This window comes from Zunongwangia mangrovi (genome assembly GCF_900112105.1).
Taxonomy (GTDB): Bacteria; Bacteroidota; Bacteroidia; order Flavobacteriales; family Flavobacteriaceae; genus Zunongwangia; species Zunongwangia mangrovi.
Genome location: NZ_FOKV01000004.1, coordinates 115344 through 230686 on the forward strand (window position 1 = coordinate 115344; position 115343 = coordinate 230686).

Sequence of the window (115343 nt, forward strand, 5' to 3'; positions counted from 1 at the left end):
TGAACGTGGTTTCTATGATACCCGTGGTGATACTGGATATTTTGTGAAAAATTCTAAGATCGATTACGATAATCGAACTGTTCTAGGAGACAGTCTCTTTTTTGACCGAAATAAAAGCTTTGCTTCAGCAACTAACAATATCCAGGTTATTGATACGGCAAATAATAGTAAAGTTACCGGGCATTATGCTGAAGTTTTTAGAGAAAAAGATTCAGTTATAATTACCAAATGGCCGGTAGCATCCAGCCTTCAGGATCAGGATTCAGTATTTATTCATAGCGACACACTGCTTGTCACCGGAAAACCTGAAAATAGAAAATTACGCGGATTTTACGATGTTAGAATGTACAAAAGTGATATGAGCGGTAAAAGTGATTCTATATTTGTAAACCAACAAGACGGAATTACTAAGCTTATCAATATAAATCCTGGTGAAAATTCGGCTACTTCAGTAAAAAGAAATCCGGTATTATGGTCTGGTCTCAATCAAATGACGGGAGATACGATTCAGCTAATTAGTAATAAGGAAACAGAAAAATTAGATAGCTTAAGAGTTTTTAATAATGCGTTCTTAATCAACAAAGATAGTATTGATGGTTATAACCAAATAAAAGGACAAATATTAATCGGTCTTTTTGAAGAAAATGAATTATATAAAGTTGATATTGATAAAAATACCGAGACATTATATTATAGCAGAACCGAAGATAAAGACTTAATTGGTATCAACAAAACCCTTTCCAGCAGGATCGAAGTCTATTTTAAAGAGCGCCAGATCGAAGATGTTTATTACTACCAGGCGGTAGATGGAAATTTAAAGCCTGAAGAACAGGTTTTAGAAAGTAATCGAACTTTGCAAGGTTTTAACTGGCGTGGCGACGAAAGATTAGAGAAAAAACAGGATCTCTTTAAAGGCAAAGAACCACCTGAGTTGGTAAAAATTCAGGGAATTCCTTTACCTGAACAAATAGATGACTTCTTTGATGAACGAGAAGATGGCGATATGTTGTTAAATGAAAATTCCAGATTAAGGCCACAAGATCTTAAAGATAAGGCGCGGGATAGCATCCCAAGTGTTCCCGCGATTCCTCAGGGAATTCAGGAAGATCCGGCTACATTTAATAGCTTAAAGTCTGAACAAGAAGAATCTACAAAAGAAAAAGATACCGTAACAAACCCAAAAGCTTCTTTAAAAATTGAATAAAGATTTTATACAATATCAGGCGCAAACAACGCCTCATCCATTAGGTTTAGAAGTTATCGATGCCAAGGGATCTTATGTATATACTTCAGATGGGCAAAAGCATTTGGATTTTGTAGCTGGTGTTTCGGCGACAAGTTTGGGACATTGTTATCCAGCCGTGATAGAAGCTATTAAAGAGCAGGCAGATAAATATTTGCACGTAATGGTTTACGGGGAATATGCGCAGGCTCCGGCGGTAGAATTTTCCAAGCTTTTGGCACAAAATCTTCCAAATCCTTTAAACAAAGTTTACCTGGTAAACTCTGGAACAGAAGCTATCGAAGGCTCCTTAAAACTTGCGAGACGTGCTACTAGAAGAACGCAAATCCTGGCAGCAAAAAATGCTTATCATGGTAATACTATGGGATCTTTAAGTTTGATGAATTTTGAAGAACGCCAAAAGCCTTTTAGACCATTAGTTGGGGATGTGGATTTTATTGAGTTTAATAATGAAGAAGATTTAAACCAAATTACAGAAAAAACTGCTGCGGTTATTTTAGAAACCATTCAGGGTGGTGGCGGATTTATTCAGCCAAAAAATAATTATCTAAAAAAAGTAAAAGCGCGTTGTGAAGCCGTAGGCGCATTACTAATATTAGATGAAATTCAGCCTGGTTTTGGAAGAACCGGAAAATTATTCGGTTTTGAAAATTACGAGGTCGTTCCAGATATTATGGCGATTGGTAAAGGAATGGGTGGCGGATTGCCTGTGGGTGCTTTTGTTGCTTCAGAAGAATTGATGGATCTGCTTTCAGACAAGCCAAAAATGGGACATATAACTACTTTTGGAGGAAACCCGTTGGTGGCAGCTGCCTGTCATGCCACTCTAAAAACCATTCTGGAAACTGAATTAATGGCAGAAACATTAGAAAAAGAAAAACGCTTTAGAGAATTGTTGATTCATCCATTAATTCATGAAGTAAGGGGAAAAGGTTTAATGCTCGCAGCTATTGTAGAATCTGAAGAAATCGCCAATAAGGTGATCTTAGATTGTAAAGAAAAAGGACTAATTCTATTCTGGCTTCTATTCGAAAAAAGAGCTGTTAGAATTACCCCGCCACTCACGATTTCTATGGAAGAAATAGAAGAAGGATGTGGCATTATAATTGACGTTTTAAATAAAATAAAAAACAAAGCTTAGGTTGTTGATTACTTTGTTAACAACAATTATAGCGTCTACGATACATAGTTAAATCCTTTTTTAACTTTAGTAAAGTAGAAATCCAGTAACAACTTGCTTATGCAGTTAAGTCATAACGAAGATAACAATTTCTCACTTTCCCGTTTCGAATCTATGTTAAAGACCAATGATGTATTGTTCTTTGATTCGAATGAATTCGAAAATATAATTCATCATTATCTAGAAATAGGAAAGATAAACCTAGCTAAGAAGGCAGTTAAATTAGGACTTTCTCAGCATCCATCATCAATCAACCTTAAACTTCTTAAAGTTGAAATTCTTGTTTTTGAAGACAAATTAGATCTTGCTGATGGTTTATTAGCCGAAGTACAGGATCTAGAAGCTAATAACGAGGAAGTTTACATCCAAAAAGCACAAATTTTCTCTAAACGTGACGAGCATCAAAAAGCCATCCAGGTATTAGAACTGGCCTTAGATGTTACTGATGAAGCTGCCGAAATTTATTCGATGATAGGGATGGAATATCTTTTTCTTGAAGATTTTGAAAATGCCAAGATCAATTTTATGAATTGTCTTGAAGCCGATGAAGAAGATTATTCTGCACTTTACAATGTGATGTATTGCTTCGATTTTCTTGGAGAAAAAGAAGAAGCTATCGAATATCTGAATATGTATTTGGATAAAAATCCATATTGCGAAGTGGCCTGGCACCAGGTAGGAAAACAGTATTTCGATCTCAAAGATTATAAAAAAGCCCTTGCAGCTTTTGATTTTGCGATAATTAGTGACGAATATTTTATAGGTGCTTACCTTGAAAAAGGAAAAGTACTGGAAAAACTAGAGCGATATATTGAAGCTATCGAAAACTACAATGTAACCTTAGAATTAGATGATCCTACTTCTTTCGCATACTTAAGAATTGGGAAATGTTTCGAAAAGTTAGGTAACGATAAACTGGCTTTATCTAATTACGAAAAAACGGTACATGAAGATCCGCTTTTAGACAAAGGCTGGATAGCGATCACCGATTTTTATATCAAAAAGAAAAACTTTAAAAAAGCACTTTATTATATCAACAAAGCGATAAATATTGATGAGGAAAATGTGCTTTATTGGAAGCGTTACGCAAAGATCAATAATCGCTTAGAGCTAAATAGAGAAGCTGAACGTGGTTATCGTAAAACCTTAGATCTTGGTAACTACGAGTTAGAAACCTGGATTAGACGATGTGATATTCTTATCAATCTTGCTGAATGGGAAACTGCGGTTCAAAACCTACTACAGGCGAACGAATTCTATCCCGGTATTGCAGAGATCGAATATCGTTTAAGCGGATTATATTTTATGCTGAATAATGCTGAATTTGGTTATAAGCACTTGGAAAATGGATTAAAAGCCGATTCTGAATATTACATTATCATAGAAGAACTTTTCCCTGAAATCTTTAAAAGGAAAAGTGTTAAACAATTAATAGATTCTTATCAAAAGGCTTCGTAGTATTTTCCTAACTTTGGGCGAATCTAATTTTTAGAACATGCAAAGAAGCTTACGGGAATACTTTAGCATCACGCTAAAGGGTATGGCTATGGGAGCCGCAGATGTTGTACCCGGTGTATCGGGAGGTACCATCGCGTTTATTTCAGGAATTTACGAAGAATTGATCTCTACCATTAGCGGTGTAGATCTTTCTCTTTTAAAAACCTGGAAAAATGAAGGCTTCAAAGCCATGTGGCTTCAACTAAACGGCGGTTTTATTGTATCGCTTTTTTTAGGAATTCTTATCAGCGTATTTACTTTAATGCGTCTGGCAAATTATTTGCTTCAAAATCATCCGGTTTTAATATGGTCTTTTTTCTTTGGATTGGTTTTAGCCAGTATCTGGTATGTAGGAAAACAAATCCCAAAATGGAATTTTAAGATCATTATCGCCTTAATTCTTGGCGCTGCGGTCGCTTTATACGTTACTTCTTTGCCGCCAATGGGAAGTTCAGATAGTACATTATTTATGTTCATTGCCGGAGCCATTGCCGTTTGTGCAATGATTTTACCAGGAATTTCCGGTGCTTTTATATTAGTATTACTTGGGGCATACCGCCCGGTAACCGAAGCGGCTCATAATTTCGATATTAAAACATTAGCAATCGTGGGCGCAGGCGCTGTATTTGGTTTACTTAGTTTTTCTAAGATATTAAAATGGCTTTTTACGCATTATACCAGTTTAACCTTAGCGGTGTTAACAGGCTTTATAGCAGGTTCTTTAAATAAGATCTGGCCCTGGAAAAAAGTTTTGGAAGTGGCCAGGTTCGACGATAAAGAAATTGTTATAAACGAGACTTCTGTTTTACCATGGAATTTTGAGGGCGATGCTCAACTATTATTTTCAGTAATCCTCATGTTAGCAGGATTCGGACTCATTTTTCTTCTGGAAAGCTTAGCAAGCAACCAACCTGAAGAGTCTGATGCAACAAACTAGAACATTAACAGATAAAATTTTCCTTATTTTAAAGGGATTATCCATGGGAGCTGCTAATAAAGTTCCCGGGGTATCTGGTGGTGTTGTGGCTTTTGTCGCCGGCTTTTACGAAGAATTTATTTACTCGCTGCAAAAGATTAATCTTAAAGCCGGCAAGCTTTTGATCGCGGGTAGATTTCGTAGCCTTTATCATTACATTAACGGCAAATTTTTAGGATTGCTTATCCTGGGAATGCTTATAAGTTATTTTAGCGTTTCTAAACTTTTAGATTACCTAATTGTGCACTACGAGCTGTATGTCTGGTCTGCTTTTTTTGGGATGATCATTGGTTCGATCTACTACATCAGTAAAGATTTTGATGAATGGAGCCGGCGCAGTATTCTATTTGTCACACTCGGAATTATCTTTGGGGTAGCCATTAGTATGCTGGAACCTGCACGCGAAAATGATAATTTATGGTTTGTTTTTTTCTGCGGAATAATTGGCGTTTCGGGGATGACGCTCCCTGGGCTTAGTGGATCTTTCATCCTTATTTTGCTTGGAAATTACGTGTTGCTGTTGGTAGATTCGGTTAATGCTTTGTACGATACAATGGCCGATATTGTAAGTTTAGACTTCAGTTTTACTTCCAACGAATCCAGAATGCATTTGCTACAGGTAATGATTGTTTTTGCCTTGGGATCACTGGCAGGATTGGTTTCCCTATCCCATTTACTGGGTTTTGTGCTGAAGAATTACAAAAAAGACACTTTCGCCACTATAATTGGCTTTATTACAGGCTCTTTGGGCGTGGTTTGGCCCTGGAAAACCAAGATCTACAAGACCGACGAAGCGGGAGAATATCTTATCGATAGTCACGGAGATAAAATTATAGATAATTACAATAGATTTTTTCCAGACTTTACAGATACCGAAACCTATTTGGCGATATTCTTTATTTTGGTAGGTATTTTTATTGTTCTTGGGCTTGCGTTTTACGAAAAAAGAGAACATGCCAGAAAACAAGCTAAACTCGAGAAAAGACCATAAAAACTGGTGAAAACACCGAAAAAAGATTAAAAAAATGAGGAAATTCGGACTTTTAGGTAAAAATATAGCTTATTCATTTTCAAGAAAATACTTCAATGATAAGTTTGAAAATGAAAAAATCGAAGCAGAATATGTCAATTTTGATATTCCTGAAATTACAGATTTCCCATTAATTATCACTAAAAATCCTACACTTTCAGGAATGAATGTCACCATTCCCTATAAACTGGAAGTGATGAAGTTTTTGGATGACCTTTCAGCAGATGCTAAAGAAATCGAGGCTGTAAATGTGATCAAATTTGAAAACGGAGGAAAACTTATAGGCCATAATACCGATTTTATTGGTTTTAGAGACGCTTTAAAACCTCATCTTAGACCTCAGCACACACACGCTTTAATATTGGGAACCGGTGGCGCTTCAAAAGCGGTAGCGCATGCTCTAAAAACAATGGGGATTTCATATAAATTCGTATCCAGATCGGCTTCAGAAGAACAATATTCTTATTCAGAATTAACCGAAGAAATTATTCAGAAGTATTCTTTAATCATCAATACCACGCCACTAGGAACTGCTCCTAACACAGATCAATGCCCCGATATTCCGTATCAGCATATCACTAAAAATCATCTTGTTTTCGATTTGATCTATAATCCTGCAGAAACAAAATTTATGAGTAACAGTAAGAAACATGGCGCAACTGCGGTAAATGGGCATAAAATGCTCGAATTACAGGCCGAAGCTGCCTGGGCAATATGGAATTCTTAAAGAATCAAGCTTTTTCGTTCTTATCTTGTCATAAAAAATTGGGTTTGCTTGCCCAATTTTCGTGTAGTTGTTATCTTTCAGCTTTAATAACCATGCAGAACTTTAACATTGAAAGATATGTCTCAATCAGATAACGAAAACAAGAAAGAAGAACTTTCTAAAAAAGAGACCCCTGAAACAACTGAAACCACTCAGCCTCAGGAAGCATCTACTACAGAAAGTGCAACAGAAGAAAAGAAGGTAGAAGAATCTTTTTCGGAAGAGGTTGAGAATCCAGACGCTACAAACGAGCTTGAAGAAGCCATGGTAGCCGAATCTACTTTTGTTCAGGATACTGAAAACAATAAAAAAGCGAACGCCGAAGATACCAACGACGATGATGACCATGAAGATGCCATTATCGAAGAGCATAAAAAAGGAGTAGACGATTCTCTTGCCGAGGATAGTGAAGATGAAAGCGCTACAGAGCGCCACACCATTCCAAAAAAAGATTACCATTCGATGAGCAAAGAGCAACTAACAGATGAGTTAGAGCGATTGCTGAAGAATGAGAAAATCCAGGCGATTAAAGAGCACGTGATCGAAATTAGAACCGAATTTAACGCGAAATTCGATGAAGAATTCGAAGAAAAGAAAGAAGATTTTCTTGCCGATGGTGGTAACATTATCGATTTCCACTACTCTACTCCGTTAAAAAATCGCTTTAATTCATTGTATTTTGATTATCGTGAAAAGCGAAATAAGTACTACCAGCAATTAAAGCAGGATCTAAATGCGAATCTTAGTAAACGTCTGGAGATCATTGAAGAATTAAAAGGTCTACTTGATGTAGAAGAAAACATCAATACCACCTATAATCACTTTAAAGAAATTCAGGATAAATGGCGTACTGCCGGGCCTATCCCTCGTGATAAGTATAATAATGTTTGGAATACCTATCACCACCATGTAGAGAATTTCTATGATTTTCTACACTTAAATCGTGAGTTTAGGGATATGGACTTTAAGCATAATTTAGATCAAAAGCTTAAAGTTATAGATCGCGCTGAAGAATTAGCTCAGGAACAGGATATTAACCGTGCCTTTAGAGAGCTTCAAATGCTCCATAAGATGTGGAAAGAAGAATTGGGACCTGTAGCTAAAGATTATCGTGAAGAGATTTGGGAACGTTTTAGTAATGCGACCAAAGTAATTCATGATCGCCGTCAGGATTATTTCGAAAATTTAGATAAAGAATTCGAAAAGAACTGGGAAAAGAAGCAGCAGATCATCGAAAAGATTCGGGAAATTGCAGATCAGGACTTCAGCAGCCACAACAAATGGCAGCAAAAGATCAAAGAAATTGAAGCTTTACGCGAAGAATTCTTTAAGGCAGGTAAAGTACCAAGAAGTAAAAACGAGGAAACCTGGGCAGATTTTAAAGAAACGGTAAGACGTTTTAATCGTAAGAAAAATGCTTTTTATAAGAATCTTAAAAAGCAACAATACGATAATCTTGAGAAGAAAAAGGAATTGATCCAAATCGCTGAAGATAACAAGGATAGTGATGATTTTAAAACCATCACACCTCTTATGAAAAAGATCCAATCTGATTGGAAAAAAATAGGTCACGTTCCAAGAAAGGATAGTGATAAGGTTTGGAAGCAGTTTAAAGCAGCCTGTAATTATTACTTTGATCGTCTTCATGAAAACAGAAGTGAAGAGAACAAAGAAGAAATGGAAGCTTTTGGTAAGAAAAAAGACTTACTTGATAAAGTACGTTCTTTTGAGCATTCCGGAAACAAGGAAGAAGATCTTAAAACCATTAAATCTTTTATTGCTGAATGGAAATCTTTAGGTAGAGTTCCGTTTAACAAGCGTTTTATTGAAGGTAAATTCAATAAAGCTTTAGATCAGTTATTTAAAAAATTGGACGTAAATCGTACAAAAGCAGAAATGCTGAAATACGAGAATAAGATCCAGGCTCTTAACGATGCTGATGATGACAATAAAATTAGAAATGAACATTTCTTCCTTTCTAAAAAGATTGAAGAAACTCAGGCTGAAATTCGACAATTAGAGAACAATTTACAGTTCTTCTCTAATGTAGATGATGATAATCCTTTAGTTAAAGAAGTTCATAAAAATATAGACGATCATAAAGCACAGCTAAAAGTATGGCGTGAAAAACTAAAGAAAGTAAAGTCTCTTTACTAGTTTTAGTTAAAACACAGCACAAAAAAACCGTCGAATTGATCGACGGTTTTTTGTTTTAAAGATTATTTCGTAGTTATAATTTCTTAGCTTCATTCCAATACACATCCATTTCAGCAAGCGTCATATCTTTTAAAGCTTTTTTACTTGCAGCAGCTTTTTCTTCTAAATATTTGAAACGAGCTATAAATTTTTTATTGGTTCGTTCTAAGGCGTTTTCAGGATTTATTTTTAGGAAGCGAGCATAATTAATCATCGAGAACATAACATCGCCAAATTCGGCTTCCATTTTATCTTTATCGGCCTTATCGACTTCATCCTGCAACTCTCCCAACTCTTCCTGTAATTTTTCGAATACCTGTTGTGGCTCTTCCCAATCGAATCCTACACCAGCAACCTTATCCTGAATTCGACTTGCTTTTACCAGAGCGGGCAGCGATCTTGGCACGCCTTCCAGAACGCTTTTCTTTCCTTCCTTCAGTTTTAAGTTTTCCCAGTTCTTTTTTACATCTTCTTCATCTTCAACCTTAACATCACCATAGATATGAGGATGTCTGGAAATTAACTTTTCACAAATTCCGTTAGCTACATCTGCAATATCAAAATCATTTGTTTCGCTACCTATTTTTGCATAGAAAACAAGGTGTAAAAGAAGATCTCCCAGCTCTTTTCTTACCTCTTCGATATCCTTATCTAAAATGGCATCACCAAGTTCGTAAGTTTCTTCGATCGTAAGATGTCGCAAACTTTCCATGGTTTGTTTACGATCCCAGGGACATTGCTCCCTAAGTTCGTCCATTATGGTAAGTAATCTATCAAAGGCTTTTAGCTGATCTTCTCTGGAATTCATTGTATTTTTTTTAAAAGACCAAAATACGATATTCACCTAAGGAAGACCAGAAACGGCAAAAAATTATACAACTTGATATGCTAGACTGCGTACAGATTAAGTTTTGGATAAGCTGAAACCGAATAGTTATTAGAACTACACATTTCTTCATATTCTTCTTCGGTAGGGATATCTAAATCCTCAAAATAACCAGAGAATAATTCCAACTCGGCGTAGGTGTTTAAAATGATCACAAGACTATCGAATTTAGGCAACGGGAACGAAAATTCCAGTTTTGCCTCTACTTTATCATGTGCTTCAAGAAAAGCTTCGATACGCTTTATCTTATTTCTTGTTATCATTAAACATTTGTTAGAAAAGCTAAATGTAAAAAATAATAACATCGACTAAAAAGATCGATTTGCTAAAGTTTAGTGAAAACTTGCCCAAAAACAAAAAACCCCGCTTAAAAGCGAGGTTTTACAAATAAGGGTGGAAGACCGGGTTCGAACCGCAGACCACTGGAACCACAATCCAAATAACTTTTCTCTATTCATAATACTTTTGAGGCTTTATAAACAGTAAACGTGAACATATATAAAATGCAAATGAGAAAATAAAACTCAAATTTTATTTAATGTTATTATTAGCTTTTTGTATTATAGTTTCAATCTGGTGATAATATTCTTTATATAGTTCTACAATTTCAGAAGGAATATAATTAGAGTATTTCATTCTCTCGTAATTGATTGAGATTTTTTCGATATCATATAAAATTCTTTTTAAATATGATTTTTTTACTTGAATATCTATATATCGAGAATTTGAGATATAATCAACGAGATAATTGTAATTATCTATATGCTCATTTAATTTAACTAAAAAGTTTCTTTGTCCCCTGATCTCATCTTCTATGTTAAGCTGATTTGTTAGCTCTTCCGGCCGATAAGTTTTATACCAATGATCTAATTTTTCAGCTCTTTTGCTTAAATCGGATAAATAATCTTCATCAACCTCCCTTTCATAATATGCCTTAAATTCTAGATATATCGAGGATAAATGATTTATTGCAAATTCTTGCCTACCCTGATCAATTTGTTCCTTATGATTTTTTTGCTGTTGACTATATGTGTAATAAACACCTAATAATGCAATTATGGAAATGATGGGACTAAGCAAATTGTTCAAATAGTTAGAAGCATCTAAATATCTACTATCTGGACTTACGCAAAAAACTGCAAATATTTGTCCGCTCAAAATTATAAGGATAAAAACAAATGCGGTTATTAGAATATGCTTAGCTTTCAATTTCATATTTGTGCTCTTAAATTTTGATTTAGTCATAGGTCAGAAAATGATAAAAGAATATTGCTCTCATTGGTTTTGATAAATCTACAGAATACTTCTTATCTTTTGAAAAACACCCGGCTTGAATATGATTAAATAATTTCATGCTGTTCAATGAGATACTTTCTTTTAATGCCATAATCCTCCATTTTATTTTTAATCCAATTTATATCGATATTTTCTACATCTAAAAAAATTCTATCGAGATCACTCGCCAACCTAGAAACACTTCTCAGTCCCGATCTACCAGCTACTATTGATATAATAATAGTCATTTATTATTCTGGTTGGATTATTTTTACTTTACCCTCATCCATTACTTTAAAATCAACTCAATGCGCTTGTAGTTGGAAATAGATTTCTTCTGTAATGTTGTCAATTCTATGTCTTAAGTTTATTAAAAAAGCAAGGGCGGGGAGATTGTAAAATAAATCCTAATCGATCTCTTTAAAATGATGTAGTATTCTTCTTCTAGTCTTTCTTTAGTGAGTAAGAATTCATTTGAAAGGAAAACTCTGATGGTTTCTTTATTCCTTTTATAAAGTTGAACTTTGCCATTCGTAAACTTAACTTAGCAAAAGTACTTTCTATCTGCGAAAATAGGTGTTTCTGAAGTATGTATATTTCTATAAAGTCTGTATAGAAATGAAAAAACCCCGCTTAAAAGCGAGGTTTTACAAATAAGGGTGGAAGACCGGGTTCGAACCGGCGACCTCTGGAACCACAATCCAGCGCTCTAACCAGCTGAGCTACATCCACCATTTCAAATTGCGGTTGCAAATGTAAGCTATTTAAACAATTCCGCAAAGAAAAATTTTCAATTAAATTAAATCAAATATCGAATCGACTGCTACATAGCGTTCTACAGTATAACCTTCGGCATATTCAGTATTGATAATTCGGCCTAAATCACGTGCTCTATAGATCACACTATCAAAAAAGTTGTTGCTGGAAATAGGCGTATTTGGCTCATCACTATCAGGATCGAAAAACTGACTCTTATAAGCCTTTACAGATTCCATCTTTTTATCCATATATCCGGTAACATCGACCACTACATCTGGTTCTATATTTTTCCACTGGATATAATGAAAAACCTGTTTTGGTCTCCAGGCTTCCTGGATTTCGCCATCCATTTTAGTTTCTATTCGGCGTAAACCACTTAAAAAACAAGCATCACTCACTAATTTAGATCCACGACCATGATCGATATGACGATCGTCTATGGCATTACAAAAAACGATCTCTGGTTTATATTTTCTAAGGATCTTAATGATCTCTAGCTGATGCTCTTTATCGTTCGTAAAGAAACCATCTGCAAAACCTACATTTTCACGTACATGCACACCTAAGATCTTTGCTGCATCTATAGATTCCTTATCTCTAATTTCAGCAGTGCCGCGAGTACCTAACTCTCCTCTTGTTAAGTCTAAGATCCCAACTTTTTTTCCTCGATCTATTTCTTTGGCCAAAGTGGCAGAGCAACTAAGTTCTACATCATCTGGATGAGCACCTACGGCCAAAATATCTAGCTTTATCATTTTTCTATTTCATTTTTTTGCAACAAAGGTATAGCCTTTTTAATATTTATTCTAGCTTATCACTTCGAGGGCTTGTTGTATATCTTCAATAAGATCCTCAGATTCTTCGATTCCTACAGAAAATCTTAATAATCCGTCTTTTATTCCCTGTTGTGCTCTTTCCTCTTGAGTTAAAAGTCCGTGTGAAGTTTTTGACGGAGAAAGTATCGTACTTTCTACTCCCGCTAAACTCATCGAAGATTTTATCAATTTCAATTTTTTCTGAAATACTTCAGCATCTAAACCTTCAGCAAGTTCAAAAGAAAGCATCCCTCCAAATCCTTTCATCTGGGCTTTCGCCAATTCGTGATCTGGATGTGATTTTAAGCCTGGATAATAAACATTGGCAACTTTATCATTCTCATGTAGAAATTCAGCAAGAATTTGTGCATTCTCGTTCTGCGCTCTTACTCTAAGTCCCATGGTTTTTAAACTTCGCTCTAAAAGCCAGATCGTATAATCACTTAAATTTCCACCAAGGTTCTTAGCCATTTGGAATACGGTATCGATTTTTTCTTCAGAAGAAATAACTACGCCTGCAAGAATATCACTATGACCTCCCATATATTTTGTTGCCGAATGGATCACAATATCGATCCCTAGATCTATTGGATTTTGATTTACGGGTGAAGCAAAAGTATTATCGATCATACTTACCAAACCTTTCTGTTTCGCTAAATCGGCCACAGCTTTTACATCAGTAATGGTAAGCAAAGGATTAGAAGGAGTTTCGATATAAATTACCTTCGTGTTTTCTTTAATTTCAGCTTCAAATGACGCAGGACTCGCATCTTTAGTAAAACTATATTCGATCTTAAACTTATCGAATTCTTCAGTGATCAAATTACTGGTTCCACCGTACAATGTATTTTGAAGTACCACATGATCTCCTGTTTGAACATGAGAAAGCAAAGCCGTACTCACGGCCGCCATTCCGCTGCCAAAGATCAGTGCAGCCTCACCATGTTCTAAAGCAGCCATTTTTTTCGCTAAAGCAACCTGATTTGGCGTATTAAAATATCGTGGATAGCGTTTTACCTCAACATCTTCAAAAGCATAAGATGTTGACATATATAATGGGGAAACAGCTCCTTTAAATTGTGTATCTTCTAATTCTCCGGCATGAGTACAGATCGTATTAATGCCTTTATATTTTTTATCCATGAACTTCTTTAATTTAAGGCAACTAATTTAAGAAGTTAAGCTTGTATTTACTATAGATTAACTGCCTTTCTCCCATAAAGTCTTAAGAGAATCTTTATCCGAAATCGAATTCGCCTTACTTTCAGCTTAAATTTTATAAATTTCTTAGCATTTACAATCTTCGCTTTACCACCTGTTTAACAACAAAAAAAGGGCTTTCGCACTACCTTTAGATTACATAAAGAAAAAGAAAAATTATGGGAAATACTGTTGCAGATCTTTTAGTGAAAATGCTTGTAGAAGCTGGTGTAAAACGTGTTTATGCGGTTACTGGCGATAGCCTAAATCCAGTTAACGATGCTGTTCGCCGTGATGGCAGGTTACAATGGATTCATGTACGTCACGAAGAGGCCGGAGCATATGCGGCTTCGATGGATGCCGAGTTAGACGGCATAGGATGTTGTATGGGAAGTAGTGGCCCGGGACATGTCCATTTGGTAAACGGACTCTATGATGCCAATAGAGCAGGCAATCCTGTTATTGCAATTGCTTCGACAGTAGAAACCGATAAACTGGGTACTGAAAATTTTCAGGAAACTAATGTGACAAAGTTATTTGACGATTGTAGCAAATACTGCTTTATGGCAAACACTCCAGCACAGGCAGCACATGGATTTCAAAGTGCGATTCAGCATGCTATCCATCAAAAAGGTGTTGGCGTTGTGGGCTTACCTGGCGATGTTGCTTCAGCAGATGCTACTCACATTACCACTTCAGAACAAAACTATTTTACGAGCTCTAAACTACAACCAGGAGATTCAGAAATAAAAACTCTTGCAAAAGTAATTAACGAGAATAAAAAAGTAATGCTTTACTGCGGTCACGGTTGTAAGGATGCTCAGAACGAAGTAATGCAACTGGCAAAAAAACTAAATGCTCCTATGGGCTTTAGCTTCCGCGGAAAAATATATTTCGATAAAGAAAATAATCCTTATGCTGTAGGATTAAATGGATTGCTTGGAACAAAATCTGGTTTTAAAGCCATGCATGAAGCTGATGCCTTAGTGCTTCTAGGTACAGATTTCCCTTACACCAATTTTCTTCCTGAAAAAAATACCATTATCCAGATCGATGAAAAGCCAGAACGTATTGGTCGTCGTGCGAAAGTTAATTTTGGTTATCACGGTAAAATTAAAGATACCTTAGAAGCGCTTCTTCCACTAATAGAAACGAAGAGTGAAACCAAGTTTTTGGAAGACATGAGAGAAGTGCACAAAGAGGTTGAAGAAAAATATTGCAGCTATGTTTTAGCTAAAGGCGAGGAAAAGAAAGTCCATCCAGAATATGTTGCTGCGGTAATTGATGAGATCGCTACAGACGATGCTATTTTTACTGTAGATACAGGAATGAGCGCTGTTTGGGCAGCTCGTTATCTTAAAGGGAAGAAAAATAGATATTTAACCGGTTCGTTTAATCATGGATCGATGGCCAATGCAATGCCAATGGCTATTGGTGCAGGTTTAGGACATCCAGACCGCCAGGTGATCGCACTTTGTGGTGATGGTGGAATTTCGATGCTTTTGGGCGATTTAATGACCATTAGCCAATATAACATCCCGGCGAAAATTGTTATTTTTAACAATGCTTCTTTGGGCATGGTGAAATTAGAAATGCAGGTTGAAGGTTATCCTGAATGGCAAACCGATATGGTAAATCCAGATTTTGCACTTATTGCTAAAGCCATGAATATCCACAGTTGGGTTGTTGAAGATCCAAAAGATGTGAAACAAGCTTTATCTGAAGCATTTGCACACGAAGGTCCGGCAGTAGTCAATATCTTTACCGATCCCGATGCTTTAGCGATGCCACCAGAAATCAATTTTGAACAGGTAAAAGGTTTCGCTAAGACCATGAGTAAAATGATGATCAATGGAAAAACCGCCGATGTGATCGATACTGCAAAATCTGATATGAAATATCTAAAAGAGATCTTCTAAACCTAAAAAATTGATCTAGGTTAAGATCCTTCGTTAAAAATGAGTTAAACCTAGCGTGCGCGATTTAATTGGATCACATTTCGGCTAATTTGGCAAAAAAGTGAACATTATGAAAAGTACAGAAGTAAAAGCATTCGGTGCAAAAACGAATACAGCAGATCTAGAGCAATTGCAAATTGATCGTCGCGAAACACTAGCTGATGATGTAGAAATTGATATTTTATACTGCGGAGTTTGCCATAGTGATATCCATACCGTAAGAAACGATTGGGGTGGTTCTCAATATCCTGTTGTGCCTGGTCACGAAATTATTGGACGAGTAATTAGCATAGGGAAAAATGTTTCAAAATTTAAAGAAGGACAACTTGTTGGTGTTGGATGCATGGTAGATTCCTGCCAGCATTGCCAGTCTTGTAAAGATGGTTTAGAGCAATACTGTGAAAACGGAATGGTTGGAACTTACAATGGTAAGGACGAACATCTTGGTGGCCACACTTTTGGTGGATATTCTGAAAAAATTGTTGTTGACCAAAAATTTGTTTTAAACGTTCCTGAAAATTTAGATACTAAAGGTGTAGCTCCGCTTCTTTGTGCTGGGATTACAACCTGGTCTCCTCTTAGAAACTGGAATGTAAAAGAAGGTGACAAAGTAGGTGTTATTGGTCTTGGTGGCCTTGGGCATATGGGAATTAAATTTGCGCATGCTTTAGGTGCAAAAGTGGTTATGATCACTACTTCTCCTGGTAAAAGCGAGGATGCTAAAAGATTAGGCGCAGACGAGGTTTTGATCTCTAAAGATGAAGAGCAAATGGCTGAACATGCAGGAAGTTTTGATTTTTTACTAAATACAGTTCCTGTTAAGCACGACATTAATCCATATATCGGGTTATTAAAAAGAGATGCAACAATGGTGTTAGTTGGTGCTATAGAACCATTAGAATTCCATGGGGGCGGATTGATTATGGGAAGAAAAAGTGTTGCCGGTTCTTTAATTGGTGGAATTAAAGAAACGCAGGAAATGTTAGATTTCTGTGGTGAGCACGATATAGTTTCAGATATCGAAATGATCGATATGCAAAACATCAACGAAGCTTACGATCGTGTAACGAGTAACGATGTAAAATACCGTTTTGTAATCGATATGCAATCGCTTAAAAACTAATTTGAGTTTAGGTATCGAATTAAGATTCGATAAAATATAACAAAGATTTATAAAACTGCCTTTAAGTTGTGATCTTCGGATTTGTAACTTATTGGCAGTTTTTTTATTCATTAAATTCAAATAAATCATGAGCATATTTTCATCATTATTAGGTAATGCGGGAGCCATAAGCAAAGAAAAATTAGAAGAGAAATATCACAAACTACTAATCCCTTCAGAAACTATTGAAGCTGGATTCAAACTTGTTCGGGATACTTTTATTTTCACCAATAAAAGACTAATCCTGGTAGACATTCAGGGTTTAACAGGTAAGAAAACTGAATATTTCTCGGTTACATACAAAAGCATTTCTCGCTTTAGTGTTGAAACTGCCGGTAGTTTTGACCTTGATGCCGAGCTTAAGATCTGGATCTCTGGAGAGCAACATCCATCAATTTGCAAAAAGTTTAATACCAGTGTAGATATTTATGAAGTTCAGAAGATTTTAGCGGCTTTCGTGCTATAATTTTATTTCCGAAGAAAATTATAGCATTTTAAATTTCAAGCAACCATCTAGTATTATTAGCATCTTGAAATTAGATACTAAACTAAAAATGAAAAAACTACTTTTAATAGGCCTTTGTATCTTTCTTACCAGCTGTAGTGGTGATGATCTGTATTCTGAAATTAATGGAAATTATACAGGATTTTTTTGAAAGCGGTGAGCGTCCCGGGGAAGTCAGTTTAAGTTTTATTGATGGAATTTATATCGGTGCAACTAAATTTGCAAAATTTCCGGCGATTAGTGAAGGAAACTACGTTGTAAATAATTATACAATCTCGTTCTCCAATATATGCATTTGGACCGCCGAATTTGACTGGTCTTTGATCTTAACCGGAGACTGGAGGTTTACTTTGCAGGATAATGAAGGTATTTTAACTAATAAAATTGGAGATCGATACGTTTTAGATAAAAACTAAATATAAAAATATTCACACAACGCGCATTTGGATTGCCCTGTTAGTCTGCCGTTAACATCTGTGTCGTATTTGCAACATTCCTTGAAGCGATTTTTCATAATAGTCTTAGAACGTCGAATTCGAGCTTTCGTATTTGCTAATGAAATACCTGCTAGTTCTGCCGCTTCCTTTTGTGGTTTACCATCAACATATACCAATTTCATGACTTCTTGATATTCCTGTGGCAATTCATTTAAAAATTTATCGAAACAGCAAACTTCTATAAATGGATGAGAAACTTCTTCAGATTGCTGAAAATCAGTAGTGGAGACTGAAATTTTTGAATGATTAAATTGGTCGTTTATCTCATTTCGAATAATCTGAAAGGCCCAGGATTTCAATTTTCCCGGATCTTTCAGTTTATCCAAATTTTTATGGATCTTTAAAAAAGAAGCCTGTAAAATATCCATAGCAGCATCTTCATTCTTTACTCGCTTCAGAATAAAAAAATAAAATTCCTTCTGATATTTATCCCAAACTTCCCTGGTATCCATAACAATCTTTTTCTAAGCGCAACAAGAACATTTATCGCAATTGCAGGTATCGCATGGGCAATTTGCTGCAGCGCAGTTCACGCAATTACACTTATCACATTCACATTGTGTACATTTACATTTACTCATATCTAAACTTTTAAATGTAGACTGTAATTGCTCTAAAAAGATACAATTTTTATTAAAAAATTATCCGTTTCCTTTAAAACCAGGGTAACAGGTCATTCCGCCGTCTACATAAATGGTTGTTCCGTTTATATATTCAGCTTCGTCTGAAGCCAACCAGGCAGCTACACGGCCAATATCATCTGGCTCCCCAATCTTATCATAAGGGATAGTTTCTTTCATTTTCTCACGACCTTCTTTGGTTTCCCAAACATCTTTATTGATATCTGTTTTTATCGCGCCGGGAGCAATACTGTTTACTCGCACTTTCTTACTGGCATATTCCTGGCAAAGCGTTTTCATTAAAAGCTGAATTCCGCCTTTAGAAGCCGCATAATTTGCATGGCCAGCCCATGGAACTATATCGTGAACAGAGCTCATATTGATAATTTTCCCCAAGGATTTTGAAACATTCGGTCGCATACCGCGACGCATAAATTCTTTAATAGCTTCACGACAACATAAAAACTGCCCGGTAAGATTTAGGTTAATCACCGCATTCCAATCATCCAAAGTCATTTCGTGAAAAGCAGCATCTTTTTGCATTCCGGCGTTCGGAATACAAACATCCAGCGTTCCAAACTTGTCGATTGTGGTTTTAAAAAGATTAAGTACATCATCTTCTTTACTCATATCACCCTGTATCACGATAGCTTCACCCGATCCCTTCTCTTCGCTAATTTTTTGCGCAACCTCCTCGGCCTCTTCTTTACTAGAGTGATAATTTATCACCACATTAGAGCCTTCTTTGGCCAGCGCAATGGCCATAGCTTTACCAATCCCAGAACTAGATCCGGTAATAATCGATGTTTGGCCACTTAATTTTTGATTTTCCTTCGACATAACTTTTTATTTTAAAGTTAGCCAGATTGAAACTCAATTTATGTTATTTAGACGTTAATTTCTTATAAACTCCGTTGCTCCAACCAAATCCGTCTTGCGTTGGATATTCGCCACCACCACTTTCTTTAGACAGATCTTCAACATTATACTTTTCGGTCATTTTGTAAGTATTCTTATAAACTTTTTCGTTCAGGCTTGTCCAACGCTCTTTAATGGTATTAGCTAATGCTGAAATTCCATAATTCTGAAGTCCTTTATAGGCCATCCATTGTAGCGGTGCCCAACCATTTGGTGCATCCCACTGCTGCCCGCTATGATTTGGGGTACTTACTACGCCACCTTCCATTAAAAGCTGAGATTCGATAATTTCAGCAACTTTTTTTACTTTTTCTTCGGAAGATATTTCAAAAAATAAGGGGTAAACTCCGGCTACAGAAACCACTGAAGTATGTTCTCCTGTAGTAAAATCGTAATCCATATAAAATCCTTTTGAAGCATCCCAAAAGTACTTTTCTATAGCATTTGCGCGATCTTCGGCACGTTCTTTAAATTCCCTGGCTTTATTTGGATTTTCGCTAATTAAATATGCTTTTGCGATCGTTTTTTCCAGGTGATATAACAAACTGTTTAAATCTACCGGTAAAATATCTGTAGTATGAATAGCAGATAAATTGAAGTTTCCGCTAGCATCTGGCTTTATCCAACGGCTTGAAAAATCCCAACCCGATTCGGCTGCAGCTCTTAGATTTCGGTAAACTTCTTCTTCGGTTAGATCTTCATTTGTAGCGACAGCTTCTTCCGCAGTTTTTATATCTTCTCGATAACTTTCTGGTCGCGGTGTATTATTATCATCGTAATATCGATTAAGAATACTTCCGTCTGGCATTCGCACAACACGGTTTACAACCGAATCATTTTCAGAAAGATTTTGCGCTCCTTTCATCCAAAATTGATATTCCTTTTCTAATTCTGGTAAATATTCAGCATAAATACTATCTCCTTTTTCTTCAGCTAAAACATCTAACATTAGCGCATAAAATGGTGGTTGTGATCTGCTTAAATAGTAGGTGCGATTTCCGTTAGGTATAAATCCAAATTCGTTAATTAAAAAGGAAAAATTATCCACCATATTCTGAATGGTTTCCACTTCTCCATCAACCTGAAGTCCTAACATCGTAAAATAACTGTCCCAATAATAGATCTCTCTAAAACGGCCACCGGGAATAATATATGGATTGGGCAACGGAATTAAAGTTCCGCTTAACTCCTCGTCTGCCGGGCGTTTTAAAACCGACCATAATTTTTTGATGTGTGAATCTATATCTGAAGAATCTGTTTGATATTCTTTTGATTCTTCTTCTCCGGGAATCTGAAAATTATCCTTCAAAAAGCCTAAAATCGCTGAGTCGCCTTCTGTTTTAAATTTCTGATATTCGGTTTTTATACTGTCAATATTTTTCTCTGGAACAGCATCTACAAAGGTTTTACTATCACTAAAGAGATTTTCGTTCTGCTGAATATCATAAAATAGATCGCCGTATAATTCTTCAGGAGGTAGAATCACAACTTCCTTCTCTACTGCTGTAGTTTCTTGCCCAGCCTCTTCTTTACAACCTAAAAAGCAAAGAAAAATTAGAAATGTATAAACCGATTTTAGTTGAAATCTTATCATATTTTTTAATTCAGTTAGAACGTATATAAATATAGATAAGATCCTTTACTTTAGGAAAGTTATGTTCGCTTAATTGAGCGTTGTCCTCTTTTAATACGATGCGAACCATTATAAAAGAAACGCACCGAATCTACATCACTCTTATTTAATTGCTTTTTTTGAGGACTAGAAAAATGAATACTTTCTTCTCCTGAAATACCACTACAGGCCAGAAAAAGAATAATACTTAAAATACTAATAGATGTAAATAATTTCATTATGGTTAGGTTAGATGATCGATACAAGATTAGTTAAAAGCGAAATGTAAAGACATACCCACCCAAGGGGATATTTCCTTAAAAAGTATATTTAGCAAACTTTTTTAAAGCACTTTTTGAGATCTACAGTTAGAAATCCAGAAGAGATTAATATTGTAAAAAATGGATCTGGTTTTTAGCAATTTCGGTGTAGATCTGCTGAATGCTCTTCAAAAAAATCTACAAGTAAAGCTTTAATTTCTAATTCTGTATTCGTTATAATTAAGCTACAAATGCGTTTAATTCTTTGAAGAGCTAGCAGATATCTTAAGGCTAAGACAAACAATTTTAGAAATTAGATAAGCTAAGCGCCATCTAAATCACATGTAATATACTGACAATCAATATAAATAAAAATACCCAGTAGCAGGTATATTCAATTCATTTGTAGAATAGAGATTGGTTGAAATAAAGTCAGATCGAAAATCATCTCTTAAGATTCTGAAGTGGTGATAAAGACTAAGAAATTAAATATTTAAGTCGCGATTATTTCCTAAAATGATACTTTAGCTGAAAAATTTGAGACATGGAAATTATAAGTTTTGAACCTAAATATAGTCGAGACTTTAAAGATCTGAATATCGAGTGGTTAGAAAAATTCTTTTGGGTAGAGCCACACGATGAAGAAGTTTTAGGAAAACCTGAAAAGTATATTATTGAGCCTGGTGGACAAATATTCTTTGTAAAGAATAACGACCAGATCATTAGCTGTGTAGCGCTGATGAAGATCGATGACGGAATTTTCGAATTAACAAAAATGGCGGTTTCCCCAGATCACCGCGGAAAGCAAATTGGCCAGAAATTAATGAAGTTTACTATCAATTTTGCAAGAGATCAGGATTGGCAGGAACTTATCATCTACAGCAGTAGAAAGCTAGAAAACGCATTGCATATCTACCGAAAGTTTGGTTTTATAGAAATACCGATAGAAGAAAACAATCCTTACGCCCGTGGCGATATTAAAATGAAACTCAGCTTATCTTAAATCTTTGTAAAACAAGCTCTTATTTTATATGTCTTCTGTAATTTTATACAGCAATCAAAATCAAGCACAATGAAAAAATTAATTCTAAGTCTTTTTACAATATCAGCTTTAATGGCTTGCAAGAACAATAAGTCTGAAGCTGAACCTGGCGAAATGATTCCTGCGGAAGATACAACTGGATCAAACGAAGAAATGCGTATGGCTGAAGATGCCAGCATTAATATCGAACCTATCTCTCACGCTACCGCTGTTATTAATTGGGGAGACGCTGTTTTTTATACAGATCCTGTAGGTGGAGCCGAACTTTTTGCTGAAATGGATAAACCAGACTTTGTATTAGTTACAGATATTCATGGCGATCATATGAACGCACAAACACTAGAAGGTCTTAAATTAGGAAATACCAAAATTATTGTTCCAAAAGCTGTAGAGGAAAAATTACCCGGAACCCTAAAAAGTAAATTGTTGGTTATGGCTAATGGCGATCAAATGGAAATTGAAGGTTTTACAATTGAAGCTATCCCAATGTATAATTTACCAGAAGCTGAAGATGCCATGCATGTAAAGGGTCGCGGTAATGGCTATGTGTTAGAAAAAGGTGGAAAGCGTTTGTATATTTCTGGAGATACAGAAGATATTCCTGAAATGCGTAATCTTGAAAATATCGATGCTGCACTCGTTTGTATGAATCTTCCTTATACCATGCCGGTAGATCAGGCTGCAGAAGGAGTTTTAGCATTTGCCCCTAAAAAAGTATATCCTTATCATTATCGTGGACAAGACGGACTAGCAGATGTTGAAAAATTTAAATCGCTTGTAGAAGAAAAAAGCGATAGCATAGAAGTGGTTCTATTAGATTGGTATCCAGAAATGTAATTTTTGAGTATAAATTTTATTTCAATTTAATACAAAAAATAAGGCTGTGAGTTGATGTGCTCACAGCCTTTGTAGTTTTCTACGTTTATTGATTGATATTTAGGACAGGGCGGTTATTTGGTTGCCTTAAGGGTAACTGGTAATTTAAATTCTTCTACTTCTGGATTAACCGGGCAGTTAATTTTCTTGTAGTTCAACTTTTCTTTAATAAAGCGCTCTACTACTTTATTCTCTGCTTCTACAGATAAAACAACGATTTCGTTATCCTTGTTAATAGCTAAAAGTACATTGGCACGAGCATCTTTCTTAAGATTTAATTTGTGATGTTTTAGTAAAGAAGAAATTTCTATACTCATCATTCTTGGATCTGGCTGAGTAGCCGCTTCTGGATTGTTTGCATTTACAGCTACCGTGCTGCAAATTGCGATTGCTAAGGCTAGCAATAAAGATTGGAATCTTTTCATGATTAAAAATGTTTAAAAAGTTAATACATCTAAAAGACGGTGTTAAAACATCTTTTGTTACACAATTCGCTGATTTTTAAGATGTTTTTAACGTTTTATCATTTAAAGATCCTGTTAATAGACATAAAAAAAGCCCGCCAAAGGCGAGCTTTTTCTGGTTTTTTATATAAAAACAGATTAAGAAAGTACAGACTGTACTTTATCTGCTGCTTCTTTAAATTGCACAGCACTAGAAACTGCTAATCCACTTTCGTCGATCAATTTCTTAGCAACATCTGCATTAGTACCTTGTAATCTAACAATAATTGGTACATTAATCGCATCACCCATATTTTTATAAGCATCTACAATACCTTGCGCCACACGGTCACAACGAACAATACCTCCAAAAATATTTACTAGAATTGCTTCTACCTTATCATCTTTTAAGATCAATCTAAAAGCTTCTTCTACACGTTTAGCATCTGCAGTACCTCCTACATCAAGAAAGTTTGCTGGTTCACCACCTGCTTGCTTGATAAGATCCATAGTTGCCATTGCAAGACCTGCACCGTTCACCATACATCCTACGTTACCGTCTAGATCTACATAGTTAAGGCCAACTTCTTTAGCTTCTACTTCTGTTGGATTTTCTTCACGCTTGTCACGCATTTCTGCGTAATCTTTGTGACGGAAAAGTGCGTTATCATCTAAAGTAACTTTAGCATCTACAGCTAATATCTTATCGTCACTTGTTTTAAGCACTGGGTTAATTTCGAATAAAGAAGAATCAGACTTATCGAAAGCAGTATAAAGAGACATTACAAACTTTGTCATTTCTTTAAAAGCAGTCCCGCTAAGACCAAGATTAAATGCTATTCTTCTAGCCTGAAAAGGCAAAATTCCTGTTGCAGGATCAATCTCTTCAGTAAAAATTAAATGCGGAGTCTCTTCAGCAACAGTTTCGATATCCACCCCACCTTCTGTAGAATACATGATCATATTACGTCCAGTAGCACGATTTAGTAAAACAGACATATAATATTCTTCTGGCTCACTATCTCCCGGGTAATAAACATCCTCTGCTACATATACCTGATGAACTTTTTTACCTTCAGCAGAAGTTTGAGGAGTTACTAGATTCATCCCAATGATCTCTCCTGCGATCTGCTCTACTTCTTTTAGGTTTTTTGCAAGCTTAACACCGCCACCTTTACCACGACCACCAGCGTGAACCTGTGCTTTGATCACATGCCATCCAGTCCCGGTTTGTTCTGTTAATTCTTTTGCGGCTTTTACAGCTTCTTCTGCAGTTTGGGCTACGATCCCTCTTTGAGTACGTACTCCAAAGCTACCTAGAATTTCTTTTCCTTGATATTCGTGTATATTCATAATCAGGTATTTCTTCAGTTTTAATTATGGTAAACAAAAGTAACAAATGTAAAAGTATTAGACCAACAAATTTTCCTTAAGATTGAAATAAAGCCGGCTAAATTCAAGGATTTAGTGCTAGATCCCATAATATTTTCTATTAGACTATAAGGTTATCGTAAATAATGCCAAGTATTTTCTTATTTCTGCGGATTCTCAACTATTTTTGCGCTTTTATTTCAAACTCAATTAATCGCTTCAATTTAAAGCATTAATAGGGAGTTGAATTTTAAATAGTTAACAGCTTCCCTAACCTGGGAATAATTAGGATAGCATATGAATAAAGGATTAATCGCATTAGCTATAGGTGGATTTGGTATAGGAATGACCGAGTTTGTAATTATGGGAATTCTACCAGATGTTGCCACAGCTTTAGATATTAGCATTCCGCAGGCAGGACATTTTATTTCGGCTTACGCTCTAGGTGTTGTTGTTGGTGCTCCACTTTTAACCGGTATCGGCGGCAAATGGCCGGCACACAAAACTTTGCTTTTTTTAATGCTATGGTTTACGGTCTTTAATTCTTTATCTGCCTTTGCAGATAGTTATACGCTTTTACTTATTTCTAGATTTTTATCAGGATTACCCCATGGTGCATTCTTTGGGATTGGTGCCGTTGTGGCCAGCAAACTGGCGAAACCGGGCAAAGAGGCCAGAGCCATTGCTACCATGTTTACAGGACTTACTTTGGCAAATGTGATTGGTGTCCCTCTTGGAACTTATTTTGGACATAATTTTAGCTGGAATGTTGCCTTTATGCTGGTAGGTATCGTGGGCATTTGTGCTATACTTGGGATTAAGTTTTGGATGCCAGAGCTTCCAAAAAGTTCGCCAGATGGAATCGCGAAAGATTTTAAAGTTTTAAAGAAATTAGAGCTTTGGATGGTTATTTTACTTACAACCATTGGTACCGGAGGTTTCTTTGCATGGTATAGTTATATCGCTCCTTTAATTACTGAAGTTGCCGGACATCCTGAAACTATCGTTAGTTACGCAATGATCCTCGCAGGTTTAGGAATGGTAACAGGTAATTTTATAGGAGCCAAATTAGCTGAAAGCTTCTCTCCTATTTACGCAGTATTAATCGCTCTTATTTTGATGGTAATAGCTTTAGTGTCTAATACCTATCTCGCCTATGATAAAATTGGTGTTTTGGTAATGACATTTTTAATTGGAACGATTGCTTTTTGCCTTTCTACACCAGTACAAATGGCGGTGATCAATTCGGCTAAAGGATCAGAGATGCTGGGATCTTCCCTAAATCAAAGTGCTTTTAATATGGGAAATGCTTCTGGTGCTTACTTGGCAGGCTTACCTATCGCTGCAGGTTACGCATATACATCTGCAGATCTTGTAGGTGCAGGGATGGCCAGTGCAGGTATCGTGATCACTTTTGTAGTCATTTACATACGAAAGAAGAATAAAAAAGCCACCCAAACCGCACAGTCTTAAATCTACAGAAATAACAAATTGTTTGAATTCGTTATTTTTTTAGCATTCTTTTGCTAAGGAAACAAATAGCCCTGTATTTTTGGCTTCAGAAAAAATTAGAGAATAGAAATGACAAATCAAGATCTTCTTGCTATTGCCGCCGATTATGGTAGCCCTGTTTATGTGTATGATGCTGAAAAAATCGAGGCGCAGTATAAACGTCTTACCAATGCTTTTAGCAGCGTTAAAAACCTAAGAATTCATTATGCGGTAAAGGCGCTTTCTAATATTTCTGTTCTTAAACTTTTAAATACTTTGGGCAGCGGTCTTGATACGGTAAGTATTCAGGAAGTACAACTAGGTATAAAAGCGGGTGTAGATCCTTCTAAAATTATTTTTACACCAAATGGGGTTTCTTTAGAAGAAATTGAAGAGGTGGCAAAACTTGGCGTTCAGATCAATATTGATAATCTATCAATCTTAGAACAATTTGGAAGTCGCCATCCTAAAACTCCCGTTTGTATAAGGATCAATCCTCATGTGATGGCTGGAGGAAATTCTAAAATTTCTGTTGGACATATCGATTCTAAATTTGGAATCTCTATTCATCAAATGCCTTTATTAAAGAGGATTGTTGAAAATACCGGGATGACCATTAACGGAATTCACATGCATACCGGTAGTGATATTCTGGATATCCAAGTGTTTATTCAGGCTTCTGAAATTTTATTTGATGCCGCTAAAAACTTTAAGAATCTTGAATTTATTGACTTTGGAAGCGGATTTAAAGTGCCATACAAACCTGGTGATATTGAAACCGATATTGAAGAATTAGGCGCCCAGCTTTCTAAAAAATTTAAAGCTTTTTGTGCCGAATATGGTAAAGAACTCACACTTGCTTTCGAGCCAGGAAAATATTTGGTTAGCGAATCTGGAAAGTTTTTAGCGAAAGTGAATGTGATCAAACAAACAACATCGACGGTTTTTGCAGGTATCGATACTGGTTTTAATCATTTGATAAGACCAATGTTTTATGGTTCGCATCACGAAATTCATAATATTTCTAATCCTAACGGAAAACAACGATTCTATTCGGTTGTAGGATATATTTGTGAAACCGATACTTTTGCATCAAATCGCAGAATTACTGAAATTACTGAAGGAGACGTTCTTGCATTTAGCAATGCCGGAGCCTATTGTTACTCCATGTCCAGCAATTTTAATTCTAGATTCCGCCCTGCTGAAATTTTATGGTACAATGGCGAAGCTCATCTTATTAGAGAAAGAGAAACATTTGATGACCTTTTAAGACACCAGGTAGAACTAGACTTCGCCGCTAAAAAAGAAAAATAAGCTTCAACTTAAATTCTTATTATAAAAAAAGAGGAGCAAATTCATCTAATCCAAAAGCTAAAATTAGATGAATTTTGTTCCTTTTTTCGTTTAACTTCTTTCTTTTCAAATGTTAAAATTAAGATTATTTTAAGATACCTGAATTAATCTAGACTTTTCCAAAAGCCCTACTATTGCTTCATCTAGAAACTTTTAATGGTTTTTTCAGAAATGAATATTTAATATTTAGATGGAATTTAATTAACACAAACTTAATTTTGTCTTATATTTTTATTATATTCGTAAGACCAAACACTTTAACATTGTATTATGAATTTTATAGATCAAGAATTACAATTCTTTATTCTACAATCTTTAGGATTGCTGGCTATAATTTTTCCGGCATTTTGTATTCTGAGTATTGTAAGGAATTCTAATTCATTTAAGAAGAAGATGCGATTGATGTGGACTTTGGTTGTGATTCTAATCCCTATTATAGGATCATTCCTTTACCTATCGATCGGAAGAGAACAAGTTTTAAACACAGAGATTCAGTCAAATATTTAATATTGACTATAACGTTTTCGACCAAAATAAAAACTCCTGCTTATAGCAGGAGTTTTTATTTTTATACAGATTTCTTGTTTATTTGCTGTAGACCTTATTTTCCTGTTCGGCCACCCGAATGAATGTGGTTCTTTTAGTTAATTCTTTTAATCTAGCTGCACCAACATAGGTACAGGTACTTCTAATTCCGCCTAAAATATCCTGTAATGTATTTTCAACGGGACCGCGATAAGGCACCTCAACGGTTTTACCTTCACTCGCTCGATATTCGGCTACACCCCCAGCGTGTTTATCCATCGCGGTAGAAGAACTCATTCCGTAGAAACGTTTAAATTTTTCTCCGTTTAATTCGATAATATCCCCTCCACTTTCGTCATGCCCTGCTAGCATTCCGCCAAGCATCACAAAATCGGCACCAGCACCAAAAGCTTTCGCTACATCACCGGGAATAGCACAACCACCATCGCTAATTATTTGTCCGCCCAAACCATGTGCAGCATCTGCACATTCAATGATCGCCGATAATTGCGGATAGCCAACACCTGTTTTAACACGAGTAGTACAAACAGATCCTGGTCCAATCCCTACTTTTATAATATCTGCGCCAGCAATAAGTAATTCCTCTACCATTTCTCCAGTAACCACGTTGCCCGCAATGATCACTTTATCTGGATAACTTTCACGTGTATTTTTCACGAACTCTACAAAATGTTCAGAATATCCATTGGCAACATCTATACATATAAATTTTAAATCTTCAGATAGCGATAAGATCTCCTTCAGCTTTGTAGAATCTTCTTTTCCTGTTCCAGTACTTACCGCTATGTAATTCTTAAGATCTGCAGAAGTTTCTTTTAAAAATGAAGACCATTCTTCGATCGAATAATGTTTATGGATCGCAGTAAACAATTTTCTTTCTGCCAGCTTTTTAGCGATTTCAAAAGTACCAACAGTATCCATATTGGCGGCCATAATAGGAACGCCCGTCCATTTTATATTGCTATGTAAAAATGTATATTCTCTTTCTAAACTTACCTGAGACCTACTTTTTAAAGTAGATCGCTTGGGTCGTATCATTACATCCTTAAATCCAAGTTTTAAATCATGCTCAATTCTCATTCATCTTTTAATTTGGTTACTCTCAAAAATAGACCTTAGTTTTCTAAAAATTCAGCTTTAATTTGTAAAATTCTATACTTAAGCTTTAAAAATCTTCCAACTTGCTGTTATTCACTTCTATCCAATATCCGTCTGGATCCTGAAAATAAATTTGTTTTACACCATCGGGACGTGTATTGGTAGTATCTGGTGTACCTTTACTATTTTCGAACGGAACATTTTTATTCCGAAGCAATGCGATAAAATCATCTAAATTTGGAGTATTGAACGCCAGGTGAACTCCTTTATTTTTCTGTGGTTTCTCGGTACTTTCAATTAAATGAATTTGCACATCGTTACTGGCCTTTACCCATTTAAACTTTTCACCTAAACCAGCATTGTAGATTTCCTTAAACCCCATAATTTCTCGATAGAACTGTAGCGAATCCTCTAAATCCTGAACGAGTAATGCATCATGATCTTTTTCTAAACCGAAATTATCTTTATTGTCCATCTTATAATATTTTAAAGTTTTTATTCTATATAAAATGCAAGATAAACAGATTTGCTATTATCCCGCTTGTTACTACTTTTATAATAATCCCCTTAAAACTGTTTTCTGCGGAATGCAAAAATGATAACTTTACCAGAAAAGTTGAGATCTTGAAGAAAATTGAAATTTTAGAAAAGAAAGTACTATCCAAAGAATGGGCAACACTAAATGAATACGTTTATAGTTTTGAACGTAAAGATGGCACCAAACAGATACATAACCGAGAAGTTTACGACAAGGGAGATGGTTCTGCAATCATTCTTTATAACAAACAAACCAATAAGATCATTTTAACTAGGCAATTCAGAATTCCTACCTATGTAAACGGAAATAATGATGGTTATATGATCGAAGCCTGTGCAGGGCTTTTAGATGGCCTTACTCCCGAAGAATGTGTCGTAAAAGAAACACAAGAAGAGACCGGGTATAAGATAGAAACGCCAAAAAGGCTATTCCATTCTTATATGGTAGCCGGTGCCGTAACAGAAATAATTTACTTCTTCGTTGCTCCTTACGATGAATCTATGAAAGTTGCAAAAGGTGGTGGTTTAGAAGACGAAGGTGAAGAAATCGAGGTTTTAGAGTATGATTTTGACGAAGCTTACAATATGATATTTACAGGCGAAATCATAGACGCCAAAACGATCATGCTCTTGCAACATATGAAAATCGAAAAAATAATGGATTAATTTTCGATTAGTTAAAAAATTGACTTCAAATTTTAGCTTTATAGTCGATATTAACATTTTTAGCATTATTTTTTCCAAAATTAGATATATATTGCGGTCATACCGAAAAATAACCCTAACCTAACTAATTATTGTTTCGAGCTTTAAGCTCCTAACCTAACCATCAAACCGGCCTTTTATGCCACGCATGAAAAAACAACGAATATTAGGAACTGTATCACTAATATTCGCACTGATTATTTTTGAATTAGATAGAAGCGGAGATCTTGTTTTGGTATCTGGAGCTCTTCTCGGCTTAGGTGTTAGCTTATTTTTTATTCCGCTTACTAAAAAAGCGCTCTAACTTTCCTTTTATAATTTAGTTTTACTAAATTTCCTCCTCAGTTTACAGAGCCGATTTTTGCGAGATCTTTGAGTATCTTTGTAGTTCTTTCGTAGAATAACATAAAAGATGATATTTCGCAATGCCTCTTTATTTCTGCCCAACCGGTTAACCAATTCTAAATATGACCAATAGAACTTATTGTGACGAAGAGGAGTTTGTAAATATAGATTTCCAAAAAACAAGTTTTAAAAAAGGGGATTATGAGTATTGCATTTTTAAAAACTGCAATTTCAATACTGTAAATCTATCGGCCGTAAGCTTTTCTGAATGTGAATTTGTGGATTGCGACTTCAGCAATGCAAACATTAAAAATGTACAATTCAATCAGATAAATTTCGAAAATTGTAAGCTTATAGGTTTAGGTTTTGATGGCTGTAACGATTTTTTACTTTCTTTTCAATTTCATCACTGCTCTTTAGATTTTTCTTCTTTTTACAATCTTAAGTTGAAGAATACTTTTTTTGAAAGTTGCTCACTAAAAGAAGTTGATTTTACAGAAGCCGATTTTTCAGAGTCAACATTTAGCAACTGTAACTTACAGGGAGCTATTTTCGAAAATACCAATCTCCAGAAATGTGATTTTAGATCGGCCACAAACTATAATATCCATCCCGCAGAAAATCAAATTTCTAAAGCCATTTTTGCTTCAGATAATTTAAGCGGACTACTACAAAGCTTCAATATAAAGATTGAATAATATGATCCACGGAACACACAATGCTATAGAAGATCCTAGAAATGCCAATATAAAGATCATGATAAACGATGAACTTTATGATCGACAGGATGCCAAAATATCTGTTTTTGACAGCGGTTATTTAGTTGGTGATGGTATTTGGGAGGCTTTTAGATTGCATAATGGTCATCTGGCATTTTCAGACATGCATCTAAATCGATTGTGGAGTGCTGCTGCCAGCGTTGGTATGAGCTTTCCTTTTAGCAAAAAAGAATTACTCGATAAAGTATGGAAAGTTATCCAGGCAAACAACATGCAGGATAATGTTCATGTTAGAGTTATGATTACTCGCGGTATTAAAAAAACGCCATCACAAGATCCAAGATTAACCATTAGTGGTCCTAATGTCGTCATTATTGCTGAACATAAAAAAGCAAGTGAAAACAGTAAAGAAAAAGGAATTACATTATTTACCAGCACTATAAGACGAGGAAGCCCAGATTATTTAGATCCACGTTTAAACTGCCATTCTAAACTTCATGAAGTTCAGGCATTGGTGCAGGCGATCGAAGGCGGCGCAGACGAGGCTCTTATGCTAGATATTAATGGTTTTGTGAGTACCTGTAACGCAACCAACTTTTTTATAGTACGTGATAATGAAGTTTGGACTTCTACCGGAGAATACTGCATGAACGGCATCACACGCCAAAATATTATTAGAGTTTGCGAAAAGCATAATGTGGCTTGTAGGCAGAAAAACTTTTCTTTATTTGATGTATACAGCGCAGACGAAGCTTTTGTTACCGGAACTTTTGGCGGACTCACACCAGTTACTAAAATCGATGGCCGTATTATTGGTAAAGGTATATACGGTGAGTTTACCAAAAAACTAAGCAATTTTTACGAGCTATTGATCGAAGAAGAATGCGCTTAGAAACACCTAATATTAGCAACTAACCAAGATGATTAAACCAGATATTAAAAGAATATGCCTTTGGTCCTGCCCTCGTAATATTTCTACGGCGACCATGTATTCTTTTGCTCAGCGTAGGGATACCAAAGTATATGACGAACCTCTTTATGGATATTATCTAAAAGAAACCAATGCCGCAGCTTATCATCCGGGAGCACAGGAAATTATTGATAGCATGGAATGTGACGGAAATAAAGTTGTAGAGATGATGCTCTCTAACACAGAAAAACCTGTGCTATTTTTTAAGAATATGACGCATCATCTATTGAATCTTGACACTTCTTTTCTTAAAGAGGTAACAAACGTATTACTTACTAGAGATCCCAGGGATATGATTCCATCTTTCCACCAAGTGATCAAAAATCCAACGATGCAGGATGTTGGCTATTTAGCACATACTGAAATTTTAAAAGAACTGGATAAATTAAATGCTGAAACTATCGTCCTGGATTCTACTGAAACCTTAAAGGATCCTGAAGCTAAACTCAAAAAGCTATGTGATTTTATAGGAATTCCATTTGAAGAAAATATGTTACACTGGGAATCGGGGCCATTACCAGAAGATGGAGTTTGGGCACCACATTGGTATAATAATGTACATAATTCTACCGGTTTCAATAAATATGAACCAAAAGAAAAAGAAGTTCCAAAGCAATTAAAACCCCTTTTAGAAAAATGTATTCCGCATTACGAAGTTTTAAAACAACGCTCAATTTAGATAATTTCAGAAATAATTATATTTGAAATTCGCTCGCTAACTTAATAAACATGCAAGAACGTTTAGACATCATCAATATTTTCAGATTTAATAAAAAGGAAATAGACGATTATGATAAGAAAATTAAAAGACTAAAAAGATGGTCTTATTTTATCCTTTTTTACTGTGTACTTGCATGGTCGCTTATTCTTATTACAATTGTTTTGGATATTACTACCAATACTACGCTTTTGGTATGGACAGAAGCTGGTGTTTTGGTAATGATGGCGATCGTTGCTTTAACTTTTTGCTCGAAGATACTGAGCCAAATTCAATTGATTAAACACGAAAAATTTCTTCTGAAAAAACCCAAGATCAACTCAACAAATAATGAGGATTTCAAAAAACTAGTAAAAAAGGCAAATCTTAGATTTTATCCTGAAGTTCCCTTAGCAGTACTGGGAATTATCGTTTTTATTGCGGCGGTACTTATCACCGGTTTTAAGGATATGGCATATAGCGCTATGATTTGGGAATATGCTAAGATCGTAATTGTACTCTTCTTTTTGATCGAAGTTGTTTCTATCTTTAAACTACAAAAAGATTTAAAAGAAAACATTAGTAAAGCCGAATCTTCATAAGGATGAAAAATGATTCTCTAACACCAGATGATTATATATCGAATCTGCCAGAAGATAGGCAGCTAAAACTGCAGAAGTTAAGAGAAGTTATAAAACAAAATCTTCCTAAAGGCTTTGAAGAAACCATGAATTACGGCATGATAGGCTATGTTGTGCCACACTCAATATACCCAGATGGATATCATTGCGATCCTTCGATGCCACTTCCTTTTATAAATATTGCCTCTCAAAAAAATCATATCACCGTATATCACCTTGGGATGTACGCCCAGCCTAAACTTTTAGAATGGTTTTTGGATGAGTTTAAAAAATTTAGTCCAAAAAAGCCGAATATGGGTAAAAGCTGTATTCGATTTAGTAAGACACAGGAAATTCCGTATCAATTAATTGGAGACTTGGCATCAAAATTGAAACCTTTAGAATGGATTGCGATATACGAGTCGCAAACAAGGAAAAAGTAGGCTTATTGTCTATAGGTCGGGATTTAACATCGTAAAGTTGAAGGCTGTTAAAACCCTCTAAAATTCTAGATTCTTAACAAAATTTGTTTTGAAGGCCAACGATTAAATTATAGGTTTACGGGATATTAATTAAAGAAAAACGACAAAATTTATGTTTAAGTCTAAAAAAATTGCAGGTTTACTATTTGTTTTTGCCCTAGTAACAGGTTCGGCTGCGATAGCTCAAAACTCTACAATGCAGCAACAGCAAACAGTAGATGTAGATGTAAGTGATGCAGAACTTTCTAAATTTGCCAAAGCATATCAAGGATTAAGAATGATGAACCAACAGGTAAATCAAAAAATGATGAAAACTGTACAGGACGGTGGTTTAGAAGTGCAACGTTTTAACGAAATTCACCAGGCTAGTCAGGATCCTAATAAAGAAGTAGAAGCTAGTGAAGAAGAATTAGAAAAGCACAAAACAATTCTTACTGAAATTGAAAGTATGCAGGGTGATTTTCAGAAAAAAATGGAAACCACAATTAAAGATCAGGGATTAACTGTAGAAAGATACCAAAAACTGGCAATGGCATTACAGTCTGATCAAGAATTACAAACACGTTTACAAAAAATGATGCAACAGGGACAAGGATAAAACCCAATGCAACTTTTAAGATATAAAGCAGCAATTAAAATTGCTGCTTTTTTTATGAATGAATTTGAAAGAACTCTTCAATTTTAAATGCAATTTAACAGCTACTCTTTTTAACAAATCTCAGCTTTACGTAAATTGAATTAAAATAAAATTGTGAAGTCACAAATAATCAAGATCACATATATTCTCTTTGCATTATGCTGTATCTTCCCCAGGATTTGTGAAGCCCAAGACATGAAGCAGAAAGACAGTTTAAAATTTACTAATAAGGAAGTACCAGATATTATTTGGCGTGAAGCTTACGTAGCACTCTCCCATTATCCCGAATTAAAGGACACACCTATAACTTTTAGGTTTAAAAATAATATTAAAAAGTCCTTTATGCAGGCGCAACCCAGCTTTTCTGGAATTTTCAAAAATCGTAAGAAAAGAGGGTATTTTGTGTTTATAAATAAAGAAATAAAAATTGAAGACGAAGTTTTTACCGTTACTGATGCTCCAAAAGACGTTATAATTGGTTGGATTGGCCACGAGCTTGGTCATATTATGGATTACAGAAATCGTAGCGGAATAAATATGCTTTGGTTTGGTGTAAAATATCTTACTTCGCACAATTATATTCGCGAAGCTGAAAGAGCCGCAGATACTTACGCGGTAAATCACGGACTTGGTAAATACATCATTGCGACCAAAGATTTCATTCTAAATCAATCTGATCTTTCTGAAAAATATAAGAATAGAATAAAGAAGCTCTACTTATCTCAAGAAGAGATCGTAGAGCTTGTCGAAGATCTTGACGAACTTGAAGAAGAAGCCAAGAAAAAAGACTAAAACTAATATTTGTTAGATTTCAGCTCTTTTTCAACAAATGCTTCAAATTCAGCAAACTTTTCTTCGTCCATTACCTTTTCCATTTTTACCTGTCCGCCTTTCTTTTTATTTGCGCCACTCCATTCAGGAAAAATTACTGGAGGCACTACAGTTACCTTAACTCCTTTTAAAGCCTTACTTCTGGCAACCCCGTAATTTTTATTTGCATCTTTAAGACTCTGGTCTAAAGCCTCGGCAAGTTCTTCTTCTGATGCCGACGTTTCTGTACCCAAATACCATGAATGATAAAATTCTCCATCTTCAAAACGTTTAGCTGCGATGGTAAACTCTGGAATCTTGATATCAAATTTCTCTTCTAGCTCCTGAACAGCATCATTCATTTTATTTACTGAAAGTTGAGATCCCACTACATTCAGAAAAAATTTGGTTCTTCCGGTAATTCGTATCTCGTATTTTTCTTTATTGGTAAATTTAATGGTATCACCTATAATATATCGCCATGTACCAGAAACTGTACTAATTAAGAGCACATAATCCTTTTCTTCTTCCACCTCGGTTAAAGGAACCACTGGCGCATCATCGGTTAAAGATCCATCCTGATTTATATAATCTGGCTCAAACGGAACAAATTCAAAATAAATACCGTTATCTAGTATTAATTTCATGCTATGCGTATCTGGACGCTCTTGTAACGCCAAAAAGCCTTCTGAAGCTAAATAAGTATCGATTACCTGTACAGGTTTTCCTAATAACGCATTAAAACTTTTTTCGTAAGGTTCAAAAGCGACTCCACCGCTGGCATAAACCTGAAGGTTTGGCCAAACATCATGAATATTATCAACTTTATGATATTCGATTACTTTCTTCATCATTAATTCCATCCACGATGGGATACCACTTAAAGCACCTATATCCCAGTTTTTCGCATTTTTCACGATTCTTTCTACACGCTTATCCCAATCTTCTATCTTCGCGATCTCTTCGCCGGGTTTGTAATAACTTCTAAACCAAAATGGAATATTACTAGCGCTAATTCCGCTAATTTCACCTTCTTCATGATCACCTTCATGCTGTAGATCTGTAGAACTACCAAGCATCATGATCTCTTTTTCGAAAAACTCTGGTTCTAATTCGAAATTCGATAAAGCACCAACTTGTTTTATACCGGCATTTCTAATGCTTTCTACCATTTCGTCTGTCACAGGAATTCGTTTACTGGACTTCCCGGTAGTTCCAGAGCTTAATGCGAAGTAATGAGGTTTACCCGGCCAGGTAATATCTTCTGCTCCCTCATGTATTTGTGACCACCAGCGCTCGTTTAGCTTATTGTAATCAAAATAAGGAATACTTTCAGCAAATGCTTCTGCCATATTATCTGATGATAATATTTCAGAGAATTTATAGAATTTTCCAAAGGCGGTATCCTTTGCTTTTTCTAATAAATTTTTAAGTACATCTTGTTGTGCTTTTACAGCATCTGGTTCAGAAACAATAGTATCTCTTAAATCTATAAGACCTTTAATAATCGATCCTCTAATAGCCATTTTTTGGTCGTTTTTATTTGAGATGGAAGATACTCAAATCTCGAATTTCCACGTTCCAAAATGATTTCATTTATATAATTTTTAACGCTAAATGACATTATAATCAGTCATCTAACCAATTTCTCATTATGAATCATAAATAATTGCAAATGTTTTCTAACCTATAGCAATTTTAATTTATTTTTTTGTTTATTTTGCCTGTTGATTATTACGGCCCTAAAAAAATATTAATTAAGTACCCTACATTTTATGAGTACAACTACTACACAGAAACCTTCAAGGTATCCTATGGTTTCTTACGAAGAAGCTTCAGAAGAAGTTAAATCGATTTATGACGATACCAAAAAAACCCTACAACTACCGTTTGTTTTAAACTGGTTTAAATGCCAGGGTGGCAACGCGACACTCTTAGAAGGAAACTGGAACAAATTGAAAAACACCTTAATGAAAGGTGATGTTCCTAACGTTTTAAAGCAGCTTATTATTTATAACGTATCAAAATCCAGAGGCTGCAACTATTGCTCGCATGCACACGGGATTTTTGCTGATAGTATGAGTTCTATGATCTCTGAAGAAGAAGGTTTTAAAGCTACAGAAAATATTGATTCTCCATCAATGCCGGCAAGTTATAGAAAAGCGGTCACTATCGTGACAAAAGCAGCTTTGCAGCACAGTGAAATTTCTGACGAAGATTTTGCTGAACTTGAAGCCGTTGGATTTTCCAGCGCTGAAATTCAGGAATTAATGGCACAGGCAGATTTGGTAAATATGCTAAACACCATTGCAGATGTTTCTGGAATTAAAATTGATAACGAACTTTTAGAAACTCCGGAATAAACATCGGTGATTTGCTTTAATGTCATCTATTCAAAATAACGTATCACAATTATATAGAATAACCTACGAGGCTTATTCTAAGTTTGCTAACGGAATTAATGGATGTACAAGTTTTCCTGAGATAGGAAAAGTAGTTGAAAAGCATTTAAAGTATATCTTAAACTTTCATGTCATTAAACTGCTTATTGAGAAAGATAATATTCTTTTTGAGTATTCTTTATGCGGAAGTGACATTTGGTTTAAACAAAAGAAACTGGAAGATTTAAGCCAGGAAGAATTAAATCTTGCTAAAACAGGTATTCCCATAAGAACAAGTAATATCCCCAAGGATATTGCAGATGGTAGATTAGATATTTCTAAACTTAAAAATCCACAATTATGGGCATGGCTTTTTAATAAAGATGATCACAAAATGATCGTTTCTTTAGTCGCCGATGAAAACCGTGTTTTTACCAGTAGAGATATTGAAATATTAAAACTGGCTGCAGACTGTTTTGATGCTAAGTTTAAAGAGTTAAATCTTAAAAGAGAATTAGCAAAGAAAAACAGAATCCTGGAAGGTGCACTTACCACGATTCAGGATCAAAATGCAGAAATTAGTAAGATCAATAAAAATCAAAAAAAGATAATTCGAAAAAGAACTGAAGAGATCTTAAAAAAGAATGAAAAACTTTTAAAGATCTCTGTACTTAATGCTCATAACGTAAAAGAGCCATTATCCAGAATCCAGGGAATTATTGAGTTATTTGATATAATGGACGATCAAAGTTGCAGAGAAGAATTGTTACCAAGGTTAAAATCTTCTGTGGACGAAATGGATGTGATCGTAAGAGAAGTAATAGAAATGGCTTCTAAAGAATTAATAGAATTAAAAGCAAAAGAATGACCCCAATTATCTTAGTTGATGATCAACCCATCGCTAATTTTATTACCAAGAAATTATTGGAAATAGAAGGTTATAAAGAAAATGTAAAAGATTATACAGACGCTTTAAGTGCCTTTGAAAATATAAAAGCTGAAGCTTCTGCAATTATCTTTTTAGATCTTAACATGCCGGTAATGTCTGGATGGGATTTTTTAGAGGAAATGAAAAAATTTGGTCTTTCCCATAAAACTATTATTCTTTCGTCGAGCACCAGCGAATTGGATATTGAAAAAGCAAAACAGTATCCATGCGTGATCGATTATGTGGTAAAACCACTTAATAAGATGAAATTCAACAAAATATCAAGTTATTTAAAAGCTGGATAAAATTGAACCTTTTATATAGTAAACTACCTCAGGGCAAGCCCTTGAGGCATTTTTTTGAAAACCGTCTTTGTATCGAGGCAAGCCTCGGAGCATTTAATCTCGATTATCGAGTAAAGCCACAAAGCTAATCTTAACTTTGTGGCTTTATTTTTTCAATATGAATAGCAATCAGGAAGAGTTATTAAAATTGGCTTATACCAAAATGCCATTTGGTAAGTATAAAGACTGGTATTTATCAGATATTCCAGAACCCTACTATGTGTGGTTCAATAAAAAAGGTTTTCCTGCGGGCAAATTTGGAGATCAGCTACGACAGGTGCACGAACTAAAAGTAAACGGAATGGAGTTTTTGCTGAAAGAAATTAGAAAAAGATATCCTAGAAATCGCTAATTTCAATCCTATATAAAGTAAAATTTCTTCTAAAACATTAGATTTAAATAGACTTAAAGAAAGCTTAAATATTAGCCTTTAAATTTAGCTGCTTTTTCTATTCTTCTTCGTAATTTAGCGCCCTGAATAATTGGAACGCTTCAAACACTCTTTTAAAATGGCCGAAACCAAGTATATATTTGTTACCGGTGGCGTTTCCTCTTCTTTAGGAAAAGGGATAATCGCAGCATCTTTAGCAAAATTATTACAAGCTCGTGGCTTTAGAACCACTATTCAGAAACTAGATCCCTACATCAATGTAGATCCGGGAACTCTAAATCCATACGAACATGGCGAATGTTATGTGACTGAAGATGGAGCAGAAACAGATCTTGATCTTGGCCATTACGAGCGATTTTTAAATGTAAACACTTCTCAGGCAAATAACGTGACTACTGGTAGAATCTACCAAAGTGTGATCGAAAAAGAGCGCCGTGGAGAATTCTTAGGAAAAACCGTACAAGTTGTACCGCATATCACGAACGAAATAAAAGAACGTATCCAGATTCTTGGTAAAAAGAAGGAATATGATATAGTGATTACTGAAATTGGTGGTACTGTTGGCGACATCGAGTCTTTACCATACATTGAAGCAGTTCGCCAATTAAAATGGGAATTGGGAGATGAAAATGCATTGGTTATTCATCTAACTTTAGTTCCATTTTTATCGGCTGCAGGAGAGCTTAAAACCAAGCCTACCCAACATAGTGTAAAAACGTTGATGGAAAGCGGACTTAAAGCTGATATCCTGGTTTGTAGAACAGAGCACGAACTATCAGACGATATTCGACGAAAACTAGCTATATTTTGTAATGTTAGGCAAGAAGCTGTAATCCAGTCTATCGACGCACCTACCATTTATGATGTGCCAAATTTAATGCTGAAGGAAGGTTTAGACACCGTTACGCTAAAGAAATTAGATCTTCCAGACGAAATTACGCCTAATCTAGAACAGTGGAATAAATTCTTAGATCGCCATAAAAATCCAAAAGCCGAGATTAGAATCGGTCTTATCGGAAAATATGTTGAACTTCAGGATTCTTACAAATCTATCTTAGAAGCCTTTATTCATGCTGGTGCAGAGAATGAAGTTAAAGTTGTTGTAGAAAGTATTCATTCAGAATTTATAAATGAGAATACCATCAAAAACAAAATTTCGCATTTAGATGGTGTTTTAGTTGCTCCAGGTTTTGGGGAACGTGGTATTGAAGGAAAAATCGACGCGGTACAGTTTGCCCGAGAAAATAAATTACCATTCCTTGGGATTTGTTTAGGTATGCAAATGGCAGTAATCGAATTTGCTCGAAATGTACTTCAGCTAAAAGGTGCCAATTCTACAGAGATGGATCAATCTACCAAGCATCCCGTGATCGACATTATGGAAGAGCAAAAGAATATTACCCATATGGGTGGTACAATGCGTCTTGGTGCTTGGGATTGTCACTTAAAAGAAGGATCTGCAATTCATGAGGTTTATGGTAAGGCAGATATTAAAGAGAGACATAGACATCGCTACGAATACAACAACAAATACAAAGAGCAGTTAGAAAAAGCAGGAATGCTAAGCACAGGAATAAACCCTGAAACAGGACTTGTAGAAGTTGTAGAGCTTAAAGACCATCCATGGTTTGTAGGCGTTCAATATCACCCAGAATATAAAAGTACGGTAGCAAGTCCTCATCCATTATTCGTGGCCTTTGTAAAAGCTGCTTACGAACACTCAAAAAAGAAAGCATAATGCCAGTTTGGCACTAAATCTAATATTGGTCATTTTTTTGACTAATTAAAAAGACATCAAATAAAACCCTTTTTAGGGATTTAAGACTTTAGGACAATATAGAATGGAAGAAAAGAAGATTGATATCCAATCCATCATTGGATTTATTTTAATTGGGGGAATTTTAATCTGGATGTTGTACACCAATAGTTTGGGACAACCAGAGGAAGAAACTAACACTCCTGCAACTACTGAGCAGATTACCTCTCCCGCAAATTCAAATCAGCAATTAGCAAATCAAAATAACTCAACTGCGCCAGCAACAGATTCAGCATCTATTGCACAGGCACAAAGCAGACTTGGAGCTTTTGGTTACTCGGCTACATTAGCTTCTGCAGAAGATAATACAACCGTTATAGAAAATGATGTATTGCGCTTAGAAGTTGCTAATAAAGGTGGTTATATCGAAGAAGCTGTTTTAAAGAATTATAAAACATACGATTCGATTCCTGTTTATCTGGTTAAGGATGGAAATGCAAAATTCAATCTAAACTTTACCACTACAGATGGTAGAACTTTAGATACTGAAAATCTATATTTTGAGCCAAGTATTTCCCAAAGTGGAGACGATCAGGTATTATCAATGAAATTAAAGGTTTCTGAAACCGAATTTCTGGAATACCGTTATGCAATTAAGCCTGGCGATTATATGATGGATTTTAATATAAGATCACAAGGTCTTGCCAGTACTTTTAATTCTTCACAGCCTATTAATCTAAACTGGAAATTAAAAGGCTTCCGCCATTCCAAAAGTATTTCTTATGAAAATAAGTATACTGTTTTGGCTTACGAATACGAAGGAGATAAATACGATGATCTTGGACATGGTGACGATGAAGAAACCGATGAAGATATCTCTTATATCGCTTTTAAACAGCACTTTTTCAGTTCTATTTTATTAACGGACACTCCGTTTAAAAATGCTCGATTCGAATCAAATAATCTAGTTGAAGACGAAGAAGTTGATACTACATTTACTAAAGCTTTTGCTACCAATTTACCTTTAGAGCTTCAAGGCGGTGAGTTAAATTATAATATGAATTGGTACTACGGGCCAACAGATTATAAGCTTCTTAAAGAATATGATAGAAACCTTGATGAAATCGTACCACTAGGATGGGGAATCTTTGGATGGATCAATAAATATGTTTTCATTCCTTTCTTTGCATTTTTAAGTGGTTTCTTACCAAGCTACGGTCTAGCGATCATTGTAATGACCATAGTAGTAAGAATTGTACTTTCTCCTGTTACTTATAAATCGTATCTATCTCAGGCAAAAATGAAGGTTTTACGTCCTGAAATTAACGAGATCAACGAGAAGTATAAGGATAATGCGATGAAAAAGCAGCAGGAAACTATGAAGCTGTACAGTAAAGCAGGTGCCAGCCCAATGAGTGGATGTTTGCCAGCTTTAATGCAGATTCCTATTTTCTATGCGTTATTCCAATTCTTCCCAAGTGCATTTCAGTTAAGACAAAAGAACTTTCTTTGGGCAGACGATTTATCAAGTTATGATGTTATTGCAGAGTTACCATTCCACATTCCGTTTTATGGTGATCACGTAAGTTTGTTCCCAATTTTGGCCTCTGTAGCAATATTCATCTACATGCAAATGACCACGGGACAAAGCATGCAGGCGAACCAACAACCAGGGATGCCAAACATGAAGTTTTTAATGTACCTCTCTCCTATCATGATGTTATTCTTCTTTAACAACTACGCGAGTGGGTTATCATTATACTACTTTACATCTAACTTAATTACTATCGGGATTATGTTAGTGATCAAAAACGTGATCGTAGATGAAGATAAGATCCATGCGAAAATCCAGGCAAACAAGGCAAAACCTAAAAAGCAGAATAGGTTTACCAGAAAAATGCAGGAAATGATGGAGCAGGCTGAAGAACAGCAAAAACGAAATAAAAAATAATTATATTGAAATTATATAAAAAAAGCCATTCGATCTGAATGGCTTTTTTTATACCTTATATTTCTGAAAAATTTATTCTTTAATTATCCGATCTACTTCCTGGATAACTCCATTTACTGCCTGAATGTTTGGTGTAACGATCGTAATTATTTCCTCATTCTGTAATTGAATTTTTGGGCCGTCATTTTCAAAAAACTTCAGGATTGCTCCGCTATTTGTAGTCACTTGCAGCGTATCTTCAATGGCATCTGTTCTTAAATTTTCCTGTGGAATAACATGATGATCGATAATTGCCTGTAACTCCGTTTGAGGAATATCAGCAATTTCAGCATAATTATTTTCAGCTAAATATGTAGCCACAGCATCTTCTGAAGCTTGAAGAATAGTATAAACGACATCTTCAGATTCTAAAATATCCAAATAATCTTCAGCACTATATTCAGCCAAAATACTAGCAAAACTTTGGTTAGAGTTTTGTTGACTCACCAATAAAAAATCGCTTATACTTGGTAGTGACAAAAATGTAGAAATTGGATTTAAATAACCATTATCCAATAAAATATCACCCTGAGCTAGCACAACTTCAGCTTCATTATTAATAAAAAAACTATCATCTGCAGTGGCGGTATACATACTAAGTAATCGATTCGATGCATTCCCAACGCCTAAACTACGAATATAGCCATCTGGAAATTCGCTCAATGTACTTGCACCGGGCTGAATGTGATACCTTAGATAATTTTCTAATTCATCTAAAGGAACATCATTGATGTTAGTATAATTTTTTTCTGAAAGAAAACTATTAAAAGCAGCATTATTGGGTGCAAAAATGGTATGCTGCTGTGTGGTAATATTTAAAACCGAATCTAAGCTGGTCCTATTTAAAGCCGTGGCTAAAACCGAATAATTTGAGTTATTAAAAATAAAATTATTTATGGTGTTATCGGGAATAATCACGTCTCCAGGATCATCTGAAGTTCCACAAGAGAAAAGCAAGCTGCAAAAAATAAAAATTAGTACGATCTTTGCTAATTTCAGAATAAATTTCATCAATTTTAGTTTTATATAAAGACTAAAATAAGCAGAGATTTATTAATATTTGTGTAATATCTGTTAATATGAAAATAGACAAAATCATGAGCCTTTCTAATTTTTCAATAAAAAGCCTTGCAGTTAAAATTGCATGTTTTAGCTTAACATTTTTAGCTTTTCAAAGTATAAATGCACAGGAAGGTCCAAATTTAACCGATGCACAGGGTAAAAGACACGGCGAATGGAAAGTGAACTTTCCGGGTAGTACTCAAACAAAATTCGAAGGGACTTTTAATCATGGTAAAGAAACCGGGAAATTTAAATTCTTTAAAAAAGGTTACGAAAAACATCCAAGCGCCATCATGAATTTTGATACCGGCAGTGATTCTATAGCTGTAAAATATTATACTCAAAAAGGTGATGTTATTAGCGAAGGAATGATGCTGAATAAAAAGAGAGCTGGCAAATGGACGACCTACCACAACCAAAGTGACCAAATAATGATGACCGAATATTACAAAAATGATGTTTTAAACGGCCTGCAAACCACCTACTTCAAAAACGGAAAACTTGGCGAAAAAACAAATTATGTAAATGGCATAAAAGATGGCAGCAGCCAGATCTATGCTGATAACGGACAACTACTACAGGATCTTAATTATGAAAACGGAGAATTAGACGGCCATCAAACCTATTATAAACCCGATGGCAGTTTAGTTGCTGAAGGAGATTATAAAAACGGAAGACGAATTGAAGACCAAAACTAATTCTAAAAATTAGTACCAAATTCATCGATTATCGATACAATTTTCAAGGTGGCTTTCGCCACCTTTTTTTATTTCGTAATTTTACACACTTTATTTCGACTTTATAAAAGATCAGGTTAAAATAGCATGATCGATCAAGTTTAAATTCTATGAAAAAAGTTGTAGTAGGACTCTCGGGAGGTGTAGATAGTAGTGTTTCAGCCTATCTTTTAAAAGAACAGGGCTACGAGGTTATTGGGTTGTTTATGAAGAACTGGCATGACGATTCGGTGACCATTTCAGATGAATGCCCATGGCTAGAAGATAGCAATGATGCGATGATCGTTGCAGAAAAATTAGGAATTCCTTTTCAAACGGTAGATCTAAGCGAACAATACAAGGAGCGTATCGTAGATTATATGTTTAACGAATACGAACGTGGTAGAACGCCAAATCCAGACGTTTTATGTAATCGTGAGATCAAATTCGACGTTTTTATGAAGATCGCCCTTTCTTTAGGCGCAGATTATGTGGCGACCGGCCATTACTGCCGAAAGGGAGAGATCGAAAAAGATGGGAAAAAGATCTATCAACTTCTATCGGGAAAAGACAATAATAAAGATCAATCTTACTTTTTATGTCAGCTTACCCAGGAACAGCTTTCAAAAACGCTCTTCCCTATTGGCGAGCTTCAAAAATCTGAAGTACGTAGAATTGCTGCGGAACAGGAATTGGTAACAGCAGATAAGAAAGATTCACAGGGACTTTGCTTTATTGGAAAAGTACGATTACCCGATTTTCTTCAGCAAAAATTAAAACCGAAAGAAGGTAATATTGTTGAAATAAAATCTGATATCGAAACCTACAATATCGATACTCCTGAATTTGATTCTAAAATTGAAGAATTAAAATTTCTTGCGCAAAAGCACCAATATCAGCCAAATGACGGAAAAGTTGTTGGGAGACATCAAGGTGCCCATTATTTCACTAAAGGACAGCGTAAAGGTTTGGCCGTTGGCGGAACTCCAGAGCCTCTTTTTGTGATCGACACCGATGTTGAAGAAAACGTAATTTATACAGGACAGGGAAAAAATCACCCTGGAATTTATCGAAAAGCGCTTTTTATCAATGCAGATGAAGTGCATTGGGTGAGAAAGGATCTTAGTTTGCAAGCAGATGAAACCTTAAAGCTAAAAGCAAGAATTAGATATCGCCAGCCTTTACAGGATGCAATTTTACACCAAACTGAACAAGGAATGTACATTGTTTTTGAAACTCCGCAAGCCTCTATTACAGAAGGTCAGTTTGTTGCCTGGTATGATGGCGAAGAGTTATTAGGATCTGGTGTAATTTCTTAAATTGCAGGAAACAAATCTGCAATGTCTACCAATAATAGGATTACCAAACTTTTCAATATAAAATATCCACTTATCCAGGCCGGAATGGTCTGGGCAAGTGGCTGGAAACTGGCAAGTGCTGTTAGTAATGCTGGCGGACTCGGGATTATTGGTGCAGGATCTATGTATCCTGAAGTACTTAAAGAACACCTCTTAAAATTTAAAAAAGCAACCAATAAACCTTTTGCAGTAAATGTGCCTATGCTCTATCCTAACGTGGAAGAGATCATGCAAATAATTATTGAAGAGAAAGTACCTATCGTTTTTACTTCTGCCGGAAATCCAAAAACCTGGACAAAATTTCTACAAGATCATGGCATTACTGTAGTACACGTTGTGAGTAGTGTAAAGTTTGCCTTAAAGTCTCAGCAAGCCGGTGTTGATGCTGTAGTTGCTGAAGGTTTTGAAGCCGGTGGCCATAATGGCCGGGATGAAACCACAAGCTTTACCCTTATCCCAATGGTAAAAGAAAAGTTGGATATTCCTCTTATTGCAGCAGGCGGAATTGCTACCGGGCGCGGGATGCTGGCGGCTATGGTTTTAGGCGCCGATGCCGTACAAATTGGTAGTAGGTTTGTGGCTTCAAATGAAGCTTCTTCGCATATCAGTTTTAAAGAAATGGTGGTGAACGCACAGGAAGGTGACACCAAATTGACTTTAAAAGAACTGGCTCCTGTTCGCTTGCTTAAAAATAAATTTTTCGACGATATTCAAGAATTGTATGCCAAAAATTCTTCAAAAGAAGAATTGCAACAACTTCTAGGGCGCGCCCGCGCTAAAAAAGGAATGTTCGAAGGCGATCTGGTTGAAGGTGAACTCGAGATTGGTCAAATTTCAGGATTAATTAAAAATATCAAACCTGCTGCAGATATTGTAACCGAGATTATCGAAGAATTTGAAAAAGTTAAATCACAGATAAATCAGTTTTAATTAGCCGCATCGACATTTCTTTGCTTTACAGGATAAGAGATCTCGTGATACCCAATTTTACCATTTGGCGTGATTACTTCTACAACAACCAAAACTACTTCTACGTTATCTGGATTATAAAAAGAAATCTGGGATGTTTCTCCATTTTCGAGTTTCACTTGTGGCTCCCAAAACACCACGCTTCTTAAGTCTGGCTCCTCACTTTCCAAACGTTCTTTGTTTGCATAATTTGGCTGATAAAATTCTTTTTCGGGTGAATAACCTTTTATGGTAGTTCGTAAAATGCCTTTAGGCTTTTGAGCTCCAAAGATTCCCTTTTTACCATGTGTATAGATTGAAATAACATCTCCTGTTGGTGGAATTTCCATCGGACTCACAAAAGGATAGGCTTGTTGGTAGAGTCGGTTAAAATGTTTTGCAAAACGTATAATTTCAACACTTTTTACTTCACTTGGTGGAATATTAGGAATTAGTGGATAATTAAGGTTGTTCACCACCTTCCCATCCATCATTAAAATGGTAGTTCCGCCGCCACCCAGAACTTTAGCTTGCAAATCGCCACCCGGTTCCTGGATATCACGCTGAATTCTAATATCATCTGGAAAATTGAACATTAATACGCTGTAAAGCCCAAAAGACCAATCTTTCTCTTTCTCCTGAATTTTCTTACCATCGATCACAACATCTGGTTTACCGGCAAGATCTGCTGTTTTTTGTCGCTCCTCGGTCATTTTATATGCTTCCAGTACAACTTCGTCTAATTGGGTAACTCCTTCGGCTAATTCATAAGAAAACTGCTTTTGCTGCTGGCGCTGTTCGTAATTCACAATTTCAGTATAAACACTATCTGGCTTTTCGATTGTTAATCGCTTTTCAAATACTACAGGTAACTTCAAAGGATCTCGAATCTGGATATCAAAATTTCTTTTATTTCCACCTTTCTTACTTTGTATCACGATCTCTCGAGTTTCTTCTTCCAGAAAATCAATATTAAAAATAAACCTTCCTAGGCTATCTGTTTGAAAAGTTTGCACTACCGGTTCGTCACCTAGTGCCATAAAAGACAATTCTACGTTTTCTTTAGGTTTATTAAAAATAGTGCTGTTTACCTTTCCATCTATTGCTAAAACCGGTTCTTCAGGATAATTAAAATGAATTCTTGTGGTATCATATTTATAATTACGCCAACCCTGGGTAAGCAAAAGCGCATCAAGATCGCGTAAACGATAATTATCATCTCGATTAAAATATAAACCGGGATTTTCTATTTTACCGCGAAGCTCAGAGCTTAGATAAAAAAAAGGCAAAATAGAATTACGCTTTTTCTGATTTGAACCTAAAGGATCTTGTGCAAGTGCCAAAATCGATAACTCTGCATCCACAGGTTTTCCTGTACTATCCCTAACCTGAATATTCAGCATAGTTTTTTCTCTGGAAGTATATTCATCTTTATTTGTTGTGACTTCGATCGAAAGTGGTTCTTTTCCAAGATCATTATAATATAAACGCTCGGCCACTGGTTGTTCATCTTTATCAATTAGGGTAAAGCAAACAATTCCGTTAGGAAATCCCTTTGAAGGTAAAGCCGTATAAAATTTCCCATCTTTTACTGGGCCTACAATATCAAAAAGTTGAACACCTCTAAAACTGGCACGGATAATCAAAGAATCTACATTTTGTGTAGTAGAGGCTATTAGACTAATTCTATCTCCTGTTCTTCTTGCTGAAATGATACTGCCTTTTTTTGATACTTCTGGTAATTGATACACTGAAGTATTTCCATCGATATTGGTAATTTTAGCTATATATTTTTCTGAAGATTTAGGGTTTAAAACGGCAACTCCCATTCCGAGTTTATTTGTTTTGAACCTAGTGACGGTATCTTCCTTTTCATTCAGAATAACACCTTCAGTATAAATTCCTTCTCCTTTAAAATCTAGTGCTTTTATTCCTAAAAAATTGGTGCTTCCAGATAAAAGAATTCCGCTTTCTGGCAATATTTGGAGGTCGATCTTGCTTTCATCCAAACTTATGGTTTTGCCAGAGGTAAATCCATTTTCAGTAAGCATCCTAATGCCCACAAAGTCTGGCTTATCTTCTAACTTATAGCTGAGCTTGTATTTTCCATCGTTCTCTTTTATCTCTATAGAATCTTGCTTAGCAGCGTTAAAATCTAAACCAACTAATATTTTGCGCTTTTGAAGGCTATCTAATTCTTTAGGGTAAAAAAAGGCTTCAAGAAAAAATTTTCCTTCTCTGTCTACAATATTGATATTCTGAATAACATTTTCTTCTTTAGGCAAATTAGGAAAGATTCTAAAATATTTCGAAAAAATAAAGTCATCGTCGAAGTTACGGTTCCATCTGGTATAAGCCCTTATTTTGTATAATCCGGCGGGCATTTTTTTGGGAATCTCGAAATGATTATGGCCACTACCGTCCACAATTTTTACAAGTTTCTGATTTATTATTTGTTTTTCTGGTCCTATAAGATCTACATGCAAAACTCCAGATCGTTTAGATGGTTTATGATCTACGGCATTAATTACTAAAGCTTTAAACCATATTGTACTTCCTGCTGCATAATTTTCCCGATCAAATTGCAGATAAATCTTTTCAGCATAAGCAGCTTTAGAAAGCACTCGCTCATCCTGAGCAAATCCTATTTTTAAAAAGGCTAAAAAGATGATTAAGAATAAGTAGTTTTTTGATTGCATAGCAAATGAAGCTTGGGTTTGATGACTAACCTGAAATAAAAACTTTGATAAACGGATTAGCTTATCTCATTCAATTTAAAATTTCTTGAAATAAATTATATTCCCACCTAAAATCATAGTCAATTCACTTACAATTTATTACAATTAAAAACAGTCTCAAAACACCTAGCCGAAAATCGATAAAATCGACCGGTATTTTTGAGACTGAAATTTGAAGTTATTCTAAAGCTAGAAGATAACTTTCTAATAGTTTTGAGAAGCTATTCCGGTTAAAAAGGCCATTCCGCCGAGGAATACGAAGAATACTATAAAAAGTACGATCATTACTACATAAAGTAGCAACATACCTTTTGCCCAATTCCTACGCGTATAATTAAGGTCGCTTCCAAAAGCCCATACTAAAAGCATTATTATTCCTATAAATGGTAATCCTGCTACAAAGATGTATAGAGCCCATTTTTGGGGAGTTATTAAATTTGGTTGTTCCGGTTGATTGTAAACTTCCATGGTCTTTAGATTAGGTAAATTAATATATCCTGCAAGCTAATCAAAAAACTAAAATTTATAGTCGAAGTAGTTAGATAAAAAAAACGCCTCATTCAATTAGAACGAGGCGTTGATATAATTTTATATAAAATTAAATATTACACTACAAATCGAATATCTTTTTCAATATCTGGATGCAAACTATATAAAACAGGACAGGTTTTAGCTGCGTTTTCTAGTATTTTCATCTCTTTATCCTCATACTTTTTTGGCAAACTTAGCACCACTTCGATCTTTGAAATTCTTCGAGGTTCAGCAGCCATAGTCTTAGTGACTTCAGCAGTGGTCCCTTCTATAGAAATTCCCATAGCTTCCGCTTTTATTCCCATAATGGTAAGCATACAGGTGGCTAAAGCAGTTGCAACTGTATCTGTAGGAGAAAAAGATTCTCCCTTCCCATGATTATCTACCGGGGCATCTGTTAAAATTTTAGTTCCGCTTTGCAGGTGTTCTGCTTCAGTCCTTAAACTCCCTAAATATGTTACTTTGGCTGTCATCGGCTATTTGTAAAGTTAAATCTGGATTTATTTGAAGAATATAAACCGCTTTGTTTCTAAAACCGCCACCAGGCTGTGGTTCGTATAAAAATTTGTTCTCGTTATATTCAGTAAAGCCATTAAAATCATTGAAGGAAGCATAAATATCTTCTGAAGCTCCCAGGCGAAGTAAAACATCCATCGTTAGATCATAACCTCTTACCGCATATTGATTAGGTGTTACCCCGAATTCTTCTTCGTACTTTCTTATAAAATCTTCAGAAACTTCAATATTATATTCTTTATCTACAGATGGATAGTGAAAATATAGTTTTCCAAGATCTTCATTCGAAATACTTTCATTATCGTAGCTATCGTTTTTATTGGTAGTGAATAATGTGATATCCAACTCTTCTCTTAGCAATCTGTTTGATGCTGAAACGGTGCTGCTAATTACCCCTACGCTGCTAGATTCTAAGATCACCCAGTTTTGTGCTGCTGGTAAAAGTGCATTTTTTAAACTTTCTTCTGAAACATAACCATCTACGGCATTTACCGTTCTTGCCGCTGGAAAAATCTGATTCAGTTTATTTTTAATCTCAAAAGATTTAGCATCTGCAACAATGATGATATTTTTACCTTCGCCAAATTTCTGAAGATACTCTAACATTGTATTGCTCATCTCCTGCTGAGTAGGACGGGCGATAAATAAGTTATTACCACCGCGCATTTCTTTATCTGAAAGCGGAGTAAATACCGGGATATTTCTGTTTCTTAAACGCTGTGCTACAGCTTCTGTAGTAGATTGAAGCAAGGGACCAATAACCGCATCTACATTGCTGAAGTTATTCGTATTGATAATATTTGCTACTTCTGAAGCATTTCTTTTGGTGTCGTAAATTTTAGCCTGTGTAGAAATCCCAAGTTCCTTAGCATCTTCTATCGCTAATTTAGCACCACTATAAAAATCAAGACTTATTCTTAAAACACGATCATCTAAAACTGCATTGTCGTAATCTGGTGTCCCAATAGAGTCTACAGCCACATTATCTAAACTGTATGGTAACATAAAAACCAAATTCTTCGGACTAAAATTAGACAATGAATCTTTTAAATTCAGTTTCTTTCCCTGTAATTCTTCAGCTTCGCTACTTAGTGTTGGTTCTAACCAATCTTCTGGATCCTGCTCTTCTGGGTTTGGGACTTTTAGAACCATTCCCCATTCTAATCCTTCTTTTTCTACAATTGGATTAAGCGCTAAAATAGAGTCCTGAGTTACGTGAAAACGTTGCGCTAAACCAAATAAAGTTTCTTGTGGTTTTACTTCGTAGAACTTGAAGTTCTTATCTAAAAGCACCACAGGGTCTGGAGAAACATTGGTTCCCACCCTAAGCATAATACCAGGCTGTAAAACATCTACTGTGGGATTTAAAGCTTCTAATTCTTTTACCGTTAAACCATATTTTCTGGCGATGCCAAATTTGGTTTCTTTTGGTAAGACAACATGCTCTCTAACTTCGTTTTTGTCAAATTCCTGACGAATTTCTTCTTTAGAAGTATTATTAGGTTTTGCGACTACACGATCTAATTTCCTAAAAACAGGAATACGAATAGTCTCTCCTTTTTGAAGTTCTTTAGAATATAAATGCTTGTTATAACGTTTAATATCGTCAACTTCAACATTGTATTGCTGTGATAGCCGAAATAGATTTTCTTTCTTTTTTACGGTGTGCTCTTTAAATTCAATCGGATCTAAACTTGGTGAACCAATTTTAGCTGGCATTCCTTTGTCTTTTTTAGCTAAAGGAATTACCAGCTTAGAAGATTCGTCGATACCATTTTTTGCATCGGGATTATATTTGTAAATATCATCTTCAGAAATATTATAATCCTTAGAAATACTGTAAACAGTCTCTCCTTTCTTAACTGTATGATATTTAAATTCCTGCGAAGAAGCAGAAACACTCATCATACAAAAGAAGCAAATTAAAAAAAGGTATCTCATTTTATTGAATTTTAGACTTTATAGGTGCTATACAAATTCTATTCCCATTCGATCGTCGCCGGTGGTTTAGAACTTATATCATACACTACCCTATTAACGCCTTTTACTCTATTTATTATTGTATTCGAAGTTTTTTGTAAAAATTTGTAAGGTAAATTTACCCAATCTGCCGTCATCCCATCTGTAGACTCAACAGCTCTTAAGGCAACAACCTGCTCGTAAGTACGCTCATCTCCCATAACTCCTACAGATTGTACTGGCAGTAAAATAGCACCAGCCTGCCAAACGTGATCATAAAGTCCCCAGTCTCTTAATCCCTGGATAAAAACATGATCTACTTCCTGTAATATTCTAACTTTTTCTGCCGTGATATCTCCAAGTATTCTAATCGCTAAACCTGGCCCCGGGAATGGGTGACGTCCCAATAAGGTTTTATCAATCCCTAACTCGGCACCAACGCGTCTTACCTCATCTTTGAATAACATTCGTAAAGGCTCAACAACTTTAAGTTTCATAAAGTCTGGTAAACCACCTACATTATGATGTGATTTTATAGTTACTGAAGGACCATTAACTGAGATCGATTCGATAACATCTGGATAAATAGTTCCCTGTGCTAAATAAGTTACGTCTTTTATTTCGTGCGCCTCATCATCAAAAACTTCAATAAAAGTGTTTCCTATCGCTTTTCTTTTTAATTCTGGATCGCTAACACCTGCTAAAGCATCAAGAAAACGTGCAGAAGAATCTACTCCTTTTACGTTTAATCCCATGTCTTTATATTGATGAAGAACGTCTTCGAATTCATTTTTACGAAGCAAACCGTTATTTACAAAAATACAATACAGGTTCTTACCAATCGCCTTATGTAAAAGCATCGCTGCTACTGTAGAATCTACACCACCACTAAGTCCTAAAACAACTTTGTCCTCACCAATCTTCTCTTTTAACTCGGCTACAGTTAGATCTACAAATGCACCTGGCGTCCAGCTTTGTTCTACACCAGCAATATGCACTAAAAAGTTTTCTAATAATTGTTTACCATCTGTAGAGTGATAAACTTCTGGGTGAAACTGAATCGCAAAAGTCTCTTCTCCCTCTATACGATAAGCTGCGTTTAGTACATCTGTTGTACTGGCTAGCCTAACCGCGTTTTCTGGCAATTCTTTTATCGTATCACTATGGCTCATCCAAACCTGAGAATTCTCTTTGATATTATCAAAAAGTGGCTCGGCATCTTTTATTACAGATAAATTGGCTCTACCATATTCTCTGGTTTCAGAAGGTTCTACCTTACCGCCGTGAAAATGTGCCAGGTACTGCGCACCATAGCAAACCGCCAGCATTGGTAATTTACCTCTAATTTGAGACAGATCAGGGTGAGGAGCATCTTCTGCTCTTACTGAAAACGGACTTCCTGAAAGGACAACCGCTTTAAAGCCTGAAAGGTCTTGTGGAACTTTGTGAAAAGGGTGAATTTCGCAGTAAATGTTCAATTCTCTTACGCGTCTTGCAATCAATTGCGTATACTGCGAACCGAAGTCTAAGATGAGTACGTTATTTTGCATGCGCAAAATTAAGAATTTGAGCTAAAAATAAAATACAAACCACAATTATTTTCCAGTTATTAGTCTACCTGCAAAATATCAGCTTTTCGCCAGACTATTATCATATCTTTTCTTAAACTATAATTAAAGTTTATTTTTTGATCTTTATACTATTCTCCCCATTAAGTCTAAACTTCAAGTTGCTTTTTTCCAATTTTATTATTTTATTTGTTTTAACCTAACTTTAACTATTTATCAAAATCCCCAATCGCATGAATAATCAGCAGGAAGAGGAATATATGAATTCATTACATCCTTCCCGATCTGTTTTAGAGCTTATCTATTATATAATGACCGTGATTTGTGTCATTGGAATCGTATCTATAATATTTCAGCTTTTATAAAAAACTTAGATCCAAAATCGCTATTTTTATAGTATAACCTCTTTATACTATGAAATATTTAAGCGCAATCATTTTTTCTATTGCTATCGTTATCGCAGCCTGGTTTTTAGGCAACTCTTACGTTGATAGAGCTAATCCAGATGGAACGATTTCTGTTACCGGTGCGGGTAGCGAAAATTTCACTTCAGATCTTATTGTTTGGGAAGGGCGGTTTAGCCAGATGAGCGAAAATCTCGAAACAGCCTACAACCATCTTAACCAGGATAAAAATACCGTAAAAGATTATTTAATCGAAAAAGGTATTAAAGAAGAGAATATCGTTTTTAATTCGGTACAAACTAACGAGCAGCGCGAACAAAAATATCAAAACGGAAATTACGTAGGTAGTATCTTTAAAGGTTACCAGCTTTCACAAAGTGTAAAGATCGAATCGAATGATGTTGAACTGATCGAAAATGTTTCCAGAGAAATAACCGAATTACTGAATAAAGGCGTTCAATTTAATTCTACTCCGCCTCGATATTATTACACCAAACTTGCCGATCTTAAAATTGAAATGATCTCTAAAGCTACTGAAGATGCAAGAGTGCGTGCTGAAAAAATTGCAGAAAATTCCGGAGGAATTTTAGGTGACCTGAAAAGCGCTAACATGGGAGTTTTCCAGATCACAGGGCAAAATAGTGGCGAAGATTATAGCTGGAGCGGCGCCTACAATACTGCCGATAAACGTAAAACTGCGAGCATCACTATGCGTTTAGAGTATGAGATTGAATAAAATAGTAGTGAGTAGTGAGTAGTGAGTAGTGAGTAGTGAGTAGTGAGTAGTGAGTAAAATTCTTATTTTAAGAATAATTATAAAATAAAAAAGCTTCAGGTTTTATAGGAACAACCTGAAGCTTTTTTATTTCTATTTAATTCTGAATTTCAGAAAAAATAAAGCTATTTCATCGATTCTAAGATCTCATCGATATCATCTTCCGTAGTATCTGGATTGATAAAACAAAAACGAGCTACGGTTTCCTTTTTCCATTTGGTTGGTGTCACCAATGCAAAACCAGAATTATGATTTTTATACGTCCAATCTTTATATTGATCTGGTGTCCAATCTTTTCTTCGGAATAAAACTACAGATAAACTAGAAGGTCGTACCACTTCAACATGATCACTGTCTTTTACTTTTTGCTCAGCGATTTTTGCCAATTCGATTCCGCGTTCAATCGCTTGCTTATATTTGTTGGTTCCGTGCATTGCCAAAGAAAACCATAAAGGCATTCCTCTTACACGGCGCGTCAACTGAATTTGATAATCTGCCGGGTTAAAGCCCTGCGCACCTTCATCTTTAAAAATTTCTAGATAAGCTCCTTTTTGAGAATGTGCATTTTTAGCATGCTCTAAATTCTTATAAATTACCGCTCCACAATCGTATGGAGAAAATAACCATTTATGAGGGTCGATCGTGATACTATCTGCTTTTTCGATTCCGTTAAATAAATGTCGAACCGAATTTGCGGCTAAAGCGCCACCACCATAAGCACAATCTACATGAAACCAGACATTTTCCTTTTCGCAAACATCTGCGATAGAATCTAATTCGTCTATAATTCCCGCATTCGTTGTTCCGCCTGTAGCTACAACCGCAAATAAGCGCTTTCTATCTTTTTCTTCCAGCTCGTCGATTGCTCTGCGGAGTTCTGCTCCGGTAATTCTTTCATCATCATTATCGATCATTACCACATCGGCATCGATCACTTTTGCCATCGCCTGTACCGAGCTGTGCGCACCATCTGATGTTAACAACAATCCGCGCACACTTACATTATCTGAAGATCTTCTTCGCCATTCTTCTCTTGCCGCCACCATCGCCGATAGGTTTGCCGCCGTACCACCACTGGTAAAAACACCAAAAGCGGTATCTGGTAAACCGGTAAGCGAAACCAGCCATTTCATCGCCTGGTTTTCACAAAAAATTCCACCGGCACCTTCCATCCAGTAAGCTCCATGAATACTGGAAGCCGAGGTTACCAAATCGAACATGATTGCAGCCCGAGTTGGCGCTGCCGGTACAAATGCTAAATGCCTTGGATGATCGATAGGCACACAGGCCTTTACCAAAACATCTTTAAAAAGTTTAAAGGCATTCTCGCCACCAATCCCATTTGGAGTGATGGTTTCACCTACTATTCGTAATAATTCGTCTTCTTTTTTAGGAGAGCCAAGCTCTGGCGTTACATTCGAGATACGATCTATGGTATATTTCATAACGTCTAGCGTCATTTCTACCAGATCCATATCTATCGTATGCATTTTATTTTGTTCCAAAAGTGAGGATTTTAAAATGTTGTTCTAAGGGGTTTAAATGCTCAAAAAGTGTATCTAAAAGTTCCTGCCCGTAAATCGCATAAACTTCAGAGAAATTGGTTTGTCGCTCTTGCAAACTTCGGTTTGGAAAAAGCTGATTTTGTAAATCTGCAATTCGGCTTACTTCATCTTTCAACTTTCGTTTCTGCGCTTTTAGCAATCGTTTCTCTAAATGATCTAGACCTTTTAATTGTTTTACTTCCTGTGCTTTTACCGCGCCTAAGAAAGATTTATCGGTTTTTTCGGCCAGTTCGTACATCTCTTCGAACTGCTTTTGCAAATGTTCTTTTTGTTTACTGAAATCTATATCGATATTCGATATTTTTCGCACTTTTCTGTTGATCAGTTCGTGCTGTTTCAAAAACAATTCTTTATTCGAAATATCTAATTTCTCTCGCTTTTCTTTTTGCTTTTCTGATTGAAGTAATGCTGAATTTCGCAATAAAAGCATCGGAAAAGGCACATTTTCAGCTTCAAAATAATCTTTTAGCTCTAACCAGTACGCTAATTCTCCTCCACCGCCGATATAACATAGATTTGGAAGAATTATTTCCTGATAAAGCGGACGCATCATCACATTCGGACTAAAATATTGCGGATTTTCATGCAATTCTGCCAAAATCTCGTCTTTAGTCCATTCTATTTGCTTCTCGTGCACATAAAACTTCCCGTCTCGCTTAATTATACGCTCACGATAGCCGTTATTCAGATAAAATAAATTGATCTCTCGTGGATTTACCTGAACATTATAACCAAGATTCGATAATTTTTCGGTCTTTTCTTTTGTTTTTTCGAAGGAACGCTGTTCTAGCAATTCATTTTCAGCATAAGGAATAAACAGCTTTTTTAACTCGGCTTGTTGCGCTCCCATAATCACCAAACCATATTGCTTAAAAAGCTCGTTGGCCAGGTAACGTGTCGCTTCAGTTAAATTTGTATGTTCTAAATAGGCTTTTTTAAACAAAGATTTCAGATGATCTGCAGCTTCTCCGCCCCCAATTTCTGCTGAAAAAAGTTCGAAAACTTCATCTAAACCTTCCGTAGAAAGATAACCTACAGCATCAATTTCAGCACCTTTTTCAGTAGAATTCCACTGAAATTTCTTTCCATTTAAATTGAAATAATTGATTTCAGCAAAATCGTGATCTTCTGTAGCCATCCAGTAAATGGGCACAAAATCATATTCTGGATGCTCTTTTTTAAGAATCTTTGTAAGATTAATTACTGAAATGATCTTGTATAAAAAATAAAGCGGCCCTGTAAAAAGATTAAGCTGATGCCCGGTAGTGATCGTAAAAGTAGTGTCTTTAGAAAGTGCCTCGATATTGGCTAAAGTAGCTTCAGAAACGTCAAAACCTTCGTATTGTTTTTGAAGACTTTCTACTAAAACCTGCCTATTTTCTTCAGAAAAACTTTGCTGCTTTTCTTTAATTTGAGCTTCAAAATTTCCAATTTCAGGAAAGCGATTATAAAATGGGGACAGGTCTTCCTTTTTATCCAAATAATCCAAAATGAGCTTGGAAAAATAATTGGTTTCGGAATACGAAATACAATCGGTTGGCATACACTTTTTTTGAGATTGCAAAGATACCGAAGATATAACTTTTATCAACTAAATTTTAGTTAATTCGCCCGTCTACCCTATCTTTACTACCATAAATTTAACCCCTCACTTGTTTATGAAGAATAAAATACTATTAATCACCTTCACTTTTTTAAGCTTTTTAAACCTAAAAGCACAGGTAAAATCACCATCAGAATTTTTAGGATACGAACTTGGCAGCCAGTTTTCACGCCATGCAGATGTTGTAAATTATTTTAAACATATCGCAGAAAATTCTCCATTGGTTACCTATCACACCTATGGTAAAACCAACGAAAGACGACCACTTACCTATGCGGTGATCTCTACAGAAGAAAATCTAGGAAATATTGAAGAAATTAGAAAAAATCATTTACGCCAAACCGGCATTTTAGACGGTAACCCCACTACCGATAAAGCTATCGTTTGGTTAAGTTACAACGTGCACGGTAATGAAGCTTCGAGTACAGAAGCTTCGATGAAAACTCTTTATAACTTAATTACTGAAAAGCAAGATTGGTTAAAAAACACCATCGTTATTATCGATCCTTGTGTGAATCCAGATGGTCGTGATCGCTACGCTAACTGGTACAACCAGGTGAGACAAACGCCATTTAGTACGTCACAAGATGCTGCAGAACATTACGAGCCATGGCCAGGCGGTAGACCAAACCATTATTTGTACGATCTAAACCGTGATTGGGTTTGGGCAACACAGGTTGAAACCAGAAGTAGATTAAAAATCTACAACCAGTGGATGCCCCATATTCATGTAGACTTCCACGAACAGGGAATTAATAATCCGTATTACTTTGCTCCTGCAGCCGAGCCTTTTCACGATATCATCACTCCGTTTCAGAGAGATTTCCAAACGAGAATCGGTAAAAACAACGCTAAATATTTTGATGAAGAAGGTTGGTTGTTCTTTACCAAAGAGCGTTTCGATTTATTATACCCAAGTTATGGCGATACCTATCCAACGTACATGGGAGCTATTGGGATGACTTACGAGCAAGCGGGTCATGGCCGTGGCGGACTAGGAATTGAAACCGACCAAGAGAGTACCCTGACTTTAAAAGACCGAATTGCGCACCATTTTACTACTGGAATTTCTACAGTAGAAATGGCTTCAAAAAATGCGGAAGAACTTGCTGAAGAATTCAGTAATTACTTTAATAATACCGACAGAAAATACGAAACTTTTGCTCTTAACGGAGATAAAGACAAAATTGCCGATCTAAAAGAATTATTAGACCGTCACGAAATCGAATATTCTACCGCTAATAAAGGCGAAAAGATTTCGGGATACAGTTTTACAGATAATAAGGACGGAAGTTTAACGACAACAGATCAAACTTTACTGGTTACCACTCAGCAGCCAAAAGGTCACATGGTTGAAGTTCTTTTTGAACCTAAAACCAAACTGAATGATTCAATTACTTACGATATCACAGCATGGAGTTTACCTTATGCTTATGGTTTAGATGCCGTTGCAAGCTCGAGAAGCTATTCAGGAAAAAATACTACTGAAACATCGAATATTAGCAATACTGTGAATGCTGAAGGTGCCGGTTATATTGCAAAATGGAACAGCTTAAAAGATGCCGAATTCCTTGCTGCTCTTTTAAAACAAGATGTAAAAGTTAGATTTAGCGAACTTCCTTTTTCTTCGGAAGGAAAAGAATTCAACGCCGGTAGTTTAATTATTACTAAAAGTGATAATCAAAAATTAACCGATTTCAACGAAATTGTGGTTGAAACTGCTAATGATTTTGAAAGAGAATTGACGGTGGCAAACACAAGTTTCGCCAGTAGCGGACCAGATTTTGGTTCTCCTGATGTAAAATTAATCGGAAATCCAAAGATCGCGATGTTACGTGGTGAAGGAACTTCTTCTCTTAACTATGGTGAGATTTGGTATTTCTTCGAACAGGAATTAAACTATCCCGTAACCGCAATTGGTACAGATTATTTCAATAGGATCGACCTTAGTTCTTATGATGTTTTAATTGTTCCTGAAGGTTATTATGGTAGCGCTTTGGGAAATGGCGGAGTAAATAAAATTAAAGATTTTGTTCGCGGTGGCGGTAAAATGATCACTATTGGTAGATCTGTAGGGTATTTTGCTGGTCAGGACGGTTTCAGCATTAAAGAAAATCGTGTTGAAGAAAATAAAGAAGACGCAAATTCACCAAATCTTACTCCGTATAACATGAGAACCAGAGAGCGCATTAAAGGAAACAGCCCTGGTAGTATTGTTAAAGCTACAGTAGATAATACACATCCTCTTGCTTTTGGATACGATGATACTTATTTCAGCTTAAAATTAAGCAGTAGCAATTTTGGCTTGCTTAATAATGGGTACAATGTTGCTTACATGCAGGAGCCAAAAGTTGTTTCAGGATTTGTTGGTAGCGAAGCTTATAAAACTCTGGAAAATTCAGTAGTTTTTGCTCAGGAAAATATGGGCAGAGGTAGCGTAATTTATATGGTAGATAATCCATTGTTCAGATCATTCTGGCAAAACGGGAAATTATTTTTCGCCAACGCATTATTTATGGTGAAGTAATTTTCTAGAAGCTAGAGATTAGATTTTAGATATTAGAACTTAGAGTCTAGACAAGCCTGCTAAATGCTGAATGCTGAATGCTGAATGCTGAATGCTGAATGCTGAATGCTGAATGCTGAATGCTGAATGCTGAAAATTAAATTGTCAAAAATGAATTTCAAAAAAATAGTTGCCTTTTTGTGCTTTTTGGTTGCTTGTACGCTAAATGCGCAGGAAGATAGAAAATTTTACACTTCTACAAATATTCTGGAAATTTATAAAAACACGGAAGAAACTTTGATTCATCAACAAAATCAGCTTAATAAAGGCTGGGGGTTTGAACTGAATTCTCTTCACGGGATTTTTATTTTGAAAAAATTGATTTTGTCTGCAGGAATTGGAATAAACTTTAATATTAATGAAGAATACAAGTCAATTCCGGCTATAATAGAAGCTAGATTCAACCTTTATGATTACGGAATTAACAGTCCTTTTGTTCTATTGAATACAGGGAAAAATATAGAAATCGGTAGCTTTTTACCGGGTCAGACTGCCAAATTAGGTGTAGGCTATAATTTCGAGAGTGATTATAATTTCCAGTATACGATCGAAATTTTCAAAAAATCTAAGACCTTTTATACCAGTGAAGTGCAGGATGTTAGCTATAATTATCCCGCCGACGGATATGGACTTTCTGTAGGAATAACGTTTTAATTAACTTATTCAAAAGAAATATGTACCACTGAAAACTCAAACAATGACATTCAAAAAAATATTTGCTTTTTTGTGCTTTTTGGTAGTTTTTACGCTAAATGCACAAGAAGATAGTTCATTAAAAGTGAACTTCGAAAGTTTTACATTATCCAATGGTTTAACGGTAATTCTACACACAGATCATTCAGATCCTGTGGTGGCCGTAGCTTTAACTGCGCACGTAGGATCGGCCAGGGAGATCGAAAATCGTACTGGTTTTGCTCATCTATTTGAGCATTTATTATTCCTGGAATCTGAAAACCTGGGAAAAGGCGGACTCGATAAAATGAGTGCAAGAATTGGTGGTTCTGGTGCCAATGGTTCTACCAGTCACGATCGTACAAATTTCTTCCAAACCGTTCCTAAAGATGCTCTGGAAAAAATGATCTGGGCTGAAGCTGATAAATTAGGATTCTTTATCAATACGGTAACCGAACCTGTTTTGGCCAAAGAAAAGCAGGTGGTGAAAAATGAAAAACGCCAGAGTTACGATAATCGACCTTACGGGCATACCATGTATGTAATCGATAAAAATCTATATCCAAAAGATCATCCTTACAACTGGCAGGTAATTGGTAGTTTAGAAGATTTGCAAAATGCGACGCTTCAGGATGTAAAAGATTTCTATAACAAATGGTATGTTCCTAACAACGTGATCTTAACGATTGCCGGAGATTTTGATAAAGAACAGGCAAAACAATGGGTTCATAAATATTTTGATGAAATCCCTTCCGAAGAAAAAATAGAAAGACAGGAAAAGCAACTGGTAAGCCTGGAAGAAACCAAAAAACTGTATTACGAGGATAATTTTGCTCGTTTACCAGAATTAACTTTGGCCTGGCCTAGTGTATATTCTTTTCACGAAGATTTGTATGCCCTTTCTATTCTTGCTGAATATCTAAGCAGCGGAAAAACCGCTCCGCTTTATAAAAATTTGGTCGAAGAAAAAGAGTTAACAGGATCGGTCAGAATGTATAATTACACCTCTGAACTTGCTGGAAAACTCCTACTTCAGGTTAGAGCATACGATGGAAAAGATTTGGATAGTGTTGCCGCAGCTATCGATGAAACTTTTGCTGAATTCGCTAAAAATGGAATTTCAGAAAAAGATCTTAAGCGTATAAAAGCCGGGCAGGAAACCAGCTTTTATAATAGTATTAGCAGCGTTCTTGGAAAAGGCTTTCAATTAGCCCAATATCAGATTTTCGCTAACGATCCTAACTTTATCAATAAAGAAATGGATAAGCTTTTGGCAGTGACCAAAGAAGATGTAATGCGAGTTTTTAATAAATACATCAAAGATCAAAATTACGTAGCGACGAGTTTTGTTCCTAAAGGTGAAATTGAATTATCTTTAGAAAATTCTGAACCTGCTGAAGTTGAAGAAGAAAAAATCGTTGAAGGTGCTGAAGAAGATTTTGATGCCTCGCAACAAGCCGATTACGAAAAAACGCCTTCCAGCTTTGATAGAAGTGTAGAACCACCTTATGCTGCTACGCCAGAACTTACAACTCCTGAAGTTTGGAAAGATTTTATGCCTTCTGGAATGCAGGTATACGGAATTACGAACAGTGAAGTTCCTTTGGTAAAATTCGAATTTCAGATGGATGGTGGATTACTTTTGGAAGACCCAAACAAAACGGGAGTTTCTAATTTACTGGCAGAAATTTTAGGAGAAGGAACCGCAAATAAAACTCCAGAGGAATTAGAAGAAACTATCGCTCTACTGGGGGCAAATATTAGAATCAATTCTAGTAAAACTCAAATTAGTGTTTCTGGAAGTACTTTAGCTAAGAATTTTGAAAAGACCATCGCTCTGGTTGAGGAAATACTTTTACAACCTAGATGGGACGAAGATGAATTTAAACTAGCAAAACAAAAAGTACTTAGCCAGCTGGAAGAAGAAAAAGCAAATCCTAATGTGATCGCAAATCTTGAGTTTCAAAAGCTAATTTACGGGGAAAGAAGCTTACTTTCTAAAAACACTTTAGGCACAAAGTCTAGCGTTGAAGCAATTAGTCTTCAGGATCTAAAAAACTATTACGAAGAGAATTTAACACCACAACGCACAAAGTTCCTGGTGGTTGGTGCTCTAAATAAAGAAAATGCTACAGATGCTTTAAAATCACTTTCAGCAAACTGGCCAGCAAAGAATGTCCAACTTCCTAAAATTTCAGAACCTCAACTTCCGCAGAAATCTAAGGTTTATTTTTATGATGTTCCGGGAGCTAAACAATCTGTTTTTAGATTTGGAGCTCCAGCAATGGCAGCAACTAACAAAGATTTCTATCCTGCTGAAGTAATGAATTACCGCTTGGGTGGTGGTAGTTTTGCTTCACAGCTTACGCAACAACTACGTGAAGGGAAAGGTTATACTTACGGAATTAGATCTGGATTTTTTGGAGATCAGTATGTTGGGCCGTTCATGATTTCAACTGGAGTAAGAACCAATATCACAGACGATGCTGCCAAGTTAGTACAGGAGATATTGCAGGATTATTCAGAGAATTTTAATCAGCACGACCTTGATGTAACCAAAAGTTACATGATTAAAAGTAATATGCGAAAGTTTGAAACATTAGACGCAAAACTTAATATGCTAAGCGAAATAAGCAATTACGATCGTGATTACGATTATATAAAACAACAGGAAAAATTGGTGAACGATTTAGACATTCTTGACATTCAGGATCTGGCCAAAAAATACATTAATCCAAACCGGATGTATTATCTAATTGTTGGTGATGCTGAAACACAGCTTGAGAAACTAAAAGAACTTGGTTACGGGGAACCTGTTCTTCTAAACCCGGAAGAATAATTACCAAGATTATAAAAAAATGAAGCCCGATTTTCAGATAAAAAATCGGGCTTTTTTTATGCTATTTTAAGCTTAATTATTTGTCTTCAAATTCCTTCTCTTTCTTATCGTAGTATTCTTTCAGCGTATAAAAAGCTTTCTTTTTATTGCCTTTATCATCAATTAAACCTTTACGGTTCCAACCTTCCTGATATTTAGGATTATTACGTTTTGGAGATCTAAAATCTACCAGAATCCAAGGTGCGATTCCCATATAATTATCTGGCATATTTTCCATCATTTTTAGTGTTTCTTCAAAATACCATTCCTGGAATTCTTCACTCCAGCGAGTTTCTTTATCGGCATGAAATCCACCTTTAGATCCCGCACCGGTTTCACTAAAAAATAGCGGTTTATTGTACGCCGTTTCCCATTTCGATTTCACTTTAGCATGAGGCAAATCACCATACCAGCCCAAATATTCGTTTACAGAAACAATATCTGTATACTCTCCCAGTGGATCGTCGATATAGTTTGTTCCGCGGTTATAACCAACTTCTAAAGCAGCAGAAATCATTCTTGTATCATCTTTCTCTTTAGCGTGCATCACCAGATTTTTCATAAACTCGGTTCTGGCTTCGCTAACCGGAGTTTCATTTCCTACAGACCAAATCACCACTGAAGCTTTATTTTGATCTCTAATAATCATTTCATCTAACTGCTTCTTCGCTTTTTCTAGAACGGCATCGCTTTTAAAGTTGATCGTCCAGTACACCGGAATTTCACTCCACACTAAAATTCCTAAAGAATCTGCTGCACGTGTCATATATTCGTTATGCGGATAATGCGCCAAGCGAACCATATTTGCATTTAGCTCTTTCGCCCAACCTAAAAGTTTATGAGCATCGGCAGTGTTTGTAGCTCTGCGGACTTCAGGAGCAATTTCTTCGTGAATACAAATTCCGCGCATAAAGATCTTTTCACCATTCAGCAATACATCTTTTCCTGAAACTTCTACTTTTCTAAAGCCTATTTTATCAGTTAAGGTGTTTTCATTCAGAGTAAACTTCACCTCATAAAGCTTCGGATTTTTAGGCGACCATAATTCAAGTTTCTTTGCATCGAAATTAAAAGAAGCTTCAGAACCGTTAATATCAACTTTCTCTTTAAGACCAATTTCAGGAATTTCGATAGTGATTTTTTCTTCGGAAGCTGAATTCAGTTTAAAGTGACCTGAAATTTTATATTTCTTACGCTTCTTTGCTTTTTCTATATCCTGAGACTGCTCTAAATGCAAAGCATACTGCTGAATAAAATTTTGTGGTGTAATCACCAATTTCACATCACGAGTAATTCCGCCGTAATTCCACCAATCGGTATTTAAGGTTGGAACTTCATCTGCATGACGCTTATTATCTACTTTTACCACAAGAAAATTTCCTTTATCCTGAAGCATCTCTTGCGGAATTTCAAAATTAAAAGGCGTAAATCCACCTTTATGCATTCCTAGTTTTTTCCCATTTAGATAAACATGCGCCTCATAATTTACCGCACCGAAGTATAAAAAAAGACGTTCATTTTCCTCTAATTTCGGCTTATCAAAATCCCTTTGATACCAAACTGTCCCTTCGTAATATTTAAAAATATCGTCCTGAGAATTCCAATCTCCAGGAACCTGAATTGTATAATCTTCACTATAACCATGTTCCTTTCTATCGGTTTTACCATGTGGCTCTGGATTGTTCCAATAAGCTTCAGGATCTTTTTCTCCCTTCTCGGTATATCGATAATTATAAAAACCAGTTTCATAAGGATCGATAATATAGTGCCAAGTGCCGTTAAGCGAAACCTGTTTACGATTATGTGTGTTTACGATTAAATTTTCCTGGGCGAATGCCGAGGCAGAAAGCAATACTAAAAGAATAGCAATAATTTTTTTGAATATCATTTAAGACAGAATTTGATTAAAATGTTTCAGGCCGAAGAAACTCAACCTGAATTATAAATGTAAAATTTACATTTACTAATATAAAAAAATTATGCCATTTTGAATCGATATCTAATAAAGCTATTTAAAAACTATTAATGAAAATATCGAATATCGATAAAGCTAATATTTGAAGATTCTGACTCTATTTTTTTAATCTGAAACAAGTAAACTACCTCGGGGCAAGCCAACGAGGCATTAGTTGGAAACAAATTTTTAATTTCGAAACAAGCCTCAGGGTATTATACCCTTTGGCAGCGGCAATAAAAAAGCCTCCTACTAATTTCTCAGTAGGAGGCTTTTTTATTTAGGTTAAGATCTTCTTACGAACAAACTTTCGCTAAAGCATCGGCGATCTTGTCTTCACCTTTGCTCATTTCGATTACCTTTCCGTAGGTTTTTGGATCTTTTAGTACGGCTAGAACGGTTTCTGCAACTGCCTGACGTGGAATTTCAGATCCTACTTCGGCCGGGTTTTCGGTCATTAAAACCTTTCCGGCTTCATCGTCATCGGTTAAAAGAACGGGACGTAAAATCGTATAATCTAACGAACTTCTTTTCAGCTCGAGATCGGCATAGTGTTTTGCGGTGTAATAGGGTTTCATTCCGTCTACTTTTCCCCAGTACGAACGATCGTCACTATGCGAAGCGCCTACCATTACAAAACGTTTTACGCCGTGTTTTTCAGCCTGATTAATCGACTTGATCGCGCCATCTAAATCAATTTCCATTGTTTTATCGTGACCGGTTTTTCCGCCAGATCCTGCCGTAAATACCACAGCATCGTAATTTTTAATCACCTCGCCTATAGCTTCAGGCGTATTTTCTAAACTTTCTACCACCGTACCAACGCCCATTTCTTCAAAAAGTGGCTTTTGCTCCTCTTTTCTAATGAACGCCGTAGGTTCAACATCTTCTGCAGCACTCATCGCTTTGGAAATTCGTTGTCCAACTTTTCCGTGTGCTCCAATAATTAAAACTTTCATATCAATTTTTCTTTTTCGTTTATTTTCAAGTTAATTTTTCTTTCAGAGAATCTGTTTTAAAATTCTATTAAACTTTGCTGCCTTTTAGGTTACTTCTTGCAAAAATCACTGCTGCGGAAGCGGTTGCGAAAAAAGCCATGATGTAAGCCATCGTAACCGGCGAACCATTATCTTCTCCAAACAAAGCCAGCAAAACTGAAGATAACACGCCACTCCCATATTGAAAGGCTCCTAAAAGCGCAGCGGCGGCTCCCAACATTTCCGGAGCTTTATCAAGTGCGGCGGCATTGGTACAAGCAGCGATTATGCCGTTCATCGAAAAGAAAAAGAATACCGTGCCTATCACAGCGTAAATTCCGCCAATCTCAAATTTCACCAATAACGCTAAAGCGATTCCCGCCAGCATTGCTACCGAAGTTGCGATCTTCAACAAATTATCCAGCGAATATTTTCGCACCCAAATTCTGTTAGCGATACTAAAGCCCATAAGACCTAAAATGTTGATCGCAAATAACCAACCATAATATTCCGGCTCGACATTAAAATACGTGATATACACCGCCGGCGAACCCGTAACGAAAGCGTAAACACCCATATAGAAAAAGGTCACGCAAAGCGTATACACCATAAAATCTGAATTCTTAAAAAGTCGGCCGTATTTTTTAAAGGTTTCCAGCAACGAAGTTTTGGCTTGTTTTTCTGGCGGAAGGGTTTCCGGCAAACGCTGAATCGCAATAAACATCACCGCGCCAAATGCTGCCAATACCCAAAAAACCACCGGCCAGGTACTGAATTTTATAATTTGACCTCCCAATAACGGACCAGCAATCGGCGCGATCGCCATCACCACCATTAAAGTTGAAAGCATCTCGGCTGCCTGCGTTCGATCGTAACGATCACGAATCATCGCTCGCGACAACATTGGCCCTACGCAAGCACCAAAAGCCTGCACCACCCGAGCCGTAACGATCTGAAAAATAGTTTCTGAAAACGCACAACCTATCGAACCGATAATAAATAAAATGAGTCCGATTCTCAACGGCTTTTTTCTCCCGATTCGGTCGCTTATAGGTCCCCAAATGATCTGTGCCAATGCAAAACCGATCAAGAATCCGGAAATGGTTAATTCTACGTCGCCTTGCAAATCTTTATGCATTTGCGGCATTGCCGGTAAATAGATATCGGTAGAAAGTGATGTGAACGCCATTAATGCGCCTAAAACGCTTATAAAATAAAGTTTTCCTACTTCGTTGGTATCGTTTGCTATTGTTGAAGTGTTTTTCATTTAGGGGTTTAAAATGCTGTTTTTATATTGTTTTGCTCAATTCGACTCCGCTTTGGTTTTTGCAAATAGCAATTAATTGTTGCTGAAAGTCGGTATTCGTGATTTCTGAATGTGGTTTTTGTTGTTGCTGATGGAAAAAATACTTCCCGGAAACTTTTGCAGCATCTTCTTCGCTCGTTGCTAACCAAAGTTGTGTTTCGTATCCTTTTTGCAAATCATCGGGAGCAGATTGTCCTCCCATTTTTGTAGGAACCCAACCGGGATCTACCGCATTTACATAAGTTTCAGGATAAATTTTGGCAACATAATCCATTAAAAGTGTGAGCAAAAACTTAGAATCTGAATAGCTGATATTCGCTATTTCAGCTTCATTTTTCAGCATTCTTCCGCTTTTATGCATACTTGAACTCAAATAAATCAACCGATTTGGAGTTTCAATTCCCGCAGTTAAAACATAAGGTGCCAAGACATTTATGTTGAAAAGTTCTCCGGAAGAAATTCCTGCATTATGAATGATCGCATCAAACCTTCCGAAGCTATTTACTTCTTTTGCCAACTGCTTCACCTCATCGATATTTGCTAAATCGGCGATCAAAACTGCTGAAGCATTGGGTAATTCTGCCTTTAGATCTTTCGCTCGCTGTTCATTTCTAGCGTGAACAAAAACCTCGTGATCTTGTGCTGCCAAAGCTTTTGCAGCGAGTAAACCTAAACCGTCGCTGGATCCTGTAATAAATATTTTTGCCATAATTTTAATTTATACAAACTTCAATCATTAGTACTTTTAACTAACCCCTTACTTTTTTTCATTGCCAAAAAAAGTAACAAAAAAGTCTAGGTTTATTTTTAATTCCTTGAATTGTAGAGAAAAAATTTCTGCCAGCGCTAGGAAAACCGCTGTGCTAATTCCTAGCTCCACATCCTACACTGAAATTTTTCCTAACAATTACTACTGAATTAAAAAGTAGACCAATTTCAAATGACAAATAAAAAGTACAAGAAGACAGCACAGGCGCAAAACCTAAAACTCGATCAAGAAAAACAAAAGAAGGAAATAAAACTGTTATTCCCTCCTTTTGAAGTTCAACCAACCTATTTTTCTTCTTTAAATGCTACTTCGTCTTGCCAAATCGCGCCGCCTTCTGCGATATTTGGTAGGATAACCAGGTGACTCATTACATTATTTTTTACCGCGCCGTGCCAATGTGAAACTCCGGGTGGGCATTTGATCACGTCGCCTTTTTTAATTTTTTCAAGCTCTTGTCCTTTGATTTGATGATAACCTTCTCCTTTGGTCACGACCAAAATTTCACCCGCAGGATGAATATGCCAATAGGTTCTTGCGCCGGGTTCAAAAGCTTCGGTAACCAACATTATATCGTAGATCGAATCTTGCATTACGTGTGGTTTTACCCAAACATTACCTGTATTATTTTCTGCGGAAGCTAAAGCGCCTTGCTGAATTTCTTCAACATTCACGGTCGACTGTTTTTTATTTTCTTCAGTTTGAGTTGTTGAGGTTTCCTGCTTACAGCTCATAAGAAACAGCATTAGCAATAAGCTGATATTGGTGATTTTGAAGGCATCTTTTTGAAACATAAAAAGCTGATTTTGGTTGAATTAATCTTCTAATTTTTTCAATTCCTTTGCTGGAATTCCCCCGACTAATATTCGTGGTGGAACATCTTTGGTCACCACCGCTCCTGCAGCTACAACCGAATGTTCACCGATAGTGACGCCTGGTAAAATATTTACGTTAGAACCGATCCACGCATTTCTCTTGATCGTCACTTTCCCAGGAACCAATGTTTTGCGCTCCTTCGGTGAAATAGGATGATTTTCTGAAGTGATACTCACTCGCGGACCGATCATTACTTCATCTTCAATTTCGATTCCGCCTAAGTCGAGCATCGAGCAATCGTGATTGATAAACACGCCTTTTCCTAATGAAATATTTTTGCCGTAATTGGTATAAAATGGCGGATAAACCGTGGTTGTTTCATCTAAATCCTTCCCGATCAATTCGCTAAATAGTGCTCTGCCTTTTTCAAGATTGTATTCTAGGTTGAAGTCTTTTAAAACTTTAAAAGCTTCGCTCGCAACTTCAGCCAATCTCGGCATATCGGGATCGCTCATCGAAACACTTTGTTGATCTCTCAGGGTTTTGATGATTGCATCGCGATCTTCAGCAGACTTATGTTCTATGTTATTTTTCATTTTTCAGAAATTATCTATTTCAGCAGCTGAATAATTTTCAGCATAAAAAAACCTCTCCGTAATTCTATAAAATGAGCTCCGGAGAGGTTTTGTTTTAAAGTTTATTAAACTTCAATCTTATTGAAATACAGGCATTTGATTTGCATCACCGTAATCTTTGATCTCCTCAACATTTTTCAAGGTTGTCATATCTTCTTCAGAAATCTCAAAATCTACATCTGCGTTGTTGAGCATATGCTTTGATTTTGTGGTTTTTGGCAATGGCAACACGCCTAATTGCAGGCTGTAACGAATCGCTAACTGCGCAACGCTTACATTATACTTGTCTGCCATTTCTTTTACAGTCTCGTGATCCATCAATACACCGTGACCAAGCGGAGAATATCCTTCCGTTAAGATGTCGTTTTTCTGAGCAAACTCGATTAATTCGCTTGGCGTTTTACCAATATGAACCAAAATCTGGTTTACCGCTGGTTTTACGTGACCGTTGTTTAAAATGTTTTCGATATCAGATTGCTCAAAGTTTGACAATCCGATCGCTTTGATTTTTCCTGCTTCGTAAAACTCTTCTAATGCTTTCCAAGCCTCTAAATTTCCTTCGTCATAATTCCCGCCACGGAAATCATTCCAAGGTTGTGGACTGTGAATGATCATTAGATCGATATAATCTACATCTAATTTTTTGAACGACTCGTTGATCGCTTTTTTAGCGTCGTCGTAAGTCTTTTCTTCAGCAGCCAATTTAGTGGTGATGAATAACTCTTTACGGTCGATTCCGCTTGCTTTTATTCCTTTACCAACGCCTTCTTCATTTTGATAGGCTTGCGCGGTATCGATATGGCGGTAGCCTAATTTTATAGCTTCTTTTACAGCTTCACTCACATCGTCGTTATCGACCATCCAGGTTCCTAAAGCTAATTTTGGTATTGCTACTCCGTTATTTAAAGTGAATTTTTCTTCTAAAATCATAATCTTCTTTTTTGGTTAAACTTATTTCTATTCTTAATTCTTTACTTCTTTTATTTTGCTGAAGGATCTATTTCAGCAATCAATTGATGCCATTTTACACCGTCCTCAAAGTTGGGTGCTTTGCGCGATCCGGTTTTAATGTCTTCAGCTAATAATTGATAAATATGACCAACGTTTCTTGCACCCGGAAACTCTGGCCAGCCTTCTAAAGCTTCTTTTGGAACTTCTAATTCCTGTAAACTATCATCTTCAGATTTTGCTCCTTTTATGCTGAAGTTAGCCATTTGTCCGTGACCGGTATCTCCGGTGATTTGCAGATCGCCTTCGGTCCCGTTGATTTCCCAAAGGAAGTTGGTTGCTTTTGAAACGCCACCACGATAATGTACCGAAAATGCTGCGCCGCTTTCTAATTTTCCTTGAAGCAGGATTTGATCTTCGGCAGTTTTTGGCTTCATCTCATTGGTTTCAGCGATCTTTACTTCGTTGAAATTGGAATATAATTTACTCGAAATTTCACCAATATCACCTAAAACTTCAGCAACACCAACCAGCGTATGCGCTACCGGAATTTCAAGCATTGAAGCTCCGTTCGCTTTATCGAACAAATAATAATATTCTTCTGCCGTTTGATTGCTCCAGTTTCCGCCAGAACCAATTAAACTGGTAGAAAGCACTTGGCCAACATAACCGTCTTCGATCAAATTTTTAAGATACGTAACTTCTGGTGCGTAGCGCATTTGTGTGCCAATAGCGACTGCAACATTCTTTTCTTTAGCGAGTTTGGCTAATTTTTGAGCTTCTTCCAAACCATTCCCTAAAGGCCATTCGCTGTACACGTGTTTTCCGGAATTTAAAGCGGCCGAAATCATCTCAAAATGATACGGAACTTTAACCGTTACCACCACAAGATCTACTTGATCAGACGTTACTAATTCTTTATAACTCGCAAAAGCGTGGGGTAAATTGAGTGCTTTTGCTGTTTTTTGTGCACTTTCTAGCGTGCTATTGGCTACCGCTACAATCTCAAAATCGTCCTGTAAAGATTGTAAAGCCGGTAAATGTGCAGTTGCTGCCCAGTGACTATCTGGATTTAAACCTATAAATCCTACTCTAATTTTATCTTTACTCATCTTCAAACTTTTTTAAATTTCACTTACTCATCAAAAGAATAACCCGGCTTTTTGTAGAGCGCTTCGATATTGGGTTTGATCTCTTTATAGTAAACCGCATCTTTCCAATCTTCTTTTAGAACATCTTCGATCGCTACCGAAACCGCTTCTTCGGGATTCTCGGTATTTTCAGTAATTACTTTGGTAAATAAATCGGCTAACTTTTGTTTGTTTTCTTCGGATTGTCCCGCTGCTATTTTTAAATGTATATGTGGCATTTTCTTTTTCTTTTCAATTTTTTTCTACGGAAATTATTCTTCTACCAATTCGAATTTCGCTTCTTTATTTCCAGAGAATTTTAAATGTTTCACGTCTGCTTTGTCGATTTTACCAACGCTCACCAATCCGCTGCTATATTTAAAATCTTTGTAGAAAATCGCGATATCTCCCCAAGGCGAATAATACGTAATATCGCCTGCTGAAGGATCGTAACCCGCCGGCGCACCTTGCGTAGAAAGCTTTGGATTTGGGTAAAAGATCTTTTCGTTGCTCGCGTAATCTTCCAATTCTACCGTTAACGGCAACTGCGCAATAAGATCTTTTGCTGTGGCATTGTCGTATAAAGTTGCCATCAACTCGGTATCTCCTATCGTTATTTTTAATCTCATTTTCTTATTATTTTCTAGTTGATCTTGAGCCGAAACCGGACTTATAAAAAACCCGATCAAAACGACCAAAATCGATACTATTCGATATATTCTTAAACCTTGCATTATTTATCGAAAAAGAAGGGCAAAATGTTATATACATATTCAAAATACCATTCGTTGGTGTGTACGGCATCTTCAATTTCTAAATAATACAAGTTGTTTTCTTCGCGCTCTAAACCGTAATTAAAAACCTCCAAATTGCGCATTGAAGCGATTTGCGGACTCAAATTTTCATAAGCGATATCTTCTGTTCCGGTTACAGCAAATACGTAAAAATCTTCTGCGGAATAGTTTTGTTGCTCAACCGCATCTGCCAGATATTTTGCGGTTTCATCGGGTTGCCTTGCGCCACCCATCATCTGCAATGCCCAACAATCGCCGCTTACCGGTGCGAAATATTTAAAATAGTTTAGATTTTCAGCAAAAGCGTACCAAGTTGTTACACTTCCCATTGAAAAACCGGTAAATAATCGATGATCTCTGGATGCGGTTAAATCGGTTGCACTCGTACTATTTGCATACGTTGAATACGTACTTTCTACTGCCGGAATCAAATCATTTTTTAATTCAGTTTGAAATTGATGCGTCAAATCGCCCACCTGATCCATTTCCACCCCGTCAGGACCGTTTGGATAAAATGACGGAAACACTAAAAGCATCGGTTCTAAATCACCATTTTCGATCTGGTGATCGATCGCGTTCTTTAAAGATGTTGGATTTTCTGGTGTTCCAATCAAGATCGAATTATCACCGCCACCACCGTGCATCACATAAGCGATATCATACTTCTCTGAATCACCATAACTTGCCGGAACGTAAACATAAGCCTCTTTTTCAAGTTTGTTTCCTGCTGCGTCTTCTGTCGTGTAACTTAATAATTGCAAAGTTCCGCCGTTTTCAATGGCTGTTTTCTCTGCTTCCGGAATTCGGTTGAACTGAAATTCGGTATTCACCTCCTCATTTTCTTCGGAAGTGTTTTCAGTAATAGCTTCTGAAGAACCATCTGAAGTTTTACAGCTCGTAAAAATTAAAGCCGTTAATAAAACAAGATATGTGATGTAATTTTTCATTAAATAGTTTTATGCAGAAATAACTGTTAGCTGAATACTGTTTCCTAAAGCTGCGATTTCTGAGAGCTTTTCTTTGTCTTCTATTTCACCTATTTTGATTAAACCGGTGTGCGAAGCCGATTGTTCTTCACCGGCATATAAAATCGTAAAGTAATTATCGGCTAAACAAATATCACCGTTAGTCCAGCCATTGTGTTTATCTGCTTCGTCAAAAGCTAATGGAGCAGGAATAATTCCGCAGTAATCAAATTCGTACTGATCCAGATTTACCGTGTAAGGTAACTTTGAAAGTACATCTTTCGCCGTCGTAGAATTGTTGAATTTTGCCTTGAATTCTTTCTGTCCTACTTTAAGAATTACTTCAGTTGATTTTTGCCGATCCTGACTCATTTTTTGTTTTGATTTCACTATTCAAAATTAACAAGAATCACTCTCTTAAACTTAAGCTTTTCAAACTGAAAACTATGGAAATCAAACATCCTTTTAATTTAACTATTTTTAACTAATTACTGATTTACAGCAACTTAAAACCTCCTTAAGCTTAACTAAACTTTAAGAAAATGAGGTGTTTTTATAAATTTCAACACCTTTCAGACATTTGATTTTTATAATTTTTCATTAAACTTTTAACCTATAAAAAACAAAACCCCATTGAATACGATCAATGAGGCTTCGAAAACTAATAATCAAAATTTTTGAAGTTGTATTAGAACTCCGCTTTTATAATTATTTCACCTGAACCGTTGCCGCTTTTGCGCGATCGCTGATCATTGATCCTAAATACGGGCTGCTGCTGTATTTTTCGCGATAAGCTTCGTCAATTTTTTCATTGATCTCTTCGCCTTTGATCGGTTCAAACTCCACATCTTTTTCGATGCCTGCAGCTTTTATTTTTCCGGCTTTTTGACTTAAGGCCGATTGATACCAGCGTGAGCTTGTGCCGTTATACGCACGTACAAATAATTCACCTTCAACCTCAACAGACCAGATCCAGGTTAGGGTTCCGTAGGTTTTTCCATCGGCACGAAAAGGTGCGATATGAAAATCATTTTCTGCTGCGATTGTTTTTATTTCTTCTGTTGTTAAACTCATCGTTCTCAATTTTATAATTCTTTAATCTTTTTGGCAGGAATTCCGGCGTAAACACTGTTGGGCTCAACATCTTTATTGACCAAAGCTCCGGCTGCAACTACTGAATTTTCACCAATGGTTACTCCGGGTAAGACCGTTACATTTGCGCCCAGCCAGGCTCCTTTTTTAATGGTTACTTTCTGCGGAACCATCGTGTTTCGTTTTCCGATTTCTGTAGGGTGATTTTCCGAAGAAATATTCACACGCGGACCAATCATAACATTGTCTTCAATTTCTATTCCGCCCAGATCCAGAAAACTACACGCGTGATTGATAAATACGTTTTTTCCCAATTTGATGTGCCTGCCCACATTGGTGTAAAACGGAGTGAACAAAGTGGTGGTTTCGTCGACTTCAGTGCCTATGATCTCTCTCAGATATTTTCGTACTTCATCTAGACCTTCAGCATTATTCAGTTTTAGATTTAAGTCCATTGTTTCTTCAACTGCTACGCGAACATCACCATAATCGGGATCGTCCATCGGGATCACTTCATTAGCCAGTAATCGCTCGAAAATATTTTTCTTAGTTGCACTCATAAATTATCTAATCTTTGTTTTAAGGTAAGAAATGCCAGCAATTAAATTACTAGCATTTCCTAAATTTTATTTCAGAAAAAATTACTTCTGAATTTACATAATTTCAGCTTTTTATTTAGAAGTATAACCTCCATCTACCGGAATGGCCTGCCCGGTAACATAGCTTGAATAATCGCTAGAAAGCCACATTGCCACATCTGCAATTTCTTCAGCTTTACCTAAACGTTTTGCAGGAACCGCTTCGATTAAATAATCCATTGCATCTGGCTCGCGATCTAACATTTCGGTTACCATTGGAGTTTCAATAATCCCAGGGCAAATCGAATTGATTCTGATTCCTTTATCAGCATACTCTAAAGCCGTACTTTTGGTAAGTCCAAGAATACCGTGCTTTGCCGCGTGATACGCACCACGACCAGCAACACCAACAAGGCCTCCTAAAGAAGAATTATTCACTACCGAACCGCTTTCTTGTTTCCCCATTTGCTCGAGTTCGTATTTCATAAAATTCCAAACTCCTTTAAGGTTGATATTTAAAGTTCGGTCGTATTCTTCGCCGCTTACTTCAACAATATCTTTAGCATCGTTTTGAATCCCTGCGTTGTTAAATGCAAAGTCTAAACGACCAAACTTATCAACCACCTGCTTCACCGCTTCTTTAGCGCTTTGCTCGTCGCTTACATCACATTTGATCGCGATGACTTTACCACCATCTGCTTCGATCTCTTCAGCTATTTTTGTGGTATCGTTAATATCTACTAAGCCAACTGCTGCGCCTGCTTTTGCATAAGCTTTGGCTGCTGCAAGCCCCATACCGCTACCGGCACCGGTTACAATGGCTACTTTATCTTTAAAATTGAACATAACTTTTCTTTTTTTGGTTTAACTCACCTATTTTCTAAAAGGTGAAATTTGAAGTTTTTCCGAAATTTTTTTTCTTCGGAAGTATTTTTGGTTCGATTCAAAATAGCTTTAAAAAAACTACCTCGAGAACATTCCCGAGGCAGCTGTTTAAAATCTATTTTTGGTATTGTTCGTCTGAAACTTTTTCTAACCAGTCTACCACTTTACCGTCTTTCTCTTCCTGAATCGCAATATGACTCATTGCTTTGTTCGGAGAAGCTCCGTGCCAGTGTTTTTCTTCTGGTGGAAACCAAACCACATCACCAGGACCAACTTCTTCGATTGGGCCGCCTTCACGTTGTACCCAACCAGCACCAGAATTGATAATCAAGGTTTGACCGGCAGGATGCGTATGCCACGCAGTTCTTGCTCCGGCTTCAAAAGTCACCAATGCTCCGGCTCCTTTTGTGATATCTTCTTTTTGACTGAATAAAGGATCTAATCTTACGCTTCCGGTAAAATAATCTTCTGGTCCTTTTACAGAATCGATGTTTTTATTCTTCGTAATATCCATAATCTTCTACTTTTTACTCGAAATTCGAGTTATTCTTCATTAATTACTTGATAGTTTGCATATCGATCACGTAACGGAATTTCACTTTTCCTTCGTCGATATTTTTGTAAGCCTCGTCTACTTCAGTAGCTTCAGCTTTAATTACTTCTACTTCAGGATAAATATTATGTTTGATCGAATAATCTAACATTTCCTGAGTTTCCGGGATTCCGCCGATCAATGAACCATAAACTCTTCTATGAGCAGATTGCATTACTAAGGGAGAAACCGGGATGCTTGCGTTTGCCGGTAAACCAACGATGGCTAGTTCACCACCATCCATTTTTAGCATTTTAACATACATCATCGGGTCGTAATCTGCCGGAATTGTACTGATGATAAAATCGAATTTATCTGATAATGCTGAAAAATCTTCGGTCGATTTTACATTCACATAATCTACCGCTCCAAGACGTTTAGCATCTGAAGCTTTTTCATCGGTAATATCAAAAACAGTAACATCTGCTCCTAGATCTACCAGGTATTGAACAGCCATATGACCTAAACCTCCAAAACCGGCAACACCAACAACATCTCCTTTTTCAACTTCACTAAATTTAATTGGTGACCAAGTTGTGATCCCAGCACACATTAGTGGAGCGGTACGTTTTATATCTGCACTTTTCGGTACGTTGATCGCAAATTCATCTGAAACAGTTATGATGTTAGAATATCCACCCTGAGTAGTTTCTCCACCGTGAAAACGATCTGGATAACCGTACGTAAACACGGTTCCGTTTGCACAATATTGCTCTTTCCCGGCTTCACAGTATTTACACTCGCCACAAGAATTTACCATACAACCAACTCCGGCGTAATCACCGACTTTAAAATCTTTTACATCGTCACCAACTGCAGTTACTTTACCTACGATCTCGTGACCGGGAATTACCTGATTTGGTTGACTTTTCACCATAAAGTCACTATGGCAAATCCCTGCATATAAGATTTCAATTTCGATATCGCTGTCTCCTACCGGATGACGTTCAAATTCAATTCTTTCAAAGTTTGAATTGGCTTTAGTTGCTAAACCAATGGCAGGAATAGCTTCGCTTTGTTGAGCGAAAGACATTGCTGATACCATCAACAACATCAGACTGAATATTCTATTTTTCATTTTATATGAATTTTTAAGTGATTTTGAGTTAATAATTAAAAAGTTGCTGCATCGATCACGTATCTGTAACGTGCATCTTTGTTCACTACTTTTTCCCAGGCATCATTAATTTCTGAAGCATTAATGACTTCGATCTGTGGTAAAACACCGTTATCTGCACAATAGTGAACTACTTCTTGAGTTTCTGGAATTCCGCCGATCAATGATGCGTTATAATTTACTTTTGCCATTGCAAGCGCTAAATTATTTACTGTGATTGAAGATGCTTTAGGCATTCCTACATAGGTAAAAGTTCCGCCTGGTTTGATACAAGCAACATAAGCTCCTAAGTTAAATTCGTAAGGAATCGTAGAGATCATATAATCTACGGTTTTCGCATATTTCTGAAGCGCTTTTAATTCTTCATCAACAACGATCACTTCTTTTACTCCCCAAGATTTAATATCTTCAACTTTGTCTGCTGAAGTCGTAAATGCATAAACTTCAGCTCCTTTAGAAACTGCAAGTTTTACGGCCATATGACCTAAACCACCAATACCGGCAACACCTACTTTATCTCCTATTTCAAATTGTTCTTTCATTAATGGAGAATACGTCGTGATCCCTGCACATAAAAGTGGAGCGGCTTCTTCAAAGCTAATATGATCTGGAATATGCACTGCAAAATGATCTCTTACTACCAATTTATCTGAATAACCACCTTGCGTAATTCCGGTTGGTTCAGCTTCAGAAGGCATTCCGTAAGTCATTTTTGTAGCTCCGTTTTCACAATAGTGCTCTTCACCACCTTTACAGTGATCACATTCCATACAGCTATCTACCATACATCCAACACCTGCGCGATCACCAACTTTAAATTTAGTTACGTTCTTACCAACAGCAGCTACTACACCTACGATCTCGTGACCCGGAACCTGCGGATATTGTTGTTCTCCCCAGTGTCCTTTTTCCTGATGAATATCTGAATGACAAATACTGGCAAATTTGATATCGATAAGAATATCATCATCTCCAACAGGTCTTCTTTCAAATTCCCAAGGACTCAATTTTCCTGATTCGTCTTTTGCTGCGTAACCCTTTGTTTTTACTGTTGCACTCATAATTTTTCTTTTCCTTTTATTCTTTTCCCTTATTATTTTTTTTCGATTTTATAAAATGGTATATCCACCATCTACCGCGATAGATTGACCTATTACATAAGTCGATTCTTCACCGCATAGCCAAACCGCCGCGTCTGCCACTTCTGAAGCTTTTCCTAAACGATTAATTGGTGCAGCATTTATAGAATCTTCTCTTTTAAGATCACCGCTATTCACCATATCATTAACCATTGGAGTTTCAATTGTACCCGGGCAAACCGCATTAATACGAATACCCTGTGAAGCGTAATCTGCTGCGGCACTTTTGGTGATTCCTAATATTGCGTGCTTTGCAGCGACATACGGAGTTCTACCGGGAACACCAACTTTACCTGCTAAAGAAGAGTTGTTAACTATGGCTCCAGATTGTTGTTTTTTCATCTGAATAAGCTCGTGTTTCATACACAACCAAACTCCTTTTAAATTTACGTTTAGGATCTTATCGTAATCTTCTTCGCTAGTTTCTGTAATATCCTGAGCCGGAATTTGAATACCTGCATTATTAAATGCAGCGTCTAATTTTCCGTAAGTTTCAACAACTTGTGCAATCGCTTTTTCAACTTGTGCTTCGCTAGAAACATCACACTTTATCGCAATTGTATTTGCTCCGTTTTCGTTTAATTCAGCCGAGAGTTTTTCTGCAGCTTCGATATCTACATCTAAAATGGCAACAGAAGCTCCTTTTTCAGCAAAAATTCTAACTGCTGCTTCGCCCATTCCTTTTGAACCACCGGTAACCAGTGCTACTTTATCTTTCATTTTGTTTTCTTTTAATTCATTTCATCAAAGCTTTATATCGAAGCAATGAAAAATTGAAATACGTTTTTCTAAATCTCTACTTGAGATCTTGATTTCCCTTGATAATTGAGATTAAATACTACGAGGCTTACCTCAATATAAAGACATTTTCAAGAAATGCCCTACAGGCGTGCTCCGAGATTTATTAAAATACTTTCTTATTTTGTATAAACTGAATCGGTTACAGCTTCCATCCACTCTACAATACCTTTTTCAGTATTTGGAACGATATACATTTGCTGAACGCCGGTATCTTCACTTGCACCGTGCCAGTGTCTTTTGTTTGGTGGACATTTAATTACGTCACCTTTTTCCATAATTTCTTTTGGCTGACCTTCAATTTGGTGATAACCTTTCCCGTCGGTAATAATTAAAATTTGTCCGCCCGGATGCGTATGCCAGTTACTTCTTCCGCCTGGCTCAAAATATACATTTCCAACCGCAGTGGTATACGTAGAATCTGGTGCTACCAAACCAACATTAAATGCATTACCCGTAAAATTTTTCTCTGGTCCTTTATCTCCCTTCGGAAAGATAAAATCAAGATCGCTGTCTTCTGAAGTTGAAGTTTCTGTCTGTGCCGTTTCTTCTGAAGCTACTTCACTAGTTTCTGTTGAAGTATTCTCTTTACAGCTTCCTAATAGCAACACACTAAATAATGAACTTGCTAGTAAGGAATTTCTAAGGTTAATCTTTTTCATAATTAATTATTTTGGTTTTTAGTTTTTAAATCTTACACAAAGATACTGGGAAAGCCAAGCTGTATAGTAATAAAATTCAAATCAAAAAGTAAGAATTTCAATCTAAGCGTCTTAAAAATTACAATATAAAATCGTAAAGAACTGTTAAATCGAATCTCGCATAACAAACACGATTACAATAAATTGAGATATAATAATTTAAAAAACAAGTAACAAGCTTTAATAGGTGAGATTGTACGTATACTGAATAAATATTTCGGTATTTCAAAACAAACTCAATATTTCAGAAGTGGTTTGAATATTATAAACTTGATCCACTAAGGAATTCAGCAACTTTTATAAAATGAAAGCTGAAATTATACAATATAGATTCAGAATTAAATGTAGAATTCAATCAATAAAACAATTACCTAAGCGATTGATTTACGAAAAGAACCCGGATTAGTTCCCGTGGCTTTTTTAAAGAAATTATTAAAGTAAGTAGGATAATCAAACCCGAGGGAATAAGCAATATCATTAATACTCCAATCGGTATGCAGTAGCAAGGCTTTAGATTCGTTGATTATTCGATTATTTATATGTGAGGTTGTTGGATAACCGGTAACTTTTTTCACTGCCCTGTTAAGGTAATTTACATGCACGGCCAGATTATTCGCGTAATCTTTTGCGGTACGTAATTTTAAAGGCTGATCGATCCCCTCTATAGGAAATTGTCGTTCTAGCAGCTCTAAAAATACGTTTGTAAGTCGGGACAACGCATCTTGATTTTGCTGAAAATTTTTAGAAGGCTCTAATTTTTGCGCCTCATGCATAATCAAATTGATATAGTTACGAATTACATCGTCTTTCTGACTATAATCGCTTTGTTGTTCCCTAATCATGTTTTCGAACATCGAATTTAAAAAAACACGTTGCTCATTCGAGATTCGCAATACCGGAGTACCATCTAACTTGAATAATGGTGATTGTTGCAGCATCTCTGAACGATCTGATAACATCAAAAACTCTTCTGAAAACAAACAGGTATATCCTACGTATTTATTGGAAAGTGTTTCCCAGGAATATGGAACGTGTGGATTCCCAAAAAACAGCACGGTTTCACCATCGGTCTTAAAACTTTTATCTGAATAATGAATTACACTTTGCCCTGTCGTTAAACAGATTTTATAAAAATCCTTACGGCTATATATTTTTGTTGAAGAGCTATCATCTTCAATCCTAAATACATTAAAACCTTTTAATTTTAATTCGTTATTAAACTCAGATACCGATCTTCTTGATGTTGCGTTCATATTACAAAATTAAGAATTTCAAAACGACCATAGGGAGTTGCTATTCATAATTTTGTATTAATACTTAAAAGAACAGCACAGCCTTTGAACGATATTAGATGATCTCTGATAAAAATTTTATCACCCACCGTTAATTATTAAATATTGATTATATTTATGATAAACCTCGGCAGATGAAGCGCATTTTTTTTTGACAGACTAGATAATTGGTTTAATACTATCATAGTATTTGCTTCTATAGCGCTATTATTTACTTCGGCTACTTTTGGAGAACGTCTTGGTGTTTATGAAGTTATTATTGATAAAGCTTTCTTTATTTACCAGCTGATGTTTTTCGGAAAATACTTTATTTATAAACGCACGGTAAATTGGAATAAAGCCGGTATCAATATTCGGCTAAAATGGTTTAAAGATGCACATTTTCCATTTCCGAAAGTAGCAGCTTGTACTTGCAATAATAAAACCTTAGAAATTATTAAATCTAATGGTAAAACGTACAATTTTGATCTATCCGATATACATTATCGAGATAGGGCAAAGATGATAGGTATATTTCAGGAGCGTCTTCCAAACGCTCAATTTCATAATATCTAATACGAAATCATTTCCTATGAAAGCAATTTATTTTTCACTCGCATTACTCTTATCTATCAATTTTTGCAATGCAAAGATATTTTATGGCGACAACGATAGCATTAAAAAGTCGATAAATAAGCCTTCTTTTACTGCATTAACAATAACTCGCATTGGCCATACCGGTAATAAAAAAGAGAAGGTGAAAATGACTAAAGACGAAAATGAGGATTGGAATATTGATTATACAGCATACCAAAACGATCAAGAAATGATCAATCTTGAAACCCTGCAAAATGATAGTCTTTGGTTTGAAGTCTTAAAAACCAAAATACACTTTTTACCAGATTGGGAAGATATTCAATATAAATTTTCAACTTTTTTGGAAGCCGATCTTGGAAATGGAACTGAACTTTTGGAAGATCATTTTTTAGTCTTAGGAGAATCCGACGAAATTGAGATCTGGACAGATAAAGATCAAAAATACAACAAGATAAGTTATGCTTTACCTGATTCTTACTACAAAAAAATCCCAGAAGTAGATGAAACAAAGGCAGTTGCGACACTTATCGAAATTTTTAGGGATAAATATCAAATATTTGAATAGACAGAACTCAAATTTAGTAAAAAAACGCACTTAGAAATCTTCTGTAAACGTCTAATTTGAACAACTAAGAACTAAATTATTGATATATTATAAATTTACTTATATTTATATCGCAAACGATTTAATCTTAAAAGATTTAAAAAAATGAGAACTTCAACTTTTCAAAATATTATGCGCGTTCTTTTAGGTGCAATGATGACTTTTGCCGGTATTGGCCATCTTACTTTTCAACGGCGAGAATTTCAAGCACAAGTGCCAAGGTGGCTACCAAATTTTCAGGAATTTATGGATGTGGTTGTTCTTGCTTCAGGAATCGTAGAAATTTTCTTAGGATTATGCCTAATCTTTTGGATAAGCAAAAAAGTAAAAATCGGTATTTTACTGGCCATATTTTATATTTTGATTTTCCCAGGAAACATTTCTCAGTACACTAACGGAATTGATGCTTTTGGTTTGGATACCGATCAAAAAAGGCTAATTAGATTGTTCTTTCAGCCTGTTTTAATCTTCTGGGCCTTATGGTCTACAGACGCTTTAAAACATTTATTAAGTAAGAAAAATTGAGAAGAGACTTATTTCAAGGCTAATTATTTTTGTTAGCTCAAACAAAAAGTTACTTTTACGCTTCTCAAAAAGCACTTTAATTTTGAAAAAGATTTTAGCAATTCTAATCGTGATTTCTTCTATTCTTATTTCCTGTAAGGAAGAAAAAAAATATACTGATTATAATGAAAATGATTTTTACGAAGTACAAGGCCTAGTCACACATGCTCCGCTTACCGATGATCCTTATGATCTTCACGTAGCCAAGGATGTACATTACAAGTATTTTTTAGACCGCGACCAACCTCTTAGCGGAATAGAAGAAAATTTTGAAATTCTGGAAGATGTAAAAGGCTATCCTGTTGTCATATTGGTTCATATAGAGGATGAAATGATCAATTTTTATGATCGTATCGGTTTTTCGGAAAATTTAAGCATTGATGAAAAGAAAATTCTTGAAGAACATTTTCAAGAACAAATGGATATCGAAAGAGAAAAGATTAATAAAAGAAACTAGTTGTTTCGAATCTGAAAAAACAAAAAAGCCACCTTTTCAGGTGGCTTTTTAATTTTATTTCAATTTGTAATTAAGCTTCACAGCTCGAACAATTTACAATGTTCGATACAAATTCTTTAGAAACACTCTGGCTTCTTTGATAGTATAAAGTTTTTACGCCTAATTTCCAGGCCTCGATCATTAACTGGTTCACATCTCTTACCGCTACTCCCGCAGGAATATTAAGATTTAAACTCTGCGCCTGGTCGATAAACTTCTGTCTTACCGATGCCTGCTGAATAATCTCCAACTGACTAATTTCTTTAAAGGTTTTAAAGATATCTTTTTCTTCCTGGGTTAAAGTTTCTAAATGCTGAACACTACCATGATTTAGCATAATGCTTCTCCAAGTATCTTCATTATCCAAACCTTTTTCCTCAAGCAATTGCTTAAGATATTTGTTCTTACGCATAAAGTTTCCTTTCGCAAGACCAGCCTTATAATAATTACTACTGAAAGGTTCGATTCCTGGTGAAGTTTGTCCTAAGATCGCAGAAGACGAAGTTGTTGGCGCAATTGCCATCAAAGTCGTATTTCTCAATCCATAACCTTTAAGAATTTCTGGCTCGCCATAAATGGTAGCCAACTCTTTACTGGCTTTGGTAGCTTTAGCGCTAATATCTTCAAAGATCTGGTGCGTTAGACCTTTTGCTCGCATTCCTTCAAAAGGAATTCTGTTTTTCTGTAAATACGAATGCCATCCCATCGCTCCTAAACCAAGCGCACGGTGATTTTTTGCGAATCTATTTGCTGAAGCTAAATAGTGATTTCCTTCAGTTTTTGCGATAAATTCCTGAAGTACGCCGTCTAAGAAATAGATCGCTAGCTTTACGGCTTCAGTATCTTTCCATTCATCATAAAGCTCCAGGTTCATCGATGATAAACAACAGATAAATGATTCGTCTTCCGTAGAAGGCAAAGCAATTTCAGAACAAAGATTACTAGAATGAATGGTTCTATTTTTATCCTTATAAACCTGTGGCTTAAATCGGTTAATATTGTCTTTAAATAAAATATATGGTAAACCTTTTTGCTGACGGCTTTCTAACACCTTCGCCCAGATTTCACGTTTTTCCATATCGCCTTCGATCATTTCCTGCATCCAGTAATCTGGCACACAAACACCGTAGAACAAATTCTGAATAGGATTCCCAATACTTTTAATTTCCAAAAATTCTTTAATATCTGGGTGATCGATATCTAAATAGGCTGCAAAAGCACCACGACGAACACCTCCCTGAGAAATGGTATCCATTGCAGTATCAAAAAGTTTCATAAAACTTGTCGCTCCACTACTCTTCCCATTATCGGTAACAGCGCTACCACGACCACGTAATTCTCCAAAATATCCAGATGTACCACCACCAATTTTGGTTTGCATAATTACTTCACCAAGTTTGTGCGTGATTCCTTCGATATTGTCTGGTACATAAACATTAAAGCATGAAATTGGTAAACCACGCTCGGTTCCCATATTTGCCCAAATTGGTGAACTTAAACTCATCCAACCTCGCTCTATCATTTCGATAAAAGCTTCAGCAAGTTCTGGCTTATATAATCTTCTTGCCGATGCATTTGCAATACGCTCGATAGCAGATTTTACAGTTTCTCCTTTTAGCAAGTAACCACGATTAAGGATTTGCTGACTTTCATCATTAAGCCACCAAAGTCTTTTATTCTTTGGTTCGTCTGCGATTAAAGGCTGAGTTTCTACGTTCGTTGTCATGGGAGTTTCAGGTATTTAATTTTTGGCGATTATTTAAAAAAGGTCTGATGCGGTAATACTTTTGTCATGCTTGGTATAATCTACAGGACGTCTTGCAAAGAAATCGTCTAAGCTATTTGCAAAAACCTCTTCTTCAAACCATAGCATTGGCTGATATTCGGCCGCAGTAATATTATATTGCTTTGGAAGACCAATACTTTGTAAACTATCATCTAATCTGAATTTCATAAAATCCATTAGATTCTTTTTATTAATGGTTTCTAACTGACCATTTTCGAAAATCCAGTCGATAATTTCTTCTTCAACTTCAATAGATCTGGTAACTACATCTGTTAATTTCTGAATCATTTCTTCGTTGAAGTAATCTGGATACTCTTCACGAATCTGGTTAATGATATAGATCCCGGCATTAGCATGAATTTGTTCGTCTACTGAAGTCCATGCGATAATATTACTCACATTCTTCATCACTCCTTTAAAACGGTTAAAGGATAACACAATAGCAAACTGACTAAAAAGTGATACGTTTTCAATCAAAATAGAAAATAAGATCAAAGAAGAAACGTAATCTTTAGGATCCTCGGCTTTGGTATGCTCTAGAGCTTCAGTTAAATAGGCGATACGTTTTTTAATCGCAGGAACTTCTACTACCTGCGCAAACTCGTTATTATACCCTAAAACTTCTAAAAGTCTCGAATAAGCCTGTGAATGTCTAAATTCACATTCAGCAAAAGTACTTCCTAATCCGTTAAATTCTGGTTTTGGTAAATGTTTGTATAAATCTCCCCAAAATGATTTTACAGCAACTTCAATTTGTGCAATCGCTAGCAAACTCTTTTTTACTACGTCTTTTTCTCCTACGGTTAAATGTGAATGAAAATCTTGTACATCTGCGGTAAAATCTACTTCAGAATGTACCCAAAAAGATTGGTTAATAGCATCTGTAAAATCTAAAACTCCCGGATACTCAAAGGGCTTATAATTTAGCCGTTTATCAAAAATACTCATACTGCTGTTGTGTTATTTATGAAACAAAAAACCAAGAGCATAAAATGAAATGGAAGGATGATCTTCGATAAGATTTTAGTCTTAAAATGTCGAATCTTAGTATCCACGACCATTACTTTTTATGCGAAAGTAAAAGTCATTGAAACGAAAAAAGGTGTTCTGGCTTATCAGCAACGCTAATTTACAGTTGCGCAACAGCTCATGATTTGCACATGATTCCCCTTAAATTCATATGAAATTTCGTTCAATAATTTCAAATCAAAATTACAATCTAAGAGCACACTTTTTTTAGAAATCTTAGCATACTTATTCACAATTTTGTGAACAATCCAGAAACCGCTGATTTTTAAAGTTTTATATTTTAATTTTTAAAATTCTGAAAATCAGATTATTAATTTTTCAACATTGCTAAATTGTTTACAAAAAATGTAAACTTTGCAATTCTAAATAATCTGTAAGCGAATAAAATATAATGATTTACTTATTTGTGAAGACATGGGTAAATGCATTACAAATATAAAGAAACCTCAACTTGAAATTGATTTATCTAAAACGAAAATTTCACGAAAACTGAAGATAAAATACAGTAGCTTAAAAATAAACAATTTAGCTCTAGAATTTCGGAATTTAGTCTAAAACAGGAAGAGCCTTTTCTTCAAATTCAATATCCAGCTTTAAAATTTCATTAAGTGTTGGTGCAAACTGAGAGGTAAAATATTGCTTATTTTTTCTCGATGCTCCTATAGACTTAATGTGATTTCCTAAAGCCATGATCCAAACCTGATCTGCGTCTTTAATTGAAGTACCATGCCCTCTCCAGGTATCATTTTCTCCAGTTCCTGCTCCGCGACCATGATCTGTGGTGATCAAAATACTCGTTTTACCTTTATAATAAGAATCTGAATTCACAAACTCCCAAATATCCTGGATCATTTTATCGGTGCGATGTGCAGACCTTAAATATTCATCATAGCGACCGTCGTGCGCAAAATCATCGGTTTCTCCATAGGCGATATATAAAACATCAGGCTTTTCGTGCTTTAAAGCTTCCATTGCATAATTATGGGTAAAAACATCGAATCTTACCCCGCCCCACCGCTTTGGTGTTTCCTGCTGAATTTTATCCAAAAACAGCGCTTTTTCTGAAGGATTTTTAGATAATGAAGATCGATATCCTGCATTAACCGGAATTTCACTCCGTTTTTCATTCAGTATAAAAGGAAAAACATCCCAGCTTCCAAAAGCTAAAACTTTACGGCGATACTTATTACTGAAATTCGCGATTTCCAGGATCGTTTTATTCGGATTATAAATTTTATCGTTACTATTTATATGATCATCATCTGCTTTACCGGTTAAAATTTCATTATAGCCAGGATAAGAGAATACCATGCGATTGGTTAGATTCACTTTATTACCTTCCCAGCGATCACCTAAGATCACACCATTTTCAGCTATAAAATTCCACACAAAAGGAAATAGCTTTTCACGACGCTCTGCTTTAGTTTCAGCCCAAAAATCATCTTTTAAACCCGATCTATTTTCTACAAAACGATCTTTATTTAGCAGCAGAGAATCTGCCCCGCCAAATAGTTCCTGCCAGCGCAAGCCATCTAAAGTGATAATAATAAGTTTATCGTTTTCCTGAGCCTGCAGGGAAATACTCAGTATAAAAAAGCCAAAAACAAGGGATTTAAGATCTAATTTCATATGGCTAAAATAAGGCGAAATATGATTCTTTTTGCAATTTAAAAGATACTCAATCGTTACTAAATGAATAAATTGTAAGTTTACATTAAATTAAAATTATTACTGAAGAGCGTAGCAAAATAAGCCTGTTAAGTAGACTACACAGGTCAAGCCATAAAGCATTTTTTTTAAAGCGTCTTTGTACCGAGGCAAGCCTCGAAGCATTTAATCTCGATTATCGAGTAATAAATTAGTAGTTATTAAGAAATTCTAATGGCATTTTAATCTCGATATAAAGATTTTTTAATAATCCCACTCTATTTTCGCATGCAGCTGAAGAAATGTTATAAAATTCTGAAGCTTTAGAAAAGAACGCAACTTTTAATTACTTTTATCGATTGAAAAACCTATTTCAATCATTTTTAACCAGTTACAAAAAACATTGAATTATATATGGCCAAAAGTTCAATTTCTCCCTGGACTAAACTATGGAACCTGCTAAAACTCGAAAAACGTGACATTTTACACGTTCTATATTACGCGCTTTTTGCAGGTCTTATTAGCTTAACCCTACCATTGGGAATACAGGCAATTATAAATTTAATTCAGGGTGCAGAGGTTTCTACATCCTGGATCTTACTTACCTGCCTGGTAACTCTTGGAGTTGGATTTAATGGAGCGCTACAGGTTTTACAACTAGATCTTGTAGAGAATATTCAGGAGAAAGTATTCACACGTGCTTCGTTCGAGTTTATCTATCGCTTCCCAAAAATGCGAGTGAGAGAATTAGAAAATTATTATCCGCCAGAATTATCCAATCGCTTTTTTGATGTGTTAACGCTTCAAAAAGGTTTACAAAAGCTATTGCTAGATTTTCCTGCTGCTGTGATTCAGATTATTTTTGGTCTTTTACTACTTTCATTTTATCACCCGTTTTTTATTGCGTTTGGTATTCTATTAGTAGTCCTCATTTATATCATCTTTAAGTTTAGCTTATCTAAAGCGGTCGATACAAGTATCCTGGAGTCCAAAAAGAAATATCATGTTGCTTTTTGGATTCAGCAGGTGGCTGCAAACTTTAGAACCTTCAAGATTTTTCCAGATGAATATGAGCAGAATAAAAACAATAGACTTGTTCAGAAATATTTAGAAGATAGACAGGCGCATTTCGGTACTGTAAAGAACCAGTATAAGCAAATGGTTGTTTTTAAAGTTATTGTGACTTTAGGATTGCTTTTAATTGGTGGCTTACTGGTACTTAATCAGCAAATGAATATTGGACAATTTGTTGCTGCTGAAATTATTATCGTACTGGTTATTAATTCCGTAGAAAAAATAGGGCTTAGCTTAGAAACGATTTATGATGTGGTCACTGCAGTCGAAAAAATTAGTGAAGTAACTTCTAAAAAAATAGATCGTAAAACTGGTGTGAATAATAATGATGTGCAGTTATTTCCTTTAAAAATTGAAAATCTGCATATCGAGAAAACAACTGTTCCAGATTTAGTAGTGAATGAAGGTGATCTTATTAATATTGTTGGTGCAGAAATTGTAGTGAACGACTTTTTCCATTACCTCTCTGGGATGAAAAAGACCAAAAAAGGTCGAATTTATTTTAATCGGGAAGAGATCGCCAATGTAAATCTGGATAATTACCGAAACAAGATCGCATTGCTTTTAAATACCGATAGCATTTTTGAAGGAACTATTTGGGAAAATCTAACGCTGAGTAATCCAAATATGAGTTCAGATAGGGTTTACCAAATGCTAGAAGATTTTAATGTTCTGGATCATATCAATAAACTTCCGGAGTCATTAAACACGTATATTTTCTCTGGCAGTAAAAAAATAGGTGCAAAAACAGCGAAAAAGATATGTTTGATAAGAGCCTTACTTAAAGATCCAAAATTTTTAATGATCGAGAAAGGATATATACTTTCAGAAAATGATAAACAAGCCCTGATGAAGCATATTAAAAGAGAAAACACCTGTGTTTTACTTGCTGATGATGCACATCGATTAGACGAATTTGAACCTCTATACCTAGAACAGAAATAAAAAATTAAACAATAAATGCTTAATCTTTCTAATACAAAACTGGGTGAAAAGGTAAACTTCGAGCAGTTTAGTGCCTTTTCTCAGATCGTGAAAAGAAGTCATCACAAGCTTCTTTCCAGGATCTTATTAGGAACTTTTGTGTTTTTACTAATTCTACTGTTTTTCCCCTGGACGCAAACCATTAGCAGTAGAGGTTATGTAACTACCCTAAAACCTGATCAAAGACCCCAAACCCTGCAATCTCCAATCCCGGGACAAATCCAAAAATGGTATGTTCGGGAAGGTGACTATGTTGAAAAAGGAGACACAATTTTACATATTGCTGAGGTAAAAAATGAATATTTTGATCCGCTTCTTGTAGAAAGAACCGGTGATCAGCTAACTTCAAAAAATAGTTCTTTAGAATCTTACGGGCAAAAGATCGAAGCATTACAGCGCCAGTTAGCTGCTGTAAATCGCGAGCGTGAATTAAAATTAGAACAAACAAGAAACAAAAGAAAGCAAGCCGAGCTTAAGATCAATAGTGATAGTATTTCTTTAGAAGCGGCGAAAGTAAACCTAAGCATAGCCGACAGGCAATATACTCGTATTGCCGAGCTTTACGAAGAAGGACTTAAATCCAGGCTAGATCTTGAAACAAAACAGTCTAAATTTCAAGAATCTCAGGCCAAGGTTATCGATCTTGAAAATAAATTACTAAGTAGCAAAAATCAGTTACTCAATGCGATCATGGAAGTAAACCGTATTGAAGCTAACTATATCGATAAGATCAATAAGATCGAGGGTGAGATCTCTACGGCCAATTCGTCAAGATTCGATGCTGCAGCACAAGTTTCTAAATTAGAAAATTCTCTTTCTAATTACCAAATTCGAAAAAATCTTTATTATATCCGCGCTCCGCAGGACGGTTACATTAACCGTGCGCTAAAACAAGGTATCGGTGAAACCTTTAAAGAAGGTGAAAAACTGGTTACCATTATGCCTTCTAATATCGATATTGCTGTGGAAACTTATGTAGAGCCTATAGACCTCCCCCTTCTAAATATTGGCGATCATGTAAGAGTACAATTTGATGGTTGGCCTGCGATCGTTTTTAGTGGATGGCCAAATGCCTCTTTTGGTACTTATGGAGCAAAAGTAGTTGCGATAGAAAATTTTATAAGTGATAACGGTAAATACCGAATTCTGCTTGCTCCAGATCTTAAAGAAAGAGATAAGCACGAATGGCCAGAAGCACTTCGGGTAGGATCTGGTGCCAGAACTCTAGCTTTACTGGATGATGTGCCTATATGGTATGAATTATGGCGAAAATTAAATGGATTTCCACCTAATTATTATACCAGCGCAGAAAAGGAAAAAGACGGAAAAAAAAGTGATTCCAAAGATGCTAATAAGTAACATGCGAAAGTTTATTTGTCTAGTTTACTTTTCGGTTTTTGCTATTTTCTTCGGAAATGCACAGGGGCAGGAATCGGAGATCTTCACACTGGAAGAATTTTTAGCGATGGTTAAAAGACACCATCCTATTGTTGCCCAGGCAAATCTTGATCTTTCTGCTGCAGAAGCAAAATTATTAAAATCTAGAGGAGCCTTTGATCCTAAACTGGAAGGTGGAATGAAAGAAAAGAACTTTCATGGAACCGAGTATTATTCACTCTGGCATGGAACTTTTAAAGTTCCCACATGGTATGGTATTGATCTAAAAGCCGGTTATGAACAAAATGAAGGTTATTATCTTAATCCAGAAAACACCACACCAAATGATGGTCTTTGGAGTGCCGGTGTAAATATTAGACTTGCACAGGGCTTACTTTATAACGAAAGAATGAATAATCTGAAGCAGGCAAAGATCTTTCAGCAACAATCACAGGTAGAAAGAAATATACAGGTAAACCAGGTGCTTGCAGATGCTACAAAAGCCTATGCAGATTGGGTATATTATTTTCAAAATGCTACAGTTTACGACGAATTTTTGGAAAATGCGATCATTCGATTCGATGGTATTTCAACTTCCAGTAGATTGGGTGAAACACCAGCGATCGATACTGTAGAAACAATGATTACGGTAAGAAAACGAAGATTAGATCTTAAGCAAGCACAATTAAAGCTTCAAAAAGCTAAACTGGCGCTTAGTAATTATCTTTGGATCGAAGATATCCCAATCGAACTGGAAGATCGTATGATTCCGTCTCCAGAAACCTTAGACTTCACTTCTGTTCTTGGCATAGAGCAATTATTAGGAAACGCAACAGATATCGAAGATCATCCTAAATTACAGTCTTTAAATTATGATTTGGAATCTTATGATCTTGATATTCGATTAAAAAGAAACAAACTTTTACCTAAGATCGATGTTGAATATAATTTTCTTTCTGAAGAAATTGACGAACCAGATTATATCAACACGAATAATTATAAAGCCGGAGTTAAAGTAAGTTTTCCTTTATTTCTTCGGAAAGAACGCGGTGATTTACGATTGTCAAAAGTTAAACGGGAACAGGCTGAATATAAATTGTCTGAAAACGCCTGGAAGCTAAGTAACAAAATTAAGGCTACCGAAAGGGAAATTCTTAGTTTACAGGAGCAAATGGCCATTGTCACAAATATTGTAGACGAAAGTGAGATCATGGTTGAAGCAGAAAAACGTCTATTCGAGATGGGTGAAAGCTCCATTTTCTACATTAATACTCGGGAAAATAAACTTATAGATTCTATTCTAAAAATGAATAAGATCAACAACGAATTAAACCTTGCGATCGCTAAGCTTTTCGAAACACTTAGGATCGAGTATGATAATGATTGATAAAAAAAGTGACCATATCTAAGTAGTCGCTTTAATTTTTTTAAATTATTATAACTTTCTAAGTTGCAAATGGTTTCTTCTGCAGCATTTTGCTGAAAACTAAATATAGAATTCCGCAGCAAAGCCAGGCGGGCAGTGTAACAAAAGATAAGAACACATCGAATTGAACTGAAATAAAGTAGAATACTCCAAAACTTATTACCCAAGCCCAAAAGACCGCCTGATTAAATTTAGTTCCCGATTTTTCAGCATAGAAAGATTGAATGCCAAATTTCTTTCCGAAGAAATATTCAAAAACGATAATGGCTCCGATAGGTGCTAAAATGAACCCATAAAGTGCTACAAAACCTAATAATTTCATTGCAAAAGCAGGGAATAATCCTGCGATTGTTGCTACCGATCCTGCAATGATAGTGACCCAAGCCGTAGAAACTTTTGGAATGATGGCCTGAAATGCTAATCCAGCTCGGTAAATTGTTGGGTTTGCCGTTGTCCAACCAGCGAGAATCACCGCAATAATTCCGAAAACACCAATCGCATTATAAGCCAACGGACCTGGTGCTACCGAAGGTGCTTCTCCACTTGCTAAAATAGCCTGAGCTTCAGGAGATTTTAAGTATACGGCGTATAACAATGCAGCTGCGATCCAAGCAATATAATGCCCTATATAAATTCCTGCAGCTGTTGTCCAACCAGAACTTGGATTTTTGGCAAATCGAAAAACGGATAGATCTGACATCCCAATATGCATTGCTGCATTGGCAAACCAAGACCACAAGAATACGTGCCAAAACGTATATTTTATTTGACCAGGAAAAGGTTCGCTTCCTTCACCCCAAATATTCCAAAAATCAGAAAAACTATGGACGTCTAAATTTACTAGCGAAACAATTCCGCAAATAACAAAGGCAAGGACGATAATCGGACTCATCCAATTGGCGGCTTTCGCTACCGTGCTATAACCTTTGGCCGCGATTATTGAGATTACCGCCCCAATAGTTAATACGATAATCACCCAAGTAGCACTGTTAGGCATTGTATCGGTTAATTTCGGCATCTCCATATCAAATGGAACGCCTACCGCGGTTGCGGATACAGTGATCATTGCTCCTGCCAAGAAGCAGAATAATACTCCATTAGCCAGATTATAAACTGTAACCAGGCGTTTTCCGCATATCTTCTCTAAATGATAATAAAGTGTATATCTAAATTTGGTGCCAATTTCTGCAGTGAGAAACCGCCAGCTTAAAACCGCCATCAAATTTCCAAAAAGCAATCCAATGATCAAGTCGAAAGCACTAACACCGGTAGTTAAAAAAAGCGGACCGATCACAAACTCTGTTCCCGCGGCGTGCTCACCGGCATACATTCCTAAAAAGCTTTTCCAACTTTTTAGCTTGGATTCAGGAACACGTTCGCGTTCAAATTCTCCCGAAACTTCTTCGGTTAATACTTCTTCTTCTATTTGTGCCTGACTCATTTTTTTAGATGTTAGCTATCAGCAATTAGCTTTCAGCTTTTATTTTGTTATTACTTTATTTCAATCGATTTAGTTGATTTTTTTTTAACTTCCAAACTATTCCATATTCATATTATCATTTAAAATCTCTACTTTTTTTCATTACCAAAAAAAGTAGCAAAAAAGTCTAGTCTTATTTTTATTTCCTTGAATTGTTAGCAAAATAGCTTATCCTGCGCAAGGGAAACCGTTTCACTTATCCCTTGCTCCGCAGCCATCGCTGCGCTATTTTACTACAATTACTACGGAATTAAAAAGTAGGACACCAAACACTTTGTCAATTCCAACGTTTTTCAATTATCACTACGTACTTGACAAGAAATTTTTTGAACTTCTCAGCTATATGCGATCCTGAAACAAGCCCGCCTGCCGTACGGTCAGAACCAGGATGACGCTTTTCCTTATTTCTTTATTCTCATCTCTAAGCTTTCAAGTCTAATCTCTATATTCTATTTTCTAAAATCTAAAATCTCAACTCTAATCATTCCTTCACTAAATACTTCGGTAAATCGGTTACTTTTTCGCAACAGACTTGCTCTAGAACTTGTTGTAATTGCATTTTTAGCATTGCAATGGTATGATCACCGCCTTTATCGCCTAAAGCGCCAACGCCATACATAAACGATCGTCCTAAAAAGCTAAAATCGGCTCCGCTACTCATAACGCGAGCAATGTCGGGACCGGAACGAATTCCGCTATCCATCATTACCGTAATTTGATCTTTATATTTTTCGGCAATATGCGAAAGTGGTTTTATAGTCGATTCTCCTGCGTCCAATTGTCTTCCGCCGTGATTGGAAACGATAATTCCGTCGAAACCTAATCGAATCGCTTCTTCAGCATCTTCATCGGAAACGACTCCTTTTAAGACCAATTTCCCTTTCCAAAGATCACGAAGCGGTTTAATTTTTTCTTCATTTAATCTTCCAGAAAAAGTAGCATTCATCCAGGCGCCAAGCTGTTTAATGCTCATTCCTTTCTCCATATATTTTTTCATTGTCGCGAAATTTGGGGCACCGCGCTTTAAGGTTTCCATTGCCCAGGCAGGTTTACCCATTACTTGCAATACGTTTCTGAAATTCATTTGCGGCGGCATTGCGAGTCCGTTTCTTATCTCTTTTGGACGATAGCCAAAAGTGGGAACGTCACATAAAATCACCAAAACCGGAACTTCAGCAGCTTCAGCACGTTTTAAAATATCGTCACGTAACCAATCTTCAGTAGGGTGATATAGCTGAAACCAGGCGCGACCTTCCGTTAGTTCGCTTGCACGTTCGATACTTGTGGAAGTCACCGTACTCAAAACAAATGGAATGTTATGTTTCAATGATGCTTTGGCTAAGATTTCGGGCGCATTAGGCCACATTAAACCTTGTAAACCAATGGGTGAAATCCCAAAAGGGGCATCATATTTTATACCGAACAATTCAGTTTCTAACCTCGATTTGCTGTAGTTTTTCAGGTATCTAGGTTTTAGCTGAATTTCCCTAATTTCATCGGTATTTCTTTTGATATTGATATTCTCATTACAGCCTCCGTCCAGGTATTCGAATGCAAAACGCGGCATACGTTTTTGCGCACGCTCACGAAGCGATTCGATCGACGGATATTCGGTGTTAAATGGAAAGGCCATAGGTCTATTTTAGTTTACTGTTTACGGTTACTAGTTAACAGTTAATATTTTTTAGCTTAAAATTGAATGTATTCAGCTTTAAGTTTTCTCTTATTTTCTTCATTCAGTATTTAATAGATGAGATCCCGGATCAAGTCCGGGATGACGCTTATTTTTAGCTTAATATTCCTCCTGATTCTTGTTTCTTTAATCACTGGTCTAATTCTCTATTTTCTAGCATCTAATCTCTCAATACTAACTTGTCACTACTTAAAAACTACTTCGTCAACAGTAGCGGAACTAACTTCTTCATTCGGTAGTTTTCTTTTAAAAATTTAGAATCTACCTTTTTGTTTGAAATCACCATCGCCGCACCTAAGGCTGAACCTAAAGGTGAATGCGTCGATAATACCTTAAATTCGCTAAAATGATGTGCCATTAATTTCATAAACACATCATTATCGGTAAAACCACCGTCGATGTAAATTTTATAAATAGGTGAATTTCCTATTGCATTTCTAATGGTGTGAATCTGTAGTTCCATCAGCTCGATCATTAGTTGATGATAGGCTTCTTCAAAAGTTGGAAAAGGCTTCAAATCGGTTTGGTGTAATTCTTTTCTTTGAAGCGAAATCCCTTCAAATTTGAAATAAATCGAAGGTTTTTCAATCAGTCTTAAATATAGCTCCTGATCAAACTTTACATCACGGTGATACCCGTATTCTTTTCCGTAGTATTCTCCGAGTTTTTCGACCTGAATTCGGTATTCATTACCCATAAAAAAACGAGAAGCTTTTACCCGTTTCCCGTCGACACGTAGATAATTCAGGCAATTGTTTCTAATATCTTCTTCTCCTAAGCTTTCTTCGTTAAATGGATTCAATGAAATACTCCAGGTTCCGGTAGAGAGCAATAAAAATGGCTTTTTCTTACTTAAAATATAAGGTAACAAAGCCGAAGAACTATCGTGAATTCCCACACCAATTTTTATCTTTTTCCCTTTGTAAGAGGTGTTAATACTACTCGCCGTCGGAATAATTGGCCCGAATAATTGATCGAATCCTTCCGCATAAACCCATTCGTGATAATCTTCCTTATCGAAATCCCACAAATTGGTGTGGCAACCGATCGAGGTATATTCGCTCACCGGAATACCCGTAAATAAAAACGATAAATACTGTGGAAGATGAAGCGAATACTTGATTTTGTTAAAAATCTCGGGGTATTTTTTCTTCAGCCAAAACAACTGTAATCCCGAATTTAGCATTCCCGATTGTGGTGAAGCGGTCTCTTTGGCGATCTTTAATTCGCCGCCGTATTTCGCATAAAATTCATCGGTAATTTCCTTCTCAATCGGTTTCGTGTAGTTATATAAAGGCGTCAACACATTTCCGTGATGATCTAAATGCACCAAACTCGCTCCGTAAGTCGAAAAATTGATCGACTTCACTTCATATTCTTCACTTTCTAAAATCGAATGAAATGTATCTTTGATCCACTGCCTTAAAAGCGTAATATCTTCGGTAGGATAACCATCCTCATCTACCGTTAGCGGCAAACGCGTATAATCCCGAAAAACCTCCTGATAATCCTTATCGAACAGGAAAAATTTCTTGTTGGTTTTCCCAATATCAAAAACAGCAGTTACTTTCTTTTTATTCATTTTAATTGTAATCTTATTTGGGACGCGACCTTACAGGTCGGGCTTTACGCTGCAATTCCGTTTGCTTCCTACGGTCGCAATCCGGGATTTCCACTTCAATCCCTCGCGCAGTTTCTTAGATTTTAGACCGCTTCGCTTTTAGAGTTTAGAAAATGGACTTTATTGAATTCACCTGTTCATTTTGTCTTGATACAAAACGAACCAAAAAATCAAGGCTTACGAACACTTATCTAAATTTATCGTTCGATGCCTAAATTTTAGGAACTCGCTATCGCTCAAACAGCCTAAAATTTAACGGCATTTTCACTTCAAATTTTACGATAAGCTTTCGATAGGCCATTTTAAATCTTTATGATTTGTAATAGCTTAAGTCTATTCTCTATATTCTATTTTCTAACATCTCAAATCTCATTTCTCAAATCTAAATTCTAACTTCTACAATCCCGTTGCTACCGTTTTTAATCCGCGGGCTTCGATTAGTGTTTTACGAACATCGAATGCGCGATAGGCTTCAATAGGATTTACCGCTGCGCCACTTTTAGCTCTTGCTGCTTTTACGATTGAGCGGACATCTGTTCTGTACGCATCCTGCAAAATTTCCTGACATTTAGTAACATCATCATTTTGTTGCGCTTCTTTTAATGCTTTTTGATCGACTAGTAAAGCCTGAGCGTAAGCAATCAAAATAGCTTCCAGCGATTGTAATAAATCTTCCAGCGGATCTTTGATATTATGACTCGCGTCGATCATCCACGCCGGATAAGGATTTTGCGGATTGTTTTCCATTCCGTAGACCAATTCATTAAAAATCAAGAACAGGGCATAAGGCTTAATGGAACCTACCGTTAAATCGTCGTCGCCGTATTTACTATCATTGAAATGGAATCCGCCTAACTTGCCTTTATACATTAAAGTGGCTACGATTTGCTCGATATTGGTATTTGGTAAATGATGCCCTAAATCGACCAAAGTGAAAGCGCGATTCCCACAAGCATTGGCTAACATAAATGATGTTCCCCAATCCTGAATGGTCGTGCTATAAAAGTTAGGTTCGTATGGTTTATATTCGATAAAAAGCTTCCAGTCTTCTGGCATTGAAGCGTAGATTTCTTTTAGGCTTTTTTCGGTGTTTTGCAACGCATTTTGAAAATTCAGCTGTCCTGGAAAACTAGCTCCATCTGCCAACCAAACGGTTAAACTTTTTGACCCCAATTGTTCTCCAATACGAATTACTTCTTTATTGTGTTCTATTGCATATTCACGAGAAGCTTCATTGATGCTGTTCAGTGAACCGAATTTATAGCTCTCTTTTGAATCAGGTTGATCCTGAAACGTATTCGAATTCATCGCATCGAAAATGATATCGTGACTTTTAGCAATATCTTTGATCGCGTTTACATCTTCTGGAATATCCCAAGGAATATGCAACGACACCGCACCCGCCGTTTTGGTGAGCGCGTGTAAAATGCCAATATCATCTAACTTTTGTTCTAAAGAAGACGGTTCTCCTCCGTAAGAAAAGCGACCAAATCGCGTTCCGCCGGCACCTAAAGCCCAACTTGGAATCGCCACCTGAAAATCGGCTAATTTTTGTATAATTTCATCTATCGAAATTCCTTTTTTAGCAAACTTATTTTTAATGTAATCGATTTCATTTTCGAATGAATCGTTTTGCTTTTTATTGAATTCTGATAGTTGATCAGTATTTATTTTCATCTTTATTATTTTAAGATTTTAGATCGCTTCGCTTTTAGAATTTAGACTATCTTATCTGTTCATTTTGTCTTGATACAAAACGAACCAAAAAATCAAGGCTTACGAACACTTATCTAAATTTATCGTTCGATGCCTAAATTTCAGGAACTCGCTATCGCTCAAACAGCCTGAAATTTTACGGCATTATCACTTCAAATTTTACGATAAGCTTTCGATAGGCCGTTTTAAATCTTTCTTATTTCTTGACTCAATTACACTTTATCTATTCTCTAAAATCTAATTTAATTACTCATATCTAAACTTTATCTCACAAAAGCATTCGCCATACCGCCATCTACATTAATGGTATTTCCGGTGCTTTTGTCCAGAACGCCTACGCAGGCGAATACGCCGTTAGCGATATCTTCTGGTAAGATAATTTCATTTAATAAGTTTCTTTTGGCGTAATGCGCAGGAAGATCTTCAACTTTAATTCCGTGAGCTTTTGCTCGACCTTCAGCCCAATCGCCTTCCCAAATTTTACTTCCAACGATAACTCCGTCTGGATTTACGGTATTCACACGAATATGATCGCTACCTAATTCCGCAGCTAATAAACGCGTCATATGTTGTTGTGCCGCTTTTGCAGTTCCGTAGCCAACATTGTTGGGGCCAGAAACTAGTCCGTTTTTACTGGCAATATTCACGATATCACCACCTAGACCTTGCTTGCGCATAATTTCAACTCCTTTTTGCGCCATCAAAAACTGACCTTTCACCAATACATTTTGAAGCAGTTCCCAATCTTTCAACGAAGTATCCGGTAAAGATTTTGAAATTGCCAATCCTGCTGAATGCACCACGATATCTACACCACCAAAGGCAAGATTCGCTTCTTTATAAGCCTTTTCTATCGACTCTTCTTTGGTTACATCGCAAAGTGCAATCGCAGCTTCGTCACGTTTGTAAGTCGATAAAGCTTTATCTAAATTCTCCTGACTAATATCGGTTAGCACTACGTTAGCACCTTCAGCAACCAATTTATCAGCAATAGCTTTTCCAATTCCGCCGGCAGCACCGGTTACGATCGCTACTTTGCGAGAAAGTGGTTTTTCCGCAGGCATACGTTGTAATTTAGCCTCTTCTAATAACCAATATTCGATATCAAAAGCCTCTTGTCTTGGCAGGGAAGTATATTCAGTAATTGCTTCAGCTCCACGCATCACATTAATCGCATTTACATAGAATTCACTAGCTACACGAGTAGTTTGTTTGTTCTTTGCAAAACTGAACATCCCAACACCCGGATAAATGATGATCACCGGATTAGGATCTCGCATCGCCGGACTATTGGCGTGTTTGTGATTTTCGTAATATTGCCGATATTCTTCTCGATATTGTTCAAAAGAAGGCTCTAATTTTTTCAGTGTAGCTTCCGTATCAGTCACATCATCTGATGGATCTAACGTCAAGATGAGCGGCTGAATTTTAGTACGTAAAAAATGATCTGGACAGGAAGTTCCCATTGGCGCCAAACGCTCCAGATCATTACTATTAATATATTGTAAAACGGTGTCACTATCGGTAAAATGACCGATCATTTGATTTTCTGAAGAAGCCAGTCCGCGTAGTAACGGCATTAACTCGGCAGCCTTTTCTTTACGTTCTTCCGCAGGTAAAGATTTTAGTTTTTGTCCGCCAAAGACTTCTCCGTTTTCTTTGATTTTCTTTTCAATATAATCTGAAGCCATTTCGATAACTTCCAGACTATTTACGTAGCAATCGTAAGAAGTATCGCCCCAGGTAAATAAACCGTGGCTACCCAATACGATTCCGCGAATTCCGGGATTTTCTTCTAAACATCTTTCAAGCTGAAGCCCTAAATCGAAACCAGGACGTTGCCACGGAACCCAACCCATGGTATCGCCCCAAATTTCTTTGGTAACCTTTTCGCTATCTTTTGCAGCCGCAACCGCGATAAGCGCATCTGGGTGAAGGTGATCGATATGTTTAAAAGGTAATAATCCGTGAAGTGGTGTATCGATGGAAGGCGCTTTGCTATCCAGATCGTAGATACAGTGATTAAAAAGTCCTACCATTCGGTCTTCATCTTCTAAACCACCGTAAACATTTTTTAAGTTTCTAAGGCGTTCAGTATATAAACCGGCAATTCCTTTACGAGTCAACGTACCAATATCACCACCAGAACCTTTAACCCACATTACTTCTACATCTTCGTTAGTAAGTGGATCTTTTTCGATGGTTTTACAGCTGGTATTTCCACCGCCATAATTAGTGATTCTAAGATCGGCACCTAATATATTTGATCGGTATAAAAACAAAGCTACCTGATCGTCACCCAATTCGGCAGCTTTAGCTTCATCCCAGAGATAGTCTACGTACTGAAAAGTTTTTTCCATGATTTATCATTATGTGTTTATCTCAAATTTATGTTAATAAACATCTAAGCCTATCCTGTAGTTCCCTGCTATCTTAAGCACTAAAGATTAAATATATAATCTAAAATTAATTACATTTACATCAATAACTCTAACAGTAAAACCCTATGTCAACGAAAACGATTGATGTTAAAATAAGAGAAAATTCTCGAATACCGAAATATAAACAGATTGTAGATTCAATAATTAATGATATTTCTAGGGGAAATTTAAAGGTTGATCAAAAGATCCCTTCAATAAATGAGTTAAGTGAAAGTTGTTACCTGTCTAGAGATACCGTTGAAAAGGCATACAGACAACTTAAAAAGCAACAAGTAATAATATCAGTAAAAGGTAAAGGATATTACATTGCTAAAAATGATTTGATATCTAAGGTAAATGTGTTCTTTTTAATTAATAAACCCAGCTCTTATAAAATGCGTATTTATAATTCCTTTGTAAATGCATTAGGAGTCAATGGTCATGTTAATCTCTATATTTATCATTGTGAGGAATCTCTATTTGTCAAAGCTATTGAAAAAAATATCAATGCCTTTGATTATTATGTAATAATGCCTCATTTTAAAGACAACAACCTGAATCATGCTAGTTACACTTCAGAGGTTATTACTACCCTAGAAAATATTCCCAAAGACAAATTGATTTTGCTAGATAATGGTAAACCAAATATCAAAGGAATTTACGGTAGTGTTTACCAAGACTTCAGAAGTGACATTTACGAAGCTTTGAAAGAAGGTTTACAAAAACTTAAAAAATATGATAAATTAATATTGGTTTATCCTCAAAAATCAGTATTCCCTTACCCTAAAAGAATAATGCATGGATTTAGACAATTTTGCATCGAAAATAATTTTGATTTTGAAATTTTAGATGAGATATACGATGACATGGAGCTTCAGAAACTAGATGTATATATTACTATCGAGGAAAGTGATTTAGTAAATCTAGTTAAACAAATTCGAGAAAAGAATTTAAAATTAGGTAATGATATTGGTGTAATATCATATAATGACACACCTTTAAAGGAATTATTAGGTATAACTGTTATTAGTACCGATTTTAAGGCCATGGGTGAATCTGCCGCCTATATGGTACTTAAAAATAAAAAAGAGAAAGTTAAGAATGTTTTTAAATATATTGAACGCAATTCTGTTTAGAATTTTGTAACCATTTTCCCAAAATAGAAAACAACTAGAAAACAAATCAACGGAAGTATAAATGAAAAATTGATTTCTGGAACTCCAAAAATTAATACGTCTGAATATCCAGTTCCTCCAATGTCTAAAATCAATCCCTGAAGAGTGGGCATTAACGCTCCACCTACAATTGCCATTACCAAGAAAGCAGCTCCAAATTTAGCATCTTTATCTAAACCATCTAAAGCTACCCCATATATCGTGGGAAACATTATAGACATGAATAATGATATTCCCACTAAAGCATACAGTCCAATATTACCCTGAAAAAATATAGTTATAAGAGTACATATTGAAGCTCCGACGGCAAAATACATCAGTAACTTTCCAGAATCGATAAACTTCATCATTCCAGTGCCAATCCACCGTCCTAATAAAAAAAATAAAAGCGCTGCAATGCCATAATTAACAGCAGAGGTATTGCTTATCCCGATAGATTCTGCATATTGATACAGATAAGTCCAAACCATTATTTGTGCTCCTACATAAAACATTTGTGCGATGACTCCAACCACAAATTTTTGATTTTTAAATAAGCGTTTAATAGACTCTCCAATCTTAGATTTTGACTCCTGACTTTCATTTTGTGGCATTTTTGTAAACAATATAACTAAGAAAAAAACTATCACTAAAAAGCCCAAAATTACATAAGGGTCTCTTATAACTGCTAGATCTGCTGTTCTTATTGCATTTCTTTCAGCTTCTTCAAGGTTTTCATAAATTAATGCTCCACTTTCTGTAATATCATCACTTTGCAAAGCAGCAAGAATATAATTCTGAGCTACTATTAAGCCTGCCAATGCACCCATTGGATTAAAAGCTTGCGCAAGATTTAACCTCCTTGTTGCCGTTTTGGGATCACCCATTGATAAAACATACGGGTTAGCTGTTGTTTCCAGGAAAGCCAATCCAAAGGTCAAAATATATAAAGCGGCAAGGAAAAAATAAAACTGTTCATAAGATGCGGCTGGATAAAAAAGCAAAGCACCTAGAGCATATAATGCGAGCCCCAGCAATACTCCTTTCTTATAGGAATAACGATTTACAAAAATTGCTGCAGGTAAAGCCATCGTAAAATATCCACCGTAGAATGCTAATTGTACTAATGATGCCTTAAAATTGTCTAGCTCTAGAACTTTTTTAAATGCTGAAACCATGGGATTTGTAATATCATTCGCAAAACCCCAAAGGGCGAATAAGGAAGTAACCAGAATAAATGGAAGTAATACTTTTTTAGATACAACGGATGCCTGGCTCATAGTAATTATTTTAATAATGCACGATCTAGATGAACATAGCCTCCATCTACATGGATAAACTGACCGGTTGTATGGCTCGATCTCTTTGAAATAAGAAACATAGCCATATCGGCGATTTCTTGCGGCGAAGTCATTCGGTTTTCAAACGGAATTTTTTCCTCGATAGATTTTCTTTTTTCAGCTCCATCTTCCAGAGTATCCAACCAATTTTGATATGCCGGAGTCATACTTTCTGCTATAATTAATGCGTTGCACCTAATTTGATACTGAATTAAATCTACTGCCCATTCCCTAGTTAGTCCTAATACACCTCCTTTAGAGGCTGCGTACCCAGAAGTTCCTCCTTGACCTGTAACAGCTACCTTAGAACCAATATTTAAGATATTGCCTTTGTTCTTCTTTAGTAACGGTAAAGTATATTTCACAGTGGCGTAGTAACTTATCAAATTTAAATGTATAGAGCTGATAAACTCCTCTAAACTTGATTCCAATGTAACACCATCATTCACACCCACATTATTAATAATTACATCAATCCCTGAAAATTTTTGACTGATTTTTTCCACGGAAGACTTAATTTCCATAGGTTTCGATAAGTCAGTTTGAAAAAATCTTGCATTTGGTATCGAGTCCTGAAGCTGTTTTTCATATTCAAATCCACGCTTATTCCTATCCAAAATAATTGGAACAGCACCCTCTTCTGCCAGGGCAAAAACTATTGTATGCCCAATACTACCTTCAATACCGGCTCCACCGGTTACCAATACTACCTTATCCTTTAATTTTAAATCCATTTTTAAAGATTATAAAATTTTACTGCATTATCTCCCCAAAAAGCTTCCTTCTCAAAATCACTAAATTTTGATACTGCCTTTTCAGCAACTGATTTCACCTCACTATATTCTCCCGCCACCAAACATACTGGCCAGTCAGATCCAAACATCAAACGGTTGGATCCAAAAGAATTTAAAACCACTTCTATATACGGCTCCAGCTGTTCGTAATTCCAACTTTTATAATCTGCCTCGGTGATAATTCCTGAAAGTTTACAAAAAACATTGTCACATTTGGCTATTTTCGTAATCATTGTTTTCCAACCATCCATATAACCATCTTTAATATAAGGCTTGGCCATATGATCGATCACAAACTTCTGATTCGGAAATCTGCGAACAAACTCGAGAACTGTTCCCAATTGATGTGGAAATACCAAAATTTCATAAATAAAATCAAGCTGTTCCAATTTTACGATACCGTTACAGAATTTTTTCCGAAGTAAAAAATTAGGATCTGGTTCACCTTGTACAACATGCCGAAAACCCTTCAGTTTTTCGAAACCTGAGTAGTATTCGAGTCTTTCCTCGATGTTATTTGAACAGAAATCTACCCAACCGATTATACCCTTTATAAAATCATTCTTTTCGGAAAATTGTAAAAGGAAATCATTTTCAGCTTCGGTTTGGTCTGCCTGAACGGCAATACAGCCATCCACACCATTTTTTTCCAAAATCGGATCCAAATCTTCAGGCAGAAAATCCTTCCGGATTCGCTGCATTTTATCATTGATCCATTCATGTTTCTGAGGATCATAATTCCAAAAATGCTGATGTGTATCAATTATCATAACTATTCGTATTCAGATAAATCAAAAATTTTATTCATTAAAATCCACTTTTCACCATTTTTTGAAAATTCAGGTTTTTGCTGAAAAGTATCCATCAATCTTTCCCATTCCTGTACCTTTTTGTTTTGAGTATCCATTATAGCTTTCTTTTCAAGACTGAAATGATCTTCAGCATCCACAATCATAAATAAACGGGTATCGATTAAGAATCTGCATATCTAGAATTCCAGGATTCTTGATGCTTTCAATTACCTCCCCGGCCATGCATTCTTTTTTAAATGGTAAAATTTATACTTACTTATCAATCTAGGATCATCTTTTAAATCACAGGTAAAGCAGAATCTTTTCATCTTAGAAATTAATCAAACTCTACCATAGCTTTGATGACACCGGCTTTTGGATCTAACCAAGAATCAAAACTTTGAATCATTTTATTGTAATGCACTTGATGGGTCACAAAAGATGCTGTTGGAAATTCTTTAAGATGATCAATTACAAACTGGAAATCTTCCAATGTAGCATTCCGACTGCACAAAAGTGTAGTTTCCTTCGCGTGAATCTTTGGATGTTCATAGGTCAATTCTCCTTTGGACAGTCCAACTAATACAAAACGCCCGCCGTGTGACATATAATCTGTTCCCGACTCGAGAGCCCGTTTATTCCCGGTAGCATCAAAAACTGCTGTTGCCAGATCACCACTAGTGACTTCATCAATTTTTTCCAAAGGATTTTCCATGACATTAAATGTGTTCTTAACACCAATATCATTTTTCGCATACTCGAGGCGGTTATTATTAGTATCTAGTGCAATCACTTCCGCTCCAAAAATCTGAGCTAATTTCATAAGCCCTATACCAATAGGCCCGCATCCAATAACCACGATAGTTTCTCCCGGTTTAACGCCGGCTCTTCTAATAGCATGTGCACCAATTGCAAGAGGTTCTACAATAGCCATTTCATTAAAATCGAGTCCGTTGGCTGGAATTAAAAGATCATTTCTAACAGAAATAATTTCCTGCATTCCACCATCTGTATGGACTCCCAGCACCTGAATATTTTCACAACAATTAGTTTTACCATTACGGCAGGCGATACATTTTCCGCAGCTTACGTAAGGCATGATGATCACGTGATCTCCTTTTTTTAAACCCTGCTCATTTTCATCAATTTCAAGAATTTCAGCAGCAAGCTCATGCCCCAGAATCCTCGGATATTTGAAAAATGCCTGGTTACCGGCATAGGCATGCAGATCGGTCCCGCAAATTCCTACCCGATGTACTTTTAGTAAAGCTTCTCCTTCTTTTTTTTGCGGTGCTTCCTTTTCTTTTAACTGAAAATTATTTGGCTCCTCACAAACAATATATTTCATTTTTAGCTTTTTTAATCCTTAATCTGAATTGTTATATTTTCTGATTCCAGGCCTTCTGAAGTTACTCGTAATTGAACTATTTCACTTTTTCCATTGGATTGAATGATCACTAAGCATTTACCGTTAAACGCTTTTCGTTTTTTGCCTTTAAAAGACTCCAGGCTTGCCTGATATCCATTATCGACACCAATTATTTTACCTCCTCCGGAAACTTCAAATTTTAAGAGATTATCTGCTCGTGGAGCGAGCACACCATTTTTATCTGTAATATTCACCGTGACATATACGAGGTCATTTTTATCTGAAATCATCTCTTTTTTATCGGCTTTCAATTCAATTTTCGCCGGTTCACCGGCAGTTTGAATTGTTCTCTCCAAGACTGTTTGACCATCTTTTCTGGAAACTGCTTTTAGAGTTCCCGGCTCAAATTCTACGCTCCAGGAAATATGCAAGTCATCGCCTTCTTTTGATTTAATACCAAGTGATTTTCCATTCAGAAATAGCTCCACCTCATCGGCATTATTATAATAAGCCCAGACATCAATAGTTTCGCCTTTCCCCCAGTTCCAGTGTGGGAAAATATGCAGCACATCCTCGTCGCTCCATTCACTTTGGTACATGTAATAAATATCCTTCGGAAAACCGGCCAGGTCAATAATTCCGAAATAAGAACTTCTTGCCGGGTATGGATAAGGAATAGGCTCTCCTAAATAGTCGAAACCCGTCCATACGAACATTCCGGCCATATGATCCAGTTTTTTCACTGTTTTCCAAGTTTCTTCATGAGTAGAACCCCAGTAAGCTGAAACCTGATCATACGCTGAAACGGTGTAATCATCATTTCCATCAAACTCTTCATTGTGCGCAGGCGGCCAATTTCTGCGTTCATTAGAAGGCATATCGTAATGCCCGCGGGTCATCAACCCGGAAACGCTTTCCGAAGACAAAAATTTCTGATCGGGAAATCGATTTGGAAGATCTTCGTAAGCTTCATGTTTGTAATTGAATCCGAGCAAATCCAGCGCTCCCGATTGCCAGATATAATTCTTTTCCGGTACATTTTCAGTTAAAGCCAGGGTTACGGGTCGAGTAGTATCAACAGATTTTACAATATCCACTAGTTCTTTTGTCATCTCCACACCGGTGCTATCGAACTGCTCCCGAATTTCGTTCCCTATACTCCACATCATTATGGAAGGATGATTTCTATCGCGATACAACATCGCTTTCAGATCCTTTTCATACCAATCATCCCAATCTGTCTGATAATCCTGATTTACTTTTCCTTTTTTCCAGACATCGAATGCTTCATCCTGAACAATAAATCCCATTTTATCGGTAAGCTCCAGCATCTCCGGTGAAGGTGGGTTATGCGCCATACGTATGGCATTCGTTCCCATTTCCTTCAGAAGTTTCAGCTTTCTTTCGAGGGCATGAATATTTATGGCTGCACCCAAAGCGCCATTATCATGATGCAGGCAAACACCTTTGATCTTTGTTGATTCACCATTCAGAAAAAATCCTTTTTTCGCATCAAAATGGAATTTTCGAATACCCAAAGGAGTTTCGGTATGATCCAATAACTTTCCGTCCTGATGAATTGAAGTTTTAATGGTGTATAGATATGGGTTCTCCGGACTCCATAGTTTAGGATTGGAAATGCTGAAATTCTGTGCAATTTCCAGCGAATCCTTACCGGACATTTGAACCTCCTGTGCGTGAGCAGCTATCTCCATGCCATCCTTATCTAAAATCACACTTTTTAGCTTAAGGCCCTTAAGGGTATCTGTAAGGCTGCTTTTAATATTCACCTTTAAATTAACCTTTGCAGAATCTTTGGAAACATATGGTGTAGTTACAAAAGTCCCCCGATGATCAATATGAATCTTAGATTTGGCAATTAAACGTACGTTTCTGTAAATTCCAGAACCCGTGTACCATCGTGAGTTAGGTTGTGCCAAATTATCCACTTTAACAGCAATAACATTAGATTCCCCAAATTTGATAAATGGAGTTAAATCGTATTGAAAAGAAATATAGCCGAATGGCCTTTTGCCTAAATATTCTCCATTGACCCAAACTTCACTATTCCGGTAAATCCCATCAAAAGAAATAAATACATTTCGATTATTCCAATCTTCTGGAACCTCAAAAGTCTTACGATACCAGCCAATCCCAGCCGGTAATGCGCCACCTTCAGGTTTTGTAGGATGCTCTTCGCTAAATTCTCCTTCAATACTCCAATCATGCGGAACATCTAGTTTTCTCCAGTTAGATAAATCTATGGAATCATTCTTTGCTTCCGGATGCTCTCCTAATTGGAAATTCCAGTTGGCATTAAAATTTTGCACAATTCTTCCCTCTACTTCATTCGTGTCCTGTTCTTCATCACAGGCTGAAAAAAGGCAAAGGAGTATCAGACAATAAATTGCTTCTTTAAATTGAACATTTTTATAATACTGTTTCATTTTTATTTTTGAATAATTTCAATCATTGAAATTCAAACGACTCTAACCATAAACCTTTTAAACTCTCTGCAGAAATTCTAATCGTATAGGTTCCTGCATTGATGTATCCTCCGGTTGTAGTATTCAGAATTTTCCATTTTTCGTCACGTACAGGAAAGGTGATCTGGTCGTTTCTAACTATGGCACCGTTAGGAGCAATAATTTCAAACTTTACATCAATTGGCTTTTCGCTTACGTTCATGTACCGGAAACGCATCAAATGAATTCCAGCTAGGCCGGTACTTACTTTCCATTCAATACTTGCCGGACTTTTATTTCCAAAATCCAAATAATCGCTATCCTTGAAATTTTTTATACTATCTCCTGTAAACAAAGCATCTTCTGCCTCAAATTTTACAGAAGGTCGCGATTCCTCACCCTCTCCCATATTATATAAGGGAACGGCAACTATGGAAAAATCAGATTCATCTTCATTTCCAAATTGAAAAGTTTTATTAGCAGAAATTGTATCTAGATAAACATGAAACTTTTTTCCTTCAGAATTTACTGCTCTTCCCGATATTTTCCTGAAATCGCGCATCCAATTTGGCTTATTAAGGGTATCGGTATCGCTTAAAATATATACGCTTGAAGTTTCTTTCAGTTTGAAACCCCCAGAACGGTTTAAATTTTCAGAAGGAAAACTTAGCCATTCTGTACCAAAAACCTGATAAGGCAGTTTAGTCCATTTCTTTTCTGAATCTGTATATTGTTTTTGCCCAATATCCAGCCAGGTTTTCTTTTCTATATTTTTTGAATAAATATGCTTAAAAATTCCTGAAGATGCTTTTGCCGCAGTTTGTTTCTTTCCTCTAATAGCTATTGCTGAAATTACCGCTTGTCCTGATGTTACCTTAGGAAATGAGATTGTCAATTCGCCATTTTGCACTGTTGCAGAAACAGTTTTCTTAATTGCTGTATCATGACCAGCTTCTTTCCATATATCCAGGTTTTTAATTACGGTATTACCGTTTACGGCTACGTCGAAATTACGCCAGTTGGTGCAATCTAATCCGCCTCCTGTACCATACCAGGGTTCGATAAAATATAAATCAACTTCGTACTCACCATTTTCAACAGGAAATTCATATTTCAGTTTATCCATTCCAAAACGGAAGGTTTGAAATAACTCCCAGTTCTTAGTATTGGAAATAGGATCCCAGGTTCTACGCTGACTCGCATAAAAAGCAGGTAGATCTTCAAAATCATCGGTCCAGGAGCGGGATCCCCAAGTTTTATCATCAGTTTTGTGAACATCAGCCATCCAGGTATTTCCAGAGTCATCGATAAATTCTGGTCCGCCGGCATTTATACGATATATATAATTATCGTCTTCAGATATTAGAACTTCCTTTCCGGTAAATAACTGTCGAAAATCTGGTGATTTGGGTAAATTATTCAGAAGAACAACATCGGTTGCGACTTCTTTTCCATTCACAAAACTTACAGCTTTCAGAACATTGTACTGTATATTTACATCATCCCACTGGAAGTGCCTTCCCACTCCTGGATTCTTTCTTTTGCCTAAAGATTTACCGGTAACATCATTAAATAATTCAACTTCATCACAATTCGAATACACAACGATGCTATCCTTTTTGCCAGTTTCGGTCCAGCGATCTGGCCACCCGTGTGAAACGATATAAACCATTGGTTCGGTTTCCTTGGGAGCATAATTCCCGCGATACATATAATAGGCATCAATTGGTTCACTCCAAACCGTGAAGAATCCTTTGTAATTAACCGGCCCAACCCGGTCTATATCGCGAAAAGCCTCGCCATTCTGGATCCTTCCAGGATTTTCATGAGACGTGAACAACCAGCTATACTGGCCAACCACACTATCGCGAACTTCTTCAGCTTCCCGCATCTTTATCTCCATGAGCTGGGAAAACCTATTTTCACTATATTCTCCATCCTGATCAAATGGGCCTTCTGTGTGCAAGTCCGTAGTTCTCCAACCTCCATATTCGCCATTTAGAAGATCTTTTTTAAGTTCTTCTGAATAATTATAGGGATCACCCCCATAGGTACCAGACCAGTTTTGGATAACATTCCAGTCGGTTCCTTCACCTCCGTTGCAAGTGGTCACTAGTCGTTGTTGGGAAGAAGTTGGATCCATTTCCCTTATTATCGCAGTGCATTCTTCAGCAAAATCCTTTGGAATGGTACTTTCATTCTGCAATCCCCACATGATAACGGAAGGACTATTTCTTCTTTCTTTGATCCAGTCGCGTAGTAAATGCTTAAAGTTTTCTTTAAACTCCGGCGTATCATACCAGATATGAGCTGAAAACTGGCTCCAGAATAAAATCCCTTCTTTGTCCCAATGTTCCTGATATCTTAAATTATGTGGCTGATGCGCCTCGCGAAAAGCGTTAAATCCGCCGGAAATCATCTGGTTTACTCGTGCTCCGATCATTTCCTCGGTGAAAGAATGGCTACGTCCCATGTTATGCTCATACTCGCAGGTACCATTAATAAAATAAGGTTTCCCATTGAGGTGAAAACGCATATCGCCATCATTCCTGTTTTGCGGATAACTGATCCAACGGATGCCATAAGGTGTTTCCAGATGATCCAAAACTTTCCCCTCCTGCCTTACGGTGGTTACCAGCTTATAGAGGTACGGATGTTCGGGCGACCAAAGCTTCGGACTATCTAATAGCGGTAATTTTTGCTGAA

104 protein-coding genes, 1 tRNA gene and 1 riboswitch (2 of these 106 cut by a window edge) are annotated in these 115343 nt (G+C 36.3%); of the genes, 45 read left to right on the forward strand and 60 right to left on the reverse strand.

Features of this window, described 5'->3' with window-relative positions; all coding sequences use genetic code 11:
* From BM201_RS10920 to BM201_RS10950, 7 genes are all read left to right on the forward strand, one after another.
* On the forward strand, nucleotides 1-1204 hold the 3' portion of the coding sequence (locus BM201_RS10920; RefSeq protein ID WP_092542557.1) for an OstA-like protein. Its footprint begins 629 nt before the window's first position; the window shows 1204 of its 1833 coding nt (coding positions 630-1833); its start codon lies off the left edge, out of view; its stop codon occupies nucleotides 1202-1204.
* Nucleotides 1197-2384, forward strand: coding sequence for an aspartate aminotransferase family protein (locus BM201_RS10925; RefSeq protein WP_092542559.1), 1188 nt, complete (start codon nucleotides 1197-1199; stop codon nucleotides 2382-2384). Before BM201_RS10920 ends, BM201_RS10925 begins: the two co-directional genes overlap by 8 nt.
* A 99-nt stretch (nucleotides 2385-2483) precedes the next feature.
* A complete protein-coding gene (locus tag BM201_RS10930) occupies nucleotides 2484-3881 on the forward strand; it encodes a tetratricopeptide repeat protein (protein WP_092542561.1) in 1398 nt (465 codons plus the stop codon).
* 37 nt (nucleotides 3882-3918) lie between these two features.
* A complete protein-coding gene (locus tag BM201_RS10935; RefSeq protein WP_092542563.1) occupies nucleotides 3919-4857 on the forward strand; it encodes a DUF368 domain-containing protein in 939 nt (312 codons plus the stop codon).
* Nucleotides 4844-5887: a DUF368 domain-containing protein gene (locus BM201_RS10940; RefSeq protein ID WP_092542565.1), complete on the forward strand. Its 1044-nt coding sequence runs from the start codon at nucleotides 4844-4846 to the stop codon at nucleotides 5885-5887. Before BM201_RS10935 ends, BM201_RS10940 begins: the two co-directional genes overlap by 14 nt.
* A gap of 34 nt (nucleotides 5888-5921) precedes the next feature.
* The gene (locus BM201_RS10945; protein ID WP_092542567.1) at nucleotides 5922-6653 is read left to right on the forward strand and encodes a shikimate dehydrogenase family protein; all 732 of its coding nucleotides are present in this window, start codon (nucleotides 5922-5924) and stop codon (nucleotides 6651-6653) included.
* A 117-nt stretch (nucleotides 6654-6770) separates the two neighbouring features.
* On the forward strand, nucleotides 6771-8849 hold the full coding sequence (locus BM201_RS10950) for a DUF349 domain-containing protein (protein WP_092542569.1): 2079 nt from the start codon (nucleotides 6771-6773) through the stop codon (nucleotides 8847-8849).
* 73 nt (nucleotides 8850-8922) lie between these two features.
* On the opposite strand, the gene mazG is transcribed toward BM201_RS10950, so the two are convergent.
* The 7 genes from mazG to BM201_RS10980 all read right to left on the reverse strand — a co-directional run bounded on the left by mazG (nucleotide 8923) and on the right by BM201_RS10980 (nucleotide 13766).
* Nucleotides 8923-9696, reverse strand: coding sequence for a nucleoside triphosphate pyrophosphohydrolase (mazG, locus tag BM201_RS10955; protein ID WP_092542861.1), 774 nt, complete (start codon nucleotides 9694-9696; stop codon nucleotides 8923-8925).
* Nucleotides 9697-9776: 80 nt separating this feature from the next.
* Nucleotides 9777-10037 (reverse strand): hypothetical protein, encoded by a 261-nt coding sequence (locus tag BM201_RS10960; protein WP_139219202.1) that lies wholly within the window; start codon nucleotides 10035-10037, stop codon nucleotides 9777-9779.
* 268 nt (nucleotides 10038-10305) lie between these two features.
* Nucleotides 10306-10989: a hypothetical protein gene (locus BM201_RS10965; RefSeq protein ID WP_139219204.1), complete on the reverse strand. Its 684-nt coding sequence runs from the start codon at nucleotides 10987-10989 to the stop codon at nucleotides 10306-10308.
* Nucleotides 10990-11011: 22 nt separating this feature from the next.
* Entirely contained in the window at nucleotides 11012-11161 is a 150-nt protein-coding gene (locus BM201_RS18115) for a hypothetical protein (protein ID WP_175487025.1), read from the reverse strand.
* 545 nt (nucleotides 11162-11706) lie between these two features.
* Nucleotides 11707-11782: transfer RNA gene (locus BM201_RS10970), tRNA-His, on the reverse strand.
* Nucleotides 11783-11843: 61 nt separating this feature from the next.
* Complete coding sequence (gene bshB1, locus BM201_RS10975; protein WP_092542863.1) at nucleotides 11844-12560, reverse strand: bacillithiol biosynthesis deacetylase BshB1; 717 nt, start codon at nucleotides 12558-12560, stop codon at nucleotides 11844-11846.
* Nucleotides 12561-12614: 54 nt separating this feature from the next.
* On the reverse strand, nucleotides 12615-13766 hold the full coding sequence (locus tag BM201_RS10980; protein ID WP_092542575.1) for a trans-sulfuration enzyme family protein: 1152 nt from the start codon (nucleotides 13764-13766) through the stop codon (nucleotides 12615-12617).
* Between the two features lie 236 nt (nucleotides 13767-14002).
* Here BM201_RS10980 and BM201_RS10985 point away from each other — a divergent pair, with 236 nt between their 5' ends.
* The 4 genes from BM201_RS10985 to BM201_RS11000 all read left to right on the forward strand — a co-directional run bounded on the left by BM201_RS10985 (nucleotide 14003) and on the right by BM201_RS11000 (nucleotide 17864).
* Complete coding sequence (locus BM201_RS10985; protein ID WP_092542577.1) at nucleotides 14003-15742, forward strand: thiamine pyrophosphate-dependent enzyme; 1740 nt, start codon at nucleotides 14003-14005, stop codon at nucleotides 15740-15742.
* A gap of 109 nt (nucleotides 15743-15851) precedes the next feature.
* Nucleotides 15852-16904 (forward strand): NAD(P)-dependent alcohol dehydrogenase, encoded by a 1053-nt coding sequence (locus tag BM201_RS10990; RefSeq protein ID WP_092542579.1) that lies wholly within the window; start codon nucleotides 15852-15854, stop codon nucleotides 16902-16904.
* 127 nt (nucleotides 16905-17031) lie between these two features.
* Nucleotides 17032-17409, forward strand: a complete 378-nt coding sequence (locus BM201_RS10995; RefSeq protein WP_084841731.1) for a PH domain-containing protein — start codon at nucleotides 17032-17034, stop codon at nucleotides 17407-17409.
* A 164-nt stretch (nucleotides 17410-17573) separates the two neighbouring features.
* Nucleotides 17574-17864: a hypothetical protein gene (locus tag BM201_RS11000; protein ID WP_139219206.1), complete on the forward strand. Its 291-nt coding sequence runs from the start codon at nucleotides 17574-17576 to the stop codon at nucleotides 17862-17864.
* Here the strand turns inward: BM201_RS11000 and BM201_RS11005 are convergent.
* From BM201_RS11005 to BM201_RS11020, 4 genes are all read right to left on the reverse strand, one after another.
* On the reverse strand, nucleotides 17861-18397 hold the full coding sequence (locus BM201_RS11005) for a sigma-70 family RNA polymerase sigma factor (RefSeq protein WP_092542583.1): 537 nt from the start codon (nucleotides 18395-18397) through the stop codon (nucleotides 17861-17863). The two genes, BM201_RS11000 and BM201_RS11005, sit on opposite strands and share 4 nt — an antisense overlap.
* 189 nt (nucleotides 18398-18586) lie before the next feature.
* Entirely contained in the window at nucleotides 18587-19405 is an 819-nt protein-coding gene (locus BM201_RS11010; RefSeq protein ID WP_092542585.1) for an SDR family oxidoreductase, read from the reverse strand.
* A 43-nt stretch (nucleotides 19406-19448) separates the two neighbouring features.
* Nucleotides 19449-21077: an alpha,alpha-trehalase TreF gene (gene treF, locus BM201_RS11015; RefSeq protein WP_175487026.1), complete on the reverse strand. Its 1629-nt coding sequence runs from the start codon at nucleotides 21075-21077 to the stop codon at nucleotides 19449-19451.
* Between the two features lie 59 nt (nucleotides 21078-21136).
* Nucleotides 21137-21334 carry a hypothetical protein gene (locus BM201_RS11020; RefSeq protein WP_092542587.1) on the reverse strand — a complete coding sequence of 66 codons (198 nt, stop codon included), beginning with the start codon at nucleotides 21332-21334 and terminating at the stop codon, nucleotides 21137-21139.
* Nucleotides 21335-21899: 565 nt separating this feature from the next.
* Between BM201_RS11020 and BM201_RS11025 the strand changes: the two genes are divergently transcribed.
* Together BM201_RS11025 and BM201_RS11030 are read left to right on the forward strand one after the other, a co-directional pair.
* On the forward strand, nucleotides 21900-22358 hold the full coding sequence (locus BM201_RS11025; RefSeq protein WP_092542589.1) for a GNAT family N-acetyltransferase: 459 nt from the start codon (nucleotides 21900-21902) through the stop codon (nucleotides 22356-22358).
* Between the two features lie 69 nt (nucleotides 22359-22427).
* Nucleotides 22428-23234, forward strand: a complete 807-nt coding sequence (locus tag BM201_RS11030; protein WP_092542591.1) for an MBL fold metallo-hydrolase — start codon at nucleotides 22428-22430, stop codon at nucleotides 23232-23234.
* A 113-nt stretch (nucleotides 23235-23347) separates the two neighbouring features.
* On the opposite strand, the gene BM201_RS11035 is transcribed toward BM201_RS11030, so the two are convergent.
* Together BM201_RS11035 and sucC are read right to left on the reverse strand one after the other, a co-directional pair.
* Entirely contained in the window at nucleotides 23348-23698 is a 351-nt protein-coding gene (locus BM201_RS11035; RefSeq protein ID WP_092542593.1) for a hypothetical protein, read from the reverse strand.
* A 177-nt stretch (nucleotides 23699-23875) separates the two neighbouring features.
* Nucleotides 23876-25069 carry an ADP-forming succinate--CoA ligase subunit beta gene (sucC, locus tag BM201_RS11040; RefSeq protein ID WP_092542595.1) on the reverse strand — a complete coding sequence of 398 codons (1194 nt, stop codon included), beginning with the start codon at nucleotides 25067-25069 and terminating at the stop codon, nucleotides 23876-23878.
* A 315-nt stretch (nucleotides 25070-25384) separates the two neighbouring features.
* Between sucC and BM201_RS11045 the strand changes: the two genes are divergently transcribed.
* The 3 genes from BM201_RS11045 to BM201_RS18360 all read left to right on the forward strand — a co-directional run bounded on the left by BM201_RS11045 (nucleotide 25385) and on the right by BM201_RS18360 (nucleotide 28438).
* Nucleotides 25385-26560 (forward strand): MFS transporter, encoded by a 1176-nt coding sequence (locus tag BM201_RS11045; protein ID WP_092542597.1) that lies wholly within the window; start codon nucleotides 25385-25387, stop codon nucleotides 26558-26560.
* A gap of 108 nt (nucleotides 26561-26668) precedes the next feature.
* Nucleotides 26669-27892: a diaminopimelate decarboxylase gene (gene lysA, locus BM201_RS11050; RefSeq protein ID WP_092542599.1), complete on the forward strand. Its 1224-nt coding sequence runs from the start codon at nucleotides 26669-26671 to the stop codon at nucleotides 27890-27892.
* Between the two features lie 309 nt (nucleotides 27893-28201).
* A complete protein-coding gene (locus BM201_RS18360) occupies nucleotides 28202-28438 on the forward strand; it encodes a PLD nuclease N-terminal domain-containing protein (protein ID WP_092542601.1) in 237 nt (78 codons plus the stop codon).
* A gap of 78 nt (nucleotides 28439-28516) precedes the next feature.
* Here the strand turns inward: BM201_RS18360 and BM201_RS11060 are convergent, their stop codons facing one another.
* Both BM201_RS11060 and BM201_RS11065 read right to left on the reverse strand, forming a co-directional pair.
* A complete protein-coding gene (locus BM201_RS11060; RefSeq protein WP_092542603.1) occupies nucleotides 28517-29557 on the reverse strand; it encodes a GMP reductase in 1041 nt (346 codons plus the stop codon).
* An 85-nt stretch (nucleotides 29558-29642) separates the two neighbouring features.
* A complete protein-coding gene (locus BM201_RS11065; RefSeq protein ID WP_092542605.1) occupies nucleotides 29643-30050 on the reverse strand; it encodes a VOC family protein in 408 nt (135 codons plus the stop codon).
* A 149-nt stretch (nucleotides 30051-30199) separates the two neighbouring features.
* Between BM201_RS11065 and BM201_RS11070 the strand changes: the two genes are divergently transcribed.
* The 8 genes from BM201_RS11070 to BM201_RS11105 all read left to right on the forward strand — a co-directional run bounded on the left by BM201_RS11070 (nucleotide 30200) and on the right by BM201_RS11105 (nucleotide 36079).
* Nucleotides 30200-30778 (forward strand): NUDIX domain-containing protein, encoded by a 579-nt coding sequence (locus BM201_RS11070; RefSeq protein ID WP_092542607.1) that lies wholly within the window; start codon nucleotides 30200-30202, stop codon nucleotides 30776-30778.
* A gap of 506 nt (nucleotides 30779-31284) precedes the next feature.
* Entirely contained in the window at nucleotides 31285-31860 is a 576-nt protein-coding gene (locus tag BM201_RS11075; RefSeq protein WP_092542609.1) for a pentapeptide repeat-containing protein, read from the forward strand.
* Nucleotide 31861: 1 nt separating this feature from the next.
* On the forward strand, nucleotides 31862-32773 hold the full coding sequence (locus tag BM201_RS11080; protein ID WP_175487027.1) for an aminotransferase class IV: 912 nt from the start codon (nucleotides 31862-31864) through the stop codon (nucleotides 32771-32773).
* 28 nt (nucleotides 32774-32801) lie between these two features.
* Nucleotides 32802-33530 carry a sulfotransferase-like domain-containing protein gene (locus BM201_RS11085; protein ID WP_245758622.1) on the forward strand — a complete coding sequence of 243 codons (729 nt, stop codon included), beginning with the start codon at nucleotides 32802-32804 and terminating at the stop codon, nucleotides 33528-33530.
* A gap of 50 nt (nucleotides 33531-33580) precedes the next feature.
* Nucleotides 33581-34150 (forward strand): hypothetical protein, encoded by a 570-nt coding sequence (locus tag BM201_RS11090; RefSeq protein WP_092542613.1) that lies wholly within the window; start codon nucleotides 33581-33583, stop codon nucleotides 34148-34150.
* A gap of 2 nt (nucleotides 34151-34152) precedes the next feature.
* Nucleotides 34153-34611, forward strand: a complete 459-nt coding sequence (locus tag BM201_RS11095; RefSeq protein WP_092542615.1) for an iron chaperone — start codon at nucleotides 34153-34155, stop codon at nucleotides 34609-34611.
* A gap of 151 nt (nucleotides 34612-34762) precedes the next feature.
* Nucleotides 34763-35248 carry a DUF4168 domain-containing protein gene (locus tag BM201_RS11100; protein ID WP_092542617.1) on the forward strand — a complete coding sequence of 162 codons (486 nt, stop codon included), beginning with the start codon at nucleotides 34763-34765 and terminating at the stop codon, nucleotides 35246-35248.
* Nucleotides 35249-35482: 234 nt separating this feature from the next.
* Complete coding sequence (locus tag BM201_RS11105) at nucleotides 35483-36079, forward strand: hypothetical protein (protein WP_092542620.1); 597 nt, start codon at nucleotides 35483-35485, stop codon at nucleotides 36077-36079.
* Between the two features lie 2 nt (nucleotides 36080-36081).
* Here the strand turns inward: BM201_RS11105 and BM201_RS11110 are convergent, their stop codons facing one another.
* Nucleotides 36082-37623, reverse strand: a complete 1542-nt coding sequence (locus BM201_RS11110) for a GH3 family acyl-acid amido synthetase (protein ID WP_092542622.1) — start codon at nucleotides 37621-37623, stop codon at nucleotides 36082-36084.
* Nucleotides 37624-37872: 249 nt separating this feature from the next.
* Here BM201_RS11110 and BM201_RS11115 point away from each other — a divergent pair, with 249 nt between their 5' ends.
* The 6 genes from BM201_RS11115 (at nucleotide 37873) to yidC (ending at nucleotide 43848) form a co-directional block, all read left to right on the forward strand.
* On the forward strand, nucleotides 37873-38460 hold the full coding sequence (locus BM201_RS11115; RefSeq protein ID WP_092542624.1) for a carboxymuconolactone decarboxylase family protein: 588 nt from the start codon (nucleotides 37873-37875) through the stop codon (nucleotides 38458-38460).
* Nucleotides 38461-38479: 19 nt separating this feature from the next.
* The gene (locus tag BM201_RS11120) at nucleotides 38480-39346 is read left to right on the forward strand and encodes a histidine kinase (RefSeq protein WP_092542626.1); all 867 of its coding nucleotides are present in this window, start codon (nucleotides 38480-38482) and stop codon (nucleotides 39344-39346) included.
* Nucleotides 39343-39711 carry a response regulator gene (locus BM201_RS11125; protein WP_092542628.1) on the forward strand — a complete coding sequence of 123 codons (369 nt, stop codon included), beginning with the start codon at nucleotides 39343-39345 and terminating at the stop codon, nucleotides 39709-39711. The genes BM201_RS11120 and BM201_RS11125 overlap by 4 nt, the downstream gene beginning before the upstream one ends.
* Nucleotides 39712-39868: 157 nt before the next feature.
* Nucleotides 39869-40102, forward strand: coding sequence for a DUF3820 family protein (locus BM201_RS11130; RefSeq protein WP_092542630.1), 234 nt, complete (start codon nucleotides 39869-39871; stop codon nucleotides 40100-40102).
* A 157-nt stretch (nucleotides 40103-40259) separates the two neighbouring features.
* Nucleotides 40260-41879: a CTP synthase gene (locus BM201_RS11135; RefSeq protein WP_092542632.1), complete on the forward strand. Its 1620-nt coding sequence runs from the start codon at nucleotides 40260-40262 to the stop codon at nucleotides 41877-41879.
* Nucleotides 41880-41982: 103 nt separating this feature from the next.
* Nucleotides 41983-43848: a membrane protein insertase YidC gene (gene yidC / locus BM201_RS11140; RefSeq protein WP_092542634.1), complete on the forward strand. Its 1866-nt coding sequence runs from the start codon at nucleotides 41983-41985 to the stop codon at nucleotides 43846-43848.
* Between the two features lie 72 nt (nucleotides 43849-43920).
* On the opposite strand, the gene BM201_RS11145 is transcribed toward yidC, so the two are convergent.
* Nucleotides 43921-44898 carry a fasciclin domain-containing protein gene (locus BM201_RS11145; protein ID WP_092542636.1) on the reverse strand — a complete coding sequence of 326 codons (978 nt, stop codon included), beginning with the start codon at nucleotides 44896-44898 and terminating at the stop codon, nucleotides 43921-43923.
* 68 nt (nucleotides 44899-44966) lie between these two features.
* On the opposite strand from BM201_RS11145, the gene BM201_RS11150 reads away from it, so the two are divergent.
* From BM201_RS11150 to BM201_RS11160, 3 genes are all read left to right on the forward strand, one after another.
* Nucleotides 44967-45647, forward strand: a complete 681-nt coding sequence (locus tag BM201_RS11150) for a toxin-antitoxin system YwqK family antitoxin (protein WP_245758623.1) — start codon at nucleotides 44967-44969, stop codon at nucleotides 45645-45647.
* 149 nt (nucleotides 45648-45796) lie between these two features.
* Nucleotides 45797-46984 (forward strand): tRNA 2-thiouridine(34) synthase MnmA, encoded by a 1188-nt coding sequence (gene mnmA / locus BM201_RS11155; RefSeq protein WP_092542638.1) that lies wholly within the window; start codon nucleotides 45797-45799, stop codon nucleotides 46982-46984.
* 21 nt (nucleotides 46985-47005) lie between these two features.
* Nucleotides 47006-47953: an NAD(P)H-dependent flavin oxidoreductase gene (locus BM201_RS11160; protein ID WP_092542640.1), complete on the forward strand. Its 948-nt coding sequence runs from the start codon at nucleotides 47006-47008 to the stop codon at nucleotides 47951-47953.
* Here the strand turns inward: BM201_RS11160 and BM201_RS11165 are convergent.
* From BM201_RS11165 to guaA, 5 genes are all read right to left on the reverse strand, one after another.
* Nucleotides 47950-50670 carry a hypothetical protein gene (locus BM201_RS11165; RefSeq protein WP_092542642.1) on the reverse strand — a complete coding sequence of 907 codons (2721 nt, stop codon included), beginning with the start codon at nucleotides 50668-50670 and terminating at the stop codon, nucleotides 47950-47952. The two genes, BM201_RS11160 and BM201_RS11165, sit on opposite strands and share 4 nt — an antisense overlap.
* Before the next feature lie 243 nt (nucleotides 50671-50913).
* Nucleotides 50914-51177, reverse strand: a complete 264-nt coding sequence (locus BM201_RS11170; protein ID WP_092542644.1) for a hypothetical protein — start codon at nucleotides 51175-51177, stop codon at nucleotides 50914-50916.
* Between the two features lie 137 nt (nucleotides 51178-51314).
* Nucleotides 51315-51713: an OsmC family protein gene (locus BM201_RS11175; protein ID WP_092542646.1), complete on the reverse strand. Its 399-nt coding sequence runs from the start codon at nucleotides 51711-51713 to the stop codon at nucleotides 51315-51317.
* Nucleotides 51673-53697 (reverse strand): LysM peptidoglycan-binding domain-containing protein, encoded by a 2025-nt coding sequence (locus BM201_RS11180; protein WP_245758624.1) that lies wholly within the window; start codon nucleotides 53695-53697, stop codon nucleotides 51673-51675. The genes BM201_RS11175 and BM201_RS11180 overlap by 41 nt, the downstream gene beginning before the upstream one ends.
* Nucleotides 53698-53735: 38 nt before the next feature.
* Nucleotides 53736-55265 (reverse strand): glutamine-hydrolyzing GMP synthase, encoded by a 1530-nt coding sequence (guaA, locus tag BM201_RS11185; RefSeq protein ID WP_092542649.1) that lies wholly within the window; start codon nucleotides 55263-55265, stop codon nucleotides 53736-53738.
* Between the two features lie 251 nt (nucleotides 55266-55516).
* Here guaA and BM201_RS18305 point away from each other — a divergent pair, with 251 nt between their 5' ends.
* Nucleotides 55517-55648 carry a hypothetical protein gene (locus tag BM201_RS18305; RefSeq protein ID WP_255584516.1) on the forward strand — a complete coding sequence of 44 codons (132 nt, stop codon included), beginning with the start codon at nucleotides 55517-55519 and terminating at the stop codon, nucleotides 55646-55648.
* Nucleotides 55649-55697: 49 nt separating this feature from the next.
* Nucleotides 55698-56423 carry an SIMPL domain-containing protein gene (locus tag BM201_RS11190; protein WP_092542651.1) on the forward strand — a complete coding sequence of 242 codons (726 nt, stop codon included), beginning with the start codon at nucleotides 55698-55700 and terminating at the stop codon, nucleotides 56421-56423.
* Nucleotides 56424-56587: 164 nt separating this feature from the next.
* Here BM201_RS11190 and BM201_RS11195 read toward each other — a convergent pair whose 3' ends face one another.
* Together BM201_RS11195 and bshC are read right to left on the reverse strand one after the other, a co-directional pair.
* Nucleotides 56588-57952: a pyridoxal phosphate-dependent decarboxylase family protein gene (locus BM201_RS11195; protein WP_092542871.1), complete on the reverse strand. Its 1365-nt coding sequence runs from the start codon at nucleotides 57950-57952 to the stop codon at nucleotides 56588-56590.
* 1 nt (nucleotide 57953) lies between these two features.
* The gene (gene bshC / locus BM201_RS11200; RefSeq protein ID WP_092542653.1) at nucleotides 57954-59570 is read right to left on the reverse strand and encodes a bacillithiol biosynthesis cysteine-adding enzyme BshC; all 1617 of its coding nucleotides are present in this window, start codon (nucleotides 59568-59570) and stop codon (nucleotides 57954-57956) included.
* A 115-nt stretch (nucleotides 59571-59685) separates the two neighbouring features.
* On the opposite strand from bshC, the gene BM201_RS11205 reads away from it, so the two are divergent.
* The 3 genes from BM201_RS11205 to BM201_RS11215 all read left to right on the forward strand — a co-directional run bounded on the left by BM201_RS11205 (nucleotide 59686) and on the right by BM201_RS11215 (nucleotide 65707).
* Entirely contained in the window at nucleotides 59686-62157 is a 2472-nt protein-coding gene (locus tag BM201_RS11205; protein WP_092542655.1) for a M14 family metallopeptidase, read from the forward strand.
* 150 nt (nucleotides 62158-62307) lie between these two features.
* A complete protein-coding gene (locus BM201_RS11210; protein ID WP_139219208.1) occupies nucleotides 62308-62850 on the forward strand; it encodes a hypothetical protein in 543 nt (180 codons plus the stop codon).
* A gap of 43 nt (nucleotides 62851-62893) precedes the next feature.
* Nucleotides 62894-65707 (forward strand): M16 family metallopeptidase, encoded by a 2814-nt coding sequence (locus BM201_RS11215; RefSeq protein ID WP_092542659.1) that lies wholly within the window; start codon nucleotides 62894-62896, stop codon nucleotides 65705-65707.
* 76 nt (nucleotides 65708-65783) lie between these two features.
* Here the strand turns inward: BM201_RS11215 and BM201_RS11220 are convergent, their stop codons facing one another.
* From BM201_RS11220 to BM201_RS11320, 21 genes are all read right to left on the reverse strand, one after another.
* Nucleotides 65784-67634, reverse strand: a complete 1851-nt coding sequence (locus BM201_RS11220) for a glycoside hydrolase family 2 protein (RefSeq protein WP_092542661.1) — start codon at nucleotides 67632-67634, stop codon at nucleotides 65784-65786.
* Between the two features lie 362 nt (nucleotides 67635-67996).
* Nucleotides 67997-68659 (reverse strand): SDR family oxidoreductase, encoded by a 663-nt coding sequence (locus tag BM201_RS11225; protein WP_092542663.1) that lies wholly within the window; start codon nucleotides 68657-68659, stop codon nucleotides 67997-67999.
* A gap of 67 nt (nucleotides 68660-68726) precedes the next feature.
* Nucleotides 68727-69944: a multidrug effflux MFS transporter gene (locus BM201_RS11230; protein WP_092542665.1), complete on the reverse strand. Its 1218-nt coding sequence runs from the start codon at nucleotides 69942-69944 to the stop codon at nucleotides 68727-68729.
* A 22-nt stretch (nucleotides 69945-69966) separates the two neighbouring features.
* The gene (locus tag BM201_RS11235) at nucleotides 69967-70692 is read right to left on the reverse strand and encodes an SDR family NAD(P)-dependent oxidoreductase (RefSeq protein WP_092542667.1); all 726 of its coding nucleotides are present in this window, start codon (nucleotides 70690-70692) and stop codon (nucleotides 69967-69969) included.
* A 344-nt stretch (nucleotides 70693-71036) separates the two neighbouring features.
* Nucleotides 71037-71543: a cupin domain-containing protein gene (locus BM201_RS11240; protein ID WP_217643055.1), complete on the reverse strand. Its 507-nt coding sequence runs from the start codon at nucleotides 71541-71543 to the stop codon at nucleotides 71037-71039.
* 21 nt (nucleotides 71544-71564) lie between these two features.
* Complete coding sequence (locus BM201_RS11245; protein ID WP_092542669.1) at nucleotides 71565-72161, reverse strand: sugar O-acetyltransferase; 597 nt, start codon at nucleotides 72159-72161, stop codon at nucleotides 71565-71567.
* Between the two features lie 117 nt (nucleotides 72162-72278).
* Nucleotides 72279-73130 carry an aldo/keto reductase gene (locus BM201_RS11250; protein WP_092542671.1) on the reverse strand — a complete coding sequence of 284 codons (852 nt, stop codon included), beginning with the start codon at nucleotides 73128-73130 and terminating at the stop codon, nucleotides 72279-72281.
* A 50-nt stretch (nucleotides 73131-73180) separates the two neighbouring features.
* Nucleotides 73181-74260 carry a Gfo/Idh/MocA family protein gene (locus tag BM201_RS11255; RefSeq protein WP_092542673.1) on the reverse strand — a complete coding sequence of 360 codons (1080 nt, stop codon included), beginning with the start codon at nucleotides 74258-74260 and terminating at the stop codon, nucleotides 73181-73183.
* A gap of 23 nt (nucleotides 74261-74283) precedes the next feature.
* Nucleotides 74284-74517, reverse strand: coding sequence for a tautomerase family protein (locus BM201_RS11260; protein ID WP_092542675.1), 234 nt, complete (start codon nucleotides 74515-74517; stop codon nucleotides 74284-74286).
* Nucleotides 74518-74550: 33 nt separating this feature from the next.
* Nucleotides 74551-74907 (reverse strand): cyclophilin-like fold protein, encoded by a 357-nt coding sequence (locus BM201_RS11265; RefSeq protein ID WP_092542875.1) that lies wholly within the window; start codon nucleotides 74905-74907, stop codon nucleotides 74551-74553.
* Between the two features lie 104 nt (nucleotides 74908-75011).
* On the reverse strand, nucleotides 75012-76019 hold the full coding sequence (locus BM201_RS11270; RefSeq protein ID WP_092542677.1) for an alpha/beta hydrolase: 1008 nt from the start codon (nucleotides 76017-76019) through the stop codon (nucleotides 75012-75014).
* Between the two features lie 9 nt (nucleotides 76020-76028).
* The gene (locus tag BM201_RS11275) at nucleotides 76029-76409 is read right to left on the reverse strand and encodes a cyclophilin-like fold protein (protein WP_092542679.1); all 381 of its coding nucleotides are present in this window, start codon (nucleotides 76407-76409) and stop codon (nucleotides 76029-76031) included.
* 336 nt (nucleotides 76410-76745) lie between these two features.
* A complete protein-coding gene (locus BM201_RS11280; RefSeq protein WP_092542681.1) occupies nucleotides 76746-77111 on the reverse strand; it encodes a DUF2255 family protein in 366 nt (121 codons plus the stop codon).
* 11 nt (nucleotides 77112-77122) lie between these two features.
* Nucleotides 77123-77689: a DapH/DapD/GlmU-related protein gene (locus BM201_RS11285; protein ID WP_092542683.1), complete on the reverse strand. Its 567-nt coding sequence runs from the start codon at nucleotides 77687-77689 to the stop codon at nucleotides 77123-77125.
* A 111-nt stretch (nucleotides 77690-77800) separates the two neighbouring features.
* The gene (locus BM201_RS11290) at nucleotides 77801-78553 is read right to left on the reverse strand and encodes an SDR family NAD(P)-dependent oxidoreductase (protein WP_092542685.1); all 753 of its coding nucleotides are present in this window, start codon (nucleotides 78551-78553) and stop codon (nucleotides 77801-77803) included.
* Nucleotides 78554-78707: 154 nt separating this feature from the next.
* Complete coding sequence (locus BM201_RS11295; RefSeq protein ID WP_092542687.1) at nucleotides 78708-79106, reverse strand: (R)-mandelonitrile lyase; 399 nt, start codon at nucleotides 79104-79106, stop codon at nucleotides 78708-78710.
* Between the two features lie 43 nt (nucleotides 79107-79149).
* Nucleotides 79150-80262: an NAD(P)-dependent alcohol dehydrogenase gene (locus BM201_RS11300; RefSeq protein WP_092542689.1), complete on the reverse strand. Its 1113-nt coding sequence runs from the start codon at nucleotides 80260-80262 to the stop codon at nucleotides 79150-79152.
* A 35-nt stretch (nucleotides 80263-80297) separates the two neighbouring features.
* Nucleotides 80298-81362: an NAD(P)-dependent alcohol dehydrogenase gene (locus tag BM201_RS11305; protein ID WP_092542691.1), complete on the reverse strand. Its 1065-nt coding sequence runs from the start codon at nucleotides 81360-81362 to the stop codon at nucleotides 80298-80300.
* A 48-nt stretch (nucleotides 81363-81410) separates the two neighbouring features.
* Nucleotides 81411-82160, reverse strand: a complete 750-nt coding sequence (locus BM201_RS11310) for an SDR family NAD(P)-dependent oxidoreductase (RefSeq protein ID WP_092542693.1) — start codon at nucleotides 82158-82160, stop codon at nucleotides 81411-81413.
* A gap of 197 nt (nucleotides 82161-82357) precedes the next feature.
* Nucleotides 82358-82900, reverse strand: coding sequence for a cupin domain-containing protein (locus BM201_RS11315; protein WP_092542695.1), 543 nt, complete (start codon nucleotides 82898-82900; stop codon nucleotides 82358-82360).
* Between the two features lie 410 nt (nucleotides 82901-83310).
* Nucleotides 83311-84192: a helix-turn-helix domain-containing protein gene (locus BM201_RS11320; protein WP_092542697.1), complete on the reverse strand. Its 882-nt coding sequence runs from the start codon at nucleotides 84190-84192 to the stop codon at nucleotides 83311-83313.
* A gap of 610 nt (nucleotides 84193-84802) precedes the next feature.
* On the opposite strand from BM201_RS11320, the gene BM201_RS11330 reads away from it, so the two are divergent.
* The 3 genes from BM201_RS11330 (at nucleotide 84803) to BM201_RS11340 (ending at nucleotide 86432) form a co-directional block, all read left to right on the forward strand.
* Nucleotides 84803-85372 (forward strand): hypothetical protein, encoded by a 570-nt coding sequence (locus BM201_RS11330; protein ID WP_092542701.1) that lies wholly within the window; start codon nucleotides 84803-84805, stop codon nucleotides 85370-85372.
* Between the two features lie 144 nt (nucleotides 85373-85516).
* Nucleotides 85517-85936 carry a DoxX family protein gene (locus tag BM201_RS11335; RefSeq protein WP_092542703.1) on the forward strand — a complete coding sequence of 140 codons (420 nt, stop codon included), beginning with the start codon at nucleotides 85517-85519 and terminating at the stop codon, nucleotides 85934-85936.
* Between the two features lie 82 nt (nucleotides 85937-86018).
* Nucleotides 86019-86432 carry a hypothetical protein gene (locus BM201_RS11340; protein ID WP_092542705.1) on the forward strand — a complete coding sequence of 138 codons (414 nt, stop codon included), beginning with the start codon at nucleotides 86019-86021 and terminating at the stop codon, nucleotides 86430-86432.
* Between the two features lie 70 nt (nucleotides 86433-86502).
* Here BM201_RS11340 and BM201_RS11345 read toward each other — a convergent pair whose 3' ends face one another.
* The 3 genes from BM201_RS11345 to BM201_RS11355 all read right to left on the reverse strand — a co-directional run bounded on the left by BM201_RS11345 (nucleotide 86503) and on the right by BM201_RS11355 (nucleotide 90915).
* The gene (locus BM201_RS11345; protein ID WP_092542707.1) at nucleotides 86503-88197 is read right to left on the reverse strand and encodes a ribonucleoside-diphosphate reductase subunit alpha; all 1695 of its coding nucleotides are present in this window, start codon (nucleotides 88195-88197) and stop codon (nucleotides 86503-86505) included.
* 33 nt (nucleotides 88198-88230) lie between these two features.
* A complete protein-coding gene (locus BM201_RS11350; protein ID WP_092542709.1) occupies nucleotides 88231-89205 on the reverse strand; it encodes a ribonucleotide-diphosphate reductase subunit beta in 975 nt (324 codons plus the stop codon).
* A gap of 104 nt (nucleotides 89206-89309) precedes the next feature.
* A riboswitch (adenosylcobalamin (AdoCbl) riboswitch) is annotated at nucleotides 89310-89450 on the reverse strand.
* 382 nt (nucleotides 89451-89832) lie between these two features.
* Nucleotides 89833-90915 (reverse strand): alkaline phosphatase family protein, encoded by a 1083-nt coding sequence (locus BM201_RS11355; RefSeq protein WP_092542711.1) that lies wholly within the window; start codon nucleotides 90913-90915, stop codon nucleotides 89833-89835.
* Between the two features lie 432 nt (nucleotides 90916-91347).
* Between BM201_RS11355 and BM201_RS11360 the strand changes: the two genes are divergently transcribed.
* From BM201_RS11360 to BM201_RS11370, 3 genes are read left to right on the forward strand one after another with little or no spacing between them, the layout of a single operon-like run.
* Complete coding sequence (locus BM201_RS11360; RefSeq protein WP_092542713.1) at nucleotides 91348-92952, forward strand: ABC transporter transmembrane domain-containing protein; 1605 nt, start codon at nucleotides 91348-91350, stop codon at nucleotides 92950-92952.
* 15 nt (nucleotides 92953-92967) lie between these two features.
* Nucleotides 92968-94350, forward strand: a complete 1383-nt coding sequence (locus tag BM201_RS11365; protein WP_092542715.1) for an HlyD family secretion protein — start codon at nucleotides 92968-92970, stop codon at nucleotides 94348-94350.
* Between the two features lies 1 nt (nucleotide 94351).
* Nucleotides 94352-95755 carry a TolC family protein gene (locus BM201_RS11370; protein ID WP_175487028.1) on the forward strand — a complete coding sequence of 468 codons (1404 nt, stop codon included), beginning with the start codon at nucleotides 94352-94354 and terminating at the stop codon, nucleotides 95753-95755.
* 58 nt (nucleotides 95756-95813) lie between these two features.
* Here the strand turns inward: BM201_RS11370 and BM201_RS11375 are convergent, their stop codons facing one another.
* The 5 genes from BM201_RS11375 to BM201_RS11395 all read right to left on the reverse strand — a co-directional run bounded on the left by BM201_RS11375 (nucleotide 95814) and on the right by BM201_RS11395 (nucleotide 104664).
* Nucleotides 95814-97235, reverse strand: a complete 1422-nt coding sequence (locus BM201_RS11375) for a purine-cytosine permease family protein (RefSeq protein WP_092542719.1) — start codon at nucleotides 97233-97235, stop codon at nucleotides 95814-95816.
* Between the two features lie 520 nt (nucleotides 97236-97755).
* A complete protein-coding gene (locus tag BM201_RS11380) occupies nucleotides 97756-98907 on the reverse strand; it encodes an alpha-hydroxy acid oxidase (RefSeq protein WP_092542721.1) in 1152 nt (383 codons plus the stop codon).
* Between the two features lie 256 nt (nucleotides 98908-99163).
* Nucleotides 99164-100549 carry an FGGY-family carbohydrate kinase gene (locus BM201_RS11385; RefSeq protein ID WP_092542723.1) on the reverse strand — a complete coding sequence of 462 codons (1386 nt, stop codon included), beginning with the start codon at nucleotides 100547-100549 and terminating at the stop codon, nucleotides 99164-99166.
* Nucleotides 100550-100984: 435 nt separating this feature from the next.
* On the reverse strand, nucleotides 100985-102265 hold the full coding sequence (locus tag BM201_RS11390) for a sugar isomerase (protein ID WP_092542725.1): 1281 nt from the start codon (nucleotides 102263-102265) through the stop codon (nucleotides 100985-100987).
* A 302-nt stretch (nucleotides 102266-102567) separates the two neighbouring features.
* Nucleotides 102568-104664: a bifunctional aldolase/short-chain dehydrogenase gene (locus BM201_RS11395; protein ID WP_092542727.1), complete on the reverse strand. Its 2097-nt coding sequence runs from the start codon at nucleotides 104662-104664 to the stop codon at nucleotides 102568-102570.
* A 146-nt stretch (nucleotides 104665-104810) separates the two neighbouring features.
* On the opposite strand from BM201_RS11395, the gene BM201_RS11400 reads away from it, so the two are divergent.
* Nucleotides 104811-105860 (forward strand): GntR family transcriptional regulator, encoded by a 1050-nt coding sequence (locus BM201_RS11400; protein ID WP_092542729.1) that lies wholly within the window; start codon nucleotides 104811-104813, stop codon nucleotides 105858-105860.
* Here the strand turns inward: BM201_RS11400 and fucP are convergent.
* From fucP to BM201_RS11435, 7 genes are all read right to left on the reverse strand, one after another.
* Entirely contained in the window at nucleotides 105857-107158 is a 1302-nt protein-coding gene (gene fucP, locus BM201_RS11405; protein ID WP_092542731.1) for an L-fucose:H+ symporter permease, read from the reverse strand. The two genes, BM201_RS11400 and fucP, sit on opposite strands and share 4 nt — an antisense overlap.
* Nucleotides 107159-107163: 5 nt before the next feature.
* Nucleotides 107164-107952 carry an SDR family oxidoreductase gene (locus BM201_RS11410; RefSeq protein ID WP_092542733.1) on the reverse strand — a complete coding sequence of 263 codons (789 nt, stop codon included), beginning with the start codon at nucleotides 107950-107952 and terminating at the stop codon, nucleotides 107164-107166.
* A gap of 2 nt (nucleotides 107953-107954) precedes the next feature.
* Nucleotides 107955-108782: an amidohydrolase family protein gene (locus tag BM201_RS11415; protein WP_092542735.1), complete on the reverse strand. Its 828-nt coding sequence runs from the start codon at nucleotides 108780-108782 to the stop codon at nucleotides 107955-107957.
* Between the two features lie 2 nt (nucleotides 108783-108784).
* Nucleotides 108785-109000, reverse strand: coding sequence for an L-rhamnose mutarotase (locus BM201_RS18335; protein ID WP_317039145.1), 216 nt, complete (start codon nucleotides 108998-109000; stop codon nucleotides 108785-108787).
* A 140-nt stretch (nucleotides 109001-109140) separates the two neighbouring features.
* Entirely contained in the window at nucleotides 109141-110151 is a 1011-nt protein-coding gene (locus tag BM201_RS11425) for a zinc-binding alcohol dehydrogenase family protein (RefSeq protein WP_092542737.1), read from the reverse strand.
* 11 nt (nucleotides 110152-110162) lie between these two features.
* On the reverse strand, nucleotides 110163-112619 hold the full coding sequence (gene galB, locus BM201_RS11430; RefSeq protein ID WP_092542739.1) for a beta-galactosidase GalB: 2457 nt from the start codon (nucleotides 112617-112619) through the stop codon (nucleotides 110163-110165).
* Between the two features lie 22 nt (nucleotides 112620-112641).
* Nucleotides 112642-115343, reverse strand: partial view of a malectin domain-containing carbohydrate-binding protein gene (locus BM201_RS11435; protein WP_092542877.1) — the 3' portion only. The gene runs 808 nt beyond the window's last position; only the last 2702 of its 3510 coding nucleotides appear in the window; the start codon falls outside the window, past its right edge; the stop codon is at nucleotides 112642-112644.

What these genes read in the sequence shown, in the direction of transcription:
- BM201_RS11085 (WP_245758622.1), top strand. Translation starts at nt 32,802, where the DNA reads ATGATTAAACCAGATATTAAAAGAATATGCCTTTGGTCCTGCCCTCGT.
- BM201_RS11390 (WP_092542725.1), bottom strand. Translation starts at nt 102,265, where the DNA reads ATGAAAATAAATACTGATCAACTATCAGAATTCAATAAAAAGCAAAAC.
- BM201_RS11045 (WP_092542597.1), top strand. Translation starts at nt 25,385, where the DNA reads ATGAATAAAGGATTAATCGCATTAGCTATAGGTGGATTTGGTATAGGA.
- mnmA (WP_092542638.1), top strand. Translation starts at nt 45,797, where the DNA reads ATGAAAAAAGTTGTAGTAGGACTCTCGGGAGGTGTAGATAGTAGTGTT.
- BM201_RS11300 (WP_092542689.1), bottom strand. Translation starts at nt 80,262, where the DNA reads ATGAAAAATAGAATATTCAGTCTGATGTTGTTGATGGTATCAGCAATG.
- BM201_RS11235 (WP_092542667.1), bottom strand. Translation starts at nt 70,692, where the DNA reads ATGGCAAAAATATTTATTACAGGATCCAGCGACGGTTTAGGTTTACTC.
- BM201_RS11385 (WP_092542723.1), bottom strand. Translation starts at nt 100,549, where the DNA reads ATGAATAAAAAGAAAGTAACTGCTGTTTTTGATATTGGGAAAACCAAC.
- BM201_RS11125 (WP_092542628.1), top strand. Translation starts at nt 39,343, where the DNA reads ATGACCCCAATTATCTTAGTTGATGATCAACCCATCGCTAATTTTATT.
- BM201_RS11360 (WP_092542713.1), top strand. Translation starts at nt 91,348, where the DNA reads ATGGCCAAAAGTTCAATTTCTCCCTGGACTAAACTATGGAACCTGCTA.
- BM201_RS11220 (WP_092542661.1), bottom strand. Translation starts at nt 67,634, where the DNA reads ATGATATTCAAAAAAATTATTGCTATTCTTTTAGTATTGCTTTCTGCC.
- BM201_RS11240 (WP_217643055.1), bottom strand. Translation starts at nt 71,543, where the DNA reads ATGTTTCAAAAAGATGCCTTCAAAATCACCAATATCAGCTTATTGCTA.
- BM201_RS11415 (WP_092542735.1), bottom strand. Translation starts at nt 108,782, where the DNA reads ATGATAATTGATACACATCAGCATTTTTGGAATTATGATCCTCAGAAA.
- BM201_RS11255 (WP_092542673.1), bottom strand. Translation starts at nt 74,260, where the DNA reads ATGAGTAAAGATAAAATTAGAGTAGGATTTATAGGTTTAAATCCAGAT.
- BM201_RS11305 (WP_092542691.1), bottom strand. Translation starts at nt 81,362, where the DNA reads ATGAGTGCAACAGTAAAAACAAAGGGTTACGCAGCAAAAGACGAATCA.
- BM201_RS11160 (WP_092542640.1), top strand. Translation starts at nt 47,006, where the DNA reads ATGTCTACCAATAATAGGATTACCAAACTTTTCAATATAAAATATCCA.
- BM201_RS11195 (WP_092542871.1), bottom strand. Translation starts at nt 57,952, where the DNA reads ATGCATACGATAGATATGGATCTGGTAGAAATGACGCTAGACGTTATG.
- BM201_RS11005 (WP_092542583.1), bottom strand. Translation starts at nt 18,397, where the DNA reads ATGGATACCAGGGAAGTTTGGGATAAATATCAGAAGGAATTTTATTTT.
- BM201_RS10935 (WP_092542563.1), top strand. Translation starts at nt 3,919, where the DNA reads ATGCAAAGAAGCTTACGGGAATACTTTAGCATCACGCTAAAGGGTATG.
- BM201_RS11365 (WP_092542715.1), top strand. Translation starts at nt 92,968, where the DNA reads ATGCTTAATCTTTCTAATACAAAACTGGGTGAAAAGGTAAACTTCGAG.
- BM201_RS10995 (WP_084841731.1), top strand. Translation starts at nt 17,032, where the DNA reads ATGAGCATATTTTCATCATTATTAGGTAATGCGGGAGCCATAAGCAAA.
- BM201_RS11210 (WP_139219208.1), top strand. Translation starts at nt 62,308, where the DNA reads ATGAATTTCAAAAAAATAGTTGCCTTTTTGTGCTTTTTGGTTGCTTGT.
- BM201_RS11315 (WP_092542695.1), bottom strand. Translation starts at nt 82,900, where the DNA reads ATGAAAAAGATTAACCTTAGAAATTCCTTACTAGCAAGTTCATTATTT.
- BM201_RS10940 (WP_092542565.1), top strand. Translation starts at nt 4,844, where the DNA reads ATGCAACAAACTAGAACATTAACAGATAAAATTTTCCTTATTTTAAAG.
- BM201_RS11135 (WP_092542632.1), top strand. Translation starts at nt 40,260, where the DNA reads ATGGCCGAAACCAAGTATATATTTGTTACCGGTGGCGTTTCCTCTTCT.
- BM201_RS11215 (WP_092542659.1), top strand. Translation starts at nt 62,894, where the DNA reads ATGACATTCAAAAAAATATTTGCTTTTTTGTGCTTTTTGGTAGTTTTT.
- BM201_RS11280 (WP_092542681.1), bottom strand. Translation starts at nt 77,111, where the DNA reads ATGAGTTTAACAACAGAAGAAATAAAAACAATCGCAGCAGAAAATGAT.
- BM201_RS11245 (WP_092542669.1), bottom strand. Translation starts at nt 72,161, where the DNA reads ATGAAAAATAACATAGAACATAAGTCTGCTGAAGATCGCGATGCAATC.
- BM201_RS11230 (WP_092542665.1), bottom strand. Translation starts at nt 69,944, where the DNA reads ATGAAAAACACTTCAACAATAGCAAACGATACCAACGAAGTAGGAAAA.
- BM201_RS11080 (WP_175487027.1), top strand. Translation starts at nt 31,862, where the DNA reads ATGATCCACGGAACACACAATGCTATAGAAGATCCTAGAAATGCCAAT.
- lysA (WP_092542599.1), top strand. Translation starts at nt 26,669, where the DNA reads ATGACAAATCAAGATCTTCTTGCTATTGCCGCCGATTATGGTAGCCCT.
- BM201_RS11065 (WP_092542605.1), bottom strand. Translation starts at nt 30,050, where the DNA reads ATGGACAATAAAGATAATTTCGGTTTAGAAAAAGATCATGATGCATTA.
- BM201_RS10960 (WP_139219202.1), bottom strand. Translation starts at nt 10,037, where the DNA reads ATGATAACAAGAAATAAGATAAAGCGTATCGAAGCTTTTCTTGAAGCA.
- BM201_RS10985 (WP_092542577.1), top strand. Translation starts at nt 14,003, where the DNA reads ATGGGAAATACTGTTGCAGATCTTTTAGTGAAAATGCTTGTAGAAGCT.
- BM201_RS18360 (WP_092542601.1), top strand. Translation starts at nt 28,202, where the DNA reads ATGAATTTTATAGATCAAGAATTACAATTCTTTATTCTACAATCTTTA.
- BM201_RS18115 (WP_175487025.1), bottom strand. Translation starts at nt 11,161, where the DNA reads ATGGCATTAAAAGAAAGTATCTCATTGAACAGCATGAAATTATTTAAT.
- sucC (WP_092542595.1), bottom strand. Translation starts at nt 25,069, where the DNA reads ATGAATATACACGAATATCAAGGAAAAGAAATTCTAGGTAGCTTTGGA.
- BM201_RS11205 (WP_092542655.1), top strand. Translation starts at nt 59,686, where the DNA reads ATGAAGAATAAAATACTATTAATCACCTTCACTTTTTTAAGCTTTTTA.
- BM201_RS11025 (WP_092542589.1), top strand. Translation starts at nt 21,900, where the DNA reads ATGGAAATTATAAGTTTTGAACCTAAATATAGTCGAGACTTTAAAGAT.
- BM201_RS10965 (WP_139219204.1), bottom strand. Translation starts at nt 10,989, where the DNA reads ATGAAATTGAAAGCTAAGCATATTCTAATAACCGCATTTGTTTTTATC.
- BM201_RS11285 (WP_092542683.1), bottom strand. Translation starts at nt 77,689, where the DNA reads ATGAGTGCAACTAAGAAAAATATTTTCGAGCGATTACTGGCTAATGAA.
- BM201_RS11275 (WP_092542679.1), bottom strand. Translation starts at nt 76,409, where the DNA reads ATGAGTCAGGATCGGCAAAAATCAACTGAAGTAATTCTTAAAGTAGGA.
- BM201_RS11100 (WP_092542617.1), top strand. Translation starts at nt 34,763, where the DNA reads ATGTTTAAGTCTAAAAAAATTGCAGGTTTACTATTTGTTTTTGCCCTA.
- BM201_RS11130 (WP_092542630.1), top strand. Translation starts at nt 39,869, where the DNA reads ATGAATAGCAATCAGGAAGAGTTATTAAAATTGGCTTATACCAAAATG.
- BM201_RS11345 (WP_092542707.1), bottom strand. Translation starts at nt 88,197, where the DNA reads ATGACAACGAACGTAGAAACTCAGCCTTTAATCGCAGACGAACCAAAG.
- BM201_RS11190 (WP_092542651.1), top strand. Translation starts at nt 55,698, where the DNA reads ATGAAATATTTAAGCGCAATCATTTTTTCTATTGCTATCGTTATCGCA.
- BM201_RS11020 (WP_092542587.1), bottom strand. Translation starts at nt 21,334, where the DNA reads ATGAAATTATTTACATCTATTAGTATTTTAAGTATTATTCTTTTTCTG.
- BM201_RS11030 (WP_092542591.1), top strand. Translation starts at nt 22,428, where the DNA reads ATGAAAAAATTAATTCTAAGTCTTTTTACAATATCAGCTTTAATGGCT.
- BM201_RS11370 (WP_175487028.1), top strand. Translation starts at nt 94,352, where the DNA reads ATGCGAAAGTTTATTTGTCTAGTTTACTTTTCGGTTTTTGCTATTTTC.
- BM201_RS11260 (WP_092542675.1), bottom strand. Translation starts at nt 74,517, where the DNA reads ATGCCACATATACATTTAAAAATAGCAGCGGGACAATCCGAAGAAAAC.
- BM201_RS11250 (WP_092542671.1), bottom strand. Translation starts at nt 73,130, where the DNA reads ATGATTTTAGAAGAAAAATTCACTTTAAATAACGGAGTAGCAATACCA.
- BM201_RS11320 (WP_092542697.1), bottom strand. Translation starts at nt 84,192, where the DNA reads ATGAACGCAACATCAAGAAGATCGGTATCTGAGTTTAATAACGAATTA.
- yidC (WP_092542634.1), top strand. Translation starts at nt 41,983, where the DNA reads ATGGAAGAAAAGAAGATTGATATCCAATCCATCATTGGATTTATTTTA.
- BM201_RS11090 (WP_092542613.1), top strand. Translation starts at nt 33,581, where the DNA reads ATGCAAGAACGTTTAGACATCATCAATATTTTCAGATTTAATAAAAAG.
- BM201_RS11105 (WP_092542620.1), top strand. Translation starts at nt 35,483, where the DNA reads ATGAAGCAGAAAGACAGTTTAAAATTTACTAATAAGGAAGTACCAGAT.
- BM201_RS11075 (WP_092542609.1), top strand. Translation starts at nt 31,285, where the DNA reads ATGACCAATAGAACTTATTGTGACGAAGAGGAGTTTGTAAATATAGAT.
- BM201_RS10980 (WP_092542575.1), bottom strand. Translation starts at nt 13,766, where the DNA reads ATGGATAAAAAATATAAAGGCATTAATACGATCTGTACTCATGCCGGA.
- BM201_RS11035 (WP_092542593.1), bottom strand. Translation starts at nt 23,698, where the DNA reads ATGAAAAGATTCCAATCTTTATTGCTAGCCTTAGCAATCGCAATTTGC.
- BM201_RS10990 (WP_092542579.1), top strand. Translation starts at nt 15,852, where the DNA reads ATGAAAAGTACAGAAGTAAAAGCATTCGGTGCAAAAACGAATACAGCA.
- mazG (WP_092542861.1), bottom strand. Translation starts at nt 9,696, where the DNA reads ATGAATTCCAGAGAAGATCAGCTAAAAGCCTTTGATAGATTACTTACC.
- BM201_RS11180 (WP_245758624.1), bottom strand. Translation starts at nt 53,697, where the DNA reads ATGAGATACCTTTTTTTAATTTGCTTCTTTTGTATGATGAGTGTTTCT.
- BM201_RS11010 (WP_092542585.1), bottom strand. Translation starts at nt 19,405, where the DNA reads ATGTCGAAGGAAAATCAAAAATTAAGTGGCCAAACATCGATTATTACC.
- BM201_RS11350 (WP_092542709.1), bottom strand. Translation starts at nt 89,205, where the DNA reads ATGAGTATTTTTGATAAACGGCTAAATTATAAGCCCTTTGAGTATCCG.
- BM201_RS11410 (WP_092542733.1), bottom strand. Translation starts at nt 107,952, where the DNA reads ATGGATTTAAAATTAAAGGATAAGGTAGTATTGGTAACCGGTGGAGCC.
- guaA (WP_092542649.1), bottom strand. Translation starts at nt 55,265, where the DNA reads ATGCAAAATAACGTACTCATCTTAGACTTCGGTTCGCAGTATACGCAA.
- treF (WP_175487026.1), bottom strand. Translation starts at nt 21,077, where the DNA reads ATGATAAGATTTCAACTAAAATCGGTTTATACATTTCTAATTTTTCTT.
- BM201_RS11265 (WP_092542875.1), bottom strand. Translation starts at nt 74,907, where the DNA reads ATGAGATTAAAAATAACGATAGGAGATACCGAGTTGATGGCAACTTTA.
- BM201_RS11060 (WP_092542603.1), bottom strand. Translation starts at nt 29,557, where the DNA reads ATGAGAATTGAGCATGATTTAAAACTTGGATTTAAGGATGTAATGATA.
- fucP (WP_092542731.1), bottom strand. Translation starts at nt 107,158, where the DNA reads ATGAGCCAGGCATCCGTTGTATCTAAAAAAGTATTACTTCCATTTATT.
- BM201_RS11335 (WP_092542703.1), top strand. Translation starts at nt 85,517, where the DNA reads ATGAGAACTTCAACTTTTCAAAATATTATGCGCGTTCTTTTAGGTGCA.
- BM201_RS10930 (WP_092542561.1), top strand. Translation starts at nt 2,484, where the DNA reads ATGCAGTTAAGTCATAACGAAGATAACAATTTCTCACTTTCCCGTTTC.
- BM201_RS11120 (WP_092542626.1), top strand. Translation starts at nt 38,480, where the DNA reads ATGTCATCTATTCAAAATAACGTATCACAATTATATAGAATAACCTAC.
- BM201_RS11145 (WP_092542636.1), bottom strand. Translation starts at nt 44,898, where the DNA reads ATGAAATTTATTCTGAAATTAGCAAAGATCGTACTAATTTTTATTTTT.
- BM201_RS11375 (WP_092542719.1), bottom strand. Translation starts at nt 97,235, where the DNA reads ATGAGTCAGGCACAAATAGAAGAAGAAGTATTAACCGAAGAAGTTTCG.
- BM201_RS11270 (WP_092542677.1), bottom strand. Translation starts at nt 76,019, where the DNA reads ATGAAAAATTACATCACATATCTTGTTTTATTAACGGCTTTAATTTTT.
- BM201_RS11425 (WP_092542737.1), bottom strand. Translation starts at nt 110,151, where the DNA reads ATGAAATATATTGTTTGTGAGGAGCCAAATAATTTTCAGTTAAAAGAA.
- BM201_RS18305 (WP_255584516.1), top strand. Translation starts at nt 55,517, where the DNA reads ATGAATAATCAGCAGGAAGAGGAATATATGAATTCATTACATCCTTCC.
- BM201_RS11355 (WP_092542711.1), bottom strand. Translation starts at nt 90,915, where the DNA reads ATGAAATTAGATCTTAAATCCCTTGTTTTTGGCTTTTTTATACTGAGT.
- BM201_RS11000 (WP_139219206.1), top strand. Translation starts at nt 17,574, where the DNA reads ATGGAAATTATACAGGATTTTTTTGAAAGCGGTGAGCGTCCCGGGGAA.
- BM201_RS11290 (WP_092542685.1), bottom strand. Translation starts at nt 78,553, where the DNA reads ATGTTCAATTTTAAAGATAAAGTAGCCATTGTAACCGGTGCCGGTAGC.
- BM201_RS11295 (WP_092542687.1), bottom strand. Translation starts at nt 79,106, where the DNA reads ATGGATATTACGAAGAATAAAAACATCGATTCTGTAAAAGGACCAGAA.
- BM201_RS11095 (WP_092542615.1), top strand. Translation starts at nt 34,153, where the DNA reads ATGAAAAATGATTCTCTAACACCAGATGATTATATATCGAATCTGCCA.
- BM201_RS11400 (WP_092542729.1), top strand. Translation starts at nt 104,811, where the DNA reads ATGTCAACGAAAACGATTGATGTTAAAATAAGAGAAAATTCTCGAATA.
- BM201_RS11165 (WP_092542642.1), bottom strand. Translation starts at nt 50,670, where the DNA reads ATGCAATCAAAAAACTACTTATTCTTAATCATCTTTTTAGCCTTTTTA.
- BM201_RS11225 (WP_092542663.1), bottom strand. Translation starts at nt 68,659, where the DNA reads ATGAAAGTTTTAATTATTGGAGCACACGGAAAAGTTGGACAACGAATT.
- BM201_RS11110 (WP_092542622.1), bottom strand. Translation starts at nt 37,623, where the DNA reads ATGGCTATTAGAGGATCGATTATTAAAGGTCTTATAGATTTAAGAGAT.
- BM201_RS10945 (WP_092542567.1), top strand. Translation starts at nt 5,922, where the DNA reads ATGAGGAAATTCGGACTTTTAGGTAAAAATATAGCTTATTCATTTTCA.
- galB (WP_092542739.1), bottom strand. Translation starts at nt 112,619, where the DNA reads ATGAAACAGTATTATAAAAATGTTCAATTTAAAGAAGCAATTTATTGT.
- BM201_RS11330 (WP_092542701.1), top strand. Translation starts at nt 84,803, where the DNA reads ATGAAAGCAATTTATTTTTCACTCGCATTACTCTTATCTATCAATTTT.
- BM201_RS10950 (WP_092542569.1), top strand. Translation starts at nt 6,771, where the DNA reads ATGTCTCAATCAGATAACGAAAACAAGAAAGAAGAACTTTCTAAAAAA.
- BM201_RS11170 (WP_092542644.1), bottom strand. Translation starts at nt 51,177, where the DNA reads ATGGAAGTTTACAATCAACCGGAACAACCAAATTTAATAACTCCCCAA.
- BM201_RS11380 (WP_092542721.1), bottom strand. Translation starts at nt 98,907, where the DNA reads ATGGCCTTTCCATTTAACACCGAATATCCGTCGATCGAATCGCTTCGT.
- BM201_RS11175 (WP_092542646.1), bottom strand. Translation starts at nt 51,713, where the DNA reads ATGACAGCCAAAGTAACATATTTAGGGAGTTTAAGGACTGAAGCAGAA.
- BM201_RS11395 (WP_092542727.1), bottom strand. Translation starts at nt 104,664, where the DNA reads ATGGAAAAAACTTTTCAGTACGTAGACTATCTCTGGGATGAAGCTAAA.
- bshC (WP_092542653.1), bottom strand. Translation starts at nt 59,570, where the DNA reads ATGCCAACCGATTGTATTTCGTATTCCGAAACCAATTATTTTTCCAAG.
- BM201_RS11115 (WP_092542624.1), top strand. Translation starts at nt 37,873, where the DNA reads ATGAGTACAACTACTACACAGAAACCTTCAAGGTATCCTATGGTTTCT.
- BM201_RS11150 (WP_245758623.1), top strand. Translation starts at nt 44,967, where the DNA reads ATGAAAATAGACAAAATCATGAGCCTTTCTAATTTTTCAATAAAAAGC.
- BM201_RS11310 (WP_092542693.1), bottom strand. Translation starts at nt 82,160, where the DNA reads ATGAAAGATAAAGTAGCACTGGTTACCGGTGGTTCAAAAGGAATGGGC.